The organism is Paenibacillus sp. B2(2019) (assembly GCF_008370385.1).
In the GTDB taxonomy this organism is placed as follows: Bacteria; Bacillota; Bacilli; order Paenibacillales; family Paenibacillaceae; genus Paenibacillus_AQ.
In genome coordinates this window covers 57,672-173,014 of the sequence record NZ_VTZR01000008.1, presented here as the reverse complement: position 1 = coordinate 173,014, position 115,343 = coordinate 57,672, and the positions used below count along the sequence as shown (strand labels likewise).

Below are 115,343 nucleotides of genomic sequence, written 5' to 3'. Positions count from 1 at the left end.
TCATCATATCCATTAATACAAGATCGAAATCTTCTTGCTCTACCAGCATTTCCAGCGCCTCGCGTCCATTCTCCGCAAACTTCACTTCCATATGATACTCTTCGAGTACACTGGAGAGCGCAAAGACATTGCGAATATCATCATCAACGAGCAGTATTTTCTTTCCTTCGAACAATTCTTCTTTATTATGAAGCTTCTGCAGAATCTTACGTTTATCTTCCGGAAGATTTGCTTCTACCCGGTGCAAGAACAGCGTAGTCTCATCCAATAACCGTTCTGGAGAACGTACATCCTTGATAATAATTGATTCCGCATATTTGCGCAGCTGCGTCTCTTCTTTCCCATCCAAATCCTTACCCGTATAAATAATAATAGGTAGATCATTTAATTCCTCATCATCACGAATTTGATCCAGCAGATCGAAACCTGTCATATCCTCAAGCATCAGATCCAGAACCATACAATCATATCTCTGCTTCCGCAGCTCACTCAGTGCCTCCCCGCCAGTTGAAACTGCGGTTATGGCCACATCGTCGTGACCGATCAATTCCATGATTGAACGACGTTGAATTTCATCATCCTCAACAATCAGCAAGTATTTCAACGTACTGGAGGTGTAATTCTCGATTTGCGAGAACGCCCGCTCTAGAGCCTCTCTAGAAGATGGTTTTCTTAAATAAGCCATAGCCCCCATCATAAGTCCTTGCTTCACTTCATCATTCACAGAGATGACATGGACAGGAATGTGGCGGGTCTGTGATGCACTTTTTAACTCTCTAAGGATGGTCCAACCGTCCATAACAGGCAGCTGAATATCTAGAATAATCGCATCAGGTAGATAAGTCTTCGCCATCTGCAGTCCAGTATCGCCTTGAAGGGCTACAAGTCCTTTGAAATTGCGGCCATGAGCCATATCCAGCAATATTTTCGCAAAGCTCTCATCGTCTTCAATAATAAGCAGAACCTTATCATTTGCAGTCAAATGATCACGGTCATCATCGATCATCAATTGTGGAATAGGTTTATGGACTGGTGTTGGTACAAGGGTTGGAGTCATATCTCCGATGTATTCTTCGAAGGTTACATCCTCTCTAGAAGCAGCAGCTTCTATTACTGAAGGTTGCTTATTATAATTCCCTATAACCGGCAAATACATAGTAAAGGTACTACCTTGACCCTCACGGGATTCCAGCACAATAGCTCCACCCATTAAACGCGCTAACTCACGGCTAATAGACAAGCCTAATCCTGTCCCTCCAAATTTACGGCTGGTAGTTCCATCCACCTGTTGGAAGGCTTCGAACACAATATCAGTTTTGTCTGCCGGAATACCAATTCCACTATCCTTCACAGCAATAGCAATATATTCAACTTCACTTGGCAGATCTAGCGGAATAAGATTGCCATCTGCTTGGCTAACCGAGAACTCAATAAATCCTTCCATCGTAAATTTAAAGGCATTAGAAAGCAGATTTCTTAGCACCTGCTTCAACCGATGACCATCGGCAATGACACTATCTGGCAGCGGCTCGTTAAAGGTAATTCTTAAAGAAAGTCCCTTTTTGAGCGCTTGCGGAGCAAAATTCTGCTTCACAAAGCTCTTCAGCTCCGTTAATTTTATTTCTTCTTGGTTCAGTTCCATTTTGCCAGCATCAACCTTGGATAAGTCCAAAATCTCATCAATCATCTTAAGCAAGTCTGCACCTGACATATAAATCGTATGTGCAAATTCAACCTGTTTCTCTGACAAGTTGCCATCCTTATTCTCCGTAAGTAGCTGCGATAGAATCAAGAGACTGTTGAGCGGAGTTCGCAATTCATGAGACATATTCGCCAAGAACTCTGATTTATATTTACTAGTAACGGATAATTGCTTGGCCTGTTTCTCTAATTGAATTTTTGCATGCTCAATTTCGTCTTTCTTCTCTTCAACCTCCTGCACTTGTTCCTCTAAAGCGCGGGTCTTGGCAATAAGTTCCGTATTATAATGCTCCAGTTCTTCCTGCTGACGCTGGAGCAATTCTTCCGAACGTTTAAGCGCATCCGTCTGCTCTTCCAAGTTCTCATTGGAACGGCGCAATTCCTCTTGCTGAGTCTGTAATTCCTCCGACTGACACTGCAGCTCTTCCGTAAGAGCTTGTGAATCACGCAACAATTTTTCCACGATCAAACGACGGCTAATATTATTAAAAATAATACTTAAATTATTAGCGAGTTGTTGCAGCAAATCATTTTTCAAACTGCTAAAAGGTTGGAATGAAGCAAATTCTACTACGCCTAGCAGTTCGTCTTCAAAAATAAGCGGATGGATAGAAATATATCCAGGTTGCGCATCCACGAATCCGGACTTAACGGATGAATAGTCTTCAGGAGCCTTCTCCAGTCTGATCGGGTGCATATCGAGCGCACTTTGTCCTACAAGCCCTTCTCCAATCACAAACCCGTCCTTAGGTTTCTTATCATTATCTACTGCATAATATCCACTGCTTCGTAAAAAATCAGGACGATTGGCATCTTTTAAATATACAGCTCCGAACTGTGCTCCCAGCACAGGGGTAAACTCATTGATGAAGGTCTGTGAGACCTGATCCAAGGAGCTAACACCTCGCAATAGTTCCGTCACCCGAGCAACATTCGCATTCAGCCAGGATTGGTCATTCTGCGCTTGCGCATAGGCCTGTTCCATTTCCTGCTTCTGTTCAAGATCTAAAGCCATCTTCTTAAAGACAAGAGCAACCTCACCAATTTCATCTTTAGTAGTAACCTTTATACGCCGTATGGCCCTCACTCTACCGTTGCCAAAGCTGGTAATCATCATCGAAACGACATTAAGCCCCCGAGTGATGCTTGGGATGATCCATAGAACCACTCCAAGTCCGAGAAGTAAGCCCATAATCATCATTAGAACTACCATCTGAGTCGAACTTTTATAAGCTTCGTTGGCCTTCGTACTCTCTTCATTCATAATAAAAGCATTATAATCAGAGAGACTGTTCAGAGCGTTTAACACGGCATTCTGAATCGCTTGTCCCTCTGTGTTGGAATACGTGCTAGCATTCTGAAAATAACCAGCCGATAGCAATTTCAATACCTTTTCCTGATAATTTAAATAAGTGGTGTACGCACCATCTATTTGACTAACCATTTGCATTTCTTCAGCGCTAGTCATCGACGCTTTTATTTTCTCGTAGTGCTCATTCGCTTTAGTGATCTTTTTATCAATCTCATTCTTTTGAGATTCTACCGATGATGCATCTGCACTTAACATGGTCGTGGTTAATATTCGCGCCATATCATTGACTTCTCCACGCATCCCTGAAGAAGACCGCCCCTTCATATATCTATCCTGATACCCTTCCAGTTGGGTATTCATATAATTTAAGCGGTCGTATCCTATCATCGTAAGTGCAAGCATAATCGCTAACAAAGCACTGAAGCCAATTAAGAGTTTAGCCTTTATCTTCATTCTCTATCTGTTCCCTTCTTCAGTGAGATCCACACAATACACTTATCATCATCACGCTCTTTAGGAACCTCAACATTGAAAAAAGCAGCTCGAATAGCTTCTTCGTTCCACTCATGTTCAACATTTAAATGTTGAATCATAAATTTCAGCTGCTCTTCTTGTTCGCCCTCAACCAGTTCCAATAGACCATCTGTATAAAGAACTAGATGCCCTTCATCTTCATAGGTTAAGCTCTGTGGCTGAATATCAATCCGTTCAAACAAACCTACTGGGTGACAGTTACTTTCCAGCATGACCGGAGTCTTAGCCACACCTTCAAAAAATAGCGCAGGTGGATGCCCGGCATTGACGTAGTCAATACGTTTCATACGGGTATCTATCACAAGATAAATGGTCGTAAAGTAGTATTGGATCAGTTTTTTCTCAATATAGAGCTGATTAAACCTTCGATTGAGCTCCTGAATTACCTTTTCCGGCTCTACATACGTAGTTACCGTGTCCTTTAACACAGAAGCAAGAAACATACAAAAAAGAGATGACGATATTCCGTGTCCCATAATGTCCAGCAGGATCACGCCATATCGGCCATCACCAAGGGGGTACCACGCATATAAATCACCGGCAAGCTCAGAGGATGGCTGATAGATGGCATTGACCTCAAAATTTTCTTCCTGAAGAGGCAAGCTCAACACAGCATTCTGAACAAGTGCGGCCAGTCTCAATTCTTCTTGAATTCGCTGATCTCGTTCCTTATGCCAATCTTTCTCTCGCTTCAACCGCAGCGCGAGCCGAATTCGGGCCATCAGCTCCACTTTGTTAATGGGTTTCGTAACATAATCTACTGCACCTGCATCCAGTGCTTCTGCCAGCTTCTTGGAATCGCCAACAGCTGTAACCATTATTATTGGAATATCCTTTAGGTGTTCGTATTGCTGTACAACACGACATGCCTCGATTCCATCCATTTCCGGCATCATCATATCCAGTAAAATCAGATCGATATCTGACATCCTAGGACGTCCATCTTCACTCACAGAACCGATACCCAACCGTGTAAGCATCTCTTTTGCAGAGGATGCGGTTACGAAATTTCGGTAATCTTCTTTTTTTAGGATTTCACGGATAATGATAACATTAGTCGGATTGTCATCTACGATTAAGATTCTCATCATCTTCACCTCACACGAATAGTATTACGAACCTAAAATTCTGCGACTCATTACCTATATCATACGCTATTTAAATGTGTTATTTCTATTTTTAATATATGTAAATATAGTAATAGGTTCATTTACGCCTTCAGCAAAGTAACCTCCCGAACCACTACATCTAGTGGTTCGGGAGGTTACTCTATGGTAAAGACAGCCTCTGTTTATTAACCAAAATGATCAAAAGTGAAACATATTAAGAAGAAATACTATCAAATAAATCAATACCTTCAAATTCACCTGCCAAATTTCGATATATTTTGAGCGCATTGTTTCCTCTCATATATACATCACCATCTTCGGCAATAAAATACGGTTTACCCAAGGTCGATTGCACATTATCCTTCACGGGATCAATTCCCACCCCATTTACCTTTAGACCAAACTGCTGTGCTTGAGAAGGTGAGACATGCACATACAGTACAAACCCCTCACCAACACCCACTGTTACATCTGCGTATTGGTACTCCTCTGTCCCTTGCAATGGATCATTTGTTACCGCCAGCGGATTGCCCTTGGCCAGAAGCAATTCTTCCTTCGTAGCATATAAAGCAACACCTTGCAGTGAATCAAACCGATTTATAGCAGGGCTCGTTTCTGAGGAATGTTCGAATGTAAGAACTGTCTTAGGCTGATCACTAAAAGTCGAGATAGGCGTCAACTGTGGAGACGCATCAAAGTATGGGGAAAGTAGACTAAACAAGAGTATGATAATGTTCATGTTGTTATCCCACCTTTCTTATCTGCAGCCGCCATTTACAGAGGACTTGCTGCCTTAACTTTAATGACGGAATTTTTTCCAAAGAGTTGCAGCTACATCTACACTTTTTAACACAGTAGCTATTTTCCCCGGTGCTTTCTCGTTATTAACAGCATCATAAGAGTTTACCGTACGTTCCTCAGCTGGAGTCAGCGGAGCTTCTTTTATGGATACCCCCTTACGCTTCTCCCTCAGCTCATGTGATTTACGATATCTCTCAATCACAGTTACTGAAACTTGCTTAACGGTTAAGGTTAACTCATTCATAACTTCTCCCAAATTTTTCACAGAATCTATGACAGGATCAATCTTCTGAATTTTATTCTGTACATCAGCGGTAATTTCATTTGCATGTCTGACTGTAGTCTTCACTTCATAAGTCAGTTCATCCATCGTCTTCTGCACTTCCACCAAGGTCTGGCTTACTTTGTCGAGAGATTGCTTCGCTGACTGCAAAGTCTTAATTAGAAAGAAAACAAGTATTGCGAATGCGATAGCAACGAGAGCTACACTAAGTTCAATGATCATATTCATAACCCCTTCCAAATCTCATAAATAGTGGCTAATCAGCCTTGTATACTGCATAGTTACCCCTACTACCATATGCCGAAACAATCTGTCGAGCGTTGTCAAAACTCCCTGCTCCCCTTTGTTTCAGAATCAAAGTCCCCGTTTATACAATGACTACAAATCAAAAAAAGGATAGGTGATATGTAATGTTAAAATGGTCCGCAATTCTGCTAGTTGTAGCTGTAATCGCTGGTATCTTTGGTTTCTTCAATCTTGTAGCAGCCGCTGCTGGTCTTGCAAAGATACTATTCTTCGTATTCTTGGTTCTGTTTGTTGTTTCCCTCTTCACGGGACGCAGAGGTAGATCGATGTAGCCTCCTCCCATATCTATCCATATATCTTATTCATCATGCAGAAAGTATAGGTCATTCCCACACAGATGTCACTTGAGAAAATAAGAAAAAGTTTTGACGTTAGATCATAATGAGGAGGAACTTAACATGAAAAAATTCGCCAGCATTACAGTTGCCTTGGGGCTTATGGCTTCAATAGCAGCTACAGCATCAGCCGCAGAGGTAACAGGGACAACTACAGATTCTACGACCGAAACTGGAAGCACTTACACAATATCTTTTGAAACGATCATTACCCCATCGGATATTACTCCAGCCACACCACAAATTGTTCTAACCGAAAAAACAGCTTTCCACTTTTCAGTTGGCAGTATGATTCCCGCAGGCTGGCTTAGCGCTCAAACGCTTGATACCACAGGTGAAGTGATCACGGATACCTGGGGCAATGAATGGAGAGAAATCTACACTTGGCTAGGAAAAGCGTGGGTAAAGGTTCCTGTTGCTGCCAATGTAATTATGTAATTAGTACAGAAAAGATGATAACAAGCATAAACGCCTTCGGCGTCCCTATAAGGACGGCAAGTGTTTAAGCGAGAAATATAAGGATAATTTATAGAACGGAACATATAAATTCCTATATTTACAAAAAGCTACCCCCTCAGTAGATCATTCTACTGAGGGGGTAGCTTTTGCGCTTACGCCGCCTTTGTTCACCCGTCACAAACATGCGATGCTGCCGCTTCTGTATACCTATATAATTATCGGATGACCGATCCCCCGAAGAGGAAACGATTCGTCCAAGAAGCGCTTAATTTATCTACTTTCACCCCGCCTGAAGCTACGGAATACGTATGGAGAACTTGTCCATCTCCTAGATACATAGCAACATGCGATATTCTTGCCTTAGATTTGTCGATCCCTTCATACGCTGAAGCGGAGTTCCCTTTATAATCCATAAAGAACATTAGATCGCCGCGTTTCAAACCGGAAGTAGACGTAACTACCGTACTATTCGATTTCACCCAATCTCCCTGTTGACGGGAATCAGCAGGCAGTTTCAAATTCACAGCATCCATGAAAATTTGCCGGATAAAATCAGAACAATCGAAGGTGCTTGTATCATATCTGCTGGAACCAAACTCATAAGGTGTCCCAAGATAGCCCATACCTGCTGAGATTACGCTCTCGATTTGGGCAGAAGCCCCAGGTGTAGAAATAGGTGGTACTGGTGCTGGCGGCGTTGGTGTCGGCGTTACCGTCCCAGTCCCCCCATTATTAGCGAACGAAGTATATTGATCACTTGAACTTATATATCCAATGCTACCATCAGAGGTTTGAATTTGATACCAGGAGCTGTTCGGCTGTGCCAGAAGCTGTACTTGTTCCCCCTTCTTCAGAAGTCTCAGTACTTTTCCGCTTGTAGAAGGCGCAGTTCGAAGATTCACTCCGTATTTTATGGTTCCCGTTTGTGCTGATGGTGCTGTTGGTGTACCTACTGAAGATGAATTTACGCTGATATACTTATCATCTGTACTAGTATAGCCTACGGATCCATCCGCTGCTTTCACCTGATACCAATAGCTATTCGGTTGTGCCACAATCTGCACTTGATCTCCTTTTTGCAAATACTTCACTACTTCTCCACTTGTAGAAGGTGTACTGCGAAGGCGAACACTTGCCTCGATGACCGCTGTTTGACCGGCTGCTGCTGCCATAACTGAATTTGATGGACTTGAGGCTGCTGCTGCATTTCCAGGAGCAGATACTCCTAAACCTGCAACAATTGCAGCTGAAACCAATAAGGATGCTGTTAATTGCTTATGTGATTTAATCATACGTTCCCCCAATACCATGATGAGATTTCAACAAAGGTGTGTACTACATTCCTTTATGCCCTCATTATAGGCTTGCCCGGGATTTGGAACATGCTCCAAATTGCACATATAATCATGCCACTTTATGGTAAAATACAGGACTATAGTCTTGAATCCTCCTTAAATATGTTTGTTTTTTCCTTAAAATAGAATTTTTCAAATTTAATCTTTAGGTTCCACATGTACCTGTACATTCATAATATTGTGTAGCTTGCTCATTCTCTCTTCAATGGAGTCACTGATCCTATGACCTTCCACCACTGTAATATTCGCGTCTACCTCCACTACAACATCCACGTGTACATGATTCCCATGAACCCGTGCCTTCACATCTTTAATCCCCTCTACTCCCGGTGTTCGAGCAATCGTACTACGTAGATCCATCAATCTATCTTCATCAAAGCCATCCGTAAGCCGGTAGGTCGAGTCACGAAAAATATCCCATGCCGTCTTAGAGATAATCAGTCCGACAACTACTGCCGCCGCAGAATCAATCCATGGCAGTCCGAACTGAGCACCTACAATCCCAACAGCAGCACCTATACTAACCATAGCATCGGAAAAATTATCTTTCGCCGCTGCCATGAGCGCACTACTATTTATCTGCTTAGCCAGCCTTTTGTTGTATATGTATACTCCCATCATTGCTACTGCACACACTAGAGCCACACCAGCAGACCATAGCTGCGGGGTTTCCTTTGCACGATCGAAAAAGGACCGCACCGCCTCCACAATCACTTGAATACCTACTACCGCCATAATAAAAGAAGCCAACAATGCAGCTACTGTCTCTGCCCGAAAATGTCCATAAGCATGGTCAGAGTCAGGTGGCTTCCGCGAAATCTTTAGACCAACCAACACGGCTGCAGATGCTACGATGTCAGTTAAATTATTGACTCCGTCCGCGACCAATGCACTAGAGGCGAATAGATAACCGCTAACAAGCTTGAAAGTCGATAAAATGAGGTAAGCCGCTATGCTAACCCAAGCGCCACGCTCGCCTTTACGTATATCTTCGTAAATATCAACCATTTTGGCTATCTCCTCGTTTTCTGTTTTGTTAGAAAAGAATTCTTTCAATTATTCTTGCCCTTGTAGCAGCATTTAAAAACAATTAGAATAAAGTGAAGGACTTGCTTCAAAGGAGGTTATCATAATGAGCGAAAACAATGAAAAAGGAAAAATCAATTTAGCTGAAGCTATCCGGCAAAAGCTGGAGCAGAAGAAACAACAATCTTCCTCCAAACCTGGATCAACTTTTCAGGCCGGATCCGCTAAACCACTAAAAAGTCAGAATAACAAAAAGCCTAACAACCAACGCCGTCGTACCGGCGGATCCTAGTACTATTTTATAAACATAAAAGGCTGCGCATCCCTCAGGGACAACGCAGCCTTTTATGCGTTCGTCTGCCTTAAAGGATGGGCTAGAACTCATCAAATTCATAACTGATTCTCTTTATTGTACAATTAGACAACTGAAAACATGCGCTTTGGGAAACCTCAAGTGATAAGGCTTCCTGTCTTGTAAGCCCAGCGTATACTCCCCGTAGAATTCTACTTGTTAATCCATGTGTAACCGCAATGACCCGCGGAGTGGAGGACAAGCTATCCAGCCAGTCTGTGACACGCTCCTGAACCACTTCATAGCTCTCTCCATCTGGTGAACGAAAATACCAATCATACATAGTCGTATCTTCAAGACTATTTGGCCAGCCCTGCTCAATTTCCTTGAGCGTTAGCCCTGACCAAGAACCAACGGAAACTTCACTTAACCTAGAATCCGTTTCTATTTCATTGAAATCATAACCTAAGATTTCACACAAAATTTGTGTGCTTTGCAGCGCTCTCCCAAGTGGACTTGAAATCACCTTCCATTCGGAGGGATGCTCCACCGAATAACGAAGCAGCCTACCCATTTGTCTGACTTGATCCATTCCATGCTCAGTCAGAGGTGAGTCCAATTGGCCTTGGTAACGACCTTGCGTATTAAACTCGGTCTCCCCATGCCGCATAATAAAAATAGTTCTGTCCACATGCTTCACCTACCGTTACCTTTTCAAAATCGAAATTATAAAGACAGCTACCCTAATCCTATCAGGATTAGAGTAGCTGATTAACGGGTTCCTTCCGCATAACGGAAAGTAAATATTATACTTCTACAGGATACATGCGTTGGCGCATTTCCTTAATTTCAGGATTTTCTAAATACTCATCGTAAGTCATCGTGCGATCAATTACACCTGTAGGTGTGATCTCGATGATACGGTTAGCAATCGTTTGGATGAACTGATGGTCATGGGAAGTAAAGAGAATAGTCCCGTCGAAATCGATCAGTCCGTTATTCAGTGCCGTAATGGATTCCAGATCCAAGTGATTGGTAGGTTCATCGAATACAAGTACGTTCGCACCGTTCAGCATCATCTTCGCCAACATACAGCGAACCTTCTCGCCCCCGGACAATACACTTGCTTTCTTCAGTGCTTCTTCTCCGGCGAACAGCATCCGTCCAAGGAATCCACGCAGGAACGTCTCATCCTGATCTTTAGAATACTGACGCAGCCATTCTACGAGATTCAAGTCCACGCCATCGAAATAGCTGGAGTTGTCTTTTGGGAAATAAGCTTGAGTTGTAGTGACGCCCCACGCATATTCACCCGCATCCGCTTCCTGCTCACCCATGATCACATCAAATAGAAGTGATTTAGGCTGGGAGTAAGGACCCACGAAAGCAATCTTATCACCTTTGTTAACTACAAAGCTGATTTCATCAAGAACCTTCTCACCTTCAACCGATTTGGTCAATCCGCTGATCGTCAGAAGCTGCTTACCTGCTTCACGTTCAGGTTTGAAGTTGAGGAACGGATATTTACGGTTAGATGGACGAATGTCATCCAACGTAATTTTCTCGAGTTGTTTCTTACGAGAAGTCGCCTGTTTAGACTTGGAAGCATTGGCCGAGAAACGCTGAATAAAGGCTTGCAGTTCCTTGATCTTATCTTCCTTCTTCTTGTTCGAATCACGCTGTAAAGCTTGAGCAAGCTGACTGGACTCGTACCAGAAGTCGTAGTTACCAACGTACATCTGGATTTTGCCAAAATCAATATCCGCAATATGCGTACATACTTTGTTCAGGAAGTGACGGTCATGGGATACGACGATAACAGTACCTTCATAATCCATGAGGAAGTTCTCTAACCAGCCAATCGATTCTAGATCCAAGTGGTTGGTAGGCTCATCGAGCAGGAGGTTGTTTGGACGGCCAAACAAGGCTTGTGCCAAGAGTACCCGTACCTTCTCATTGCCGCTCAGTTCGGCCATTTTCTTATCATGCAGTTCACGCATAATGCCAAGACCGATCAGCATAGCCGCCGCATCCGGCTCTGCATCCCAGCCATTAAGTTCTGCAAATTCGCCTTCAAGCTCACCGGCACGTAGACCATCTGCTTCCGTAAAATCAGACTTCGCATAAAGCGCGTCCTTTTCTTTCATGATTTCATAAAGACGAGTGTGACCCATAATTACTGTTTCAAGTACTGGGAATTCATCGTACTCGAAATGATTCTGCTTCAGAACTGCAAGGCGTTCACCTGGTGTTATATGAACATCACCCGTGTTCGCTTCAATCTCCCCAGACAGAATTTTCAGAAAGGTTGATTTACCAGCACCATTGGCACCAATCAAACCATAGCAGTTACCAGGGGTGAATTTTATGTTTACATCTTCGAAGAGAGCGCGTTTTCCGTAGCGGAGTGTTACGCCGCTTGTGCTAATCATTACGCATTACCATCCTTTTCACTTTAGGGTTTCGGCTCATTATAGCATAAAATCAGTGCAAAAATCCCGTGAAATAGGCATTTAAGCTGATCTCACTCCTACGAAACTTTTCCAACTGTTTTACGGCGACAACTTTTAAGGAGGAATTTTTTCAATTATTCCCCAGATGTGCGATTCTCCTTTTGTACGACCAGTGTTTCTCCATAACCGAGTGTACGAATTCTTTCCTCCGAAATCGCGTGTTTAACTCGGGCGTTCTCCATGCGATCCAGTGCTTCCCGGGCGGTATCATCAGCAAGTCTGAAGGTACCGTAATGCATCGGAATCATGGTCTCCGCCCCTACATCTAGGAAAGCTTGAATGGCTTCCTCAGGATTTACATGCTGAGAGGTCATGAACCATTCCGGTTCATAGGCCCCAATCGGCATAAGTGCGATATCGATCTTATAACGACTTCCGATCTCCTTAAAGCCAGGAAAATAACCGCTGTCCCCAGCGAAATAAAGATTCGGAGAAGACTTCTGATTTCCGGAATCAGCGGGCTCCAAGATGTACCCACCCCAATGAGAAGTATTCGTATCCCATGGCGTTCTCCGCGTCCAGTGCTGGGTAGGCACAAAACTAAGCTTGATCTTACCTAGCTTAATCTCCTGCCACCATTCCATTTCCACACAGTTGTGGAACCCTTTGCGAAGCATTTTTCGCTTCAGACCAACAGGAACAACAAGCGTTGTCCCTGCCCGATATAATTTGCGGATAGAGGCGATATGCAAATGGTCATAATGAGAGTGCGAAATCAGAATCAGGTCAATCGGTGGCACTTCGCTAAGTGGAATCCCAGGTTGTCCCAGTCTTTTCTCAAAGCCCAGCCTTCTCGCCCAGATGGGATCTGTAATGATATTCATCCCTTCATATTGAAGGAAAAATGTTGAATGCCCAATCCACGTAATGGTAGACTCCAATCGATTCTCAGACAGATAAGATAATCTGGGCGGCCTATTCGGTACAACATATGAATAGTCCTTCTTCTTGCGACGACGCTCCTCACGCCACTGGCGAAATTCCTTTAATGATTTATCGGTACTTACATTATCGACGTTATGGTAACGAGTTTTAGGCATACAACACCTCTTCTACAGAAGTTTACCGAGCAATCCTAGCTTTAGCGAATATACTACAACTATATTGAACAGCAGCGTATTTTGCAAAATATACAAATAGCATGATAAAGGTTCGCCCTTTTATTCATCACAATTGCAGACTTTAGCGAAATAATAGAAGAGTTCTTTTGGTTTCACGCCAGAAATGAGATAATATGTGTATAAAGTATGGCGGTGCATATACCGTTCAAGGGGGAGCTACGTATGAAGATTACTTTTATTGAACCGACTCCAAGTCCAAATACGATGAAGCTACATTTGGACGAAAGTTTAGAACCCGGAATTCGCAGAACCTATACTCCAGAAAGTGAGCGTTCCGCACCTGCTTGGGCACGTGAAATGTTAACGATACCGGGCGTTATTAGCATTTATCATGCTGCTGACTTTGCAGCACTTGAGCGCAAAGGCAATGCCGATTGGGCAGCCATTCTAAGAGAAGTTCAAAGCCGCTTCGCTAACAGCGAAGGTGTAACTGGAGATTGGAGCCTAGCTGACGAGAATGCCGGTGCTCATTTTGGGGAAGCGCAGGTCTTCGTCCAATTATTCCGCGGAATTCCGATGCAAATCCGCGTCAAAACGGGCGCGAATGAAGAGCGCATATCCTTAGCTAACCGCTTTACTAAAGCGGTTATGGATGTGGCTAGCGCCGTGATGATTAAAGAGCGCAAGCTCACCGATTACGGCGTGCGTTACGGCGAGCCCGCGGACATTGCGCGCGAGGTCGAGCAAGAGATCGAGGCAGCGTATCCGCAGGAACGCCTCGACTCCCTCGTGCAGCAAGCCATTGCGCACGGAGCCGAAGGTGAGTTCGTCGAGCAGAGACGAACTCGCACACAGGATGAGCTGCTGCGAGACCTGAAGCATGAGGATTGGCGCGTGCGCTACGCCGCGCTAGAGGATCTTACGCCGACGGCGGAGCTCCTGCCGGAGCTTAAGGCGGCGCTACACGATCCCAAGCTGCATATTCGCAGGCTTGCGGTCGTATATCTAGGCGACCTTCGCACGCCTGAGGCGATGGAGCTGCTCTATGAGGCGATGGCTGACAGCGCCCCAGCCGTAAGACGTACGGCTGGCGATACGCTATCCGACATCGGCGATCCTGCCGCCACGCCAGTGATGACGGCGGCGCTAACAGATAAGAGCAAGCTTGTCCGCTGGCGCGCAGCTCGTTTTCTTTATGAAGTTGGCACATCCGAAGCTCAAGATGCGCTCACACTTGCAGCGGATGATCCAGAGTTCGAGGTTGGCCTTCAGGCCAAGATGGCTTTGGAGCGTATCGCCTCAGGTGAAGCCGCAGCAGGCACCGTATGGCAGCAGATGTCAGAACGCCGTCGTAATTAACACGGAAGTACCTGATTTTGTCATTGCTTTGAGAAGTAAACTTGCTTTATACTAATTCCTGTTGTTTATAAATGAATGAAGTAAAGATAGCCTCGTCATACTAAGATGAGGTAGAGGTCGCGGATATAAAGAGTACGCGTGTGGAGACGTTAGAGCCGTCTATGAATCACGCCGAAAGGAATATCCGCCGAAGCTTGCGCTGTAGCTCTTACAGCGGTGCAGGCTGGGGCCGTTGCCGAAAGGCACGGAACTGTCACATTGTACAGCCTGCGTAAGTAGCAGACTGCAGTGTGTTGCGCTATCTTCACAGGGAGTATGATGCGGAGCTGTATAGATGGAAGCCGCAGACATAGTTTGCGGCTTCTTTGCGTTTACAGAATTTGTATGTTTCGTACAGTCTTCCATAACCTTCTGGAAATCACGAAGTATACCTCCCGCCTTGCGGGAGTCAGCAGCTCAGCACTCCCCGTTCATGAACAGTAAGATTAGATCATAAGGAGTGTCATATTCATGCAGGGCAATCAGCAAAACCCAGCGCAAGGCAACATAAATCAGCCTGCGCTAAAAAAATCGTTCAAAGCAAGACATTTGACCATGATCGCACTTGGCGGATCTATTGGTACGGGTCTGTTTCTAGCCAGTGGCGGAGCGATCGCTTCAGCAGGACCTGGTGGAGCGCTTCTAGCTTACACGGCAGTGGGTGTAATGGTTTATTTTCTCATGACTAGTCTTGGGGAGCTCGCCACCTATTTACCGGACTCCGGGTCCTTCAGTACCTACGGCACTCGTTTCGTCAGCCCCGCCTTTGGCTTCGCCATCGGCTGGAACTTCTGGTATAACTGGGCGGTTACGATTGCAGCAGAGCTATCAGCGGCTACCGTCATCATTAAATATTGGTTCCCGGACAGCCCTTCCTTTCTCTGGAGTCTGGTGTTCCTACTGCTGATGTTCGGCCTAAACTTCCTATCTGCTCGTGGCTACGGGGAATCAGAATATTGGTTTGCCATTATCAAAATCATTACCGTTATCGCCTTCCTCGTTGTCGGTGTCCTCATGATATTCGGCATTATGGGTGGAGAAGCCGTAGGCTTCAGTAACTTCCAAATCGGGGGCAGCTCCTTCCACGGTGGCTTCTTCGCCTTCGTCGGAGTCTTTATGGCAGCCGGATTCTCCTTCCAGGGTACCGAGCTAATCGGCGTTGCTGCTGGTGAGAGCGAGAACCCACGCCGCAACGTCCCAATTGCGATCCGCCAAGTATTCTGGCGTATATTAATCTTTTATATCCTTGCTATATTTGTAATCGGAATGTTGATTCCTTATACGAATCCAGATCTTCTGCGCGGTGGCATCGATGATATCGGAGTCAGTCCGTTTACGATCGTGTTCAATAAAGCCGGGCTTGCAATTGCTGCATCCGTAATGAATGCCGTCATTCTCAGCTCTGTACTGTCGGCAGGGAACTCTGGAATGTATGCTTCCACCCGTGTCCTGTATGCAATGGCTAAGGATGGCATGGCTCCGCGCGCACTGGGTAAGCTCAATCGCCGTGGTGTCCCTGTTGGCGCTTTGCTAGTAACTACGGCTGTCGGAATGCTCGCCTTTCTCGCTTCATTCTTTGGTGACGGTGCCGTATATAACTGGCTACTGAACGCTTCTGGTATGTGCGGATTTATTAACTGGTTGGGTATCGCGGTCTGCCATTACCGTTTCAGACGTGCTTTTATAGCACAAGGGCATTCGCTAGATGAACTACCTTACCGAGCTAGATGGTTTCCATTCGGACCTATCTTTGCCTTAGGACTTTGTATTGTAGCTATCCTCGGTCAGAATATGGGTGCCTTCTCAGGTGGAAATATCGACTGGTATGGTATCGCCGTTTCCTATATCAGCTTGCCGCTGTTTGTCTTGATCTGGGTCGGCTATCGCTGGTTCCGGAAGAGTAATATTATTCCTTTGGATAAATGCGACCTAAGTACTCACCCAGAATAAAATAGACCCGGTAAAAAAACAAAAAAGGGACGTCCCGTAGCCATTTAGGCTTATGGGATGTCCTTTTTGGTTATCCTTCTATTCCCAGGTCACAAACACTTTGAGATCGCCTGTATTGTCAAAAGCAGAACTGGAGTAAGATACATCCTCTAGACCAAGCTTATATAGCTCCTGCAGGTCATTCTTAAGCTTGGTCCCACTCCCTTGATAACGGAATAATATAGACACCTCACCGGAGGCAATTGCCTTATTCGCTAGCCGAGTCAGATCTCCTACCGAACGTACAATTAGCTCCTCGGCATATAGCTCATAATTGAGATCCTTCTGAAGCTGTTTATAGACAGCCGCATTCTGTCCTCCACGCTCCACAAGCGCAGACAAGGTCTTATGATAACCTACAGAAGCTGCCGGATAAGACTTCGTCCAGCTATGGTCCTGACGCATCTGCGCATCCGTTCTCAAGTAGTATGCTGTGCTAACCACACCTGCTTTATCAGGTGTCGGGTCATCCCAAGTCGTGTCGAGATGATACCACCGTCCATCTAACAGCACAAGATTCCAGGCATGCAACTGGCTACGTCCTCCAGGCTGTTTGGCTGTACCCTCAACGATTTTATTCGTGAATCCAGCCTCCTTTAACAGCTTATAGGTCAACAGCGAATACCCTTGGCAAACGGCGCTGCCACTCTTCAATCCTTCATAAGCCGTATATTTACGATACGAAGTGTCATACTTCAGATGAAGCACAACCCAATCGTGGATAGCCTTCACCTTCTGATGATTGTTCATGCCCGGCGTTATGATCTTCTTCAGCGCAGCCTTCACTTCTTTGTTTACAAAAGCCGTCTGCTCCAGCGTCTCCAAATATTTCACTTCCACCGTAACTTTTACAGAGCTTGCGCTTCCTCGATAAGTATATCCGTAGCTGTCTATAATGTAATACAAATAAGGGTCACTAGCCATCGCTTGATCCAGAGCGGCTTGTATTTTCGTTTTCAAATTTGAAGCTTTGCTCTCATAAGTAAAAGTAATGGTCTCCCTGCGGTTGTTCATTGCACCCGTTAGCTTCTGCGCCACTTCATTTACAGAACGAAGGGTGGATGAACTCGAAGCCGCATAAGCATGACCCCAGCCCCAATAAATCATCGGTGGAATAGCAGCGAATATAATCACTCCTCCCAGAATGATCTTTACTAATGTGAAGCGTTTTTTCCACATATATATTTCGTTCCTCCGGCTCCATAGACTTATCATAAACCCTACCATTTAATAGATAATGAGCGCTTAGGCAAAAAAAGACTGCTCCCTGTAGAAATAATTCTACTCTGAGAACAGTCTATATGCTAGACCGATGTGTTTTATTCGCTTAGTGGTGTAATGATATAGGTCTCTCCGATTACAGTTTCAAATTCCATCTCTATCCCTATTCGTGAACCATCTGGTCTTTGAATGAGTAAAGGTTCGCGACTAACAATTCTACATAGCTGTCCATGAGTCGAGGTCAGTTCCGCCTTCGTTAAGCGTCCCTCACGCCATTCTATATTTGTGATAAAGCCGCCTCGGGCTACCAAGCCTTTCACACTGCCTTCAGACCATTCTTCTGGAAGAGCGGGTAATAATTCAAGCCCTTCCTGATGACTCTGCAAGAGCATTTCAGCAACTCCGGCCGTAGTTCCGAAGTTACCGTCAATCTGAAATGGAGGATGATTACCGAATAAATTCGGCAGACTTGAATCTTGCAAAATACGACGTAAACAGCTATACGCACTCTCTCCATCCTTCAAACGTGCATATAGATTAAGTAGCCAGGCTGCACTCCAGCCCGTGTGTCCACCCCCGCCTTCCAAGCGCTTCTTAAGCGATAACACTGCCGCCTCTGCTAGCTCTGGTGTGGAGGAAGGACTAATTACATTCCCGGGATATAAATCATACAAATGAGAGACATGGCGGTGCCCAGGCTCTTGTTCAGCAAAATCCTCATTCCATTCACGAATACGTCCGTCCGGTGCAATCCCAGGATGAGCGAGTCGTTCCTGTTTCTGGCGTAGCTCCTGCCTCAGCTGGGCATCGGTATTCAAAATCTCAGCAGCCTGAATGCAATGCTTGAATAGCTCAGCGATCAGCGATAAATCCATAGCTGAGCCAGCTGAAACACTGCATGGCGTGCCATCAGCAGTCAAGAATACATTCTCCGGTGAGGTAGACAGACTCGTTGTCCATCTTCCATCAGGCAGCTCTACCAGCCAATCCAGACAAAATAACGCAGCTCCCTTTAACAAAGGATAAGCTGTGTTTCGCAAATATTCCTCATCTGGACGGAAAGCGTAACGCTCCCACAATTGGCGAGAGAGCCAAACTCCTCCCATTGGCCAAAATGCCCACATCGCCTTGCCGTCTGACGGAGACGTCATACGCCACAAATCTGTATTATGATGCACCGTCCAGCCACGTGCGCCATAATGAATATTTGCTGTACGGCTGCCAGCCATACTAAGCTCCGTAATAAAATCGATTAGAGGTTCATGGCATTCACCCAACCCGCATAACTCGGCTGGCCAATAATTCATTTCAGTGTTTATATTAGTCGTATAATTGCTGTTCCATGGCGGCTGAAGATAGGGATTCCAGATCCCTTGCAAATTCAGAGCTTGCGTCCCCGGTCGTGAGCCAGCAATCATCAGGTAGCGGCCATACTGGAACAGCAGCGCTTCTAGCGCAGAATCTGCCTGCCCCTCCTGATACCGTACTAGTCGCTCATCCGTGGGAATCTCTATCCGGGAGGACGAAGGTGCAAGCGTCAACTCCACGCGGCGGAACAAGGACTGATGATCCTCTAGATGGCGCTGCTTCAGCTCTGCATATCCATTAGAGGACAAAGCCAATTGCTCTAGGCACAACTCCGAAGGTAGCTTACCGCCGCTTCCTGGCATCCGGTCATACCCGACAAAATCGGTTGCGGCAGCTAGGCGGATCGTAATGGAGCGCGCACCTGAAACCGACAACATGCCGTTCTCAGCATTACATTTGCCGCCATCTGTACGGATCTCCATTGCAGCGGCAAAACTTATGCCAAGCCCCTCTTCGTATAATACGGCACACGGATGATCTCCTACATAATTATCAGCCACATGCGATGGAGCACGACCGGTCATCATCAGCGCGCCATCCGAAGTGATCTCTAGTCGGAAAGGATGCGGCGAAGTCAGAGCCACTGAGAAATCCGGCAAAATACCCAGCCCCTCTTTCCCCTCTGCACGGATATGAATGACTATAAGTTCATCTGGTCTGCTGGCCAAAACTTCGCGCACAATCCTTACATCCCCAGCAGTATAGGATACCGTAGCAAGCGCTTGATCCAAATCAAGCTCCCTCTGATAATCCTCTACTGGACCACCAAGATTGAACTTCATTCGCAAGTCTCCGAGCGGTTGATAGGATTCAGTCCGTCTGCCTAACATCTTGGCATCCACTAGCGCTTCCGCTTCCTTGTATTTCCCCTCTGCCACTAATTGTTTGGCCGGAGCCAAATGACGCAGCGCCTCATAATTAGCTGTATCCCGCGGAAAGCCCGACCACAAGGTGTCTTCATTTAGTTGAATTAGTTCTTCTTCCGTTCCGCCAAAGATCATGCCGCCCAAACGGCCGTTACCCACGGGCAGTGCCTCTTCCCATACAGCTGCCGGCTGCTTATACCAGAGCTTATGCCGCCCAGTGTTCTTACTTTCTTCCACATATATTCCTCCTATCCTGTAATTACAGATGAAAACAAATCGGCGGGAAGCCCGGACTTTCGTTCGGACTTCCCGCCATCTTCATGCTTTTATTTTATTAACCTTAATTCAATAATTACTCATTCCAAAGTTTCACGCGTTGTTTAACCAGCTCTTCACGTAAATCTTCAGCTTTTGTTACACCAGCTTTATCGAGTTCAGCCATGTAAGCATCCCAAACTTTGTCGAAATCAGCTGGTTTGGACAAGATGGCTTCAGGAATCCGTTTCCAACTGATATCCTTCAGCTTGTTGTCGAGAACGACAATTTCGCTATCCCCAGGAATCGTGATGTTCCATGCCGCGCCCCAAGGTTTAACTTTGAATTCATCTTCATTTGGGAAGAGGTCTTTCCAAGTTGTTGCTTTATAAGCAGCAAGTGTTTCTTTTTCAACTGCATTGTAGCCTACTGTTACTTGCTCAGGGAAACGAGTTGTATAGTAGTTTCCAGTTGGATCCAATACGCCGTCACCATAGTGAGCGCTAAGCAGAGCGTAGTTTGATCCGACATTGCCAAGTCCTGTTTCTTTTTGGAAATTGGTAGTGTCATTATATTTACGGTTGTTCACATCTTCAGGAATGACGCGTTTGCCGTCAACTACGTTGTAATGCTTGCCTTCGATACCCCAGTTAACCAATACTTGACCTTCATCGGAAGCTAAGTAGTCCAAGAATTTAATTGCACGTACCGGATCTTTAGCATCTACGCTGATCCCAATGCCGTTACCACCCATAAAGCCTGTAGGCCAGAAGGAAGTTTCTTTGTACTCTTCAGACAGGGTTACTGGATAGTGTCCGTATCCTTGATCAAGCTTACCTTCAGCTTTCAATGCTCTTTCTCCATCGCCATAACCCCAGTCTTGGTCGATCAAACCAATAACACGACCGGTAGCGATTTTAGCTTTGTACTGATCATACTTTTGAACGAAGCTTTCCGGGTCAAGCAATCCGATATCGTTCATATGGTTGAGCCAGCGGAAATATTCTTTCTCAGCAGGACGACGGAAGTGATAAGTTACTTCTTGTGTGTCGATATCGATTGCATATTCACCATCATCAGGAGAGCCTGTAGTAGTGAATGCTGGGTTAGTTACTGTAATGTACATGTACCAATCATCTGCATTTAGGGTCAGACCGATGTTTTTGTTACCATTTTCATCGGTTGGATGTTTTTCCAGGTAAGCCTTGATTACGTTCTCATAATCTTGGACAGTTTTAATTGCAGGATATCCCGCTTCTTTAACAGCACGGTGCTGTAGTTCAAATCCGCCGCCAGCATCAAAGTATTTGTTATCCACACCTGCATACGTAGGGATAGCATAGATCGCGTGGTCATCGTCACTATAGCGTGAGCGTTTCATGCCTTCTTCGCCTAATACTTTTTTGATGTTCGGAGCATATTTTTCAATCAGATCTGTCAGATCAAGCATTGCGCCTGCATCCACCAGCTTGCTTACGTCGGTCTTGGCACTGATTAGATCCGGATAATCACCGCTCGCTGCGATCAACGCTACTTTCTGAGCAGGGTCACCAACCGCGTATTCAGCATTCAAGGTAACTCCCGTTTTTTCCGTAATCACTTTACCTACTTCATCTTGCATGCCTGTCCAGTTCGGGTTAGGGTCAGCACTGAAGAAAGTCATCGTGAGCGGAGAAGTATCCTCAACCGCATTGGCCGAATTAGCCGCATTCCCCTTATTTGTTGCATTTCCAGCTGCATCTCCAGCTGCATTATTGCCGTTGTTTCCACCACAACCTGCGAGCATGCCGAGCATCATAATAGAAGTAAGTGTAAGTGCAGTTGCTTTAGCTTTTATTTTTCTATTATTCCCCATTACATAAACCCTCCTTAAAATTGTTTATCTATCGTATCACAGATAAATCCTGTTAATACTTATCCCAAAACTTCCCACAAGAAAAGAAAACGGATACAAAACACTCTTAAGGCTTAGGGGAGACTATGCTCCCCTGTTAGCTGTAATTAGCTCTTCACAGCGCCAAGTGTCATACCTTGAACAAAATATTTCTGAATGAACGGATACACCAACAAAATTGGCACGGTTACGACAATCGTAATCGCCATCTTGATAGACTCTGGCGAGACCTGATTCGAAGCTAGAGAAGCAATGTTGGAGCGATAATCGCCACCATTACCACTGGTTGTACTCTGCAGAACCTTCATCAGTTCATATTGCAATGTCGTCAGATGAGGGCTTGAACCATTATACAAATACGTATCAAACCATGCATTCCATTGACCTACCGCTAGGAACAGTGCGATTGTTGCTAGGGCCGGCTTCATCAGCGGCAGGATGACACGCCAGTAAATGGTAAAATCATTCGCTCCATCCAGCTTCGCCGATTCCTGCAGTGCATACGGCAGGCCGTCAATAAAGGAGCGGATAACGAAGACATTAAAAGCACTAACCAATCCAGGCAATACGTAGACTGCAAAGCTGTTCATCATGTGCAGATCCTTGATCAGCATGTATATTGGAATCATTCCTCCAGAGATATACATGGTCATCGCCAAGAATGTGGAGACGAACTTGCGGCCTGCAAAGTCAGGACGACTGATCGTAAATGCTAGCATCGAGGCACTGATCAGACCGAACAAAGTACCGACGACTGTCCGCAAAGCGGATATTTTAAACCCGGTGATCAGCCCTGCGAAACTGAAGATTTTTAAGTAATTGTCCCAGGTAAATTCCCGAGGATAAATGGTGATGCCGCCGCGCACACTATCCACTGAATCATTCAGCGAGATAGCAAGCACATTCAGAAACGGATAGATCGTGATTACAACCACGAACAGTATTACAAAGTACACTATGAAGTCAAAGATCCGGTCTGACCACGACTTTCCGGTGATAGCTGTGTTTCCCACTGTAACGCTCTCCTTTCATGAAAAGGGCAATATTGCTGCCACGATTGTTAGAAGAGCCCTCTGTGTTACAGAAGGCTCTCTTTAGTTGTACGTTTGAAGATTCCATTAATCGTAAACAGCAGGATTACACTGATCACTGAGTTGAATATATTGATCGCGGTACCGTAGGAATATCTCGCCATGCCAAGTCCATATTTCAGAGAATACAGATCCAGCACTTGAGAATAGTCGGTAACGAGGTTGTTTCCAAGCAAGAATTGCTTCTCAAAGCCGATATTCAGCAAATTACCAATCGACATAATGAGTAGCACTGTAATGGTCGGCCGGATACCTGGAAGGGTAATATGCCATACCTGGCGGAGCCTGCTGGCACCGTCTACTCGGGCCGCTTCGTACAGTTCAGGTCCAATACCCGAGATGGCCGCAAGGTAGATAATCGCATTCCATCCGGTTTCTTTCCACACATCTGATAAAGTAACGATTCCCCAGAAGAGATGGCCCTGAGCCATGAACTGGATAGGCGAGTCTATAAATCCAATTGTTAACAAGAGATCGTTTACAAGACCATTTTCGCTAGATAACATTTTAGTTACAATTCCCGCTGCAACCACCCATGATACAAAGTGAGGCAAATACGAGACGGTCTGAGCAAAACGTTTAAAAAATCCAAGACGCAATTCATTGAGCAATATTGCAAACGTTATCGGAAAGATAAAGCCTGCGACCAAGCCCATTCCGCTCATCGCCAGCGTGTTACGTAGTGCCAGTAGGAATTGCGAATCGCTAAACAGTGTCTTAAAATGTTCGAAGCCTACCCATTCTTGTTCAAAAAAGCCACGTGCGGGCTTGTACTTTTGAAAAGCCATCGTCCAGCCCCATAATGGGAGATAACTGAAGACGAATGCCCAGATTACAAAAGGTATCGACATCATCCACAAATACTTTTGATTCTTAAAGCTTCTCCAAAACCGTCCTCCTGAAGCAGGCTTTTTGTTGCGCATTCGGGTGTCCGGCGGGATTTGAGCAGTTACTGTGTCCGCTTTCATAAAGCCCCTCCTCTCTATGCCTTAATTCTAAAACTTTGTAAGCGATTGCAGTACCCTATAAATTCGACTTAAAATCAGGTGAAAATTAGAGATTTTTGTCCGGGGTGAATTCTCATTTCGCTCCTCGACACAGGGGGGCTAATGCTGCTGGCGTCTGCATTATTCTTTTGATACGGTTCATAAAACTATCTGCTGCATGTTAGTCGCTACCGCGGAACATTTAGACTTTCGATCGCTTGCTTCTTCGAATCTTTCAACTAGGCTTCTGGTAACCAGCCACTACGAGGAATTTTTGGACTTCCGATCGCTGTTATCCTCAGATTTCCTGGTTTGAACCGCTTCTCGCGGTAGAAATCCGAGGATAAAGGCGAACGCTCCGCTTCTACAGTTCCAAATATTCCTCTTCGTTCTTCTACCAGTCGCCAATCTAAAATTAGAAGCTTTCAACGCTTCTACAGTTTCAAAAATTCCTCTTAACTCCTTTCCCAGCAGATTTTATTGAACCGAAAATCAAAAGAAACTGCATTAACCCTTCACCCGCATAAGCTTAAGCAGGTGTCTATTTAACTGCATTAATACTTCACCACGTACAATTGGTGGGAGTAGGGAAAACAAAAAAAAGACCCGTGGACTGAAGTTCAGAAAACCACCTGAACTCAGCCACGGGGTATAACAGACAAGACAAGAATACCACACCATCCTTAGATGCTTTTTCGATAAGAAGTTGGTGAGATTCCTACATATTTACGGAACTTAGCGTTGAAATAATCGGGGTTCATATACCCTACCTTCTCGGCCACCTCGTATACTTTCATCCCTTGCGTCAGAAATTCCTTAGCCTTCTCAATCCGCACTTTATCCACGTACGTATTGAAGTATTCTCCTGTGGTGTTCTTGAACATTTTACCGAGGTAAGCGCTGTTGTAGCAGAATAACTCGGATAAGGTCTCCAGCTTTAGGTTCTCATTGTAGCGACGGTTGATTATTTCTGTAATTTTCTTAATTTCATTTCCACGACCACTGGTCATCTGACCCGCAATTTCTTCGAGAAATGAGACAGCCTGATCCTGCAAATCAGACAAATAATAACTTTGATAAAGCTCCCCTATCGGAGGGGAATGCTCAGCTGCATAGGTGCGAATTTCCGGATACGTAGGCTCCAGACGGGCCAGGACAGTACTAAGGAGTCTCACAAAGGTCTCTTTAATTCGCAATTCATCACTGCCCGCAGATATAAGTTCAGCACAGATGGTTTGCACTATCGGTCGGATCGCGCTCAGACTTCCGGTTTCTACTGCAAGCAGCAGACGACTCTCCGTCTCCTGATCCTCTTCAGTCTTCTCCTTCATCTCCATCAGAAATCCTGAAGGATCTGTACTGATGATGATCCCCTTCTTGAAGAAGAAGGAACGTCTTAACAGTTCACGTGCTGAATTAAACGATTCTCCCACTATTTCAGGTCGAGGTACTACTCCCCCCGCTACTGCAATGAAGTCGTAACCCTTTTGTTCTATCACTGCAGATAATCCCTTATATAATTCTTCCCGCTTGCTCGCACTCTGGTCCGGATCCTTCATGAGAATGCCCAAATACTGTGACAATGTAAAGAATGATGCACTAGGATGATTACTAAAATGCTGTTCCATTACAGTTTTGATTGCCCGGAGATCCTCATCATTTGCACCAGCTGTTTTTCTTAATTCAATGAGAATGACTTCATAATTCCCCTGATCGAGTCCTAGCGCATCCACATGTCTGCTAAGGTCCTCCTCCAGTTCTTCCTCTGAAGTTGGCTGCAGAAGCGCTCGGAGTAAAGTTTCCCTATTGCGAGCGGGCTCCTCCTCATTCCAGTCACTGAACCGTTGCTCCTGCTCGATCGTTTCATGTAGCTGTTCCAGACATACGATCATCTCATCCTCATCCACTGGCTTCAGCAAATAGCCGTCGATCCGATATCCAATCGCCCGCTTAGCATATTCAAAATCAGCATGTCCACTTAAGATGAGCACATGACTTTCCGAGCCTTCTTTACGAAGCTCACTAATCATTTCCAGACCATCCATTCCAGGCATACGAATATCAGCAACGATCAGCTCCGGGTAGAAGGTATGATACTTTTCAAGTGCTTGCAAGCCATTAGCTGCTGTAGCTACCACCGTATAACCGAGCTTCTCCCATGGGATCAGACTTCGAAGTCCTTCCCGTAGCTTCGGCTCATCATCGACAATCATCACTTTTATCATAGATTGTTGTCCTCCATTGGTATGCAGAAGAAAATAACCGTTCCTACATTAGGTCTACTTTCAATCGTTAGCCCATATTCTGCGCCGTAGGATAGTTTTAGCCGGTCATGTACATTACGAAGTCCAATTCGCTCACCTTCACGCTCTTCCTTACGCTCAAGCGTGTTCAGTAATTCCTCCAGCTGAATTGGAGATATTCCTACTCCGTTATCTGTAATCGTAAATTTAGCATGGTCCCCAACTTGTACAACTTCCACCGTCACAAATGCACCTTCCATCTTATTATCCAGTCCGTGGATTACTGCGTTCTCAACAAGTGGCTGAATAAGAAGCGGGGGCATATAAAGAGATTCAACGGCAGGGTCTACAGTAAATTGATATTTCAACCTCTCCTCATAACGGAATTGCTGAATATCCAAGTAACAACGTACCACTTCTAATTCCTGACTAAGCAAAATTTTACTTCGGCCTACCTCGAGGTTACTGCGCATCATTTTACCTAGAAGACGTACCACACGGGCAATTTCCACTTGCCCCTTCATGTGAGCTTCCATCCGAATCGCTTCTAGTGCATTGAATAAGAAATGCGGGTTAATCTGGCTGGCCAGCATTTTGAATCGTATATCATTTTGTTTCTGTTCCAGCAGACTATTCTGAGCGTTGGATTCCTGTACCTCATACATCAAATCATTAATACTGCGTACCATGGAATTGAATTGACGAGCTAACAGGGCGATTTCATCCTTGCCATCAATTTTTAATGTCGTATCAAAATCCCCAGTACTGACTCGGTTAATATGTCTGCTTAAATGCAGCAATCGTCGCGAAAACAACGAGGAGAAGCTATATATAATTAAAAAGGCCAATAGAACACTTATCGCAACCACAGTAATCGAAAGCTTAATCACTTGATTAGGTTCTTTAACTATACTTTCAATCGAAAAAACAGATATAATTCGTAGTGCATTTCGGCTGGCTTGTGGTTTAAGCTCCTCGATCACAATTTTGGAAGCTTCGCCATCTACTACTGCTTCATAGCTTCCACTTCCCTGACCCAAGAGCTTCGTGTCAAAAGAAACATCCACCAGCTTTTTACCTGTCCGATCTTTCCGGTTCGCTGCAATGATATTGTCTTGATCATCGACGATCATGGTATCAAAAGATTCCTGGCTTAGAATGGATGCAAGCTGCTGACTGTTCACATTAATAACGAGTACACCGATCTTACTGGAGCCCTCCAGCTCGATTTTGCGGACAAGACTTAAATAATTCCGCTTATCACGCTCATCTTCGATATATTCCCAACCGACAAGACTATCGTACCGCTGTGCTCTCTGATACCACTGGCTCTCCTTAATCTCAGGTGAAGGATTGATCAGCTCCCAGTTGTTAAGCAGCGTAGCGTTGTCAGTGTATAGGCGAATGTTGGATATATCTTTATACAACCTTAGATACTCACGCATATCTGAATAATCGCGGTAAGCTTCCACCACATCATAAGTGCTAACATACTGACGTATGGCAAGTCTCTTCAACCGTGCATCATTGCTCAAGCGATATGCGATATCTTGAGATACACCGATGACTTCTTCTGTTCTTTTCTTTACCCGATCTACGTTAATTGAAGCTTGTTCCAGTGCGCTCTGAAACGCCATGGTTCTCATCTCAAACGTAAGATAACCGCCTACCAGTAATACCGGAAGTAACGTGGTGAGTAAAAAAGCAAGCAACAGCTTATTGCGGATTTTGATGTCATTCAACAGCTTAACAATCCATTGGAACATGGCCTTCCGCCCCCCGAAACCTTCACTATCTCATGCAGAGTTTAACGCTGCCCTGGAGATACCCCATACTTTACAGAAGAAAAATAGGAACGGCAACAACTACGAATACAGCCTATCCTCAGATCAATAAACGAGATGGTCATAAAAAGGTCCTTCGCCATATGCGAAAGACCTTTTTTATCAGACATATCAAGCATAAACCTTTCGGCGTCCTTAATTATTGGCGGTACGCTGCCAGCTTGTTATTCAGTTCACGGGTCTGACCGTAGACTTCCTGATAGAGGTTAAATAAACCGTCATAGATCGCCGCTTGCTTCGGATCTGGTTTATACACATCCGCAGGACGGATGAAAGCTTCTGCACATGCACTAAGAGAAGTGAACCAGCCGCTACCGTAAGCTGCCAACATCGCTGCTCCCATAGCCGGACCCTGCTCACTTTCAAGCTTCACGATGGATGCATTGAAAATATCTGCTTGCATCTGGAGCCATGCCTCATTTTTAGCCCCGCCACCGATCGCAATGATTTCTGTAATCTCTTTGCCTGAATCACGTACAATCTCAATAGATTCACGTAGCGAAAAGGTGATGCCTTCTAATACAGAACGTGTAAAATGAGTCAACGTATGCCCTGAATCCATACCAATAAAGCTTCCGCGAATATTCGCATCTGGATGAGGTGTACGTTCCCCTACGATATAAGGTGTAAAGAGCAGTCCGCCGCTACCCGCTGGAATGGAAGCTACTCCACTTAGCAATTCATCAAAGCTTTTGTCTGCCGCAAAGGTTTCTTTGAACCATGTAAGGCTATGACCAGCCGCTAGAGTAACGCCCATGATATAGTAGGCATCTTTTTCACCATGGTTGAAGAAATGGACTTTGCCTTCGAGATTCAAGTCTTTGTTGCTCTCATAGGAAAGAACTACACCAGATGTACCAATACTGCACATCGTCCGACCTTCACCAAGGACACCTGCTCCAAGTGCTCCACATGCATTATCCGCACCACCAGCAAATACCTTTGTTGATGATAAAAGACCTGATGCTTCCGCAATATCCGGCAATAACGTTCCTGTCTGTTCAAAGGACTCTACCAGTCTAGGACAAAGGGAAAGCGGCAGTTCAAAAGCTTCAGCAATTTCAGCACTCCACGTTTTAGAACCTACATCTAATAGAAGCGTTCCTGCAGCATCGGAATAATCCATCGCATAATCACCGGTCAACCGGAGACGCACATAGTCTTTTGGCAACAGGAACTGATACGCTTGTGATAATACCTCAGGTTCATTCTCTTGTACCCATAGAATTTTAGGAAGTGTGAAGCCTTCCAGTGCACGGTTTCTAGCAACCTCAATAAGCTTTGCTCCGAGCGTCTTCTCTATTCTTCTGCACTGTGCAGTAGTACGAGTATCATTCCAAAGAATAGCCGGACGAAGCACTTGCCCTTCCTTATCCACTAGTACCAATCCGTGCATTTGCCCGGAGAAGCTAAGACCATCAACTTGTGATGGGTCTATGCCCGATACTTCAATCAGACGACGAAGACTGACCAGCGTGCCTTTTACCCAGTCCTCAGGATTTTGTTCGCTCCAATTCGGCTGCGGTCTGCTTAGCGGGTAGGACTCGGAATGCTCAAAAGCCACCTTGCCCTGTGGGTCCACTAGAACAGTCTTCACTGCGCTAGTGCCCAAATCTACACCTATAACGTATTTCATTTTTGACCTCCTAAAAGTTTTATGGAGCTTAGCTACTTGATTCTCTTCGCAATAAAACTTACTTCGTAAGCATACTGCTTAGTTTTATGAGCATAGGCTTCATTGAATTACTTCGAGTAAAACTTACTTCGTAAGCATCCACTTAGTTTTATGAGCGCTTACTACGTTGAACTACTTCGAATAAAACTCGCTTCGTAAGCATCCACTTAGATTTATGAGCGTTTTCTAGAATATCTTTGTACAAAAAGGGGGCTGCCGAAGAATGCTCTCTTCAGCAACCCCCGTTGCATTTGTTCAAACTGGATTCAAAGCCTAAGCTTCAAGCTCCCTGTAAAGACTACTCAGCCAAGATGTATTGGTTAAGGGTAGCTCTCAGGTATTCTTGACGTCCGGATTGGTTAGGACGCGGGTTCTCATTGTTCAATGCATATTCAGCCAAGGAAGCCAGAGTTGCTTTGCCGGATACGATGTCCGCACCAACGCCTTCATTGAAGCTGCTGTAACGTTTTTCAACGAAATCTTCGAATACGCGATCTTCGATCAATTTAGCAGCTACTTTCAAGCCTTTTGCATAAGTATCCATACCAGCGATATGTGCTAGGAACAGATCCTCAGGCTCAAAGGAAGGACGACGTACTTTAGAGTCAAAGTTGATTCCGCCTTTGCCAAGACCATCATTCTTGAGTACTTCATACAGTGTAAGTGTTGCATCGTAGATGTTAACTGGGAATTCATCTGTATCCCATCCGAGCAATGTATCACCTTGGTTAGCATCAAGCGATCCGAGCATGCCGTTGATACGAGCTACACGAAGCTCATGTTCAAAAGTATGACCTGCAAGCGTAGCATGGTTAGCTTCAAGGTTCAGCTTGAAGTGCTTGTCGAGGTTGTATTTTTGTAAGAAAGAGATCGTTGTTGCTGCATCGAAATCATATTGATGTTTCGTAGGCTCTTTTGGTTTAGGCTCGATCAGGAATTGACCGTCAAAGCCGATTTCCTTAGCGTAATCTACAGCCATGCTGAACAGACGAGCAATGTTGTCTTGTTCAAGACCCATATCTGTATTCAGCAATTCTTCGTAACCCTCACGACCGCCCCAGAATACATAGTTGCTAGCACCCAGACGTTTACCAACTTCCAGACCCTTCTTCACTTGTGCTGCTGCATGTGCGAAAACATCAGCGTTAGGTGTAGAACCTGCACCGTGCATGTAACGTGGGTTAGTGAACATATTAGCTGTATTCCACAACAATTTCTTGCCGGAAGTCTTCATGCCTTGTTCAAGGATATCAACGATAGTGTCGATGTTGCTGTAGAATTCACGCAAAGATGCGCCTTCAGGTGCGATATCTACATCATGGAAGCAGAAGTAAGGCAGATCCATCTTGTCCATAAATTCAAATGCTGCTTCAGCGCGAGCCTTAGCTTTGTCCAGACCGTTCAATTTGTTCCAGCTGCGAATTGCTGTTTCAGCGCCAAACGGATCAGAACCGCCAGCAGTTAATGTATGCCAATAAGCCATTGCAAATTTCAGATGTTCTTCCATAGTTTTGCCGGCTACGACTTCTTTAGGATTGTAAAATTTAAATGCGAAAGGGTTGGTGGAACGGCTTCCCTCGTAAGAGATTTTGTTCACTGTCTCAAAATAAGCCATTGTGTAATCCTCCTCAATTTGTGCTTCGCCCGCAAGCGTTTACAGGATCATCTTAACACATCTTTTAGACTTTGTATATTGGTTAAACAAAGTTTTGATAAGTTTTTTATGTCCATTTTTTGGGACCCTGTCTAGCCTCCTCTCTCCTCTTCCCAAATATAGGAGATCCCTATTGGAAAATTTCCTCTAGACGCTATGTATTGCAATTTGCAGCGCATCACTCTAGACTAAGTGGCATACAACAAATGGGAACTATGCCAAGCTAAAACGCCTTTAGCGTCCTTTTAAGGACGGTAAGCGTTTATGCGAGAATTATAAGGAGAAAGTATACCGTGAAGCTTATACTTTCTTATAATTTAAGAAGGATGTGTGATTTGTGAAGGTTACTGGAGACCAAGCGCTGGTCAAAAAAATAAATAAATCGATTGTACTACATACCATTCGAAGACACTCTCCACTCTCGCGCGCGAAGGTCTCAGAGATGACCGGACTGAATAAAGCTACTGTGTCCAATTTGGTAGCTGAGCTGTGCACGCAAGAACTGGTAACTGAAGTCGGACCTGGGGAATCAAGCGGTGGCCGCAAACCGTTAATGCTGCATTTTAACACGATGGCTGGTAGTGTAATCGGCATAGAATTACGGGTAAAGCAGCTAACAGCGGTCTTATGTGATCTGAGCGGGGGCATTCTTTACGAAAGCGATTTCTCCTTAGAAAACCATGATTTTCCTTACGTTCTGGAACAAATGAAAAAACTTATCTCAGGCTTGATTATCAACGCTCCAGAATCCCCTTACGGCATCGTCGGCATCGGAGTAGGTGTCCCCGGGATGGTGGATGAAAATGGTGTTGTACTCTTCGCTCCCAACCTTGGCTGGGAAATGGTCGAGCTGCGAGCGATACTCGAAGCTGAATTTTCCGTTCCTGTCACCATTGATAACGAAGCGAACGCGGGTGCACAGGGTGAACTCAACTTTGGAGCGGCACGAGAGGTAAGGCATCTCCTTTACATCAGTGCGGGATCAGGGATTGGATCTGGAATTATTATTGGTGGAGAGTTATACAAGGGTGCAAGAGGATATGCCGGCGAAACCGGACATATGACGATTGAAGCACAAGGCAAGCCTTGCAGTTGCGGGAGTCGTGGCTGTTGGGAGTTATATGCCTCTGAGAAAACTTATGATAATCCCGATCTCTCCCTCCCTGCCCATACTACGCCAGAGTTGGTTCGATATGCAGCCCGCGGGCAAGAAGACGCCCTGCATCACTTCTCAACGATGGGTGAATATCTCGGTATCGGGGTGACCAATCTAATCAATAGCTTCAATCCAGAGCTTATTGTGATCGGTGGGGCATTGTCTGAGGCTGAAGAATGGCTAGGCGAACCGCTGCGCCGGGTTGTAGCTGAGCGTACTCTTCCTTACCATAAGCAGCAACTCCAAATTACATTCTCTAAGCTCGGCAGCCGTGGAACGATGATCGGCGCAGGTTTCTCTGCTGTTATGCATTTCCTGGGCGATATTCGGGTGACCCTATAATCCATAACGGTAAGCGAAGCGTTTATGTGAGAAATATAAGAATAATTTATAGCGTGGAACATATACATTCTTATATTTTGAAATAATTGACGTAAAATTGACGCATTTGAGTGAATCAAAAGTGCAGTAAAAAGAACAGAAATCCTATATAATAAAGGTCAAGCTAGTGTGACATTTATCACTACAACCCCTTTTTTGAAATGGAGAGCGAGTCCATGACCTATGTTGATACGTCTGATATCTCGGCACAGATGTTCATCACTGTGTTGCTTTTTCTGCTCATTATTGCCCCTTTGATCAGCCTCGGCGTGCTCCGTTTTTTTCAAGCTAAAAAGAAATCAGGATTCATTCTTATTGGCAGCGGCGCTGCTGTATACGTGCTATTTCAGCTCATTACATCTTTCACTCAAACCTAAACTCTACTTCTAGATCTACTTTCATAAAAATAGTCTGCGCACAGATGCGTCAGACTATTTTTTGTATGCTAAAGCTCGCAGGTATTTTATACTTTCTTATATTTCAAAAAAGACCGCCTCCTAATCGGAAGCGGTCCATTACAATTTCCTTACGGAAATCTTATTTAACAAGAAGAAACGACTTTATCGTCCTATTAAGACGACATCGGTTCCTCGTAGAAATATAAGGATATTATAGTTGTGCAGCATATAAATTCTTATATTTTTAAACAGTCGCGAGTGCTTTGTCGAACTGAGTTTTGTTCATGCCAACAATTTTATGCTCACCGATTACAGTTACAGGAATAGCCCTCACTCCCATGTCCCATACTTGCTGCGCAAAATCATCGTTCTGCTCGACATTGCGTTCTTCGTAGGATACGCCTTTTTCGCTTAAAAAGCTCTTTACCTGACGGCAATGCGGGCAATTTGTTGAGGTATATACAATTACATTCTCCATGGTATGACCTCCTATAAAAGATATACAGTGATGATATCAATTGTAGCAATGAGGGTTTTTCAAACCAAATTATAGAATAACTGCACTGTGCTCCAAGCTTTCGATATATTTCTCCGCATCCATAGCTGCCATACATCCACTACCTGCTGCAGTAATCGCTTGTCTGTAACGAGTATCCTGTACATCACCACATGCGAACACACCTGGGATATTAGTTTCGGAAGTGCCTGGGTTCGTCATGATATAGCCATCCGCATTGGTTGTGATCTGTCCACCTAAGAAAGAGGTATTAGGGTGGTGGCCAATCGCAACAAACACGCCGCTTGCTTCGATGATTTCTTCTTCACCAGTCTCGTTGTTAAGCACTTTTAGTCCATTGACGCCTCTCTCGCTCGAAGTCACTTCCAGAGGAGTACGGTTCAAGTTCCAGTCTACTTTAACATTAGCGCGTACACGATCCTGCATGATCTTCGAAGCACGCAATTCTCCACGACGGTGCACCAAAGTCACTTTGGAAGCAAAACGAGTCAAGAAACCCGCTTCCTCAAGTGCGGAATCTCCGCCACCAACAACCACGATCTCTTTATTACGGAAGAAAAATCCGTCACAGGTAGCGCAGGTGCTCACACCGCGTCCTACGTTATCTTGCTCCCCTGGGATACCGAGGTATTTTGCTGTAGCGCCTGTGGAAATGATCAATGTATCTGTAGTAAGAACACCCATTCCTTCAACATTCAGCTTAAAAGGGCGCTCTCCAAGTTCTACACTGTTCACCCAGCCCGTACGGAATTCTGCACCAAAACGTTCAGCTTGTTTACGCATATTATCCATCAAGTCAGGGCCCATGATTCCTTCAGGAAATCCAGGGAAATTCTCCACTTCTGTAGTTGTGGTTAATTGTCCACCGGGTTGAGGTCCTTCGATGACTAGTGGGTTCAAATTGGCACGAGCCAAATAGATAGCGGCGGTTAATCCTGCCGGTCCAGTACCAACAATTATTGATTTATACATATCTATGTCCTCCTTGAGCTAAACGGCAATGACGTCGCTTCTTATTTAAAATAATTATAATGTAGTGTTAATTATGATAACTGAAAGCAAATATGTCAATATGCCAGACTCCCAAGTTCCGAAACTATTTTGTGAACAATTTAATTTCAAAAAATATTATCGCAATAATCTTAGTCCATTTAGAATCACTAATATCGTACTGCCTTCATGCCCTATCACGCCAAAAGGAAGAGCGATCCCTTGCACAAAGTTGCTGACCATAAGCACTGCAATCACAGTCACAGCAAAAATCATATTTTGCTTCACAATACGCTGCGAACGACGCGCCAATGATATCGTTGAAGCGATCTCTTCTATATTATCATTCATAAGCACTACATCGGCTATTTCAAGTGCTGCGCCGCTTCCTTTCATGCCCATCCCCATGCCTACGGTTGCTGTCGCCAAAGCAGGTGCATCATTCACACCATCACCTACCATAACAACGTGACCATACTTTTCACGTAGTGCTTTGATATGCTTTACTTTATCCTCCGGTAATAGATCGGCAAATACCATATCCACTCCAGTAGTACCTGCAATAACCTGAGCTGTAGCGTCACGGTCACCGGTAAGCATTGCCACTTTAATCCCCAGCTCCTGCAGCTTACGCACTGCGGTTTCTGCTTGTGGGCGAACCGTATCCTGTAAAGCAATCATTCCGGCAATTTGCTCACCGTCCAGAATGATGGAGACGGTCTTCCCTTCTTCAGCCAACTGCTGCCGCTTAAGTTTCCAATGCTCTAGTTCAGGATTCATAGCAGATGGAGTCAGCTCATCGAGCAAATTAGACTTTCCGATTCTCCAGAGATGTCCGTCGATTTGACCTTCAATTCCCCAACCTGTGATGGTTTTACTGTCTTCTACTCCCTGTAGCGCTAAACCTTCCTCTTCTGCTTTACGCACAATCGCTTCCGCCAGTGGATGACGGGACATATGCTCAATGGATGCGCTAACCGTTAGCAACTCTTGCCGACTGTAGCCTTCACCTGCAATAAAATCAGTTACCTGAGGAGTTCCCTCTGTAAGCGTCCCTGTCTTATCGAATGCCACAACCGTTGTGCGTGCCATATTTTCCAGATGGACCCCGCCTTTAAACAGAACCCCTTTTCGCGCACTTTTGGAGATGGCTGACAGCATCGCTGGCATAATGGAAGAGACCAGAGCGCAAGGTGATGCTACTACTAGAAAGACCATCGCTTTATAGAAGGTTGCGCTCCAGCTCCAGTCCAGCAAAAACGGTGGAAGGATAATCAGTGCCACTGTGGAGGCTACGACAACCCGTGCATAGATGGCTTCTAGTCTTTTAATAAAACGCTGGGAGTTAGGAACTTCCGTCTCTGCCTCTTCTACCATTTTGATGATTTTAGCAAAAAGGGTGTTCTCAGCTGCTTTCGTTACCTCAATATAAAGGGGTCCTTCTCCATTCACAGTGCCTGCAAAAACCTCGCTACCGGCACATTTCTCTACAGGAACCGATTCTCCCGTAATGGAAGCCTGATCTACTGCCGATTCCCCCCGATATACCTTGCCGTCTGCCGGAATTAAATCTCCCGGGCGCACAAGCAGCAGATCTCCGATCACCAGCTGGTTAATATTAACCTCATTCATACTTCCTTTTTCAATGCGCATAGCCGTAGCCGGTTTGAGTGCCATCAGCGAGGAAATATCCTTTTTACTACGTTCCATCGTATAACTCTCTAATGCTCCACTGAGTGCAAATATGAAAATAAGCATAGCACCTTCATTCCAGTATCCAATGGAAGCTGCGCCTAGTGCGGCTGCAATCATTAATAGGTTCACATCGAGATCTCGTTCTTTGACGAGCGTTTCTACGCCTTCCTTTGCCTTGTTCCAGCCACCAATCGTATAAGAAATGACATAGAGCGCTATGGAAAGAATTTCTGACCATCCACCAACTGACCAAGCAAAAAGCATAAGCAGTCCGCTGCCCAGTGCAGCCTGCATTTCAGAATTGCTGAGCATGGCACGCGGATCGAATCGGCGCTTTGGAGCGCCTGGCTTCTTCATGCTGCCAGAGATAGATGACTGCTTGGGTAAATGTTTTGATGTTGCTTGCATAATAATCGCCGTCCTTTAAAGTTTTGTGGAGTTTTACTTCATTGACTCTACTTCGCAACAAAACTTGCTTTGTGAGCATACGCTTTGTTTTGTGGAGCCTAACTTCATTGGTTTTTCTTCGAAACAAAACTTAGTTCGTGAGCATACGCTCTATTTTGTGGAGTTTTGCTTCTGCCAAGTGAGAATGAGAGCCATTATTAAGACCCCTAAAATGACACATGCTGCCCCGGCTTAGCCGGGACAGCATGATTGATAACTATAGGTAGTGAGAATGATAATCATTGTTGCAATAGTACAACTATATTTCCTTAGCGCAACTTATATTTTAATCATACCACCAGGAATTAAAAAGTAAAGCCTATCTATTCAGCTAAACGCCATTTATTTCAGAATATGTGTTAGCTGCCCGTTTAGTGGCGAATTTTATCTAGAAGTTCTGTTGAAGAAGGAGCTCCCAACCATAAATTACAGTGATCATTCAATAACGAAGAGCAATGATTCTCTAATAATAAAGAGCAGTGATTCTCCAATAACGGCAGAATCACTGCTCTTTTGTCTTTTTATCGAGTCTAAATGAAACGAATCGTCTTATTAGAAGAGAAAGCGGCTTATGTGACAGCCGCTTCGTTGTTGTCCTACTGCCTTCCACCGGCGGCAGTATCCAGTGTTTCCTGCTGTCTGGCGATCCAGATCAGACAGGCTGCTCTAAGCAGCGCTTCGGTCCGCTGACCTGCGCTGCAAAAGATCCCGCTGAGGCCGATCTGATACAGATCGGCCAAAGCCGACGCCGCCGGAGTCCCCGCGGCGAGAACTACCGCCGCCGGCTTCACGCTCCGCACGGCGGCAAGGATCTCCCCCGCCGCCAGGGCGAAGCCCTCTGCGGCGGCCCCTTCCGGCGCGAGCTCGCTCGCCGCGCCGTCGAGCACTAGGAAATCGGCGATGCGCGCGATTTCCGCGGCGGCGGAGGGCTCCACATCGGGCGCGATCAGCGCCCCGATGCGGCACGCCGCCGCATAAGCGTGGCCAAGTGTCTGATCGGCCACGACCTCGATGAATTCGCGCTTTGCGGCGAATTCGGCTCCGCTTGCGGTGTAGGCGACCAGCAGGTCAAGGCGGCAATCGCCGCCTTGACGCTGGCTCTCCGCCACCGCAGTAAAAAGCGCTTCGAGCTGCGCGTCCTGAAGCGCGGTGAGCTTTGCGGGCTGAGCCGCAAGCTCCTCTGGATGCAGCAGGGTGATGGCTGCCCATTCACCATCCGGCGATTCCAGCAGCGCTGTGGTCGCTGCCTGCAATCGATAATAAATCCGCTGCAGCATTCGATTAGCCTGCAGCTCATCTTCACTGGATAACCAGTTCTCATAAAGACAGAACAATTCAGGTTCAAGCAGCCATTCCTCACTTCTTATCAGACAAGGTCCAGCTTGAACGGATCTTGTTCCTTCTCTTGCAGTAGGGCGCTCTTCACGTTCTTCTCGTCCTTCACGCAGCACTAAGAAGGCCGACTGTTCTCCAGGACGCTTAAAATAAGAACGGTTCAAAGGTTCTACGACATCCTTCTGCTCTACTCCGGTGATAAATTCTGCGGCAGCGGAGGCAACGGATCCGGCTTGGCTCATTTCCATCCCAACAGCCCGATCACCGACCTTATACATGAACTTGAACGGGCGCTCTTCACTACTCCGAAAACCATCCTGCTGACGTTCACCCTTCATCTTCGCACCCACCCTTTATCTTTGGATTGCTGCCGGTACGCCTAGTAAATAAACATCATGCCACCGACATCTTATTACCACACTTATAAATACGGGAACCTCCCATGAAATATGCAAGCGTTGCCAAATCATATGAATAATTAGCCTTATTAAATCACAAAAAAAAGGCATCGCCGCATAGCAGCAGATGCCTTCCTTGAACTTCATTGTTCTATTGTTGACTGGCGGCAATGGCCTGTTCCAGATCATAAATAATATCATCAATAGATTCCGTACCAATCGATAAGCGGAGCAATTCCGGAGTTACTCCCGCTGTGGTTTGCTCTTCATCCGACAGCTGTGCATGTGTTGTGCTTGCAGGATGGATAATCAATGACTTGGAGTCACCGACATTCGCCAAATGCGAGAACAGCTTCACATTTTCAATCAGCTTGCGTCCCGCAGCACTTCCACCTTTAATACCGAAGGTAAGGATCGCGCCTTGACCTTTAGGTAAATACTTTTGCGCTAATTCATGAGATGGATGAGTAGGCAGTCCAGAATAACTTACCCATTCTACATCTGCGTGTGCCTCCAAATATTGCGCAACCTTTAGTGCATTCTGGCTGTGACGTTCCATCCGCAAATGGAGTGTTTCGAGCCCTTGCAACAGCATCCAAGAGTTAAATGGTGAAATAGAAGCACCTAAATCGCGAAGTAATTGAACGCGGGCTTTGATAATATAAGCAATCGGTCCAACAGCTTCCGTATAAACAACGCCATGATAACTTGGATCAGGCTCTGTAAGTCCTGGGAACTTACCGCTTGCCTTCCAATCGAACTTACCACCGTCTACAATAATTCCACCGATAGATGTACCATGCCCGCCGATGAATTTAGTTGCCGAATGAACAACGATGTCAGCTCCATGCTCAATCGGACGCAGTAAATATGGACTTGGGAACGTATTATCCACAATAAGAGGAATTCCATGTTCGTGTGCGATCGCTGCAACGGCTTCAATATCTAGTACATTCCCCTGTGGGTTACCAATGGTTTCTGCATACAAAGCTTTGGTTTTATCATTAATCGCAGCACGGAAGTTCTCTGGATTATCCGAATCCACAAAATGCACCTTAATGCCAAGCTTAGGCAGCGTTGTAGAAAAAAGATTATAAGTTCCACCGTATAGGCTTGCCGCAGATACAATTTCATCCCCAGCGCCCGCAATATTTAGAATGGAGAAAGAAATAGCCGCTGCCCCGGAAGCTGTAGCAAGTGCACCTGCTCCACCTTCTAGTGCTGCCAAACGCTGTTCAAATACATCTGTAGTCGGATTCATCAGCCGAGTGTAAATATTACCGAATTCTTTGAGCGCAAACAGATCCGCTGCATGATCAGCATCACGGAATCCATAAGACGTGGTCTGATAAAGCGGTACAGCACGTGCGAAAGTAGTTGGATCAATTTCCTGGCCTGCATGAACAGTCAAAGTTTCAAATGACAGCTTACGGTCTTCTGACATAGGTATTTCCTCCCTTTATAAATAAGAATAGAAATCTTTAACAAATAATAATTGTACCCATTCTCTCATAAACGACATCATTTGAAAAGAAAAAAATCTTATTATTCCGGTGCGAATTATTATATTTTAATTTATTCAAAGGAAAGCATGTCCGATGAACATCAGATAACGCTTTCAATAAAAATTTTTAAGCCGAAGAAACATGTATAACCATATGTACCTGACACAGAACATCTACGCAATAAAAAACAGAATAGCGGCGGATAAAGCTTGTCTACCTCATCTCACCGCTACCATTTTACTTATCTTCTTTTAGTAATTGCTTTGGCTTGTTTCTCCCTTAGCAATCGCTACACCGCCGCTGGTACCAATACGGCTTGCACCAGCTTGTACCATTACATGTGCATCTTCTGCACTACGAACACCACCGGAAGCCTTCACACCCACATTAGGTCCAACCGTTGCACGCATCAGCGCGATATCTTCCTTCGTTGCCCCACCTGTAGAGAATCCTGTGGATGTTTTTACGAAGTCTGCTCCAGCTTCAACAGAAAGCTTGCAGGCGCGAACCTTTTCTTCTTCCGTTAATAAACAGGTTTCGATAATGACCTTAGTCAGTGCTTTGCCGCGAGCTGCGTCTACAACTGCTGCAATATCACGTTTAACCAACTCATTGTTCCCATCTTTCAGCGCTCCGATGTTGATGACCATATCCACTTCACCTGCACCATTAGCGATAGCATTGGTAGTCTCAAATGCTTTGGTCTCTGTTGTCGAGGATCCGAGCGGGAAGCCGATAACTGTGCAGACTTTAACTTCAGGCGTATCCTTCAACACTTCATGGGCAGTAGCTACCCAAGCAGGGTTTACGCAGACAGAAGCAAACTTATATGCTTTTGCTTCCTCTGCCAATTTAACGATATCTTCTTTCCGTGCATCTGCTTTAAGCAGTGTATGATCAATGATCCGCGATAGTGTAATTTCGCTCATTTTTGTCATTCCTCCATGATTTGGATAGTGAATTTTTTTCATCTCTGTAATCATACCAATAGAACTCTGCTTTGCAAAGTCGACTGGGCGATCAGACCCACCCTAACCTCGATTAACTCATATAAATACACTTAGAGAAGGTCATTATTTACTAAATTATCTTTTCAAGTTAATTTTATACCTTCTTGTATTTTTTAAAATATAAAGGATAATCCCCCTAAACTTTCCCATTAAAAAATACGATAATATCTATATAAATGGGTTTTTTAGCCTATTTATTTAAATTTTTCTTTCATCATATTTAGGAGGAGATCGATTTAAAATGGGAAACTTTAATTTCACCTCAAACGCTGCAGCCCAAAAACTGAATGTACAAGTAGAAGGTTCTATGTCACCGGAGGACGCCGGGCGCTTCATTCAGGAGTACAACCAAATCGTAAGTACATTTGACCCAGCACAATATGAGATCATTTTAGATTGCAAGACATTAAACGTATCCTCGCCCGACACTCTTCCTATGCTTGAGCAATGCTACATACTGTATAAAGAATCAGGATTTAAAAAAGTAACCTTCATTATTGCCAAAAGCCCTGTCCTAAAAATGCAGCTAAGCCGAGTAGCCCGGGCAACGAAATTAGAAAATTACGAAATTATTGAAGCATAGGAGGTTTCATTTGGGACATATAACCATCCGCCAAGCCGCTTATTACCATCCGGAACATGTCGTATCTAATGATTATTATCTGGAGCATTTCCAGAGTATGGGCAAGGACATTAAGCGATTCCTAGAAGTCATGGGTCGTGACCGGAGATACATCGTAAACGATAAGGATGAAAATGCCCTAACGATGGGACTCAAGGCCGCCCAAAAAGCGCTACAAGAAGCCAATTTACAAGGTGAAGATATGGATATGATCATGTTCGCTTCACAGACACCGGAATATACCTATCCTACCAACGCACTCCTGCTGCACCGCATGCTACAAGGTAAACATCGGACCATTACGCAAGATTCCAATGCCAACTGTGCAGGAATGGTGTCTGCTGTAGAGCAGACAAGTCGTTATATGCAAGCTAATCCTAGTATCCGGTACGCACTCGTCGTGGGAAGCGACTATAGCTCAGTGCACTGCAATACGGATGATGAAATTACTTACCCTAACTTCGGGGATGCCGCAGCAGCTGTCATTCTGGAACGAAGTAGCGAGCAATCAGGCTTCATTGACTCTCTTTATTACACTGATTCTGAGGGATCTGAGAATATTATGTTCCCTGCTTGCGGTTTATCGAATATTTATCACGAGGACATTACACCTGAGCAAATTCGGATACGCTGGACACCCTTTGACGGTACAGTTTGTGTAAATGCGGCGGTTGCAGACATGAAAGCACTTCTCTCAAGAAACGGCCTGACTACAGATGATATCTCTGCCTTCTGCCTTTCACAATTCTCTCTCAAAAATATCGAACTCATCCAAGAGGGTCTTGGACTTACTGATGAGAAATTCATCTATGTAGGTGACGAGTTCGGGTATACGGCTACAAGCAGTCCTTTTATCGCCTTTCAACGCGGAGTCGAAGACGGACGAATCAAACGTGGCGATTATGTCTTCTTCTGGTCGGTTGGTGCTGGTTGGCAAATCCCTACAATACTTTATCAATATTAATAGCATAAAAAGCCCTACTTCTATAGAAGTAGGGCTTTCCCATCAGAGGAGCAGATGTTGAAGCAGACAGCTACGAACTCAAACACAGCACAGCAGTTTGTGAAATAAATCAGAAATCTAATAATGAATTATTTAGTCAGGGATTGAACATCCACAAATGGAGTGGCTCCCCCTGTTACAGATGGCAGTACGCCGTTCCATTTTTCCAGCGCTTTCTCCTGAACCTCTATTTGCTTCAGCTGCACCAGCTCAGGCGTAACCTCTTGCTTCTTAAGTCTTAAAGATTCGGCTTCGGCTTGCGCCTGGGCGATCTTTTGCTTCGCTTCAATCTCAATCCGCCGGAGATCATTTTCGGCCTTCAGCGCCTGCTGCTGGGCGACCTGCTTCGCTTCAATCGACTGGTTAAACGCCTCAGAGAATTTAAAGTTAACAATGTTAATATCGTTGACGATCAGATCATATTTTGCCAGCCTAGCGGTTAAGTGCTCACTGATCTCACTCGACACTACATCACGGCGTGTAATCAAATCCTCTGCTGGATATTTGGCTGTCACTTCTTTAACGATTTCTTGAATGGCCGGATTGATAATTACATTATCAAAATTACCTCCGATATTGTTCATCAGATTAAAGGCAGAAGCCTTATTTACGGAATAGTTCACCGCTACATGTGTGGATACGGGCTGAAGATCTTTTGAAGAGGCTGAAGTATCGGTCTCCGCTTTCGTTACCTGCGTATTGACTTGAATCACCGTCTGAATAAACGGAACTTTAAAATGAATACCAGGTGACAACGTATTGTCATTTAATTTACCAAAGGTTTTGTACAAACCTACATGCCCATATTCCACAGATACAAAAGAGTTCGCGCCAATCAACAATACAATGAGCACCGCTGCAACACCGCTAACTATTTTCCCCGGTCGCAGCTGTTTCAATTTCGGATTCATTTGCATATTCATCCAATACCCCTCCTAGATTATGGATAATCATTTAAGCTTAATCGTCTATACGGAGGTTTGAGGGAATTGGTCGCAGGAAATATTTCCGCAGCAGTGGTCATGGCGTTACCGCTCTGGGATCAGTCCTTCTAGGGTCAATCGGAATCTTTTGCTCTGCTTGTCCCCGATATTAAAAGCTTCATATATTCCTTCATCCGTTAGCACTACGGAGTCCGCCTTCAAAGCATCATTAACGTAAGTTACCTCAGCGTGATCAACATTCCAGCGGTAAATGTAGGCACTCATCGGATTTCCATGCGCGGCTACACCCTCAATAGATCCATCCGCATCAACATCCAGCTCTTTGGAATGTCCGGTATCTATTTGCAGCAATCCCGAGGGGTTACCACTCTCGTCGATTAAATAATAGTTAGTGAGCGAATTATTTGCTCCTAGTCCACCGGTGATTTTCAGCACCTTTTCGCTAAAAATCCGCACCACTTCTACCTTGATATCCTCCGGCTGACGATAATTATAAGTTCCTATCGCCCCTAGACTGTATTGTCCTTTGGAAGTAGAAATGTTGGCATACACGTAGTCTTCGTCACTAGCCATCGTATACACCTTCACTTTGACTCCTCCGAAATTATCCAGCTTCTTCTCTGTAATTAAAGTAGCGCCTGTAGGTGGATCACTTAGTTGAGAGACTACGGGGATTGCATCCACCAGCTTCCACTCTAGCTTAATGAGATTTGCAGCGGTGTCCGTTGGCTTCGGTCTTGATGTGTGGTAGTCGTTAGCCGATTGAGAGGGGGATGGGTCCACCTGATGTTGGCAACCTGCCAGCAGATTCATTAGAAGCAAGGCTGTCAGCGTAACGGATTTATGTAGAGGAAACATCCTTGATCACTTCCTATCCTCTTTTTAAAATTAAATCTTTCATTAATCATAGATGAAGTTAGGCATTCAAATGTTACTTTTAGGAGGCGGTAGGGTTAATTTATTGTCTTTTGAGGGTATGCACCGATCAAAAAGCTAAATTGGCATACAAAAAACCCGCATCAAATGCGGGTTTGAGAGGAAAGAATCAAGAACCTAGCAGTTCACGCGCCAGTAGTCGGTAAACCTCTAGCCGTTTCTCCTGCGAATGCGGAATGCTGCAAATCATCGCTTCCTGAAAACCATATTGTGCTTGTTCTTCTTGCAGGCGTACGGCGATGTCTTTAACCGCACCAACCAAATGAATCTTACGGCTTTCCTTGATTGACATCCGGTCAATTTCCGATAACGATATGTTCTGAGCTTCTTCTGGTGTCAGCACCTGAGTAATTCTGCCCTTGCTCATCATCAACCGAAAAATATCCTGCGGTAATGCCTCATACTCAGCTTCTTCCTTCGTTTCTGCTGTGGTCACCATATAGGATACACTAATCTCAGGTTTGTCCATGAAGATAGAAGGCTGATAGTTATTCCGATATTGATCCAAAATCTCATTACTCATGGCACCATTAAAAAATTGCGCAAAGGAGTATCCGACTCCCATCTGTGCTGCTTTTCGCGCACTGTTGCCGCTCGAGCCTAACAACCATACCTCAGGGAGCGCCACCTTCGTTGGAGCGGCAAGATTTTTGGCATACAACTCACTTTCCGGAATCTGATCACTAAGCAGCTGCATAGTAATGCCAAGCTTATCATACATGTTATGCAGCATTAACTCGCGGCCTTCAGACAGAGCGTACATAGCACTTGTATCGCCACCAGGAGCTCGTCCCACACCGAAATCAATTCTCCCCGGGGAAAAAGCACTTAACGTTTTAAATACTTCCGCCAGCTTAAGTGGAGAATAATGCATCATCATAACACCGCCGGTGCCGATTCGAATACGGTTGGTCTTAGCGGCTAAACGGGCTGCCGTTACTTCCGGAGCCGAGCTAGCAAATGTATTTCCGCCATGGTGCTCTGCCATCCACATTCTGCTATATCCCAACTCATCTGCTAAAATAGCTAGTTCTTCTGCTTTATTCAGAGCACCTTCCGCTGTGTTACCACTTGTCACGGGTGCCTGATCCAATACGCTTAATCTCATGCAAATAAATCCCTTCTTTGGTTAGATGACCATTTTATTGCTGATCCATTCCTCTAAGGCTGCAATCTTATCTTTAAAGCGTTCACCACGCATTTCCTCCGACAACGAAGCAATAGTCTCCCGCTTTAATACAGCTTTCCAAGAGGATTCAGCTTCTTCCATCAGATTGGTTAACAGGCAGCAGCTATCTTCTTTCTCTAAATCCAACATGTCTACCAGAATACCATTGGATGAATACAGCGACTGCTGTCCTTCCACCGCAAGGTAAACGTCATATACACGAATATCTTCAGGTCTCTTCTTTAATTTAAAGCCACCTTTAATGCCGGGAACAGACGTGATGATGTCTGCGGTTACCAGCTTTCTTAACAGTTTCTGAAAATAGGTCACCGATGCTCCGAGCTGCTGGCTAATCGCTTCTCCAGACAACACCGCTTTGTCCGGCAGCATGTTAAGCAGAACCAGTGCATACACTGACTGTTCTACCCCTGTTTTCATATGCATGTACAGCACCTCGATCTACATAAATTGCTTAATACAAACTGTAGACTATACCACCCACGTATAAAGCGGATAAACATTATCCACTTTATACTTTATATCAGTTTGCACCAAAAGTAAAACCCTGCTCGTCTTCTCTTACAGTTAATATCTGCTATAAAAAAAAAGATCGCGCATATAGCGCAATCTTTTTTCATATGGATAATCCCACCCGCTGAACCAGCTGTGAGCTCTGATCATTAAGTCCGGTAATGGTGACTTTTTTGCCACGCTCGGCGTATTTGCTCATCGTCTTCGCTATGGCATGAACTGCGGATTGGTCCCACACATGAGAGTGTGAAAAATCGATAATAATATGATCGGGATCGCTATCGTAGGCGAATTCATGAATGAAGTGGCTTGTCGTGCCGAAGAACAGCTGGCCGGTAACCGCATATGTTTTGGAAGAGGCAGCTTCCTGAACTGTTAGGCGGATCGAAGCTATTTTCCAAGCAAACGTTAAAGCACTTAGCAGAACCCCAAACAAAACGCCAATAGAAAGATTGTCTGTAGCCACCACGGTGACCACCGTCACAATCATAACCAGCGCATCGCTAAGCGGAACACGGGTTAGAGATTTAAGCGAGCCCCATTCAAAGGTGCTGATACAGACCATTATCATTACGCCAACGAGCGCGACCATCGGAATCTGCTTCACCACATCGCCAAGTACGATAATTAGGAACAATAAAAAGATCCCTGATACAAACGTGGACAGACGCGTGCGTCCTCCTGACTTCATGTTAACCATTGACTGGCCAATCATCGCACAGCCTGCCATCCCTCCGAAAAAACCAGTGACTACATTCGCCAGCCCCTGTCCCTTCGCCTCTCTGTTCTTATCACTACCTGTGCCCGTAATATCGTCTATTAAGGTGGCGGTCATCAGTGATTCCAATAACCCAACTACGGCCAGCGAGAGTGAATATGGCAAAATAATAAGCAGAGTATCCAGCGTGAACGGAATCTGCGGTAAATGGAATAGTGGCAAAGTTGCTGTAATATTCCCCATATCCCCTACGGTTCTTACGTCCAGATGAAGAGCGATGCTAAGAATAGAAACTATAACAATCGCTACAAGCGCTGAGGGTACGGCTTTGGTAAACCGAGGAACCGTATAGATAATAAGCAATGTCAGAGCTACCAGTCCATACATCACCCAGCCTTGTCCCTTAAAATGGGTAAGCTGCGCCATGAAAATCAGTATCGCCAGCGCGTTGACAAACCCCGTCATGACCGGCTGTGGCAAAAAAGTGATGAATCGGCCCAGCTTTAGCATCCCCATCAATATCTGAAACACACCAGCCAGTACAGTTGCCGCGAACAGATACTCTATTCCATGCTCTAGTACGAGACTTCCGACTAATAGGGCCATAGCCCCTGTAGCCGCCGAGATCATTCCGGGTCTGCCTCCGGCAAGTGCGGTTACAATTGCAATACAGAAAGAGGCATATAAACCAACCATCGGACTTACTCCCGCCAAGATCGAAAAAGCGATCGCTTCAGGAATCAGTGCAACGGCTACGGTCATCCCCGATAAAATATCGGTTCGAGTGTTAGAAAACCACCCATTATTTAAGGTAAGCTGCTTCAAATTCTAATTTCCTCCTGTGACTAATAAGGTATATAGGCCTTTTTCAAAAAGACCCGGGGCCGGTGCAACGCTAATGTTCCTTATTGTACTCGACCCGCCTTCACCTTCACAAAAAGATTAGATAGACTTGTAAGCGCTTATTCACCTCATTTTCTAGCCAATCCTTGAAATATCATTCAAATTCTATATTTCTAGATTACCGGTATAGTCCGGAAGCTTTCACTTCATTAAAGAAGTTGTTGAACTCATCAATATTCAGCTGCTGCGCGGCATCGGACAACGCAGTTGCAGGATCAGGATGAACCTCGACCATAATACCATCGGCTCCGGCTGCGAGTGCGGCTTTTGCACAAGGGATAAGAATATCTTTGCGTCCTGTGGAGTGAGTAACATCGACCAATACTGGCAGATGGCATTCCTGCTTAAGAATAGGCACTGCTGAGATATCGAGCGTGTTGCGGGTCGCTTTTTCATACGTACGAATTCCGCGTTCAATCAACATGATTTGTGTATTACCACGAGACATGATGTATTCCGCTGCATGTATGAATTCATCGAGCGTAGCAGCCAATCCGCGTTTCAGCAGCACAGGCTTATTGACTTCTCCGACCGCTTTAAGCAGCTCGAAATTATGCATGTTCCGTGCACCGATCTGGATGATATCTACATAATCTAAGGACTCTTCAATATGTCTTGGATCTACAATTTCACTGATGGTCAGCAGACCATAATCATTTGCTGCTTCACGTAATATTCTTAGGCCGTCCATACCTAGACCTTGGAAATCATAAGGAGAAGTCCGCGGCTTGAAGGCACCTCCACGCATAACACGTACACCAGCTTTTTGCAGGGCTGCAGCTACGGTGCGGGTCTGTAGTTCACTTTCCACAGAGCAAGGACCAGCTACCATCAGTGAAGAAGGACCGCCAACAGTAACATCTCCCGGCAGAACAATCACAGTGTCTTCTTTGTGACTCTTACGCGCTACTAGTAAAGTTTTTTTATGTTCATCGGATTGTAAGTCCAGAGATGCTGAAAAAATTTGTTTGAAGAGGCTGCGGATGGTTCCGTTAGTGAAAGGTCCTTTGTTGCTCGCTACGAGCTGATCCAGCATTTTCTTTTCACGTTCTGGATCGAATTTAGGCACACCTTGCTTTTCTTTAACTACTCCAATCTCCTGCACAATTTTAGCCCGCTCGGAGATCAGCTCCAGCAATTGCCCATTAATTTCATCCAGACGACCTCTAAGAACATCCAATTCCACGTTACTCATTACCCTTCCACTCCTTCTTCTTATTTATAATTTGAAACGCAAAAAGGCCCCCCGTCGCAAGGGACGAGGAGCCGTGGTACCACCCTTATTTAGAATTAACCCTTAAACTAGCACAAAGGAATAGAAAATCGGATTCCCTCGACTAAAGATTAACTCTATCTTAAACCCGGTAACGCGGGGCGCGGGCCTCCCTACTCATACCTGTCACGACCTGTGACAAACTACTTCAGGGGCCGACTCGGAAGTGAACTTCGGCATTAATCGTCTCATGAGGGTGCTCTCAGTCTCCGGCACGCCTTCCCTGTTAAGATCCGCTATAATGCTTACTCTCTTCGTCATAGTCTTATTTATGTCAGCGCGTCTTTTGCGCTGGTTTCTGCTATCTTAATCAAAAAATGTTTCCGATGCAAGATAATAATGGAACGCTGAGTAGCTTTAACGCAATAAAATCATATGAGATACAATTATTCTTATAACAACTCGCTTGAATAGACTTTGAAGTTTGAAATAACCCATACCCATACTATTCTGCCACTGCTTAAAAGGTTCCAATCCCTCTCTATGTATGAAGTTGACAGCGATATTTTGATTGTTTACAATTAAATCATTAAAAATATTTCCTGTTCTTATTCACTGGCAGCTTTAGCGTTGACAATACATAACTGAAGGGATGTAGCAGCATGAGCATTTATCCATATACAGCACGCAGTATTCGAGGAAAAGAGATCGAACTAGAGGAATACAAAGGTAAAGTACTTTTGATTGTGAATACAGCAAGTAAGTGTGGGTTTACCCACCAATACTCCGACCTGCAAAAGCTCTATGAGCGATACGAAGATCGCGGCTTCCAAATTCTCGGTTTCCCTTCCAATCAGTTTGGGGAACAGGAGCCTGGCAGCAATGAAGAAGTGAATGTATTTTGCCAAATTAATTACGGCGTTACGTTCCCTCTCTTTGAGAAGGTTGAAGTAAAGGGAGAAAATAAACATCCCCTCTTCACTCACCTTACTGAGCAGGCTGGATTTGAAGGTTTCGACATGAACCATTCTTCAGGAAAGCTGCTTCAAAGCATGCTTGAGAGCAAAGATCCGGAAGCACTGAAAGATGACGAAGTCAAATGGAACTTTACTAAATTTCTAATTGATCGCGAAGGCAATGTAATTACAAGATTTGAATCTACTGTGGATCCGCTGGATATTGAGCCAGCGATCGAAGCACTGCTATAGATTTTTTAGATATGTACGGAACTAATGATATTAACTTAAAGCACAGTAGTCACTGCGGTGAATAATTGGACTTCCGGCCGCTGTTGTCCCCAGATTCTTGATTGAAACCGCTCTTCGCGGTGGAAATCCCGAGACAAAGAACTACATAGATTGAATTTCTATACAACAATAAGCCGCCCAGACTCCAACTCTGGGCGGCTTTTTCACGTACGGTACTGCTCGGTAAACACTTCAAAATAAGGGGTGGTATCCCTTTCAGCCATTGAGCCATTAGCGCCCGGTCCCCAGCCGATCTCAGCCCGCCAGCTCCCTAGCAACCCTGTCTGGATTAGCGCCTCCTCATTTACACCGATCAGCTGATCCGCCTGTGGCGCTACATAAAGTGCATCTACAGGGCAATAAGCTTCACACATAAAACAAGTCTGGCAATCTTCCTGACGCGCAATAACCGGAATCTTCCCCTGCATTTCGAATACGTTTGTCGGACATACTTTCGTACACAGTTTACAACCCACGCAGCGTTCCACGCTGATTAGTTCAATCATATCGCCTGCCCCTCCTTTAGTAGATTCAGTTCATGAGCATGGGGCACAGCCTCGGTACCGATGCTTATTTGCTCTATACCGGATACAATCAGCCGGTGGGTTTGCCGCGGATCAAGCTCCGGATATTCCGCGAGCTTTTGCAGGCCGCGCGTCTCCTTCCGGGTCAGCGCGGCGGTGTACATCCATCTGCCGACCGCGAGCATAGCCGCGGCTTCGCGTGCTTGCACGATGCCCTGTACGGTAGCGGGAACCCGCCCGTTCAAGAAGGGCATCAAGGCATTCAGCCGCTTCAAGGCTGAAGAAATGCCCGGTTCGCTGCGAAAATAATTAATCTGCAGCGGTAAGATTTCACGCTGGATCGCCGCGACTAGCGGCTTCACCTCCAGCGTTTCCGAGGTGTCGGTGCCAGCCGCCAAACCGTAGCGTCCCGCTGCGGTCAGGTTGCGGCTGTTCGCCTGCCCTCGGCAGGACCGCGCATGCTGCGCGGCTCCCTGGCCTGCCCAGCTTCCGCTGCATATGGCCCAGGAAGCATTATAAGCCCCGCCGCCGGAGATGGCGCCGGTCACTTTCTCGCGCGATGCGGCATCTCCAGCCGCATAGAGTCCGGGCACGGTCGTCCGGCAGTCCGTGCCCGTAAGGCGCAGACCCCCAGTGCCGCGCATGGTTCCCTCATAGCGCAGGGTGAGCGGGAATTTCTGCTTAAACGCATCTATTCCCGCCCGCTCCAGCGGCATAAAGAAAATCGGATGCGCTTTTCGCAGAAAATCCTGTTTCTCCGCTGTATCTGCCAGATCGAGCGAAGCATAAACCGGCCCCTTGAGCATCATTTCAGGAATGCTGCCAAAGGTCCGATCCCCTTTATGCAGCGGATGACCGTCCGCATCATAAAGCGTTGCCCAAGCTAGCATACGGCCACGTGTTACAGTTCCATCCGCAAAGCTCGGAGCATATTGGCGGCTGAATTCCATGCCTGACAAATCGGCTCCCACCTCAGCGGACATCAACAGCCCTTCGCCTGTCAATACGTTGCAGCCAAGACCTTTACTGAGAAAAGCACAGCCTCCGGTTGCCATCACAACGGCATTTGCCTTCACTTCCCAAGACTCCCCTGTCAGACGATTGATCCCACGTGCCCCGCCAACCCCATGTTCATCATGAAGAAGCTCTAGCGCTGGCGACTGATCGAGGATCATGACCCCCGCTTTGCGGACAACTCTTCGCATAATCCGCATGTACTCTGGTCCATGCAGATGTGTACGCAGTGAGTTACCTTCTTCATCCTTCGGAAAAGGATAACCCCACTGCTCGACTAGAGCCAGATTCTGCTCTACCTGATCCAGCACTCGGTGAATCCAAGCATTCTCCGACAGATATCCACCAGATTTTAGTCTGGATTGAACCGCCTGCTCACGCAGCTCGGCAATTGGAGGGATAACGAGCAGCGTTGTACCGCCCGGAGCAGTGGCGCCGCTTGTGCCCAAGTAGCCCTTATCGGCCAGGACTACTTTTGCTCCTTGCGACGCTGCACTCCATGCCGCCCAAGCTCCTGCTGGACCTCCGCCAAGCACAAGCACATCCACTGTCATTTCCTTCTTAAGCTGCGACATATCTTTTCCTCCCAAGCATTTGCGCTTTCCAAGCAATTGTTATTTCAGCTGCCAATCGCTAATATTAAAGTCTTTTTTCGCTAATTTTTCTTCGACAAGGAAGTTCTTGGTACCCTCCAGTAGCTTGGTTCCTTCGTCAGTGAACGCGGTATCTTTGATATCACTGATTGGATTTACTTGCTTCGCCAGCTCTGGCGTTGTATCTCCGATTTCGGCCAAAAATTGATAATATTCATCCTCGTGTTGTTTCAAATCCGCCAAGGCTTTCTCACGGGCTTCGTTCCACGCCTTCGGAAAGTCAGGGAATTTCGCCAGATAGTCCTCGGACACGACAGTTGCACTAGTGCCGAGCAAGTTCGGATGCTTCGAGGCATCGTCTAAGTGAGTGTACCCTTGGTCAATTAACTTCAGCGCAGGTACACCCAAATTAGTCGTAGCATCTACATCTCCACGGGCCAAAGCTGCGGTAGCATCCGGAATGAGCATATGCACGAGTTTATAGTCAGTTACGCCTTCCTCCTGAAGTAATCCAACCACATAGCGGTGCATGAAAGAGCCTTTTTGAATGGCAATAGTCTTCCCTTGCAGATCCTTCACCGTCTTTGGTCCATCCTTCTTACCGATTAGATAACCGATAGTGTTGGCTGAGGATTGTGAAATCAGACGTGTCTTGGCGCCAGAAGCATAAGCAATAATAGCAGGTGTATCCCCAAGGCTGCCGATATCTAATCGACCACTAATTAAGGATTCTGTCTGATCAGGACCGTTTGGAAAGCCCGTAAGCTTCACTTCAGTAATGCCATATTTCTTCAACTCTTCTTGAATGATCCCTTTATAAAAGCCCCAGCCCTCCGCGCCACCTGGCACATTCAACTTATTAGAGCCTATAAAACCAAAGTTCAGTACCGCTGGAACGTTACTTCCGGCTTTGCCTCCAGATTTCTCTGTACTAGAGCCGCCAGATGCAGATGCTCCATTTCCTCCAGCGTTATTTCCGCAAGCCTGAAGAACCAGCATAACCATCATAATCGTAGTTAAAAGTGCAAATCGTATCCTTTTAGAACGTTTCCCTTGAATCTCTCTGTACGCTGGTTTCATTTCTTTCTCCCCCTAGATTTATGTTATTTATCTTAATCTTAATCAAGGTCAGAACCCTGCCCTCGACGCCAATTTGTACATAAATTCATGACTTGCTACCGGTTGTCTGCCTTTGCCCCAGCCTACCTTTTCACGATAACCACCAAGCAATCCTTGCTCTTGAAGCCCTGCCTCTGTCACCCCAATCACTTTCTCTGAATCTGGCGCAACGTAGAGAGCATCCACAGGACAATACAGTTCACACATAAAGCAAGTCTGGCAATCGCTCTGCCGGGCAATAACAGGAATGCCATCCTCTACCCGTTCGAAGACATTGGTCGGGCAGACCGATACACATTGGTTGCACTCTACACATCTGGCAGCGCTGATCACCTCAATCACGATAGAACACCCTCCTTAGCCACGGCTTCTGTCTTCACCCATACCTGATCCAACCCACCGCTAATCAAGCGATGATGCTGTTCTTGATCCGTTCCCTTAAAATCTTCACGCTTATGCATGCCCCTCGTCTCCGTGCGGGCAAGCGCGGAATTGTACATCCAGCGGGCGGTTGCAGTCATGGCTTCTGCTTCACGCGCTTTAACCCCTTCAGGTGTACGCTGAATCTCACGGCTACGCTGTTCTTTCCACAATTCATCCAGACGACCTAATGAAGAGGTCAGCCCTTTATCCGTACGGAATAAATTAATGTCATACGGCTTCACTTCAGCCTGCACAGCAGACACAACCTCTGACGTATGAGCTGATACTCCTGGCTTCACTTCTTGATGAACCAGTGGGGAAGATGATAAGCCGACTGGATTACGGTACGCTGCATTTGAGCCAAGGCTCTGCGCATAGACAGCAGCCCCTTCTCCTGCAAAACTGCCGGATGACATAGCCCAAGCCGCATTATGGCTGCCACCACCAGTAAATCCCCCGCAAATTAGCTCACGGGTAGCTGCATCTCCTGCCGCATAAAGTCCGGGAACACCTGTGCCACAGCTTTCGTCTGTGATATGAATACCACCCGTCCCACGAACCGTTCCTTCGAGACGAAGCGTAACCGGAAAAGCATCCTTGAAAGGATCGATCCCTTGTCGATCAAAGGGCAGGAAAAAGTTCGTCTGCGCCACCCGCAGAAGAGGTCTTAAATCTTCTGGTGCTCCATCCAGCTTGGCGTATACCTGATTGCCTGCTAGCAGATTCCGAGCGATAACTGAACGCCCTTTCTTGGAACCCGCCCCTTCCACAATGCTTCCATCCTCATAATAAAAGCTGGCATAGTTGTAATATGCTGTCTTGGTTACAGAGGAGAACGTAGGGCAGATAGCATAGGCATTGGAGAATTCCATGCCTGACAGATTGGCGCCAGCCTCAGCAGCGAATAAATAGCCATCACCAGTAAGCACGTTGCAACCAAGCGCCTTACTTAGGAAGGCACAACCCCCAGTAGCAATAACGACTGCCCCTGCTTGAACCGTCCAGGTCTCACCACTCTGGGTATGGACTCCAGCCGCTCCGGCTACGCCATGCTCATCCGCAAGGAGCTCCATGGCTGGGCTATGATCTAAAATTTTAACGCCCGCCTTTTTCACTAGCTTACGCATTAATTTCATATATTCCGGTCCCTGAAGACTCTTACGATACTGGTTACCCTGCTCATCTACAGGGAATGGATATCCTGAAACGCCAAGTTTGTTCATATTGGCATAGGTACGGTCTAGCACTCGGTCCATCCAGCGGGATTCAGCCAACTGACCGCCCAGTGTATAACGACTTGCTTTGGCCTCCTCCCGGAGCCTCTCATCCGGCTTCACATACCAGACTCCTGTTCCTGAGGGTGCCGTTGCACCGCTCGAACCGCAGTAGCCTTTATCTGCTAGGACAACTTTTGCCCCCTTCGCTGAGGCCGTAAGGGCTGCCCATGTTCCTGCCGGTCCTCCACCTATAACAAGCACATCCGCCACCAAATTCAACGACCCTTTTTGTATCGATCCACTCATAGCTCAAGACCTCCTCAAATGATTTACCCTTCGTAACTATCGCGCCAGAACAGGAACTTGCGTTCAATGATTCGGAACAAAGAATCGATTAGCTTGCCGACAATAGCAAAGATAATAATGCCTACAAACACAACCTCTGTATTAGAGTTCTGCTTCGCCTCATTGATCAGGAATCCAATGCCGGATTGTGATCCAATGAGTTCAGCTACAACAAGACCGATCCATGCCACAGCCAATGACAGCCGCAATCCTAACAAAATCCCGGGTAATGCTGCCGGTAATATCAGCCTGCGCAGCTTCTGGTAAGGGCTAAATCCTAACACCCGGGACACCTCAAACAACTTATTGTCCACATTGCGGATGCCCATAAACGTATTAATATAGAGTGGAAAGAATGACCCTGTCAGAATGATCACTACTTTGGACATCTCCCCAAAGCCGAACCACAAAATAATCAGCGGTGCTATAGCTAGATGAGGAACAAGCCTAAGGACCTGTACACTAGGATCGAGCACATATTCCACACTGCGAAACAAGCCAGTCAGTACTCCGAATAAAAGGCCTAGAACGCCTCCGATAAGAAATCCAACTCCCGCCCTACCCATACTGACACCTAGGTGATGAGTTAACTCTCCAGTCACCAATAGGCCTGTAAAAGCTCTGGCGATCGACAATGGAGTCGGCAGAAACTGCGCGGAGATCAGTCCGGTGCTTCCTGCCAGCTGCCAAAGTACTATTGTCACCACCGGAATGATAGCGCCCGTTCCCCAATCTGACAGTAGAAATTTCCATGCTATAGGTACCGCGGATTTCTCCAATGTCTTAGTCGATAAAGGAGCAATATCACTGCTATCTAGCGATTCTCTTGCTCTTGTAGTGTTATTCAAAATAGCTTCTGCTCCATCGCTCATGGCGCATCCCCCTTTCGTTTCTTGCGCGTTTTCTGTTTATCCGCGATAGCTGTCCTGCCATCTCAGCAGCCGACGTTCAATGTAGCGAACAATAGAATCACTCACCAGTCCTGCAATGGCAAAAATAATAATTCCCACGAACACCACAGGTGTATCCGCGAATTGACGCGCGTCCGACATCATATACCCAATGCCTGAAGTGGAAGCAATCAGCTCTGCGACTACCAGACCTAACCAAGAGAGCCCCAAGGAAAGGCGCACTCCGAGAATAATATTCGGCAATGCCGCTGGAAGTACTAGTCTTACAACCTGCTTTAACCGGCTGAATCCAAGCACTCGAGATACTTCGAACAGCTTGTTATCCACGCCGCGAATGCCCATGAACGTATTAATATAAAGCGGAAAAAATGCTCCTTTAGCAATCAACAGCACTTTAGACTCCTCACCGATCCCGAACCATAAAATGAATAGCGGCACTACCGCCAAGCTTGGTATCATGCGAATCATTTGCAGGGATGGATCTAGCAATTTCTCTGATCTGCGGAACAGACCTACGAGAATGCCTAATAGCAGACCAAGTCCACCACCGAGCAGGAATCCGGAAAGGGCTCTGACCAAGCTGATCCTAAAGTTCGGCCATAAATCCCCTGAAGCAGCTAGAGTTACAAATGATTCAGCAATGGTATACGGTGTCGGGAACAGCATCTCTGAGATCATTCCATAGTGTCCAAGGGTCTGCCACAGAATCAGCACGGTGCCCGGCAGCAGAAGGCCCAGTCCCAATGTTGTTACCTTTCCGGGGCGTCCGGAAGTTCTTACGGCTATAGCCCGGTTTGTCATGCTCTGCACCCACCTTTTTTAGCTTTACAATCTCTTTAAATAACAAAAAGAGACCCTCGAATATTGAACACTTTCGGAGGTCTCCATTGGTATGGTCGACATATTTATATTCCTGCCCCGTCAATAAGCTCAAGCTCATCGACTTTTTCAAAATAATTCAGCACCTTCAGGCGCAGCTCTTGAAAGGAAGACGTTGTTTTTTTACGTGGATACGGCAAATCAACCGGGACAATCTTACGTATTTTCCCGGGGCGAGGTTCTAAAATCACTACCCGATTACCTAGAAATACAGCCTCATCAATATCATGCGTTACAAAAATCATGGTTGTTTTGTTGGCCCGCCAAATGTCCAGTAACACCGTCTGCATATGCGCTCTAGTGAACGCATCCAGTGCACCAAACGGTTCATCCAGCAGCAGGATTTTGGGATTTCGCAGTAGTGCACGGGCTATCGCCACCCGCTGGGCCATCCCTCCCGATAACTCCCGGGGATAGGATTTCTCAAACCCATTTAACTTGACGAGATCAATCAACTCATCGACCTTGCGTCTAATTTCTTTGTTGCCTAGCGGCAAATCAGAAGCAATATTCTTCTCTACGGTAAGCCAAGGAAAGAGACGATGCTCTTGAAAAATAAATCCCTTATCGATTCCGGGACCCCCAATCTCCGTCCCTCCTAAGGTAACACTCCCCGTATATCCACTGTCCAAACCGGCCACGATGCGCAGCAGCGTGCTTTTGCCACAGCCACTGGGCCCGATGACCGTAATGAATTCACCCTCTTGCACATGGAGATCAACATTATACAGTGCCTGAACATGACCTCCGGTAGACTCAAAACGTTTATTTAGATTTGAAATCGACAGCAACGCTTCTCCCATCGTGACCCCTCCTTAAATTCTGTATACAAAAAAACAGAGGTATTGCGCTTTTACATTCGCAATACCTCTGTAGGAACAGTCGGTAATTTTTATTCAAAGTAAATCAATTGGAATTATAATATTTAAAATATCATCCATTTGAAAAGCTGTCAACAATAAAACTTTTTTCAGACACACTTGTTTACATCAGATACCTTAAATATAAATATATGCTTGAGATCACAATGGACAGCAGCATTAAAGGGAAACCCACCTTCAAATACTTCATGAATGTAATCGGATAGCCCTCTTTTCCAGCTAGACCAGCAACGATCAGATTAGCACTGGCACCGATCAATGTACCATTGCCACCCAAGCAGGCACCCAAGGCTAGACTCCACCAGAGGGGCTCCAGATTGGTGATCCCCATCTGCCCCATCTCCTGTATCAAAGGAATCATCGTTGCTACAAAAGGAATATTATCAAGAAACGCAGAAGCAATTGCACTGACCCATAAGATCATCATCGAGCTCATGAGCACATCCCCACCCGTTAAATCAATCGCTTTGGCAGCCAGCTCCGCGATGACACCTGTCTCGACGAGTCCTGATACCAAAACAAACAGTCCGATAAAAAAGAAGATCGTAATCCATTCCACGCTGTGAAAAGCTTTTTCCAGCATGTGTTCTCCTCCGGTTAATAAGAGCAGTAAAAAAGCCCCCGCTAAGGCAACCGTCGCTGACTCCAAATGTAACGCCTGATGTAAAAAGAAGCCCATAATCGTAATTCCAAGTACGATCAAACATTTTCGCAACAGCTTATGATCTGTAATCATTGCCTTCTCATCCATGTTCATGATACTTTGCTGCAATTCCGGAGTGGATTTAATCTGCTTACCAAACATCAGTAGTAAAAGCGGGATATACGCTAACATAATGATGATAATCACAGGTGTTAGATTGCTGATAAAGGACATAAAAGTCAGCTCTTTCACAGCACTTCCGATCATAATATTCGGTGGATCTCCGATCAATGTTGCCGTCCCACCGACATTCGATGCAATAATTTGTGACATCAAAAAAGGCAGCGGATTTATGCGCAGTTGCCTTGTAATACTGAAGGTAACAGGCACCATAAGTAGCACTGTTGTAACATTATCCAAGAAAGCAGAAGCCACAGCAGTAACAACAAACAAAGCAATCAGGATTCTTCTCGGCTTCCCTTTCGCCAGCTTTGCTGATTTCACTGCCGCATATTTAAAAAGTCCTGTCTCTGCAGTAATCCCTACAATCATCATCATGCCTACAAGTAATCCGATGGTATTAAAATCAATATGATGCAGTGCCGTCTCCTGATCCACAATACCCATCGCTACCATAACAATAGCGCCTAACATCGCTAAGATTGTACGGTGAATTTTCTCGGAAATAATCAGTCCATAAATCAGTAGAAAAATACCTATCGCCCAAATCGCTTGCTGTTCCATGATATCCCCCGGTCCTTCTCTTTAATTTCGTTAATGTATAACCTACTCATTATATAACCTATTTATCATAAAATAGATTTGTATTTTTCGCACTGGAATTGTGAATTAATCCATAAAAAACGACTCTGCCGAGTATTTATCGGAGAGACGTTTTTTATGGATTCGATTATTTCATTTTCAAAACCTGAGGCTCCTTGAAAGCGGTCAAAATACCTTTGCTCTGCACAATAATCATACCGCTTTCCAGCAAGGTTGGGCCGAACACTCTACCTGATGTTTTGAGCTGCACAATCGGTTTTGCGGAAATCAAATCTATCGCGATTAATTTGCCGTCAGTCTGGGCTACATACATGCCATGTCCGAGCAGATCGAAGCGGGCAATCGGATTGCTGATTCCACTGTACTGAACCGCTGATTTATTCGCCATTTTAACACCATAAATGCTCTGTTCGTTACTAAAAAGAATTCTTTCATCATAAGGACCAGCGGCGTAGGATAACTTAGCTCCGATGGATTCGTAAGAATAATTATCGCGTGTTACGGTAGCAGGATCAGCATTGACTGGATAGCTGTAGACACCTTTTTGTCCTGTTATGAAAATTCTGTCACCGTCACTCCAAGCAATGCCCCCCTTTGGTGCTTCGGGATCATTTGGGTCAATATTAGCAGGGTTATAAACTACCGTCTTCACTACTTTACCTGTCTTAACATCCAAACTGTCGAGTGTAGTAAGAGGAAGAGCATCGAATAAGGTAGCCTTCCGTTGTGTTATAAGCGTTCCATTAATCTCAGTAATCGGAAAATAATGATCTCTGTTATTCCAAAGCTCTTTACCCGTTGTTCGATCAAAGGCATGTAGAATATCATACGTATACGCTCCGGATTCTGAGTTTTGAGCTAATATGAGGTTTCCCTCAACCATGAAAGGTTCATACAGCTTTTCACTGAAATTATCACGCCACTGCAGTTTCCCATCCTTCAGATTGTAGGCTTGAATATCACCATTGGCAGCAAAAAGCTGATCTTTATCAATAACTAATTGGCTGATGCCTTTACTGTTTGCCGATGAACTCCATTTATTTTTTCCAGTAGCCGCGTTGACTGCATAGATTGTGCCTGCTTCTGAAGTCACATAGGCCACACCATCTTGGTAAAGTAACGGTGTCTTTAATTTGGAGCCATATTTCCACATTACTTTTCCCGTCTGAGCGTTAATGGCTAAAAGCTGACCCTTTTGTAGGATAAAAGATTTGCCCGCACCAACTGCAACAACGCCCTTGCCCATAATGTAGTCCGTCGGTATATCTCCTAGCGTTGGCAAATCCATCGTAGTGGACCACTCAACCTTCGCAGCAGATAAATTTACATAATAATCATCTAAATTCGAGCCTATAAAGGAGGTGTGCGAATCAACCGCAGCAGCTTGTACCGGGTTTACCATAAGCAATACCCCTAAACCAATAATCGCAGTACGAAGATACGACTTCAATAATGTTCCTCTCACCACCACACGCCTCCTCATATAAATGCCTCAATTGGATAGATTCTCAAAAAAAAATATAATACTAATGACGAGCAGAATGTAAGAACATGGATTATTATTCCTCATTTTGACATCTGCAAGAGTAGAAATCAAAACATTTACTCATAAACTTACAATTTGTAAGTTATTGTGTTATAATAATCACATTCTTCTATAAACGAACAAGCTTTATCAAATATATGAATAACAAGGGGTTTGTAATCATGAGTAACGAGGTAACCACAGCACCAGCATCCGATTTTGAATTCGGTATCTACACCTTAGGAGACATTGTAGCTGATTGTCATACCGGGACTAAGATCAGCCCGAAACAACGACTCGACGAAGTTGTAGCTGCGGCCAAGCTGGCGGATGAGGCGGGGCTTGATGTATTCGGTGTAGGTGAGCATCATCGTCTTGATTTTGCGATTTCTTCGGTTCCAGTCGTGCTGGCAGCCATCTCCCAGGTTACCCGCAGAATCAAGTTGACGAGCGCCACTACTGTATTAAGCACCATTGATCCCGTGCGCGTATTCGAGGATTTCGCCACACTTGATTTACTGTCAGATGGCCGTGCAGAGATTATTGCTGGACGTGGTGCTTTTGTGGAATCTTTTCCGCTCTTTGGGTACGAACTTGAAGACTATCATCGACTATTCGCCGAGAATATTAATCTGCTTCTCGAGCTTAATAAGCATGAAATTATGAACTGGGAGGGTTCCTTCCGCTCATCCTTGAAGGATTCTGAGATTGCACCACGCCCTCTTCAGCAAAGCCTTCCTGTATGGATTGGTGTAGGTGGTTCTCCTGAAAGCGCGGAAAAAGCTGGGGTACTCGGGACTGGAATGGCCATCGCCATTCTTAGCGGTAGTCCAGAACCTTTCCAAGAGCTTGCTGCAACTTATCGACGCGCTGGAATTCAGGCGGGTCATGCCCCTGAATCTTTAAAGATTGCGATTACTAGCCACGGCTACATTGCCGAAACTTCACAGCAAGCGCTCGATGAATATTACCCATACTACTATAGTTATCGTAATTCCATCAGCCCAAAACCTGGTCAAGAATACAGTGTATCTCGTGACGACTTTGGGCAATATGTATCTGCTGATAACACGATGGCTGTAGGTAGCCCGCAGCAAATTATTGAAAAAATCCTCTATCAGCATGAGCTGTTCGGCCATAGCCGCTTTATGACTCAGCTCGACATCGGCGGCCTTCCTTACGCCAAGGTAGCCAAAGCTATTGAACTATTGGCAACTGAGGTCGCCCCTGTCGTACGACGCGAAATTGCCAAGAAGAATAGCCGATAGAACTGAGGGGCTGTACCAGTTAATAAAAAAGCACTTCTCACGCTCGTGGAGAAGTGCTTTTTGTGCTGTTGCAACATTGTGTCTTGCTGTAAGAAGTGAACAGGAAGCTCTGCTCAAGAATTAGGGAATATCTCCCTGAAAATCGGAGATTTCTACTCAATAGATTAACAATTAGGGAATACCTCCCTATAATTAACCTGATTCGGCGGTAAATATAGATATTCCCCCCGATTTTTAGGGAGGAATTCCCTGATTTCACTCATTTAGAGTAATTATCAGCTATTTTCAGGGAGCTTTTCCCTAATTACTCTCAAAAAAAAGAAGCTGCCCATAAGTAGATCACTACTTTTGAGACAGCCACTTATGCTCATCACGCAAAGGATGGTTTATTGTTGTCTACCTTCCCGCTAATAAGCTTCTTATATTCATCGTCTCCACCATCTAAAGAAGGCGCAGTATAAATTTGAGCTGAAGCTGGTTGCTGAGCGGAATGGCTCGACCCTGTTTTGCTTGTGGTATTCTTATTATCTTCTGCACTCCTGCTTCCACCACTTGCAGAGCGGAGAACAGCACCCGATAAGTTGTTAATACCCTTTATTCGCTTCATGCTGAATCCTCCCCTACTAAATGATTGATGGTACGGAATAAATCCTGATTATTCGCAACTACCGCCTTAAGATCATCCGCAGATAATCCATCACTCCCTGAAAAGTGTACGGAAAGAACATACTTCTTACCTAGAGGATAGCATAGGATATATACCTCCGCAACTTCCGTGCGTTGAAAAAAAGTCCATTTGCTCGATAAAAATGCATCTACCACACTAGGCTGCTTCTCATTCCCTTTCGTTACAGTCAAGGAATAGGAGTGCCCACGTCCGACATTCCCTCCCACCTGAACAAGCTGTTCCTTCTCTTGAGCCTGCCAAGTCGCAGCACCGATCACACGACAATGCTTCGGAGGTAAGAAAGAATTGCGGATCGCCTCACTGAGTGCGTGATACTTCTCTCCATCCTCAGAGATGGTCACATTACTATTATATTGCCAAAAAAAATGAAGGATACTTTCTTTGCGCCTTAATTCCATCTTTAGCTGCTCTAAATCTTTCACCGGGTCACGGAATTTTCCAAACCCCTGGACACTATCAATAATCTTACCACAGCTCACATCCACAGCAGCCGTAGGATTATCATGGTGCATCTCATACTCTAAAGCTGTAATTCCCGACAAATCGGACAACAGATGATATTCTTCAACATTCTGTCCAGGGATTAAATCGTCGCGGGCAGTCACCTGATCCGGCACTAAGCAAAAGACGCGATTACGCCGTAATCTGGCCCAAAACAATCCCATTTCAAACCCCGTATTATCACGAGTCACATAATAAAATTTACCGCGTATTTTGGCGACATCATCTGGCGAGAACACAAATACGGCAAAATCGCTCTCATCCAAATTTCTCTCCAGTGCCTCCATCGTGTATTCATTCGCTCGAAAGGCATTGGCATACCAAGGATGTACTTCAGCATCCCTCTTCAGCTGCTCATGAATCGCTCTTGCATAACGTATGGATTCCCTGGAAGATCCAATGAATAGCTTTGGTTTAGTCACGGCAGTGCTCCTTCATCCTTCCCGATATGTAATAATTATACAAGTCTTTAGACCACCGGAAAAGAGGCCAAGTTCTCATAAATATCTCAAAAAATATTATTCTAAACCTCGTAAAGTGGGTAAAAAATTACGACTACTTTGAAAAAGCGAGGATACTATGAAAAAAATGATAGGTGTCACATTGCTTGCAGCAAGCCTTATGGGTATAACAGCGTCACAGCCTGCTGAAGCTAAAACGGCAGCAGTTAGTTATACCGCTCAGGTATACGCGAACTCTTTAAATGTACGCAGTGAGCCGGCAAAGAATGCAACTGTTGTAGGATCTATTAAGAACGGAGCAAAAGTAACTGTGACCGATGAACAACACGGGTGGTTGAAGGTTAAGACGGGGAACACCTCTGGCTGGGTAGCCGGTTATTACCTTAAAAAGGTGAACAATAGCTCCAAGCAATCTGGCGCTTCTGGATCATCGGTAGCTTCCAAACCCAGCACTACTTCTTCCACCTCAACCAGCGCCTTGAGTAGTACCACAAAGGTTACAGTTACGGCAGATTCACTACGCGTACGAAGCGGTCCAGGCACACAATATAAGGTACTCGGTTCTTTAAAAGCTAAGGATACAGCTACCCTCCTCCTTCATCAGGACGATTGGGCACGAATTCGAACAGCTAGCGGTGACATCGGTTGGGTCGCAGCGCAATATATCCGATCTGGAACCACGCCACGAAGCACAAGCACTACAAGCAACATTTCGCGCACAGGAAATCTACGAGGAAAATTAATCGTCGTAGATCCCGGTCATGGCGGCAGTGATCCGGGAATGCTCGGCACTACATATAACACCATGGAAAAGGATTTGAATCTGCAAACTGCAATTTATGTTCGCGATGCCCTTGTAGCTAAAGGTGCACGGGTAGAAATGACACGTACCAGGGAAGACCAGAAGCCTACACTCGCTCGGCGTGTTCAGATGAGTGAGGCTCTGCGTGCAGATGCATTTGTAAGCATTCATTATAATTCTTCTCCGAAAAAAGTGTCCGGGACACTGACCTTCTTTTACTCCGAATCCGATGATCTGAAGCTGGCACGAGCAATTGAAACCCGGCTGGGACAAGGTATCGGTCTTAAGAGCAACGGGTTGTCCTTTGGCGATTATCACATCCTGAGGGAGAATCGAATTCCAGCTACCTTAGTTGAACTCGGATTCCTTACCAATCCTATAGATGAATCTATTGTCCGCAAATCCTCCTATCAGAAAAAAGCAGCCAAGGCTATCGCGGAAGGATTGGCAGACTATTTCAAAAACTAGACAGACCTATAAATAATCAGCAAAAAAGCAGGCTAGGAAATTCCCTAGCCTGCTTTAGTTTGTATTTCATATTTAGCCTTCGATTAATCCCTTCTTGATCAGGAAATTACGAGCTACATCCTCTTCCTTGAGCGCATCCACATCAACTTCTGCGTTCAATTGCTGCATTTCTTCGTCACTGATCTGTCCGTTCAATTGATTTAAGATGCCTTCCAATTCAGGGTATTTATCTAGCGTTTCCTGACGAATAATCGGTCCTGCATCATAAGGTGGGAAGAATTCTTTATCATCCTGCAGAATCACCAGATCATGTACTTTAATTTGTGCATCCGTCGCGTATGCATTGGTTACATCTGTTTCCCCATCGTCAATCGAACGGTACATGATACCATGATCCATTCCTTTGCTCTGCTTGAAATCCATTCCGTAGAGTTTTTGGATACCGGGGTATCCGTCCTCACGATCCAAGAACTCGAACTCTACGCCAAGAACCATATTTCCAGATACTTTGGCCAAATCGCTGAAAGTCTTTAGATTGTACTTCTCAGCCGTTTCACGACTAACAGCTAAAGTATAGGTATTATTTATGCCGAATGGATCCAGAAAGGCCAGTCCATCTTTTTCAAGCAGTTCTCTGGTTTTTGCCAACGATTCCTCAGAGTTTCCCGTCTTCTCCTGATAGTAATTGGCTACAATGGTTCCGGTGTAATCCGGATATAGCTGGATATTATTATTCTCAAGCGCACTCCAAGCTACATTAGAGCCTCCCAAGTTCATCTGGCGCTTCACTTTAATATCTGTTTTATCTTCTATCAAATCTGCCATCATATGAGCGAGTAAAACATTCTCCGTGAAGTTTTTAGAGCCAATTGTGATTTCTCCACTGTTACCCGCAGCAGCGTTATTATTCCCGCCACCACACCCGGCAAGTAGCGCCCCCATTAATACTGTAGTTAAAACGCCTGTCATCAATTTTGGAATTTTCATATATAATCTCCCCTTTTATATTCTTTCAAGACCAGAGTTTTAGTTATACTTTCAATCCCTTTGGAGTCGTTAATCGTTCAAGCAATCCGAGTAGATAATCCAGCACGAGTGCAAGAATCGCGGCCGGAATAGCACCAAGTAAGGTTAGAGCTTCGATGTTCCGTTGAATACCTAAGAAAATAAATTCACCCAATCCGCCAGCACCGATAAAGGCTGCCAGTGTTGCTGTCCCGACATTAATAACTGCGGCAGTACGGATCCCCGCCATAATTACACTTAAAGCTAAAGGGAGTTGAACCCTGAATAGAATCTGCCAGCTCTTCATTCCCATTCCCCGGGCCGCTTCCACTATAGACGGATCCACATCAGTAATTCCCGTGTAGGTGTTGCGGATGATTGGCAGAAGTGAATACAAAAACAAAGCTACAACTGCCGTCTTCATCCCTATGCCAAATAGAGGAATCATAAATCCGAGCATCGCCAGACTAGGTATTGTCTGAAGAATCCCCGCCGCACCAAGCGTAATACCTTTCAGAGGTTTAACCCGTGTAATCATAATTCCAAGCGCAATGCCAACAATAATTGCAAATAACATGGACAAGAGCACAAGTTGCATATGCACTCCCATAGAATGAATCAAATCTTCCCTACGTAAATCTAATTGATATATGAGTTGTTGCCATAACGATTGATCTCTCATACAGACACTTCCTCCTCTTTCGTGCCTCCCCATTGTGCTGCAAACGCCGTCAGAAGACTGCCTCTTGTAACAATCCCGGCAATGTTCCCCTCAGCGGTTACAATCGGAATAATGCCGTATGGAGCTTCCGTAATCAACGATAATGCGTCTCTTGCTGTTGCTGTATCCTGCAGCACCACCCCAGGTGGTGTCATAATTTCTTCGATAGTAAGGCTTTGTTCCATTTTGGCGGTAACATCATAAGCGGAGACTATGCCAAGCAGCTTACCTTTCTCGTTTCCAACCAGTAGTGTATCCATTTTGCGTTGACGCATAAAGGTAAGAGCTTTACCCAGCGTTCGGCTTGGAAGGGATGTGGATGGATTGTCACGCATGACTTCTGTTACGGGGATATACTCAGGGTTTTGGTAAATACGGTTTTTGCCGATAAATGACTCTACGAAATCATTAGCAGGCCGGCTGAGCAGCTCATACGGTGTATCTAGTTGAACGATTTCACCATCTTTAAGAATAGCGATTTTATCTCCAAGCTTCAGTGCTTCATCCATATCATGTGTTACAAATACAATTGTCTTCTTCACTTCTTGTTGCATGCGTAGCAGCTCATCTTGCAGCTGTTCACGGGTAATGGGGTCCAAAGCGCCAAACGGTTCATCCATCAATATGATCTCGGGATCAGCTGCCAATGCACGAGCTACACCTACACGCTGCTGCTGCCCACCTGATAATTGTTTCGGATAACGTTTGGCATATAGGGCCGGATCAAGTCCGACTAGACGGAGCATTTCGAGCACCCGTTCTTTTCTCTTATTCACATCCCACCCCTTTAGGTCAGGAATCAGACCTACATTGTCTTCTATGGTGTAGTGCGGGAACAAACCAGCTTGTTGAATAACATAACCGATGTTCTTGCGGAGGGTTACGGGGTTCTCCTTGGTAATATCTTTACCGTGGATATAAATATGGCCTGAAGTATGCGGAACAAGACGATTTATCATTTTCATCGTTGTTGTCTTTCCGCAACCGCTCGGACCGATCAATACTAGTATTTCTCCAGCTTCAATTTCAAAGCTAATATTCTTAACTGCTTCATAACCATTCGGGTATTTCTTACCTACTTTTTCAAATTTCAGCATAGGGTCTCTCCTTCTTATCTCTATCGTCAGATCATCTCGCCGGGCGACTCTGTAAGTTAAACTATAACAAACAACTCCCTAACTGACAACCTACATCATTACAATAAGTTGTTTGTAAATAAATGTAATATCTTAATTACAAAAAAGGCTATCCAGTGATAAACCCCGCTGGATAGCCTTTTTTTGATCTATTATTATAAATGATTCTCTGCATTTTTATTAATAAATTGCTCCGTTCTTTGGTACATTTTCTCATCACCAACGGCTACAAGTACATCATTTTCTCTGAGTATGACATGTGGACCTGGGGAGATTGTTATGTTCGCACCCCGGCGAAGCGCTATAATCGTAGCACCTGTATTCTGCCAAAATTGTAATGCTCCAATGGTTTTGCCAACCACATGTGATTCTTCATGGATTGTAATTTCTTCCGGGTGGTACGGCTTTAAATTCTTCATCCGGTCTGATGCCTCGATAATTCCAGTTAGTAGCCTCTCGAACTTGCCGTCTAGCTTCTTCTTTTCAAGCAACAATTGCTCTAGATCCTGTTTCAACGAATAAGCTGATTTCAGATAGTTATTTCTGGTAATATACTCATACGCCTTTTGATCAGAGATGACAATAATCTCTTTCCCCTGCGAAACAAACACTATATTCTCATCCTTCAATAATCCCATAGCCTTACGAATCGTCTCGGGAGAAACATGATATTGCCCTGCCAATAGAGAACGCCCGGATAGCTTACTCTGTACGGGAAATTCCCCGCTTACAATTCTTTGTGCAATATCAAGGGCTATAGACTTATAACCGGATATTTCTTGCATGGACATTGTCGATCTCCTTACTCTGGCGTGAATTATAAACATGCTCAAGTATACCTTTTTTCACTCACCAAATAAAGATGTCCTGCCTTATCCAAATATTTGATATACCAAAAATAAATTTAACGATACAACCAGACCAGAGATAAGCCAGCCGAGAGCAGCTGTCATCTTACGATTCACTAACCCGCCCATAATCTGACGATTGCTTGTAAACATAACCAGTGGTACCAGAGCAAAGGCAATCCCAAAGGACAAGATCACCTGGCTGATAACGAGTGCTTTCGTTGGATTTACACCAAAACCAATGATAGCCAAAGGTGGAATAATCGTAATCGCACGGCGTAAGTACAGGTTAATTCTTTTGTTGATGAAGCCTTGCATTACCACATCGCCAGCCATAGTTCCTACAGAAGAGCTCGATAGTCCTGCGATGAGTAGTCCTAAGCCAAAGGAGATAGCCGTTACGGGTCCAGCTAAGTGACTAAATTGCTGAAACGCAACATCCAAATCCTCAACCACGATACCATTTTTGAAAAATAATGCGGCCGAGACAATAACCATCGCCAGATTCACTGCCCCTGCAATAATCATCGCAATAATAATATCTATGAATTCCAGTTTAAAGATTTGTTTCTTCTCCGCTTCATTTACTCCTACAATACGGTTCTGTGTAAGTGATGAATGTAGATAAATGGCATGTGGCATTACGGTTGCGCCTAGAATTCCTGCGGCCAAAAGGATGCTGTCCACCCCTTCAAACTTAGGTGTAAACATGCCTACAGCAACAGCACCCATATCCGGTTTAGCTACAATTACTTGAAAAGCAAAGGCTAATACAACTATAAGAATCATTGCAGCAATTCCGGCCTCAAGGGAACGGTAACCCCGGCGCTGAAGCTCTAGGATAGCAAATGAACCGACCGCAGTAATGAGTGCTGCCGGCAGCATGGGAATATCAAATAATAGATAAAGCCCCAATGCTGCCCCGATAAACTCCGCCAGATCCGTAGCTATAATCACCAGTTCACTTTGAATCCATAAGAAGATCGATACACTCTTCGGAAAACGATCATGAGCGATCTCCGGCAGGTTCTTTCCTGTAGCAATACCAAGCTTGGCGGATAACGCCTGAATAAGAACGGCCATTAAATTCGAGGCTACAATCACCCACAATAAAAGATAGCCGTATTTTGAACCTGCCGTAATGTTCGTGGCAAAATTACCTGGATCCAGATAAGCAACTGCAGCGATAAACGCTGGACCTAAGAAAGGAAGTAATCTTTTAATTCCTTTGGTCTCCCCATTGAGTACGGCTTGCGCCGAAATGGAGTTTTTATGTTGTCTCATATGCGGTTGTTCTATATGTGGTTTTTCTATTAAAGTTTGTTCCAACATGTCAATTCCTCCTCTTGCCCAAAAAAAGTTGTCTATATACACGAAAGTTTCCTCTGTGCAACTTATATTTAAAGTATATGCTCATTTCTGAAAAATGTAAATATGTTTCATTAGAAATTTTCATATGCTTGTCCACCTACGACCAAGAACAAAAAAACCGGACGACATCAGGAATTACCCGATCTTCGCCCGGTTTAAGCCAATTACTCTAATCATAAATATCATCATTAAAGGTTACGAATTCTTTTTCCATGTGTCCTTCAGCGGCACAATTCGGTTCAGTACCAGCTTATCTGCTGTGGTATATTTCTTATCCACACAGAAGAATCCATGCCGGATGAATTGAAATTTATCTTCTGGAAGTGCACTCGCCATGGAAGGCTCCAACAAGCAATCCTTCAGAATGGTTAGGGAATCTGGATTAAGATACGCGTCCCAGCGCTCATCCTCTTCTTTAGGACCGTCGTTATCTTTTAGCAACCGCTCATATAGATGAACTTCCGCCTTGATCGCGTGCTCTGCCGATACCCAGTGGATGGTCGCTTTAACCTTCCGTTCATTAAATCCACTTCCACTCTTCGTTCTCGGATCATAGGTGCAGCGAAGCTCTATAACTTCTCCAGTTGCTTCGTCCTTGAGCACCTCATTGCACTTAATGAAGTAGGCGCCCTTTAACCTAACCTCATTCCCTATAGTCAGCCTGTGATAACCTTTGGGTGGCTCCTCCATGAAATCCTCTTGTTCAATATAAAGCGTCCGTGAAAAAGGAACTTCCCTTTCCCCAAGCGTCTTATCCTCACTGTTATTCTCAATCTTCAGCCATTCGCTTTGATTCTCAGGGTAGTTAGTAATAACCACCTTTAGAGGCTTTAGAACAGCCATCACGCTAGTTGCCTTCGCCTTCAAATCTTGTCTAAGCGAATGTTCTAACATGGCAATATCTACAATGGTGCTATTTCTAACAAAACCAATTTCCTTCACAAAATTCCGAATACTCTCCGGCGTAAAACCTCTTCTCCGCAATCCGCGAAGCGTTGGAAGTCTTGGATCATCCCAGCCATCCACATAATGTCCTGTAACCAGTTGTCTAATATACCGTTTACTAGTAACGACGCCGGTGATATTTACGCGTCCAAACTCCCTTTGCTTTGGAGCCTCAGGGGTATCCAGTTCATTCAGTACCCACTCATACAGTGGTCGATGATCCTTAAACTCAATGGAACATAGGGAATGCGTAATCCCTTCGATCGCATCTTGTATAGGATGGGCAAAATCATACATCGGATAGATACACCAATCCTTGCCGGTTCTATAATGCTCCGCATGAATGATTCTGTAAATCACTGGATCACGTAAGTTGATATTAGGTGAGCTCATATCTATTTTGGCCCGTAATACTCTGGCTCCCGTCGGATAGGCTCCATTCCTCATCTCCGTGAATAACTTCAAATTCTCTTCCACAGAACGCTCCCGATAAGGGCTGTTCTTTCCCGGCTCCGTAAGCGTTCCTCTATAAGCTGACACCTCTTCAGGTGATAAATCGCAGACGTAGGCTTTTCCTTTTTGGATTAACTTTACCGCGCTATTATATATTTTTTCCGAATAGTCTGATCCGTAGAAAGTATGGTCCGGCGGGTAGCCCATCCATAACATATCTTCGCAAATAGCATTTACATACTCCAGATCCTCTTTTAAAGGATTGGTGTCATCGAACCGCAAATGGAACTTCCCGCCATACTTTTTCGCAGTCGTATAGTTCGTGTGAATAGCATACGCACTGCCAATATGCAGATACCCATTAGGCTCCGGTGGGAATCTCGTGCAAATATCTCTACTGTAAGTCCCAGCTTCCAGCTCTTCTTGAATCAATCTGTCGATGTAACTCTCTGCTAATACTTCCGGTTCCTTGTTCATTGGTATTACCTCCTGTTTATAAGTGATATCCGCCTGATTATTCTGCACAAGCATAAACGCCTTCGGCGTCCTATAAGGACGGTAAGCGTTTAAGCGAGAAATATAAGGATAAAGTATAATGTGAAACTTATACTTTCTTATATTTAAATAAAAAGAACCTCACCTCCAAGACTTATGGTCTTGGGGACGAAATTCTCGCGGTACCACCCCAGGTTCATTAATATGTCGCCATATTAATCTCATCAAGTACGGCAATGCAGCTTACGCAGCGCTTATACTCTAGCTCTATAACAGGAGCTCCCGTCATACCATCCCCGTCGATCGGTTCCGATATGCCGCTCAGAGGCTTGTTTCGATAAAATCTCCCTTACCCTGTTCTCATCATTCAGGGCTCTCTGTGAAGGAATGATTTTATTTACTCTTCTCGTCATCGCGTTTAATTATTTTGTATAGGATACCAAATAGATGGTCCTGTGTAAATGGTGCTGTACTTCTGTCTTCTTACGATTTAATCCTCGCTCAGAGCCGTTATTAGTTCCAACACTACTTCATTATCCGGCTCTACAGCAAAAGCTCTACGCGCGTAATCCAGTGCAGCCCCTTCAGCTCCAAGCTCATAATTACAAATCGCCATACTATAAAGCACCGAGGCTAATGGTTCTTCCGAATTGACATGCATAGACCGCTCTAAGTAGGCTAACGCCTCCTCGAACTTATCCATTTCATACAGCAGTAACCCGGCATCCAGTGATAGGTCATAGCTCTGTTCCATCGGATAGTAACCTGTCCACATTAATCGTATCCCCTGCTGAAGATCCAGCATTTCTTCATCACTTGCAGTGGGTAATAGCTCAGAAATCCGTTCAGCACTGTGGATAAACCATTCCGCATCGTACCCGCCTAATCGCCAAAAGACCAAAATTTGCTGTATCTCCATAGCGTCTAATTGATGGTCGCCCCATTCCTTCATACTGAAGAAATCATCCGGACCAAAACGCTCTACAAAGCGTTTGTAACCCAGCCGAGTGTTCGTATAGCTCATCGGCGCGTCCAGCATAAGAATACATCCGATGTTCAAGTTTTTATAGTGATGTGTGGTAAATAAGGATTGAGCCCCTTTTTGCTCCAACACATGCTGAATCGCATGATAGTTCGCCGTTAAGGAGAAGCTTCCGTGATGAATAAGCTCAGGTGGCTCGGCAAATTCCCAATTCTCGATACGGTGATCTCCCTTATCTGCTGTTAGTAGTACGAAACCTTCTTTAGACAACCTAGCAAGCCGCTCCAGACATGTAAGCCCCACCACCGGAAACAGGATATGGGAATCCTCCAGCTTTTGCTGATAAAGCGCTATAACGTCATGATAGGTATAGGTCTCCGCTTCGTAATTAGCCGCACGGCGATAATGATACTGAGGAATGATTTTGCCGAGTATATCTGAGGGGTTGTCCGAATCTGCATCCGCTGAATACTGAATCGACACCTCACATTCAAATATTTTACCTTCATCCACATAAATTAATTCCTGCGGGATACTGTCAAAAAAATAATTCGCTACAAGCAGCAGCGGCTGCTGTAAATCACCAGGTTTGATGCTGAGCTTAGCTTTCACTAAATACAGTTCAGTATCCTGTACTGCATCAAAACGTGCGAAATCCAGTATACCCTGCTCTACGAATGGAAGTAGGCTTGGGTGCTGCTGCCAGCTGGTTATATTTTTAGCGGGTAAATCACTCATCACATAACGAAAAGGAGGAAGCGGAGTTCCCGCGTAATCTATGATTTCGCATAGTTTCTTAAGGATATGGTACGCTAATCGACCCGCTCCTGCTCCCAATTCCAGTATGGTGACTGTTTCAGAGAGATGACCTTGTCCAGCCCGATCTTGCAGGAATCCGAAGATCATTTCTGCGTATGCAGTCGCAATCACAGGATTACTCGTAATATACTGCGGAACCTGATCATTATTCCAAGCCTTTAATCCCTGTTCCTCATAATAAGCCCGCTGCAATTCCCAAATGGGTGCTTCACTGAAGCGATAGTGCTGCCCTTCGTTACCTGTCATCTATTTCTTAACCTGCTCTCTGTATATCTTGTTAGAACACCTATGATACTTATTCCGCTCTCAATGTACGTGATCTGAAAATGACGTATTCAGCCTCTGTTGGAATGGAAACGGAAAATGACAACAATGCCGCCTTGGAGGTTAACGCATCAGGTCCTTTTAACGTTTGGTAGTAAGAATTCCCCTTGCGGTCCACACTAACCAGCTCTAGTTCCGCATTCCCTTTAGGGATGACGAAGCCGGAGGTATTTTGCACGCCTAAGGTTAGTCTGTATTCTTTCCCAGATTGAGCCTGTGTTAGCTTAAAAGGATATAACGGATACGGATGTGCTGTCGTCTCCACGGGGTAAGGCGCGAGTGCACGATCTGCCTCAGGCTTCGCCCATTCCTCCCCTTTCCTAGCGCCAATGCCAAGGGTTAATTTATTCACGTTATTGAACTGAGTTTCCCAGCGAAATGTCTTTAACCCCTCTAGAATAGGGGATGCTGGAACAAACAGGATTCCATCCTTGATCTCTGGGGCGATCCCTAATGAATCTTCTGTCTCCCCATTAAATTCTGCCTCTAGCTGCCCTGCTTTAATCTTCCCTACAGAGCGATCCAGTAGTGAAACCGTAACGCTGTTCGTTAATGCGTCATAGAGCAAATCCGCACCAATCGCACTCGAGAAAGCCCGAATCGGCACCATTAATTTACCTGATTTAAAATAAGGAGCGAGTTTACCTGGAAAAAGGACGTAATACCCACCATATGAAAGTGGCATTACCTGAGTCCCTAACTGAACAGCCGCCGACACCGATGTTGGTGTAACCGCGGAACCGGCGGCGAACATAATTACCAACAGACCTATGACATAAGCTCTTATTCTCCCTAATCGTTGTAAGGACTCCTTAATGTGATTCATCTCAAACCCCTCTCCCTCTCTACTCCGTTTAGAACAAAGCCTCTATTAGTAATAATCAATGATCCCCTTGCGCATGTCAACTTGTTCCACTTTTGTTATTCATCATAAAAGACAGGATTCCGCATATATTTTCATTGAGTTATTTAGAATCATGAAAGGAGTGCGATGGATGACTGCAGATGGACAGGTTTCGCCAAGAAAGACAAATATCCCTCAGCCCATTCGAAGCGATGGCGCAGGGGGATTAGATAAAGGACCACGTGATATAATGCGGGATTTGGAGAATCCCGACATGTTTGTCCCTCCCGTGACCGATGCCGGTCTCGTCCCCAATTTAAAATTCTCCTTCTCCGATGCACATATGCAGCTTAATCATGGTGGCTGGTCGAGAGAGGTGACGGTCAGAGACCTCCCCATCGCCACTACACTAGCTGGCGTCAACATGAGCCTAACCCCCGGTGGAGTACGTGAACTCCATTGGCATCAGCAAGCGGAATGGTCTTATATGCTGCTAGGTCGAGCTCGAATTACTGCCGTAGATCAAAATGGTCGAAACTTCATAGCAGATGTGGGGACAGGTGATCTATGGTATTTTCCACCAGGTATTCCCCACTCTATACAAGGTCTTGAAGAAGGCTGTGAGTTTCTGCTTGTATTCGACGATGGAAGTTTCTCTGATCTAAACACCTTGTCCATTTCCGATTGGTTTGCCCATACTCCGAAAGAAGTGCTTTCGGCTAACTTTGGGGTGCCTGCCGCTGCATTTGAATCCATTCCTACCGAACAGGTCTATATTTATCAGGATCAGGTTCCGGGTTCATTGCAAAGTCAAAGGGTAGAATCTCCATACGGAGAGATCCCACAAACCTTTAAACATTCCTTATTGGCTCAACCTCCGCTGAAGACTCCCGGCGGAAGCGTCAGAATAGTCGATTCCAGTAACTTTCCCATCTCCAAAACCGTAGCTGCCGCATTGGTAGAAATTGAACCCGGAGGGATGAGAGAGCTGCACTGGCATCCAAATAACGATGAATGGCAGTATTATCTTACCGGAAAAGGACGCATGACCGTATTCGCTGGAAATGGTGTAGCACGTACCTTCAACTACAGAGCAGGCGATGTAGGATATGTTCCTTTTGCGTTTGGACATTATATTCAGAATACAGGCGACGACTCCTTATGGTTCCTTGAAATGTTCAAAAGCGATCGTTTTGCCGACGTTTCTCTGAATCAATGGATGGCTCTCACTCCCCATGAATTGGTTCAAAGTAACCTGAACGTTGGACCAGAGGTAATGAACGCCTTAAGGAAAGTGAAATGGCCCGTTGTGAAATATCCTAAGCCAAGCAAAAACGCCTCCGGCGTCCCTAAAGGCTAAAGGACGGTAAGCGTTTTTGCGAGAAATATAAGGATACGGTGTAGTGTGAAACTTATACTTTCTTATATTTTTAAAAGAATAGGATGCTTCACCTGGTAACTATTCGCCGGTCTCCGCAAATCGTTTGATTCTTACCTCAATCTGGTCACGCACACGCTGGAACACTGCCCACTTCTCTTCATCGCTCCCTTGCGCTTTTGCCGGATCATCGAAGCCCCAGTGTTCCCGTTTGACCTTCGGAGGCGTCATTGGACATTTATCCGCAGCGTCCCCACATAACGTAACGACTAGATCCGCATTATTCAGCAGATTAGAATCAATCATATCCGAGGTCTGTCCGGTGATATCTATGCCTACTTCGCTCATAGCTTGTACAGCTTTTGGATTTAGACCATGGGCTTCAATTCCAGCGCTGTACACGTTCCATTCTCCCCCTAAATATTGCTTCGCCCAGCCCTCAGCCATCTGACTCCGGCAAGAGTTTCCTGTACATAAAAAATAAATCGTTTTCTTGTTCATCCTGATCTTCCCCTTTTCAAATTAAGTAATCAACAACCACAGATAAAGACCTAAAAGTGTAATAAACAACGTTGGGATAGTTAATATAATACCCGTCTTAAAATACGTTCCCCAGGATATCTTCACACCTTTGGCCGAAAGCACATGGAGCCACAGCAGCGTTGCTAGTGAGCCAATTGGGGTGATTTTAGGGCCTAAGTCTGAACCTATAACATTCGCATATATTAATGCCTCTTTAATAACTCCGGTTGTATGCGTTGCATCAATTGCGAGTGCGTCAATCATTACAGTAGGCAGATTATTCATCAATGATGAGATCAATGCAGCAATGAATCCCATACCCATAGTTGCAGCGAATAGACCCTGATCAGCAATCATTCCTATCGCCTTAGCGAGTAGATCAGTTAGACCCGCATTCCGAAGTCCATATACCACGACATACATTCCAATGGAGAAGAACACAATCGCCCAAGGTGCTCCTGTAAGCACTTCTTTCACCTTGACGGAAGGGCTTCTTCTCGCGAGGAGCATGAACAAAATTGCAATGATTCCCACAACCACTGATACCGGAATCTTCAAGAATCCACTAACGAAATACCCTATTAAAAGAATAGCCAGTACAATCCATGATAGACGGAACATCTTCTTATCTTTAATAGCCTCTTGCGGATCTTTTAGTTCGGAATCATTAAATCGCTTCGGAATACTTTTGCGAAAAAAGAAATAAAGCACCACGATACTCGCTATCAATGAGAATAGCGTAGGTACAATCATTTTCCCCGCATACTCCATAAAGGTAATTCCAAAAAAGTCAGCCGATACGATATTCACAAGATTGCTAACCACAAGCGGTAATGAGGTGGTGTCCGCAATAAAGCCGCTAGCAATAATGAATGGAAATACTTTTTTCTCATCAAAATTCAGCGCTCTAACCATAGCAAGTACAATAGGGGTAAGTATTAGCGCCGCTCCATCATTTGCAAAAAAGGCAGAAACCAACGCACCAAGAACGATGACATAGACAAACATTCGTGTTCCGTTCCCCCGTGCTGCTCGCGCCATATGTAACGCAGCCCATTCAAAAAATCCAATACTGTCTAAAATTAAGGAAATTAAGATGATTGCAACAAACGCCAACGTCGCATTCCACACCATTTGTGTTACATCCAGAACATCATTAAAGCTAACTACCCCAGCTAGTAAAGCAATGATCGCTCCGGCGCAGGCTGACCATCCAATCGATAAATTTCGAGGCTGCCAGATTACAAAAATTAAAGTTACCATAAAAATAAGTATGGCTAGAATGACCACTTTCTCAACACTCCTATAATCTACGAATAAATCCTATATCACCATATAACTATATAGTTATATACAATCTAAAAAACTACAACTATATTTTAGTCGCAGCACGGTGCTTTAACTTCTTTATTCAAACTAGCCAATATCACGGCTGAGCTGGGCATTTGTTGAAGAACAGCCTTAAGATGTGGTTTATCCTCGACATTTAATGAATAATGCACCCACTGCCCTCGTTTGCTTTCTTTCACGATCCCTCGATTCTTCAATTTCCGTAGATGCTGACTGATCGCCGGCTGGGATATATCAAAAATATCAAGGAATTCACACACGCACCATTCCCGTTCTTTCAAAAGTGAAAGCATGGCCAGTCGCGTCTTATCTCCTAAGAGCTTCAAATCATCTGCAATATCCGTCAGTGACTGCATCCATACTTCTCCTCCTTTCAACACTTATATAAGCGAATACTTATATTGTAATGAACTAGACATTTAGAAGCAAGACTTTATTTTAGCGCACTTCCTTATCCCATTCTTGCTCCAATACACTAAACACTAAAGAATCTCGCCATCCATCTTTTATGAGTAAAGCATCTCTTAATCTGCCTTCATAGGTCATGCCAATCTTGGTGAGCACCTTGGATGATCCACTATTCCGAGGGTCACAGGTCGCGTATATTCGATGTAGATGCAGTTCTTCAAAACCAAACTTCAACATTAGTCCGGCTGCTGCTGTAGCGACTCCCTGTCCCCAGACATCAGGATGGACAATATAGCCGATTTCACCGCTTCTGTCCGTATGGCTTCTAATATTTAATTCAACCATGCCGATCAAATTTTCAGTTCCTACTGCAACTATGGCTTGCGCGAACCGAGTTCTGGGAACTTTTTGAGAGTCATCTAGTGCCTGGCTCACAAATGAACGAGTTTGATCAGCAGTATTTGGACCCCAGGCTTGAAAACGGCACACACGATCCTGTGAACAATACGCATGAACATCTTTCCAGTCCGTATGATTCAATTCGCGTAAATAGATAGGATTTAGATCTTGCATCATCATCCCCCTCAAAGTTTGCCTTTAGCTTTAGCCCATTAACTATTCATGTGGTTTAGGTTCTAGGAATCGTTACAACAAACTGGGTTCCTTCTCCAACTTTACTCTCCACATCAATATTACAATCATGTATTTTCAGAATCTTCATTACAATGGAAAGTCCAAGTCCATTCCCTTTAAGAGCGCTGCTACGCGCTTTCTCCACCATATAAAATCGATCAAAGATAAGCGGAAGTGCTTCCTCAGGAATGCCTTTACCAGAATCTTTAATATATACCTTCACAAATTGCGCGTTCATCTCAATTTCAACATGAATGGTACCGTCTTGCCCCGTATATTTTATAGCATTATTTATTAAGTTCTGCCAGACCTGATCAAATAAATCTTTATCTACCGTGATCTCGCAAGGCAATAAATCCAATTCAATCATAATATCTTTCCGTGCCCACTGTGGTTCCGCTAATACGATCGTTCTTCTTAATTGTTCGTCTAATTGGAATGTGGTGGGATTAACCGGATGGTGTTCCGAATCGAGTGAGGCTAATCGGAGCAGATTATCACTAAGCCTAGATAGGCGTAAGGTTTCCTCATAGATAATATCCAGATGCTCTTTTTGTTCTTCTAATGGAATGACACCGTCTTGCAGCGCTCTTGTAAATCCTCTAATCGATGTAAGTGGTGACTGCATTTCATGAGAAACATTGCTGACAAAATCATCACGAACTGAGTCCATTTTCTGCAGCTCACTTGCCATACGATTAAAGCTCTCCATCAGTTCACCAAATTCATCTTTATTACGATAAGTCAATCGGACAGATAAATTACCTGACGCCATTTCCTTCGCTGCAACAGTTAGCTTCTTAATAGGCTTCACAATATACCTGGACATGAACAAGATAAGCAAGCTTCCGATGATTAGTACAGCTAATAGTGTAAACAGAAGCGTAATTCTCAAGCCTCTTACAGTCGATGAAAAATCAATCTTAATAATGAAAGCACCTTTTCCATCATCTATCTTAGGAACCCCTACGATAGCAAGTCCACCCCTACCCGATAGAAAGACCGCATCGGTTGTGTTGGAATTGAATAAGATAGCAACTTTCTCCTTGTCTAAAGAAAAAATAGATTCACTTGGCTCATTAACAACCGCTATATCTATACCAAATCGATTAAGCAGATCTGCAAATGCGTTTACTTTTTCCGGATCATCTATCAGATTTGTCACCTTTGCTATATCTTTAGCAATATTAATAAACATATGGTTTGGGGTATTATTTTTTTCTGAAAACTGCATAAAAAGAAAAAAGGAAATAATTAAACTGACTAAAACAATACCAATGAACGTAACGACGATTCGAAGACGCAGACTTTTTCTCACCATCTAGGCTAGCTCCAGACGATATCCAAGTCCTCTTACCGTAGAAATAATGAACTGTGGGATGGGTTCAAGACGTTCTCTCAATCGTTTGATATGCACATCAACCGTCCGCTCATCGCCTTCATAATCCATTCCCCATATATTCTCTATTAGCTGAGTGCGGGTGAATATTTGCCTTGGCGAACCCGCCAAAGCAAACAGCAATTCACATTCCTTCTTTTTCAATTCAACCATTTGATCGGCATTAGCGACTGTTAAATTCCCTAGATCAATCGTTACTCCCCCTAATTGAATAACATTCGAAGGGGTTACATGATATCTCTTTAATAAAGATTTCACACGCAGTACCAATTCAATGGGATCAAACGGCTTTACTAAATAATCATCTGACCCCGCATTAAATCCTCTGACTTTATCCTTAGACTCTCCTTTGGCTGTAACCATTAGGATCGGCATATCAATATAAGATCGAATATCTTCTGTCAGTTCAATACCATCAATATGCGGCATCATCACATCCACAATCGCTAAATCAATTTTTGTATGAGCTAGAATGTCTAATGCTATTTGACCATCTTCCGCTTCCACTACGGAAAACTGATCTTTTTCAAGATATAATCGTATTAATTTGCGGATATGGGAATCATCATCAACCACTAGAATTGTGCTCATACATCAATTTCCTTTCCAACATTGTATTTATTCGTATCGCAGAGATTCCATTGGATCGAGCTTGGCAGCCTTCGATGAAGGCATCAAACCAGCGACAATACTAATCCCTGTACTTACAACTAATCCGAATACGATATAAGATCCAGATAAGTTAATAAGCTTTACGCCAAAAGCATTTTCCAGAAGTATATTTAAACCAAAGCTAATAATAGCTGCAAAGATTATTGCGAAGACACCACTAAATATACCCAATAATGCGGATTCGGAAAAGAATATTCGCTTGATATCTTTCTTTCTTGCTCCAATCGCACGAAGGATCCCAATTTCTTTAGTCCGTTCCACTACACTAATGTAAAGTACAACCAATATCATAATCCCTGATACGATGAGCGAAATCCCTGCAATACCAGATAGAACGATCGTAGCCATATCCACATAAGTCGTGATACGCTCCATGATTTTTGCCGTTTGGGAGCCCGAGAAGCCCGCATCAACAGCCGCTTTATTAATATCATTCACATATTTCATATCCGTTGCAAAAGCATTAACCTGAATCGGGCCAATGGTAATCCCTTTATCAGTATACATTTGCTCCAGTGTCTGTGTTGGAATATATCCTGTTGGTGACATTTGCGCTCTTGGATCAGTGGCTTCATAAACACCAGAGACCGTGATTTCTTTTTCCAACGTTATCGGTTTATGTTGAGCATCCATTTCATTAATATACAGATGAATAGACTTCCCTACCATAGCATTCGGTTGGTCATTTCCACTTAATTGACTCGCTATTTTCGTTGGTAATAATACTTCATTTTCTTTCGGTAAAGCCCCTGCTTTAATCGTCGCTTTATCAAACGTATCGTTTAAGGTGGTTAATTGTGTAAGACTACTCGTTTGTTCCCCAAAAACCGTGGTAGATTTGCCTGTAATGGTTGTTATGGTCTCTACATGATCTACATTTGGAAGGTTACGAATCGTTTCAACATCGGCCTTTGTAAACGTAACGCCGGGTAACATCATCGCTTCTGGGCCCTTCATGTCCTTAGCTTCTGGATTTGGCTTAGTAATATCCACCAGTAAAGGGTCCATACTTGAATTTATTTCATTATTAATATAGCTCGTAATCCCATTTCCTAAGGAAAGCATCAAGAGTACACTTAAAATACCTATCGATCCACCCAATGCTACCAATACATTACGTTTGGCGTTAAGCTTCATATTTTGAAGAGCCATTTTGAAAGAAGCCATTAAGCTGAGGTTTCGGGCCGAACCCTCTCCCCCATCGTAGGTAGCCATGGAACGTTCCTTCAAATGAATATCGTCTTTCACCAATCCCTCTTCAAGCTTAACGATACGGCTACCGTAATCAGCTACTTTCTGCGAGTGGGTCACGGTAATGACCAAGATTCCTCTTTTCGCTATGCTGTCCAACAAAACTAAGATTTGATCACCTGTATCTTTATCCAACGCACCCGTAGGTTCATCTGCCAGTATAATATCTGGATTGTTCGACAATGCGCGTGCAATGGATACCCGTTGCTTCTGTCCACCGGACAGTTGATTCGGACGTTTTTTCAGATGATCCTTTAATCCTACCTCAGTCAAAATCTCTATAGCACGCTTATTACGTTCCTTCTCGCTTGTATTCGTCATCTGCATCGCAACCGTAACATTTTCCAAGACTGATAAGTGTGGAATCAGATTGAAGTTTTGAAATACGAAGCCGATGTTGTTTTTGCGATAGTCATCCATTTCCTTTTCGGTCATCTTGCTTAGGTTCTTCCCGCGAACAAGGACATCGCCCTCATAATCAGAGTCCATTCCACCAATGATATTCATTAGTGTGGACTTACCGCAACCAGACTCACCAAGGATGGAGACAAATTCACCTGTCTCAAAGCTTAAATTCACATCATGGAGTACTGGAACCTTTTCCTTACCATACAAAGTATACGATTTTTTAACATTCTTAACCTCTAATATGTTCATTCCGATCTCTTCCTCTCCTGGGTCACGCTCTTTATCTCTTCCTTTGATGTTGCCTATCCTAACAAATTTATGTGAACTGATAATGAACTGAAAACTTTCATGATTTGCATATAAAAAAACAACCTTCAATAACTGAGGTTGTCTTGTCCCGCGTAATATGATTCTGCATGAACAGCAATCATGCTCCTTCTTTCTTTAAGCTAGCGCTCTTTTTCGTATCAATCTAATTTGGCCTCTGTGATTAATTTCATCTTCGAATACATGAAACCACATGAAGTAGTAATTCGCCTGTTTGTTATGCCAGAATTCCTCTTCTGTATATAACCAGTCATCATCGACGGTTGCGAACCATTCATATGTTTTTTCCCTTACTTCATTTAAACGATCTAAATAATAGCTAAGATCATGTCCTTTAATCATCGCCCTGCCTTCATCCCCTAAGTTCAGTGCCGGCCCCCATGTCGCTAACTCTTCTTCGGATAAGTCTCTTCCCTCAAATGTCGCAACTTGATACGCATACTCTACAGCAGCGTAATGTAATAATAATGCTCCTATAGAGTTGCTCTCCGAATCCAATAAATAGTCAAGCTGCTCTACACTTAAGTCTTTAACTGCCGCTAATGTGGTATGTCTTGCATAATTCATCATGGATAAAAGGCGACTAATTTGCGGCGAATAACCGGGGATATCTGTGATCAAATATATTTTGTCCATGTCTATCATAATGAGTGCTCTCCTTCATGTTTTGGAAATGTAAATAGGCTTATCTGAATGGCTCTGAAGCTTTGATTACAGGTAATGACACACAAAAATCAAAATTGCTCCGATCTAACAAGTCCGAGCCGCTTTCCCTCCACAATTGCTTCGGATCTGGAATGTACACTCAGCTTCTCAAAGATTCTCGTCAGGTTATACTCCACAGTTCTTTGTGACATTAAGAGCTTGCTGGCTATGTCCTTATTGCTTTTTCCACTGGCTACTTCCTGGAGTATTTCCTGTTCCCTTTGATTAATGGACACTTCTTCAATTAACTGATTATCACGATTGCCCGATATTTTAATATCATTTCTTCGAAGCTGTTTGAGTAAAGAAACCGGTATGACAGCCTCATTCCTCAGAGCGCAGCGTATCGTATTTAATAATTGTTCTCTGGATGCAGTCTTAGAGATAAATCCTGTAACCCCTGACTCCATCAACAGGTTATAATGTGCACTGATTTCATATCCGGTATAAATCACCACTTTTGATTCAGGATCAAGCTGAACAGCTCTTTTGGTGAATTCAAGTCCGCTGATCGTAGGCATGTTAAGATCGCATAAGATCACGTCAAATTCTTGCTTCTCCAGCATATCGAAAGCTTCTATTGCTGACAAAACAAAGGTAACCTCCATATCAGCATCCTGCTCAATCATATTTTTAGTCCCTTCTCCTACTGAAGGATGATCATCAACCAACAAGATACGTATCATCGTCATCGCCTCCTCTGTTCTTTCCTTCCGCAAAAGCTGTTGTCGGTAAATAAATAATGACCTCCAGCCCTTTACCCTTCTCCGAGTTAAACAGGCACTCTCCTTCTAAGCTTGCTACACGCTCTTTAATTCCGGACAGACCCATATGCTGAAAAGATTCTTTAATATCTAAGATATTCATGCCTACTCCATCATCCTTGTAACGGAAATAGAGTTGCTCTTGCTGGTCAAGCTCAATCTCAATCTGATTCGCTTTGGCGTGCTTTCCGGCATTTCTCAGAAGTTCCTGTACAATTCGATAAAGGGCAATCACTAGATCTTCGCTTAGCGCCCCTATTGGGCTTGATTTAAAGGTAATAATATAATTGGACTGTAACTGAGCATATTCAAACAAAATTTCTAGTGCCTTGACGATTCCAGTCTCTCTTAGTAGTGGCGGGCGTAGCTCATTGCAGGTCTCACGAATTTGATGGATAACATCTAATAAACCTTCTTTAATTTGAAGCAACTCAGGTAGGATTTCATTGGGAATAACATGATCCGAGATTAGCGTTTCAAGTCTACGAAGCCAAATGAGTTGATCCTGAAGCGCAGAATCATGTAAATCCGCCGCCAGCTTTCTTCGTTCATTCTCAGATAGGTTAAAGATCAGACGAAGAACCCATGGTGCCGCATGTTGATCTTTTTTCATTTCAGCTTCAAGGTCTTCAATCAGACCTTCTATCAAATATAAATTCTCATAGACAATGCTTGCATAGTTTGCAATGGTATTTAACCAATTTAGTTCATCTGTATTAAACTTGGTGTGATTCTTCTTATGATCAATCCATAAAAGGTGGAATTTCTTTTTGTGACGGCCGATTACGAGTGCTATCCCCTGCTGAAGCTGGACTACTTCGCCTACTTTAAGAACTGGAGATATCGAAACAAATTGTATATTGATCTCTTGTTCCGAATTGTCCACGATTTGTGCGAGATTACTCAAATCCTCATCTATCTCAAAAAAAGCCGACCGATTAACCGGTAGAATCTCATTGATTTCCTTGTAAAGTGCAGCCTCCAAATCAGATCGCTTCATCACTTTGGAAATTTGCTTGGAGAATCTCTCCAGACTGCCTTGATAATGATAAAGTTCACGAAAAAGCCTAGGTCGGAAATAATAATCTATTTTCTCCTTGAAAAATAAGAAGGCCGTAATCGATAAATAAACCACCAAGAACATCTGAACCCATTTGATCCAATCATACTCTTGCCTACTCTGTATGATCGCAAGTACAGCTACAATCATTAGTGCTGGAAGAAAGGCAATTAACAGATAATATTTAAAGCGATTAAAAGCAAAATCAATATCAAATAGTTGTTTAGCAGTTAGCAGATAAAAATAGGTAACCGGCATCAAAAATAAGAAGATCGTGGTGACCTCGAAAGGAATCAAGCTAACCCCAAAAACAATGGGTACAGCAGAGAAGAGAACAAACGGTGTAAACGCAAGAACGTGTCCGGTAAGCATAATTTTGAACATAGATTTAAATGCTGATTTCCGATTATTGATATATAGAGATAACAGCTTAAATATGCTGTATAGGATGCCAACCACAAAGAACCCGATAACAAACAGACGCATAAAGGAATATAAAGATCTATCCCACGAATATATGACTAAACTAAAGGTTGTAAGTATACTTAGAAGAATGACTAATCCATAGTATACCTTGAGTAGAAAAGTAGATATAAATTGGATATTAAACCGCTTCAGATAAACTTGGAGAAAGTGGATAAACACCACCGGAATTAAAGGCAGCATACAACTTAAAGTGATCCTACCGATGAGATCTGATCTGCTTGAGGCATAACCCGCAAAGTAAGTTACGCTCACCATCAAAAAAAATAAAATTAACAATTCAGCCGAACGTTCTCCTGCCCTTTTGCGATACAAAAAGAGACTTAATATCATTAGAAAAAGTAACGTTACTCCAGGGACTACAAGCTGTGTAAACTTGTGATAAAGTGAATACTCATTCTTTATATTGACATGCATATGAATGGAGTTTCCTTCGTTTGAGGTGCGGATAATATCCACTGATTGGACCTGCGCCAGGACATTATACCGCACCACTTTATCCGCTAGTTCGACGTCTACACCATTGACCTGAACTATGATATCTCCTAATCGTAAATTCTGTTTATAGCCTTCCTCAGCCGCGCTGATTTCAGAGATAACATATTGTCCCTCTGTATTCTTCTCTATTCCCACTCCGAGCAGTACATTAGAGTATATTACTTGTACAGAGTGAATCAAAAGAAAAGAAAACAAACAAATCAATCCCGCTATGATGTAATTACGAATTTTAGCTGACATTTGAGGTCCCCCGAATTGATCTTAATGTTTTAGAACCAGGCATCCGTTATGAATTCATCACTCTTACTATTCTTACGAAGAAATGTATCCTTTAAAGCTAGCTGCTCAGCAGCTGGCATACCAGCAAGTTGCAGTTTTCCCGACAGAAGCTCATTAACCTTCATTGGCTCTTCTAACAAAACTCGGATCCATTCTTTCAACATTGTTAATTCCTCCCTTTTTTCTTCTTGCTCTCAATATATCAATAGAAATAGGGATGTAAAACGACAATGTGATTGATATTTACCGCAGTTTTTAATTGCGGTTACACTTGCGTGGACTTGCGGTCTCGGTGAGGAAGCTTGTGTAATTATTTTAACTGAAGAAGTAAAAGCTCTTTCCAATGGGCTTCCAGTTCCATCTGATCCACGAGTTCTAGAAATTTGTAATAATGTGTACGCATCCGAGCGGACGAATACAACAACGTACCAGAATCATTACAAATCTGCTCGATCTCCTGCCTACGGCTTAATATCCCTTCTGTTGTGCCTTTACCGTTAAAATAATCAATCAACCAATCCTGTTCCTCATTAGCAGCCATTTTCAGTAAATATAAGGTAGGCACTGTTCTCTTGCGATGCAAAAAGTCATTTTTCTCTTCCCAGTTTAGCAAATCACGGAGATCATTCTTCATTTGAGCAGCAATGCCCACTTCATTGATATAAACCGCTACCTTTTCGTTCCAATCCCCGCAAGCGAGAATAACGCCTATCATACAGGCAGAAATAAGCAGTGCCGAAGACTTTTGTTCAATTATGCTTATGTATTCTTCTTCGTTCTTGGATTCATTCATAAGGTCTAGGGTCTGACCATTGATGGCCGTAAGCATCTGCCGATTCATAATTTCGGATGCCTTCATTAGCCTGTCCTGCGGAAAGTCACAATCGAGTAAACCTTGATGTGCCAGCGTAAGGAAGCCTATCGCTATGTTTAAGGAGATCTCAGGTGGCGTCTGGCACCATATGGTGGAGGGTTGATCCTGATCCTGCAAATCATCAATAATGTCCAGTCCGAGTATCATTAACTCAATGGATGCGGCTGCACGATAAATATCTGTCTGTTCACCAGCAAACATCCGGTAGTGAATGACACATAACTTGCTGAACAATAAGGTTTCTTTCAACTTCACTTCCAGAAAAGCTACAGCTGTCTCATGTAGGTATCCTACTAAAAAGTATTTTTTGAGTAATTCCCGTAGTTCAGCCTCAACATTCTCCCTCAGTTGTTCCATTCGATCCCTCACCCTTGAGAAAATAACCACTTTACCATTTTAAAACAATTATTTTGAAAATAATATACCCTAACCCATATTATTCCTTATAGTTCAAAATACAAGAAACTACATGAAGATAATAGTGCACAGTATAAGAATGCTTATATTAAAAAAAGCGCCACCTTTCCTATAATGAAGACTAGGAAAAATATGACGCTTACTGTGGCTTAGGGTTCTCTGACGTTCAACTCATCCTTCTTAGATGGATGAGCCTCCAAGTAGTCCTGTGGGAGACTATTATTCTGACGATTCATAAATAGTGATTTCCCCAGCATTTGTAATACTAGCGAGTAAACCATCTTCATGCGGGTGCCTACTAATAATTCCCGGGTAGATAGATCCTCCAGATCTCCTTGGTACTCACCCAGCTCCTCCTCATCCGATAAACTAGGCATACACTCACTTCCTTTTCAATGAGCAGTGTTATACCGTTATCATATGATAGAAGTAGCTGCTTCACACCGAAAACCTTATTGCAATCTCCCGCCATTCTTTTACGTTTATCCAAAGCTCGTTAAATCATCAGATCGGATGTAGCTGCTTGCCGCTTCTTTCTTCGGTTGTGATTAAGTATCCAGATGGCCGTAGCGCCGTATATGATAACGGGGACTATCCCACTCTCCCCCGCAATATATTCCAGCATTGGTGACGAAGTAGATGAAATATTACGAAACACGCTGTCTACAGCATTATTAGTTCCATGTAAAAGTACAGCCGGCCAGATACTGCCTGAGGTCAGGCGTAATTCATTTATAACGATTCCTGCAAAAACAACAGATAGGGTGAACAAGCCTACTACAATATAACGGTTCCCTGAAGAATGATAAGCACGAGGGCCAAGAATTGCCGGGTAATGCCATAATGCCCAAATGAAGCCCATTGTTATACTTGAGCTCACTCTGCCCATCCACTGAAAACGCGGGAGGAGCCAGCCTCGCCAGCCTATTTCTTCTCCCAAGGCGGACAGCGAACCAAGCACAATATACACAGCCAAGTAAACACCCGTCTCGATCCATGAATCGGGAGAAATCAAGCCTGATTTCCATCCACTCCAATAAACTGCATAGCCCGCTCCCAGTGAAAATAAGGGAATGAGCAAAGCCAATATGTACTCTTGTCCTCCTCTAAATTTAAAGCCCAGCCTTCTCCAGCCTGCTGAACTGTATCCATCCCTTACAACGAGAAACATCATGATACACACCGCAAAAAACGGAGTATACCCGTATATGCCTTGTAATGAATCCGGGAGCAGCAGCATGCCAAGCGCCATGGCCCATACAATGGCAATAAATATCAGGGATTGTTTCTTATCCGAGATCAATCTCCTCACCTACCCTTGTCTATTATATTTTGAATAAGCAACACATGCATTATATACAAAATATGATAGAATTATACATTAAGATAGATTCATAGAGAAAAAATAGATTAAGGCCGTGCTCTAAAGTGAACATCATTCACATTAGAGCACGGCCCTTTTCCAGCATATTCGATTAGCTTATTTATACGATTCTCGGCTTACGAATACTGCTTAACAAGAAGAGCAATAGGAAGAACAATAGCAATACCCCCGTCTCCAGATAAAGGGAAGAGAAACCTTTGCCGTTCAGAATTTTCTCCGCTGCGATAAGGATCCAGGTCGTCGGAACAAACTCACTGATTCCTTTCAGTACAGAAGGCATCATTTCTCTTGGCCAGAAGCATCCACCCAGCATACAAATAGGAACATTAATCAAACCGATTAACGCATTGGCCTGCCTGGTTGTTGACGAGAAGCTGCTGACTAGTACACCCATGGAGATGCATACTAGCGAGAATAACATAAAGAAAAGGATTAGTGTTACGAGATGCGTTCCCATATCAAGCTTGAAGCCCTTAATCATGACATAAAACACAATAAGAATCTGGAAGACCGATAAGCCCAAGAAACTCAGAATATTCTGAAGCATGTAGCTCTTCTGTTTCATGGGTGAATACAAGAGACGCTTGTATACACCCGAGGTCTTATCTTCGATAATCATCGTTGTAGAAGTTGTAATCAAGAATACCATGCTCATGACCAGAAATCCCAAGGCTCGCAACGATTGACTGAGGTCCCGCCCCTTGTCTTCGATGACCTTTAGTTCGGAAGTGAAGCTTCCGTTCTGATAGAGCTTTAATCCCTCATAAAAGCTCTCGCTGCTCCCTCCAGAGGATTTCCCTATATTTGCAGCAGCATTAGTAAAACTTTGAATATCCATTTTGATGGGGAGCGTCGCATCGGATTCCTCCACACTAAAGGTCTTAATCTTGGCGTCCTGCCCTTGAATCAATTTTTCCGTGAGCCCTTGATCGATTTGAATCGCGTAATCAATCTTGTTATTAATTAATTGATCCTGTATATCCTCTTTCTTCAGTACAATCAACCGACTGTCCTTCGATAATTTGTCTTGAATCATTTGAGTGTAAGGCGTCTTATCCTCGTCGGCAATACCAACCTTATATTTACTCTGCTGTACGGAACCTCCGATAATAATCATTGTGAACACAATAGGTATAACCAACATGGTGATAAGCTTACCCTTCTTCTTGAACAACCGCTTGAGATTATTTTGGAATATAATCATGCTAACTTCCTCCTAGCTCCCCATCCGGAAATGATAAAGATTACCGCAATAATGGTCCATAAGGCAATAAAGCATGAGGCCGAACCTATTGTACCTCCATAAATATTATTGAAAATAATCGTCTGCCCTAAATAATTAGGCGATAAATACATGAGCTGCTCAAGGTCTAGCTTGACATATCCTCCACCAATAAAAGTCATGATCGGCACCAGCATATTTAGAATAGATGTAGAGCGTGCCTGATCCTTAGACAACATGCTGATCATAACTCCCAAGGCAGTTGAAAGCACGGCCAGTGTCAGCACCACCAGCATAATCATTCCTGGATTTGCTCCCCAGTTCGCATCAAATGCTACTTTAGTAAAGAAGTAGACGATCATAGCCTGCACGAACAATAGGGTGACACAACCGATGATCTTACCCACAAAATGCTGCATAGGTCTCATCGGCGAACTGCGAAGCCTACGTCCAAGCGCGCCTGTGAAGTCCTGTGACATCTCATCACTACCGTATAATGCCCCTGCCATCAGGGTAAGCATGAGCATGGTTACTGCATAATAGTCCATAGATCCCGGTGTCTTACCACCAACAGAAACGGGAACCTCTTCTATCCCTCCAGACTTGGCATCATAATTCATTTTGGAATCCAGCTTAGCAAGTGCCTCTGTAGTATTAGCACCGATGATAAAGCTGTCGACAATGTTCTGTACAATCGTTACCCGGCTGTTCTTCACGTTATTGCTATAGATAGAGATAGCGCTCTTTTTCTTATCCATAATCGCCTTCGAGTAATCCTGATTCAGATAGATGAATGCGGAAGCATCGCCATCTTTTACGCTCGTCATCCCTTCCTCTTCACTCTTCACCTCTTTGACGTTAAGCAATGTGGTGATCGCTTCGAGCTTAAGAAACTCATCGAAATTACGGGAGACATCCCCTGCATCCGCGTTGTAGTATACGACGGAGGTCTTCTCCAGCTTAGTTGGCTCAAAAACCCCTTGCAGCGCGGTTCCTAGAATTAGTGTGATCAGCAGCGGCATAAACAATCTTTTGACAAACGTCCGGTAATCCCTAACGTTCGTGATGATCGTGTAATACGCGATATATAAAATGTTCATAAGGTACCTCCTAATCCCGAAGGGTCCTTCCGGTTAGAGTAAGAAAGACGCTTTCCAGGCTAGGTCGCTCAACACCTATGGTAATAATCTCGGCGTGTGCGCTGGTTAACCGTTCAATCATACGGGTCAAGTTATTGCTGCCTTTTGTCGAAACGACTGTAATCCTGTTCTCATCTACCAAGCACTCAGTTACGCCTTCTACATTCTTCAGACTGTCTGCATACATTTGACTCGTCGCAGCCACTTCGATAAAAGTCTTTTCCTCATTCGCAATTTGTTCCTTTAGTTCTTCACTAGTGCCGCAAGCGATTAAACGACCTTCATCCATAATGGCAATGGAGCTGCAAATCTCCTCAATCTCCTCCATGTAATGGGAGGTATAAATGATAGTGGAGCCTCTCCGGTTTAATTCGCAGATAGATTCGAGAATATGATTTCTGGACTGGGGATCTACGCCAACCGTGGGTTCATCCATAATAATCAGCTTCGGCTGGTGTACGATCGCACAAGCAATATTTAATCGGCGCTGCATGCCTCCTGAATATTTGCCCGGCTTATCCTTTCTGCGGTCCCATAATCCTGTGAAATTTAATGCTTCTTCTACCCTTTCCTTAAGAAGCTTTCCTTTCAATCCATAAAGCTTGCCGAAAAACGTTACATTCTCGTAGGCAGTCAGCCCTTGGATTACGGCAATATCCTGCGGAACAACACCGATTTGCTTTTTGATTTCCGTTCCTGCGGATTTCATCGTTTTGCCAAACAGAAGAATCTCGCCTTCCTCAGGATCACTCAATCCACAAATAGTACTAATCAAAGTTGTCTTCCCTGCACCATTCGGGCCTAGCAGACCGAAGATTTCGCCTTCTTTTACCGTCAGACTTACTTGATTTACAGCCGTTTTATTCTGGTAGCGTTTTACGATGCCATTCAGTTCCAATATCATTAACTCTCACTCCTCTTAGATAATTGATTATTGAGCCCAGTGGCGAGTACGGTTAAAGGGATACACCGGCACGCTCAGCTTGTTCCAGCTTGAATCCTTATACCATAGCTTCCAGTCCAGTACGGCTCCGTTAACGAATAATTGGCAGATCTCCCGCGCAATTTCCGTCTGTTCTACGGGTGCCTTTCTATCCTGCAATGCTGCTTGGAGAAGCAGGTTTGCTGTCTCCGATTGTTTTCTCCTCTGGCTTTCGGTGATCGCAGTGTCAGATGATCCTGCTGCGTATATTCCCTTATCCCGTAAATACCTTATGCCACTGCTGATGATCTCCTGAAGACGGATAAGCAGTTCCTCTAGGCTCGTAACTGGAATAGCCAAACGGTACTCATGCTGACCTCTCCCTGTATTGGCTGTATGGCATAAGTCTCCTATAGCGCTTGAAGGGTGATCCTCAATCCAGGAGATATACGCGTTCACCAATCGGATCAGCGAAGTCTCGTTAGTGGCTGAAAGTGTGAAGATATGCATTTTCAGACGCTGTTCCTTCTCTGGCGAAGTTGTTTTGGAGACCGCAACCTCTTTGCTGCCATTGTCACTGAAAGCTTCCTCCACAATTAGATGACAGTTGGTTCCGCTATAGCCATAAGAATTGATTCCCGCTCTTCTCGGAGTGCCTTCAACCTCCCAAGCTACCTTTCGATCATTCACATAAACGGCAGACTGAACAAATGGGATAAAGGGATTTGGCTCTTGAAAGCCGCCGCTTGGAGGTAGCGTCTTGTGCTTAAGTGCACCGATCACCTTGAGCAAGGAGGCAACACCTGAACCGGCAACCAGATGACCAATGTTTCCTTTCGTAGAGCCTATCGCACAGAACTGTTTCTTATCTGTCCGTGTTCTGAAAGCAGAAGTGATTCCGCTAAGCTCTATCGAATCGCCAAGCTTTGTCGCGAGTCCGTGTGCCTCTAAATAGGTAATCGTTTCAGGATCTATCTTGGCATCTTCCCAAGCATCAGTAATTGCATTTCGGATTCCCTCTGCGCTCATTTCCGCCAGTTTACTTGTGCTTCCATTATTACTGAGAGCACTGCCCTTTATGATGGCATGAATGTGATCCCTATCCTGTACGGCCTTCTGCAGGGGCTTCAATAAGAGAACTACTACTCCTTCTCCCCAGGTTACCCCTCCAGGACTGCGGTCAAAGACTCGCGTAGTATCTTTGCTAGTCTCAAGCATGCTGTTCTGAACGATAGGATACAGAAAGAGATTAATACCACCCGTAATGGCCATAGTGCATTCTTTATTCCGAATGGCTTGGCAGGCCGTATGTACGGCTGCCATGCCGGAAGAACAACCGGTATCCACAACTAGACTAGGACCGTTAAGATTCAAATAATTTGAGATCCGACTGGCCAGAATTCCTGTCCATGAGCCTAAGAGCGTATCTGCATCCCTTGTTCTTTGAACATCCAAGTAAGAAAACAACATTCGATGGGTATGATCATTGCCAACATATACACCAGTCTTACTGCCATGGAGCTTTGTTCCCCCATATCCCCCCTCTTCGAGCGCTTCATAGGCTGTTTCTAGAAAGAGTCTTTGATAGGGATCTATGCTCTCTGCTTTTTTCGAAGGAATCCGGAAGAATTCAGCATCAAATTGATCCAGATTCTCTAAATATCCACCACTGAAATAAGGATCACTGCCACGTAGATGCTCCGGAAGGAAGACATCCATGTCCTGCTTTCTGCTTTTCGGGAAAGGAACAACCGAGGAGATACCATTCTCCATGTTGCTCCAGAATTGCTGTGGATGGTCAGCACCCGGCAGTTTACAAGCCAGACCGATAATCGCAATGTCACGGTTAACTGGAGCCATCTTTTTCAGCATAGTTAAGGCTGTACCTCTATCGAGTTCACCTTTTTGAAGAAGCTCCAGGATTTTGCGATTGATAACCTCCGTCTCACTCATGCTCCCCCTCCTTACTCCAAATCTGCGGCGATAAACTCAAGGACACTAGCCATATCCGCATCTCCGGTCTCAAACTGCCCAAGTAATTGATCCAGATATTCTTCCTCTGTAGCATCCTTATTCTCAGGCGCGGTAGATGGTTGGATTACCCCTCGTTTGGTATCGATATATTCCGCCATCTCTGCTACATTCGAATAGGTAAACATATCAGAAATATCAACGAGATCTGGGTATTCACGATCGATGTACTTTAACAGCTCGGTGGCCATAATTGAGTCACCACCCATCGCGTTGAAGCTCTCATAGATGTCGATCACAGGCATGTTTAGACCGCGAGCATAGATATAGGCAATGGTGCGTTCAGTCTCGGTGTATTCATCTTCACCCTTCCCACTAAAGGTGATTTCTCCAAGAGGTTGTGGTGTTGCGGAACCCCCTGCCGCCCCCGCATGCTGCTGATGTTTGCTGAGCATTTTTCGTAAAGAGCGAGACAGACTCATCGGTAATTGCGGCTCGATCGCTGAGAGTAGCGTAAGATTGATTTCACCAGGGATCACATTGGATAGATCCGTTTCTAGGAGCTGGCTGATCACTTCAAAAGCTCGCTCATTATTCACGGAGCGGAAGAGCACTACATCCTCAGAAATGTTGTAGTCTACTGCCATTCCGACCTCACTCCAAGCTGGCCAGTTTACTGTGGCTGTTTTGCCTGCCACTCTGCGGCGCTGGGAGGAGAATGCATCCAGATAGCTGTTGGCTGCTGTGTAATCGCCTTGGCCTCTTGAACCGAACAAGGTAGCGATGGAAGAGAAGCTGATGAAGAAGTCCAAGTGATCTTCCCTTGTCAAATGATCCAGCAGCCACGTTCCATACAGCTTCGGATGAATAACTTCATCAAAGATTCCTTTCTCTTTGCGAATTAGGAATCCGTCACCAGCTACACCCGCTCCATGGAATACCCCACTAATTCTTCCAAACTTATGGCGCAAGGTACTTAAGGCTTCCGTTACCTCATCTTCGTTACTAAGATCTGCGCTGAAGCACAGCACTTCAGATCCCAGCTTCTCAATTTCTTGAATCTTCAATAATTTGTCGACAAGGGACTGTTGTTCGCCTTGTTCGATAATGGTTGCCCACTCCTTTTTATCTGGCAACTGTGATCGGTTAATCAAGCCTAAACGCACCGAATGTTTGGAAGCTAAATGCCGCGCCAGTGCCAACCCGATACCACCGGTACCACCAGTGATCACATAGACCCCATCAGCCGTAATTTCCACCGGCTCCGACTTGACTTGATCCCAATCCACATGGCCCAATTGCTCGGTATATCGCTCGTTCTCACGATAAGCTACCCGAAAGTTTGGAGCTGTGGTTCCAATCTCAGCAATAACACGTTCAGCCGAAGTGTTCGGGTCTATTTCAATACTGCGGCAGGATAGTTCCGGGAACTCCTGAGCCACTACCTTCGTTAAGCCTAGCAATGCAGCATTATGCGGATGAATAACACGTTCTTCCCCATTCACTTCATGAGCATTATCTGTAAGAATGATAAGTTCAAATTCCTGCTTCACTTTGCTCTGAACATACGCTCGGCTCAAATGGTAAAGACTGTCTACCCCTTGCTTCACGGCTTGCTTCAGTACAAAGAGTTCATTAATTTGTTGATCTCCAGCTAATGACAAGGTATGAATGATTTTATGAATTCCACTGCCAGCCAGATCTTCGAACATCCGGCGATATCCAGACTCCGTACCATCAATGATGATATGGTTGTCATCGATCTGCTCATAAGCCTCTCCCCACTGCGCTTCAACGATGCTCATGCCCTTTTTATGCATTTCTGCCATTAGTGACCGCGTAAATTCTGAATCTTGTTTAAGAATGAGAACCTTTTCTCCGGAAGCGAAAGCAGGAGCTTCTTCGATGATGGGAGCAGCTACCCATGATGTTTTGTAGTAATGATGAAGCTGGTTCGATTCTTTAAATTGTTTCACTTGAATTCGCTTAATCGTGTACTCTTCGATTTCTGCGAATACTTTGCCGTCCATATCTGTCAAAGAAATATTAAATTTGATAGTTTCTTTGTTCTTGGACTCTTTCTCAATTTTGCGGATATGGGTATAGAAGCGTTCAGGCATTGCTCTATAAAACTTGAAGTTCTTATAGGAGAGAGGAAGATACATACCCTCACCGAAGCTTTGTGTAGCGGCATTAACGGCATTGTCGAGCATGCCGGGATGTAATCCATACTGCTCCAAATCTGAAACGAAGGCTTCGGGAATGTTCAGCTCGGCAACAACATCCTTTTCTCCTAAGTAGACTTGCACTACATTCAGCCATCTTGGACCGAATGTAACTCTGCCACTCTTGTTCGTTAATGCATCATTATCGACAATCAACTCATGGCGTCCGCTCTGATTTTGTAATTGCTCCAGAGGATAAAATACATCTTCGACATCAGACATCGGATAAATATCTACCTCCATATGGGCGGTCCACGTTCCAGCAGCTTCTTCCTCCTGCTTCGCTTCACTCGCTACGATCAGGTGGAGATGATCCCGTTCCCTCTGCACGATAAACTGAACTTCTTTGTTCTCTTCTTCTCTTACCGAAACTGGGGAAAGGAAGATGATATCCTTCAGTTCCAGACCGCTGTTCGGATAATATCTTTTTCCAATTTCTCTGGCAATTTCCACATAAGCGGTACCTGGTACGATGCAGGTGCCAAATAGCATGTGGTCCTTCAGCACCCAGTGCTTTTCTGTGTTTAGAGAGACCGAATAAACCTCCTGCTTGTAAGACTTGAGAATACAGCGGTCAATCAAAGGATAATTCCCCTCTTTCATAGGTTCCGTTGCTGCCTTCAACTTACTGACCTTAATCTCTCCCCAGTAAGGAGTGCGTTCAAAAGGGTACACCGGTAGACTCACCTTCTGTATCGCCTGACCTTGATACAAGGTAGACCAGTCTATCATTGCTCCTTCTACGTAGAGCTTTCCTAACTGCCGGTAGAGATCAGCCGTCTCAGACTCCGTATGGATTTTCGTGAGAAATAGGGTAGCTTGCTTCCCTTTCTCCGTAAGAACCCGTCTTTCGCTTTCGGAAATTTCACCTTCATCCTTCAGCTTCTTCTTATCAGAGACCACCTTATGTTTGCCAAAATAGATATCCGGCTGATCTTTGATCGATTCTAAGCCCTCGCGGTGTACCCAGGCTATTTTGCTGCGAAGTTCCTCTACGTTTCGGGCAACAACAGACAATCTGTATTCGAAATGCCCTCGGCCAGTATTAGAGGTGTAGCAGATTTGGGCTAGACTGGCCGATGGTGAACCTGCTAAGTATTTATTGTAGCGATCGACAATACGCACCAACGCTTCTTTGCTTTTACCGGATAACGTCAGCATTTGCTGCTCATCTGCTGCTTCCTTGCTCGATTCAATTCTTTCCGGTGCCTCCTCCAGCACGATATGGCAGTTCGTACCGCTAAATCCGAACCCGCTCACACCACCTCTGCGAGGATGTTCCCCCTTTTCCCAAGTTGTGAGTCGATCTACAACATACAGTGGGGAATCCGTGAATGGAATGTGTGGATTCGGCTCCTCGAAATGGAGGCTGGCTGGTATTTTTTTATTCTTAAGACTTAAGATCACCTTCAGAATACCAGCAACACCAGATGCACCAACCAGATGTCCCATGTTCGTCTTGGCTGAACCGATCCCGCAGAATTGACTTTTGGTCGTCTTCTTACGGAACGCATTGCTCAGACCTTTGATCTCAATCGGATCTCCAAGCAAGGTTCCCGTGCCATGTGCTTCAATGTAGCCAATGGTTTCAGGGTTAATTCCAGCCTGTTCCCAAGCTTTGGTGATTACTTCCTCCTGTGCGATTGGATTAGGAGAAGTAATTCCGTTGGAAGCACCATCATTATTAGCTGCACTTCCTTTGATTACGGCATATATATGATCTCCATCCGCAAGTGCCTTTTGTAGCGGCTTCAGCAGCAGTGCTGCAACACCTTCACCAAATACTGTACCTGTAGATTTCTTATCGAAGGTTCTGACGATGTTATCCGTGGAGGCCACGGAACTAAGTACGTCATCACTTCCGTCTTCAGTATTGCCTTGAGCAGAGGTTCCCACGGAAATTCCGCCGGCAATTGCCATATCGCACTCCTGATTCCGCAAGGCTTGACTGGCGGTGTGAATAGCCACCAGACCAGAAGAGCAGGCGGTGTCGACCACCATGCTTGGTCCGCGCAGATTGAACAAATAGTTAATCCGGCTAGCCAATATGCCTTCCCATGTCCCCGTCAAATGCATAGGGTCCGGTTCCGTCAAGAAGCGGTAGAACGTTCCAGAGGTGCAGTCTCTTCCTACATAGACACCAGTATTGGTGCCGACAATGCGATCTCCGCCATACCCTCCGTCTTCAACAGCACTCCATGCAGTTTGCAAGAACAGTCGTTGTGCAGGGTCCATAAAACGTGCTTCGCGTGGAGGAATATTGAAGAATCCCGCATCGAACATTTCAATATCCTTGATATAGCCAGCTTTAACACTCTGTGATTCTTTTTTCTCTTCCTCTGTCATCAGCTTCTGGCCAAGGAACTCCGCATAATGGGCGTTATCACTTAGAGGAGAAAAATATTTTCTACGTTCTTCCGGGTATTCCACCATGCAGGACTCCCCGTTCTCTAAGTGATTCCAGTAAGCCTCTGGAGAGTCTGTATCTGCGAAATTACAAGCAATCCCAATGACTGCAACATCACTATTTTGCTTGTTATCCGAATTGTGTATTTCTAATAGGAGGTTTTTAGCATCTTTTTGTGACAGATTTTGTCCAGCTACTTGTTCCAAAATATACTTTTTAACTTGCTGCATCTTCCCATCTCCTCACAATATTAGTCCTGTATATAGGCGTCCGCTTGATCCGCAGCAAGCTTACCAGATGCGAGCCGCTCCAATATGAAATCAATGTTATCCTCAAAGCTACTGCTTACATTCACGCCTTCGATAACTGCAGGAACGGTCTTGCTTTCAATAAAGCCTGCCATTTCTAGAATGGTTGAATAAATGAATACATCCGTAATGTCGATAACACCGGGATATACCTTCTCTACTTCCTTCAGCAGATGTGAAGCCAGAAGAGAATCCCCACCAATCTCAAAGAACTTGTCATAGATGTCGATTTCACTCATGCCAAGAACCTTCGCCCAAATGCCTGCGATGCGGAGCTCAGTTGGAGTTAATGCCTCTCGATCCTTCCCTTTGATCGTAATCGCAGCATCCAGGTTATCAACTTGCTCTAAATTATTACTGCTCGTATGACTTCGTTTATATTTAGCATTCAGCGCAGGCGATAAGCTGACCGGAAGAACTGGAATCGATTCAGCAAAAATCGAATCATTCACTTCACCTACAAGCACCTGTCGATGCTCTAAGCTGCCGATAGTTGTTAAGGCCAGAATCCCTTCTGCAGAAGTTAAGGGTTTGAACATGCCCGCCTTCTCGCTGACACCGTAGTCCAGAGCCATTCCGGTTTCATTCCAGCCTGCCCAATTAATGGTGAGGGTCTTTCTACCTTGCTTATTTCTGAAAAATGAGTACGCATCCTGATAAGCATTCGCGGCGGTATAATCACTCTGTCCAGGTGCGCCAAAGACCGAGGTCAAGGATGAGCAGAGAATAAAGAAATCCAATGGATCTTTCTCCGTAAGCTTGTCGAGCAGCCACGTCCCTTGTACCTTGGGCTTAAGCACTCTCACCATTTCTTCCACTTCTTTGCGGATGATGTAACCCTCCCCAGCTACACCTGCACAATGGATCATGCCGCTCAGCGTTCCATACTTCGCGCGGATATGTTCAAGCGTAGGCTCAAGCTGGTTCTCTTCCGTAATATCTACTGACATCCATTCCACTGTAGCTCCGCAGCTCTCCATCTCTCTCACTGCGTCTAGCAGCCGATGATATCCAGCCTGCAATTTCTGTTTCGCCAGTTCCGGTTGATGCCCTTTCGCTGGATAAGCGGTTCGGCTTAAGAGAATAATGGTTATATCTCCGAAGGAAGCAAGATATTTACCTATCTCAAGCCCAATACCTCCTGTTCCACCCGTGATTACATATACTCCACCCGGTCGGATCTTCAATCCATTCTCAAGTTCCCGGTGAAGTTGAAGTTCAGTGAACTGCTCTACATAACGAACGCCATTTCGATAAGACGAAGTGAATTCCTGCTTAGGCATAAGTATCTCTGCACTGGCTGCGGATACAGACTCATCTCCATCGAGCTCTACGCAGCGAACTGGAATTTTGGTATTTTCATGGCTGATTACTTTAGCTAGCCCGAAGAGTGAGGCATGATGAGGATGGATTTTTTGTTCCTCACCGTTCACTTCAAAAGCTTCAGTAGCCATAACAATAAGCTCCATCTCTCTTCCCCTCTTGGTACCCGCTAAAGCTTTAGATAAGTGAAAGAGGCTAATTACGCCCAGTTGTATTTGTTCATTCACTTGCGCCACAGTTGCCGGGCTCTCGTCTTCCGATAAACCCCAAGCGTGAATGATTTTGTCCGCTGATAGATGTTTGGTAGCCTGAAGCAATTGTGCAAATCCTTCCAGCGTGTTAGGCAGTATAAAGGTTCTCCCATCAATCTGCTGAAACACTGTTCCGAGAAGGACTTGCGTAACCTCTACCCCGGAGGATTCTAAATACCTAGACATCTTCTGACAAATAGAGCTGTCATTCGCCAACATGATCATTCGCTTTGGTTGAGTCTGAGTTTCGGTCAGCTGAGCATCTCTCGGTTTGGGTATCCAGCAAATCTCATGATATTTACTCTGCTTTCCTGAGATCTCTTGCAGCTTCGTCTCGAACTCATGCAACTTCTTAATCGTGTAGTTTTCAATCTCGCCGAAGACTTCGCCATCTAGATCCACCAGAGAAATATCAAAGGCTGCTACTTCGTCGCTGGCCTTGGACATGCTTTTTCTCCTAAGATAACTATAGAATCGACCAGGGATTGCTTTTGCGAATCTGGCTTTTTCGTAGTGAAGTGGTAAGTACAGCCCCTCTCCCGCAGTACCATTAGCAGCGTTAACCGCACCATCCAGCAAGGATGGGTATAAATAATATTTCTTCATCTCATCCACATAAGCCTCAGATATTTCTAGCTTCGCAAGTACCTCATCATCGCCAATATAAAGTTTGCGAATATTTCTCCATCTAGGACCAGTGTGCACAAGTGCTCCTGCCAGCGCCTCATCATCGATGATCAATTGGTGGAGACTACGCTGCTGAATCTCGCTGATATCCAGCTTCTTAGGTTTCCCGCTAGCTAATGGATAAATAAATCCCTCGGCATGCTTCACCCACTCCGATTCCGGTCGCGCTTTGCTCACAATCGTGAATTCCAGATGGTCAGCGAACATCCGAATACTGGTCTGAACCTCTTTCTCTTCGTCCTGATCCACGACTAAAGGTAGTGTAAAGAGGACATTTCTCAGCTCGATATTCTGGCTTCCATAATACTGACTACCTACCTCACGGGCCATTTCAATATAAGATGTTCCAGGAAGGATAGAATGCCCTCCAAGCACATGCTCGCGAAGCTCCCAATGTCTTTCGATACTAAATATCGTGGAGTAAATTTGAGTATCTATCGACTTAGCTAAGCATCTGTCCAATAGAGGATGACCAATGGTTTTCTCAGAAGCAGGTCTGCGCTCATGGTGACCTTTACTTTCTATCCAGCATCTTTTTCTAGTGAATGGGTATAAAGGAGCTCTCGTCTTGTGAATTTCTTGCCCCTCATACAGATGCTCCCATTCCACTTCAGCACCTCTCGTGTATACCTTAGCCAATGCGGCAAGAGAAGCCGTATCTGCATGTTGTTTTAAGCGGATGATCCATTCCTCAGCCTCACAAGTCAGGCGGTGTTTATCTTCCTTAGTGATTTCGCCCTGCTCTCTGCTCTCTTTCAGTTGGGAGATCAGTTTGCTCTCTCCGTAATAAATTCTGGGAGAATTAACGTTCTCTGGATCTTGATTCAGCAGAATTTGTAAAAGATCCCGAAGTTCCTCCTTATCCGACAAAAGCAGCGCTAAACGGTAATTGTAATGTCCTCTTCCTGTATTTGCTGTATAGCATAGACTTTCCAGTGCAACTTCCGGTTCGGCCAGCAAGTGCTCACTGTAATGTCCAACTAAAGCTTTGAGAGCTTCCTTACTCTTCGCCGACAGTATCAACAACTGCTCCCCAGATGCGCAAGATTTATGAATTACAGGAGGTGCCTCCTCCAGAATGACATGACTGTTCGTGCCACTTAAGCCGAAAGAGCTGACTCCACATCTCCGTGGCCCCTTTTCATTCTCCCATTCCATTAGGCGGTCATTAATGTAAAGGGGGGAATCGATAAAGGGTATGCTCCGGTTCGGGCGTTTGAAATGCAGGCTAGGAGGGAGCTTTTTATAATGAAGAGAAAGAATAGCCTTAATCATACCCGCCATGCCTGCCGCACCGTCTAAATGTCCAATATTCGTCTTCACGGAGCCTATTGCACAAAATTGCTTCTTATCCGTATGTTTGCGAAAGGCACGCTCCAATCCATTCATTTCTACCGGATCGCCCAGCTTCGTGCCTGTTCCATGTGCTTCGATATAAGTAATGGTGTTAGGATTAACTCTGGCATCCTCCCACGCCTTAAGAATCACAGCTTCCTGTGCGGCAGAATTAGGGGCCGTAATCCCCACCGAGCTGCCATCCTGATTAATAGCGCTGCCTTTAATGACCGCATAGATATCGTCGCCATCGAGCATGGCTTGGTGCAGAGGTTTCAGAAGTATGGCTCCCACACCCTCGCCGCCTCCCGTACCATCCGAGCTGTCGTCAAAAGTTCGGGTTCTGCCATCTGAAGCGCTGATACCGATATCTTCGTTCTCACTCTTCACTCCCGGAATCAGGTTCAGCTTCACCCCACCTGCTACAGCCAAATCGCAGTCTCCGTTACGTATAGCTTGGCATGCAATGTGAACCGCTGTTAAGGACGAAGAACAAGCGGTGTCAATCAACATGCTCGGACCCTTAAGATCGAATAAGTAATTGATTCTGCTCGCGATAATGGACTTAATATTTCCCGGGATGGAAATGTTGAATAGAGAAGGATCCGCCATTTCTATAAAGCGTAAGTATTCTTCCAATGAAATATTGCAGTATCCAACATAAATCCCGGTTTTACTGCCTACCAGTTTCTTACCTCCGTATCCGGCATCTTCAATGGCCCCCCACACTGCCTCTAGAAACAGTCGCTGATTCGGGTCCATCAAACTTGCCTCTGTAGGAGAAATAGAGAATAGCTGATAGTCAAACTTATCAATTTCCTCCAAATATGCTTTTTCAGAAAAGTTTAATTTCTTTGCGTCATCAGCATTCATAAAATGTCTAAGATAGTTCTCAGCATCGGCTCTTCGTTCCTGTGGATAAGGTCCAATCTGGTCCTTTCCGGTGCTTAAAGCATCCCAGTATTCATAGCGATTCTTAGAGCTCCCGAATTGGCAGGAGAGCCCGATCACTGCAATATCCCGTCTGGATCCCTGATCCATTCTATTTGTTCCGGGTCTGGAAGCTTCCGTATCTCTCTTCCGCCTTCCGCTTTCAAACTTAAAATCATTGTTTGCCATGCCCTTCACCTCCATCTAGTCCCGTGATCAGCCTGCGCTCATACCATTACTTTATAATCCTGAAATAAATGGCCGGTACCCGTCTCTGCGAACAGTTGCTCGAATCTTTCCACTGCCTCTTCTGGCGGTGTGCCCTTGGTCTTAAACACGCTTTCCAGCATAAGCACAGCTTCTTTCATCTCACTTAAACTAGGTTCTCTTCCTTCCTGCTCAAGTTTCTCTTGCAGTTGTTGAATTTGTTTGTAGGGTTCAGATACTCCCTTTTTGTAGGCTACTTGATCCCAATTGCGGTTTCTAGTACTGACAGCAATCCCTAGGCTGCGAGCTAGCAGCGATAAAGCTGGCCGAGAACCAGATGTTGGAACGGTTTGAACCTGCTCAACGGTCTCCTTGATTACTTCAAGGGATGGCGACTTATCAAAAGAGAGGGTTTGTATTTCAGGCGCTGTTCTGCTCATAAGATTAGTGAGTACGGCGCCTGGCCCAAACTCAATCGCTGTGGTGACCCCTTGTTCAGCCAAATATTTCATACTGGCAACCCACTGAACCGGAGCGACTATCTGTTTCACTAAATTGGCAACAATTTGTTCTCCACCTTCATAAGGACGACCAGAGATATTCGAGATGACTGGAGTTCCAAACGGCCCTTTCTTAAAGCTGTATTTCAACAGCTCCTCGGAGAAACTTTCTGCTGCTGGTGCCATCAATGAACTGTGAAAGGGTCCCCCCACTTTTAAAGGAACTGCGCGTCCTCCAATACTCTTTAAAGCTTCAATCGCCGATTGGACTGCTTCTTTATGACCTGAAATCACAATTTGTGAAGGAGCGTTAATATTGGATATAGCAACTGAGTATCCATCCCGCGATGCCAACGCACATTGTTTTTCAATCTCTGCTTGATCCACTCCGCTGATCGCAGCCATGGCTCCTGCTCCATCGGCTGCTGCGGCTTGCATTAGCAGCCCTCTTTTACGGGCAATTCGGATGGCATCCGTCAGGGATATCGCACCGGCGCAAGCTAATGCGGAAATTTCTCCAAGACTATGTCCAGCCATCAGATCCGCTGGGGCGCCGATTCGATTCATATACACGCGATAAGCGGCAACACTCATGGCCACTAAAACAGGCTGCGTATTCTCCGTACGGGTTAGTTCCTCTATACTGCCTTCGAAAGTCAGCTTAGCTAGATCGAATCCAGCAGCTTCGTTTGCCTCTTCATATACTTCTTGAGCTTCGGGGTATAACGGCACCCAATTTTTACCCATTCCAGCATATTGAGAGCCTTGACCTGCAAATAAAAATGCGATTTTGCCCATGTACAATCACTCCTCTTCTATATTTGGACCTCAAGCATTTTGACAACGCTGTCCGCGTACTTCTCCATAAATTCAAAAGCCTTAGCTTCTTTCCACAGATCTGTACGATAATCACAGATACATTCATAACCCTCTAAATCCTCAACAATTTGCACATATAAATCAGCCTGGTGAAGACTCATATTCTCCTCATATTCGTTATAAGAGAAGTATGGCACGATCGATTTGCTGTTCTTCAAGCGATCCGTTTCCAGCCAATCAATAGCTTGATAGACCGGATAGCCATCTGAGCCTTTCAGTCCTGAAATAGTTGCAGATACCTGTTCAAGCAGCTCATTAAATTGATAAATGTCATCGAAATCTGTTGTAACCGGTACAATCCATTGCAGATCCTCTGAAAGGACCTGGACCACAATTTCTTCTTGCACACTCATTTCAAATATCTGATAGAAGAATGCGGCTAAGAACAAGCTAGGTAGATCAAAGGTAGAACCTTCCTCCCAATTACGCAGCTGCTCCGCTCTCCATCCCTCTAGACGGAATCGAATGTTTCCATCCCCTTCCTCTTCCTCGAGGCTTCGCAAGCAATCCGCTCTAAGCATTACTTCTGTGTGAACGGGTTCGATCACCGCCGGCTGTGACCTCTCATCTATAAAGCGCGCAAGCTTGGATATGGACGGATAATCAAACAAATCAACGACTTTCACTTTTCCCGGAGCCTCCTCCTCCAATCTGGCATGAACTGATACTAGAAGCAGAGAATTCCCGCCTAGATCAAAGAAGTTATCATCGAGACCAATCTGCTCGACCTCTAGCAGCCCCCCCCAAATCCGAGAAAGCATCTGTTCAGTCTCCGTCTTGGATGAGGAATATAGAACCTCCAGCATAGGTCGTGCTACACTAGGCTCCGGTAAAGCGCGTCTGTCGATTTTTCCATTCGGGGTGATCGGTAGCTGCTTCAAATACATATATGTCGAAGGCATCCATGCCTCGGGTAAGGTCTCTGAGAGGAACAATCGAAGCTGCGAAACCGGAATCTCCTGTCTGGCCTCATAATAAGCAACAAGGTATTTACCAGATTCCTCATTCTCACGGGTTGTGATTACACAGCCCTCTACTTCTGGATATTGAGACAATCGATTTTCGATTTCCTCGAGTTCAATACGAACCCCTCGAATCTTAACCTGGTCATCCATTCTTCCGATGAATTCTATGTTTCCGTCGGAAAGCCATCTGGCGTAATCACCTGAACGGTATATTTTCTCTCCCGGCTCGAAGGGATTGCTAACAAACTTAGCTGCAGTTAATGCTTCATTATGCAGGTAGCCTCGTGCGAGACTATCCCCTGCGATACACATTTCCCCAATCACTCCCTCTGGTTGTAATGCTCCATACTCATCAACAATATAAATCCGCGTGTTATGAATTGGGCGTCCTATATGATTGGCTAAGCGGGAATCGTAAATGGTATAGCTGGTAGCGACAACGGTATTCTCTGTGGGGCCGTAGTTATTCACCAGCTTATAAGGTGTATTTCGCGTCTGCTTCAGCCGATCACCACCTGTAAGCAGGATCCGAAGTGATGGACTATGATCTGGCAGCCTTACGAATCTTTCACAGATGGAAGTGGGCAGAAAGCTAATGGATATCCCTTTTTCTTCAAAAAAGTGATTAAGCCTCACCATATCAAGCTTAGCTTCCGCAGGAACAATGTGGATGGAAGCACCAGCCAGCAAGTAAGGAAATATCTCCCATACTGATGCATCAAATCCGAACCCAGCATATTTTGTTGCACGATCGGTAGCCGTTACCTCGAATTGATCCAGATGCCAGAAGCATAGATTGAGTAAAGCTCGATGCTCAATCATGACACCTTTGGGTGCTCCTGTTGATCCTGATGTATAAATAACATAAGCCAGATCTTCCGGAGTATATGGTACATTTGGATTACCTAAGCTCTCTTCCTCGTCCCCTTCCCCCAAAACCTTCAGATCAATTAATCTTCCTCCGTAATGTTTGGGCAGTTCCAGTTCTGTCTGGTATAGCATCGCCTCTGCTTTACTGTCATTCAGCATGTACTGAATACGGTCCAGCGGATATTCGGGATCAATCGGCAGATAAGCAGCTCCTGACTTTAAAATTCCAAGTATGCCACTGAACATCTCCAGTGAGGGCTGAGCCATAATGCCTACAATGGAGCCCGAACCTATGCCTTGTGCTTGCAACTGGTGAGCAATTCGATTGGCAGCTGCATTAAGTTTCTGGTAAGTAAACTGCTGATTGCCGGATGTGACCGCCGCTTCATCCGGCGTCTCCAGTACTTTCGATTCAAACAGCTTAACCACGGTTTGGGTCTGCGGATAAAGAGTAGCGATAGGGTTGAATTCATAAAGCAATCTGTTCTTCTCCTCAGGAGGAACAATATCGAGCTGCATAAACGGTTGATTGGGATGGCTCAGGGCTTCCATTAACCAATGAAGCAATTGGCCCGAGAGGGTAGAAACCTTCTCCGCTGAGAACAACAGACCGTTGTATACTACCTCCAGAATCATTGCTTCATTTCGCTCTACCAGAGCAAAAGCCATTTCCGCACCAATAATTTCCGCTTCTTCTGCACTTTCAATTGCTTCTCTAAGTACTAGCGTTCTCCAAGGTGACTCTCCCCGTTCTACCTTAAGGGGCTCCAAACTTTTTTTAGGCTTCAAAGGTGATCTCTTGATGGAATCCTCGGTGAAAGATTCCATGATGCCCGATTCTACAAGCTGTTCCATCAAAGAGGAACCAGGATCGATAGAAGTCAGCACAGGATATACTCTTCTCTCCACCTTCGAACCTGTTGCATTTTTCGTTAGCACCCCGGTTGTAATCATTCGATTACCGCAATATTTGAAGAGCATATATTGCACGGCTCTTAACAGTAGAGAAACTTTTCCGATGGAAGAGTTGGCTCCCACCTCCAGTACTCTTTCAGCTAGAGCAGAGGATAAGGGGATTCTACACTGCTGAAATTGATAGACTTCTTCAGAAAATAGATATCTCTGCGTATGTTCCTCAGGAAATCCACTCCAGATTAGCTCCCCCTTAGACTGCTGCTTCTCTGAATCATCGCTAAGATCCCATAACTTCCGATCATGCTCTTGCTCCGGAAAGCTGCTTATGACCCGTTTGTTTACTGCCATCTCTTCTCCTCCTTTTGAATATCATTCATTCCTTAACTGACCTCCTTCTACAATGAATTAGGAGTATATCTGTTCAGCCGGAGAGTGGATATCCACTTCCTGAATATAACAATCAGCAGCCTCTGCCATGGTCCGAAGAACCAGCATATATTGGTTGGCCATATTGACTATGGTCTCTTCGCGGAAAAGCGAAGTTCTATAATTGAAGCTGAAATATAATCGATCGCTTCTTTCCCCAGCGAACAGTGCCAGGTCAAACTTGGTTAACCCTGAACGTATATCCAGCCTTTGAACAGCAAGCCCATTCATCACCGGATCAGCTTCCGTATCCGCCAAGCTCTGGAGCTCGAATAAGGTATCAAACAATGGATTTCGGGATGCATCTCGTGCAAGCTTCAGATCACTGATCATATGCTCGAAAGGGAAATCCAGATGGTTAAATGCAGACAACGTCTCCTCCTTCAACTCTCTAAGGAAGGTTCTGAAGGTCTTCTTCCCTTGCGGACGGCTGCGAATAGCGGCTGTATTAACCAACATGCCCACCATGGAGCTTAAATCGCCATGGCTTCTACCAGATACGCCACAACCGATGATAACATCCTCGCTATCCACATACTTGGAGAACCAAATATGATAACAAGCAGCCAGCACATTGTTCAGGGTAGTTCCTTCCGTTATGGAAAGCTTCTTCAGGGCTTCCCTCAATTCAGGCTCTGCTTCAAAGCAGACGTCCCTGCCTTCATACGTTCTAGTTACAGAACGAGGGTGGTCGGTCGGGAGATCTTTAGAGGGAAGAACACCTGAGAACATCTTCATCCAATAGCTCTTTTGCTCACTGTACATCTCGGACTGTAGAAAGTTCTCCTGCCATACAGAGAAATCCTTATACTGCACTTCCAGCTTCGAAAGACCTGTTCCGTTGTATAGCGCAGTTAAGTCGCGAAGCAGAACAGATATTGAGGTTCCGTCTGAAACAATATGGTGCATGTCAAGGAACAATACATTTCTCTGCTCATGAATGTTAAGCAGAACGGCTCGGAATAAAGGAGCACGAGTCACATCAAAGAATCTACTATACGATTTCAGTGCTTTTTCCAGACTAACCTCAGGGATTTTTCGATACCCCATACGAAATGGAACTTCGGAATGAACCTGCTGTACAATCTTGCCTTGATTCAGATGAAAGGAGGTTCTTAACGGCTCATGCCTTGCAATCAACTGCTCCAAGGCCTGTTCTAACCGGGTACGATCCAGAACGCCGTCAAGCATAAGCGCTACAGGCATGTTATAGACCGTGCTGCTCTCCTGCATCTGGTTCAGTACAAACATCCGTTTTTGCGCTGAGGAAGCAGGGTACAATCCGCTAGCTTCCAGTGATACTACAACTCTTGCCAAGGTCTCCCGCTGCTCTTTTTCAAGTAAGCTTGCAAGCTCCCGGATGGTTGGATAATGGAACAATTCAGCAATAGCCACTTTGATGCCCAATTGCTTATGAATTTCGGACACCAGCGAGATCGCCCGGATCGAATCGCCCCCGAGTTCGAAGAAATTATCCGAGGCATTCACCCCCGTCTTCCCTAGAACCTTATTCCATACCTCTGCCAGACTGCGTTCACACTCATTCTGGAAAGTTGAATCCTCATTTCCTCGCTTGGAGGTGAACTTAGGGGCAGGCAATGCTGCAATATCCGTTTTCCCATTAGACGTCAGTGGGAACTGCTCCAGATGAATAAAAGCGGCTGGAAGCATGTAATCTGGAAGACGACAGGATAGATGCTTCCGCAATTCTCGATCTTCTACCTTTCCCTCGCCGATAATATAAGCACACAAGTATAACTTGCCTTCATCATCCTTTCTGCCGATAACAAGCGCTTGGGTTACCTCTTCATGACGGAGCAGCTCGTTCTCGATTTCATCGGTCTCAATCCGGTAGCCGCGAATTTTGATTTGACGATCTATTCTTCCGATGTAGCAAAGGTTTCCGTCTGGCAGCCACTTCACCAAATCCCCTGTCTTATACATGCGTTTTTCAGGAAAATAAGGATTGGAAATGAACTTCTCTGCGTTCAGCTCCGGTCGATTCAAGTAACCGACAGCCAAGCCTGTACCTGAAATACATAGCTCCCCTTCCATACCTGCTGGCATCAGAAGATGATCCTTGCCAAGTACGTAGATCTCCGTGTTTGCAATCGGCTTACCAATATATACAGGTCTATCCGGCTGCAAATTTCTAAAGAAGGTTGTTGCCACGCTATTCTCCGTAGGTCCGTATTCATTCATCAACTCTGTGTGTGGGAGCAGCCGTTTGCTCTCTTCAATCACGTGTTTCGTAATCTGTTCACCCGCCAATGTCACTTGATTTAGCGAATGCAGACGCTCCGCTTCACAGCATTCGAGAAGAGCCAGATACAGGCTAGGCACTGCTATAAAATGAGTTACATGGTAATCAGAAATACTGTCCGCGATAACAAACGGGTCCTTAGCATCACTATCAGACAGTAGAACCACTCGACTTCCCGAGATAAGTGGAGTGAATAGACTCGTCAAGAAGCCATCGAATGAGAAAGAAAATAACTGAAGCACAGTGTCCGAGATCCCGAGTGCATAAGCCTCACGGCGCCATTGCAGCGTATTGGCTATACTCCGCTGAGTAACGGCCACCCCTTTTGGTCTTCCCGTCGTACCCGAAGTGTAGATGACATAAGCTAGGTCATCTGGTGATTTCTTCAAAGGCAATGCTCCCTCGTCCTGATGCTCCACCGGATTTTCAAAATTAATCACCGTACCTGAGAAACTAATCTTCTTGCTTCCTTGTTCATTAGTTAGCAGCCACTTGGCTCCGCAATCCTCCAGCATGAAAGAGATTCTTTCCTGCGGGTAATCAGGATCAAGAGGTACATAAGCCCCTCCAGCTTTCCATATCGCTAGAATTCCGATAACCATCTCGATCGAACGATCCAGCATCACAGCAACCGTAGCTGAAGGTTGAATACCCAAGCTGACAAACCCTCTTGCCATTTGCTCTGCACGCTCGTTTAGCGCTCCGTAGGTGATCTGTGAGTCGCCATGGACTAATGCGATCTGCTCGGGGTTCGATACTGCCTGCTCTTCAAACAACAGGAGCAAAGTATTATTTTCCTCGTATTCAACCGCAGTGTTGTTGTAGCCGAACAAGAGCGCCTCTTTTTCAGCTCCATTCACCATCTCAAGCATGGAGATACTGGCATGAGGACAGCTACACAACTGGCTCAACACCTCAGTAAAGTAACGACTAAGTCTTTTTACCGTCTCTAGCTTGAATAGTTGGTGACTATAATCCCATTTCAGTGAGATCCCGCCAGCTACCTCTTCCACAGCCACTAGTGTAAGATCCGTCTTGGCACTACCAGCACTGTTCTGAATAGGTGTGCATACCGTATCTCCAAACTGAAGTCGGCCTGTCTCGGTATTCTCATAGATGAACATGGCGTCAAATAGTGGATTACGGCTAGCATCAGGCTTTACATCGAGTGCATGAACTAAATGATCGAAAGGATAGTCCTGATTTTCAAAAGCATTCAGTGTAGTCATTTTGATCTCTTGTAGAAATTGCTTTCCTGTTTTATCGAAAGCTGGATTTCCTCGAATGACCAAGGTTTGAGCGAACATCCCTACCGTATCGTGGATATCACCCTCTGTTCTTCCCGCTGCCACGGTCCCTACAAGTAGATCTTGTTCTCCAGTAATCTTGGCTAACATGATTTGAAAAGCGGCCATTAAGACCATATAGGATGTCGTACCTGTCTCTCGACTGAGTGCTCCGATCCTTCCGAACAATTCCTCATTCAATGTGGCCGTCAAGCTGGCACCTTCAAAGGAACGAACAGCTGGTCTCGGAAAATCCACTGGCAAGTTCAACACCGGAATATCACCCTGAAGTTGCTCTATCCAGTAGTTCTCTTGAGCCTTCATACTTTCAGAGCGGATGAACTGCTGCTGCCAGACTGCATAATCCTTATACTGGCGCCACACTGGTGGTAGTAATTCCCCACGATAAAGCTGCATCCACTCTTTAAAAAGAATCGCTATTGAGCTGCCATCGCTTATGCTGTGATGCATATCGAGCATGAGCAGATACCTTCCGGTAGACAGTGTTCCGATTCCGCAACGTACCAAAGGTCCTTTGGTAAGCTCAAAGGGACGAATAAAGCTTCCAATCATCTCCTCTGATTGCTCTTCTGTCCCTTGGTAATGTTCAAGTGGAATCTTCTGCTCTGGCAGAATCCGCTGAGCTACCGTCCCCTCTACCTCTTCAAATACAGTACGTAAAGCTTCATGACGATTCGTTAACTCCTGAAGACTTTCTCCCAGTCTTGCAAGGTCTAGCTCCCCATCCAGGTATACCGCAAAGGGGATATTGTAGCCGATACTATCCGGTTCTCTCATGGATGAAGCGTAGATCCGCTGCTGTGCAGAGGATGCCGGGTACAACACCTGAAACTCTGCCACTGGAACAACCCGTTCTAAGTTAGGCTGCGCCAGATTCATATTCTCTGATAATTGCCTAACCGTCGGACCCGAAAATAATTTTGAAAGTGGCAGATGAAGCTGAAATCGCTGTTGTATTTTGGCTAAAAGAACCATCGCCTTCAGCGAATGTCCGCCAAGCCTGAAGAAATCATCATGCACACCGATACTCTGAACACCCAGTACTTCCTTCCAGAGTTGCAGTAGCAGCTCTTCTTGTGTATTCGCTGGTCCTTCAAAGAGATGATCGCCCGCTTCTAATAACCCGTACATTGGCTCAGGCAGAGCCCGAGTATTCACCTTGCCATTTGAGGTTAAAGGCAGTGCATCCATAAAGATGAAATGGGCTGGAATCATATATTCCGGCAATCTTTGACTTAAGTAATGGCGGATATCCGTCGGCTTAAGCAATTCGTCAGTAACCAGATATGCGCATAATTGCTTGTTTCCTATACCGTTGTCCTTGGCGAGCACTACCCCCTCTTGCACTCCAGTCAACTGTAGCAGCACTGCCTCTATTTCCCCGGGCTCTACACGAAATCCACGAATCTTTACCTGTTGATCTATTCTGCCGTGGAACTCTATCGATCCGTCCGGAAGCCAGCGGCCCAAATCCCCCGTCTTATACATCGTGCAGCCTTCCAGATATGCATGCTCTACAAATTTATCTGCGGTCATCTCCGGTTGATTCAGATAGCCGAGTGATAAGCCATCACCGGAAATCATAATTTCCCCGAGCGCACCTATAGGCTGCAATTGATGGTAACGATCCACAATGAACACTTGGGTATTGGAGACCGGTCTGCCGATCGGAAGGGTCCCCGAATTTGAAAGAGCCTTTACTTCCTGGTAAGTAGCGAACACCGTGCTTTCCGTTGGACCATATACATGAATCAGCTTATCATCACCAAAGGTATCGAGTGCTTTACGAACATGATTCACAGA

At 44.9% G+C, this 115,343-nt stretch carries 86 protein-coding genes, 1 riboswitch and 1 other annotated feature (2 of these 88 cut by a window edge); of the genes, 13 read left to right on the top strand and 73 right to left on the bottom strand.

The window, feature by feature from the left end:
- From PAENI_RS07800 to PAENI_RS07785, 4 genes are all read right to left on the bottom strand, one after another.
- Positions 1-3,466 carry the 5' portion of a response regulator gene (locus PAENI_RS07800; protein ID WP_149644886.1) on the bottom strand. 203 nt of this gene lie to the left of the window's left edge, so the window shows 3,466 of its 3,669 coding nt (coding positions 1-3,466); its start codon is at positions 3,464-3,466; its stop codon lies beyond the left edge, outside the window.
- The gene (locus PAENI_RS07795; RefSeq protein WP_076285480.1) at positions 3,463-4,635 is read right to left on the bottom strand and encodes a SpoIIE family protein phosphatase; all 1,173 of its coding nucleotides are present in this window, start codon (positions 4,633-4,635) and stop codon (positions 3,463-3,465) included. The genes PAENI_RS07800 and PAENI_RS07795 overlap by 4 nt, the downstream gene beginning before the upstream one ends.
- Positions 4,636-4,870: 235 nt before the next feature.
- Positions 4,871-5,395, bottom strand: a complete 525-nt coding sequence (locus PAENI_RS07790; RefSeq protein WP_149644885.1) for a hypothetical protein — start codon at positions 5,393-5,395, stop codon at positions 4,871-4,873.
- A gap of 60 nt (positions 5,396-5,455) precedes the next feature.
- Entirely contained in the window at positions 5,456-5,962 is a 507-nt protein-coding gene (locus tag PAENI_RS07785; protein ID WP_076285482.1) for a DUF948 domain-containing protein, read from the bottom strand.
- Positions 5,963-6,150: 188 nt separating this feature from the next.
- On the opposite strand from PAENI_RS07785, the gene PAENI_RS07780 reads away from it, so the two are divergent.
- Both PAENI_RS07780 and PAENI_RS07775 read left to right on the top strand, forming a co-directional pair.
- Entirely contained in the window at positions 6,151-6,318 is a 168-nt protein-coding gene (locus PAENI_RS07780) for a DUF1328 family protein (protein ID WP_042131050.1), read from the top strand.
- A 126-nt stretch (positions 6,319-6,444) separates the two neighbouring features.
- On the top strand, positions 6,445-6,819 hold the full coding sequence (locus PAENI_RS07775; RefSeq protein ID WP_149644884.1) for a hypothetical protein: 375 nt from the start codon (positions 6,445-6,447) through the stop codon (positions 6,817-6,819).
- A 236-nt stretch (positions 6,820-7,055) separates the two neighbouring features.
- Here PAENI_RS07775 and PAENI_RS07770 read toward each other — a convergent pair whose 3' ends face one another.
- The gene (locus PAENI_RS07770) at positions 7,056-8,132 is read right to left on the bottom strand and encodes a C40 family peptidase (protein WP_076285484.1); all 1,077 of its coding nucleotides are present in this window, start codon (positions 8,130-8,132) and stop codon (positions 7,056-7,058) included.
- Positions 8,133-8,333: 201 nt separating this feature from the next.
- Positions 8,334-9,203, bottom strand: a complete 870-nt coding sequence (locus tag PAENI_RS07765; protein WP_042191865.1) for a cation diffusion facilitator family transporter — start codon at positions 9,201-9,203, stop codon at positions 8,334-8,336.
- A 124-nt stretch (positions 9,204-9,327) separates the two neighbouring features.
- Between PAENI_RS07765 and PAENI_RS07760 the strand changes: the two genes are divergently transcribed.
- Positions 9,328-9,513, top strand: a complete 186-nt coding sequence (locus PAENI_RS07760) for a hypothetical protein (RefSeq protein ID WP_042191867.1) — start codon at positions 9,328-9,330, stop codon at positions 9,511-9,513.
- Positions 9,514-9,595: 82 nt separating this feature from the next.
- Here the strand turns inward: PAENI_RS07760 and PAENI_RS07755 are convergent, their stop codons facing one another.
- The 3 genes from PAENI_RS07755 to PAENI_RS07745 form a co-directional block, all read right to left on the bottom strand.
- Positions 9,596-10,204: a histidine phosphatase family protein gene (locus tag PAENI_RS07755; protein ID WP_076285588.1), complete on the bottom strand. Its 609-nt coding sequence runs from the start codon at positions 10,202-10,204 to the stop codon at positions 9,596-9,598.
- A 115-nt stretch (positions 10,205-10,319) separates the two neighbouring features.
- Entirely contained in the window at positions 10,320-11,945 is a 1,626-nt protein-coding gene (locus tag PAENI_RS07750) for an ABC-F family ATP-binding cassette domain-containing protein (protein ID WP_042131056.1), read from the bottom strand.
- A gap of 155 nt (positions 11,946-12,100) precedes the next feature.
- Positions 12,101-13,066, bottom strand: coding sequence for an MBL fold metallo-hydrolase (locus tag PAENI_RS07745; RefSeq protein WP_149644883.1), 966 nt, complete (start codon positions 13,064-13,066; stop codon positions 12,101-12,103).
- Between the two features lie 243 nt (positions 13,067-13,309).
- Here PAENI_RS07745 and PAENI_RS07740 point away from each other — a divergent pair, with 243 nt between their 5' ends.
- Together PAENI_RS07740 and PAENI_RS07735 are read left to right on the top strand one after the other, a co-directional pair.
- Positions 13,310-14,446, top strand: a complete 1,137-nt coding sequence (locus tag PAENI_RS07740) for a virulence factor (protein WP_042191874.1) — start codon at positions 13,310-13,312, stop codon at positions 14,444-14,446.
- A gap of 103 nt (positions 14,447-14,549) precedes the next feature.
- Positions 14,550-14,755: riboswitch (Lysine riboswitch) on the top strand.
- 201 nt (positions 14,756-14,956) lie between these two features.
- The gene (locus PAENI_RS07735) at positions 14,957-16,435 is read left to right on the top strand and encodes an amino acid permease (protein ID WP_042131059.1); all 1,479 of its coding nucleotides are present in this window, start codon (positions 14,957-14,959) and stop codon (positions 16,433-16,435) included.
- A 78-nt stretch (positions 16,436-16,513) separates the two neighbouring features.
- Here PAENI_RS07735 and PAENI_RS07730 read toward each other — a convergent pair whose 3' ends face one another.
- The 9 genes from PAENI_RS07730 to xylA all read right to left on the bottom strand — a co-directional run bounded on the left by PAENI_RS07730 (position 16,514) and on the right by xylA (position 31,532).
- On the bottom strand, positions 16,514-17,653 hold the full coding sequence (locus tag PAENI_RS07730; protein WP_149644882.1) for a transglutaminase domain-containing protein: 1,140 nt from the start codon (positions 17,651-17,653) through the stop codon (positions 16,514-16,516).
- A 140-nt stretch (positions 17,654-17,793) separates the two neighbouring features.
- Positions 17,794-20,166: a glycoside hydrolase family 95 protein gene (locus PAENI_RS07725; protein WP_149644881.1), complete on the bottom strand. Its 2,373-nt coding sequence runs from the start codon at positions 20,164-20,166 to the stop codon at positions 17,794-17,796.
- 115 nt (positions 20,167-20,281) lie between these two features.
- Positions 20,282-22,039, bottom strand: a complete 1,758-nt coding sequence (locus PAENI_RS07720; RefSeq protein ID WP_076285489.1) for an ABC transporter substrate-binding protein — start codon at positions 22,037-22,039, stop codon at positions 20,282-20,284.
- Between the two features lie 146 nt (positions 22,040-22,185).
- A complete protein-coding gene (locus PAENI_RS07715; RefSeq protein ID WP_042191881.1) occupies positions 22,186-23,091 on the bottom strand; it encodes a carbohydrate ABC transporter permease in 906 nt (301 codons plus the stop codon).
- A 65-nt stretch (positions 23,092-23,156) separates the two neighbouring features.
- Positions 23,157-24,092, bottom strand: coding sequence for an ABC transporter permease (locus PAENI_RS07710; RefSeq protein ID WP_256716397.1), 936 nt, complete (start codon positions 24,090-24,092; stop codon positions 23,157-23,159).
- Positions 24,093-24,838: 746 nt separating this feature from the next.
- The gene (locus tag PAENI_RS07705; protein ID WP_149644880.1) at positions 24,839-26,380 is read right to left on the bottom strand and encodes a response regulator transcription factor; all 1,542 of its coding nucleotides are present in this window, start codon (positions 26,378-26,380) and stop codon (positions 24,839-24,841) included.
- Entirely contained in the window at positions 26,377-28,164 is a 1,788-nt protein-coding gene (locus PAENI_RS07700) for a sensor histidine kinase (protein ID WP_076285491.1), read from the bottom strand. The genes PAENI_RS07705 and PAENI_RS07700 overlap by 4 nt, the downstream gene beginning before the upstream one ends.
- Before the next feature lie 217 nt (positions 28,165-28,381).
- The gene (gene xylB, locus PAENI_RS07695; protein WP_076285492.1) at positions 28,382-29,878 is read right to left on the bottom strand and encodes a xylulokinase; all 1,497 of its coding nucleotides are present in this window, start codon (positions 29,876-29,878) and stop codon (positions 28,382-28,384) included.
- Positions 29,879-30,215: 337 nt separating this feature from the next.
- Positions 30,216-31,532, bottom strand: a complete 1,317-nt coding sequence (xylA, locus tag PAENI_RS07690) for a xylose isomerase (RefSeq protein WP_042131068.1) — start codon at positions 31,530-31,532, stop codon at positions 30,216-30,218.
- 376 nt (positions 31,533-31,908) lie between these two features.
- Here xylA and PAENI_RS07685 point away from each other — a divergent pair, with 376 nt between their 5' ends.
- Complete coding sequence (locus PAENI_RS07685) at positions 31,909-33,069, top strand: ROK family transcriptional regulator (RefSeq protein WP_149644879.1); 1,161 nt, start codon at positions 31,909-31,911, stop codon at positions 33,067-33,069.
- 215 nt (positions 33,070-33,284) lie between these two features.
- Complete coding sequence (locus PAENI_RS07680) at positions 33,285-33,485, top strand: hypothetical protein (RefSeq protein WP_042191897.1); 201 nt, start codon at positions 33,285-33,287, stop codon at positions 33,483-33,485.
- A 265-nt stretch (positions 33,486-33,750) separates the two neighbouring features.
- On the opposite strand, the gene PAENI_RS07675 is transcribed toward PAENI_RS07680, so the two are convergent.
- The 6 genes from PAENI_RS07675 to deoC all read right to left on the bottom strand — a co-directional run bounded on the left by PAENI_RS07675 (position 33,751) and on the right by deoC (position 41,322).
- Positions 33,751-33,984 carry a glutaredoxin family protein gene (locus PAENI_RS07675; RefSeq protein ID WP_042191899.1) on the bottom strand — a complete coding sequence of 78 codons (234 nt, stop codon included), beginning with the start codon at positions 33,982-33,984 and terminating at the stop codon, positions 33,751-33,753.
- A gap of 69 nt (positions 33,985-34,053) precedes the next feature.
- Positions 34,054-34,995: a thioredoxin-disulfide reductase gene (gene trxB / locus PAENI_RS07670; RefSeq protein WP_042191901.1), complete on the bottom strand. Its 942-nt coding sequence runs from the start codon at positions 34,993-34,995 to the stop codon at positions 34,054-34,056.
- A gap of 156 nt (positions 34,996-35,151) precedes the next feature.
- Positions 35,152-37,116, bottom strand: a complete 1,965-nt coding sequence (locus tag PAENI_RS07665; RefSeq protein WP_149644878.1) for a heavy metal translocating P-type ATPase — start codon at positions 37,114-37,116, stop codon at positions 35,152-35,154.
- Between the two features lie 635 nt (positions 37,117-37,751).
- The gene (locus tag PAENI_RS07660) at positions 37,752-38,828 is read right to left on the bottom strand and encodes a hypothetical protein (RefSeq protein ID WP_149644877.1); all 1,077 of its coding nucleotides are present in this window, start codon (positions 38,826-38,828) and stop codon (positions 37,752-37,754) included.
- A 211-nt stretch (positions 38,829-39,039) separates the two neighbouring features.
- Positions 39,040-40,332, bottom strand: a complete 1,293-nt coding sequence (locus PAENI_RS07655; protein WP_042131076.1) for a homocysteine synthase — start codon at positions 40,330-40,332, stop codon at positions 39,040-39,042.
- A 312-nt stretch (positions 40,333-40,644) separates the two neighbouring features.
- A complete protein-coding gene (gene deoC, locus PAENI_RS07650; RefSeq protein WP_143759565.1) occupies positions 40,645-41,322 on the bottom strand; it encodes a deoxyribose-phosphate aldolase in 678 nt (225 codons plus the stop codon).
- Positions 41,323-41,644: 322 nt separating this feature from the next.
- Here deoC and PAENI_RS07645 point away from each other — a divergent pair, with 322 nt between their 5' ends.
- Positions 41,645-41,986: a hypothetical protein gene (locus PAENI_RS07645; RefSeq protein WP_042191906.1), complete on the top strand. Its 342-nt coding sequence runs from the start codon at positions 41,645-41,647 to the stop codon at positions 41,984-41,986.
- Between the two features lie 10 nt (positions 41,987-41,996).
- Entirely contained in the window at positions 41,997-42,989 is a 993-nt protein-coding gene (locus PAENI_RS07640; RefSeq protein WP_262495550.1) for a ketoacyl-ACP synthase III, read from the top strand.
- A gap of 128 nt (positions 42,990-43,117) precedes the next feature.
- Here PAENI_RS07640 and PAENI_RS07635 read toward each other — a convergent pair whose 3' ends face one another.
- The 6 genes from PAENI_RS07635 to PAENI_RS07610 all read right to left on the bottom strand — a co-directional run bounded on the left by PAENI_RS07635 (position 43,118) and on the right by PAENI_RS07610 (position 49,423).
- Complete coding sequence (locus PAENI_RS07635) at positions 43,118-43,951, bottom strand: prohibitin family protein (protein WP_042191910.1); 834 nt, start codon at positions 43,949-43,951, stop codon at positions 43,118-43,120.
- A 105-nt stretch (positions 43,952-44,056) separates the two neighbouring features.
- Positions 44,057-44,830: a hypothetical protein gene (locus PAENI_RS07630; protein WP_149644876.1), complete on the bottom strand. Its 774-nt coding sequence runs from the start codon at positions 44,828-44,830 to the stop codon at positions 44,057-44,059.
- Positions 44,831-45,017: 187 nt separating this feature from the next.
- Complete coding sequence (locus PAENI_RS07625) at positions 45,018-46,016, bottom strand: LLM class flavin-dependent oxidoreductase (protein WP_149644875.1); 999 nt, start codon at positions 46,014-46,016, stop codon at positions 45,018-45,020.
- A 21-nt stretch (positions 46,017-46,037) separates the two neighbouring features.
- Positions 46,038-46,520, bottom strand: a complete 483-nt coding sequence (locus PAENI_RS07620) for an Rrf2 family transcriptional regulator (RefSeq protein WP_149644874.1) — start codon at positions 46,518-46,520, stop codon at positions 46,038-46,040.
- Positions 46,521-46,710: 190 nt separating this feature from the next.
- Entirely contained in the window at positions 46,711-48,150 is a 1,440-nt protein-coding gene (locus PAENI_RS07615) for a SulP family inorganic anion transporter (protein ID WP_410477460.1), read from the bottom strand.
- Positions 48,151-48,346: 196 nt separating this feature from the next.
- Positions 48,347-49,423 carry a bifunctional 3-deoxy-7-phosphoheptulonate synthase/chorismate mutase gene (locus tag PAENI_RS07610; protein ID WP_076285501.1) on the bottom strand — a complete coding sequence of 359 codons (1,077 nt, stop codon included), beginning with the start codon at positions 49,421-49,423 and terminating at the stop codon, positions 48,347-48,349.
- Between the two features lie 680 nt (positions 49,424-50,103).
- On the opposite strand from PAENI_RS07610, the gene PAENI_RS07605 reads away from it, so the two are divergent.
- Positions 50,104-50,649, top strand: a complete 546-nt coding sequence (locus tag PAENI_RS07605; protein ID WP_149644873.1) for a glutathione peroxidase — start codon at positions 50,104-50,106, stop codon at positions 50,647-50,649.
- A gap of 203 nt (positions 50,650-50,852) precedes the next feature.
- Here PAENI_RS07605 and PAENI_RS07600 read toward each other — a convergent pair whose 3' ends face one another.
- The 10 genes from PAENI_RS07600 to PAENI_RS07555 all read right to left on the bottom strand — a co-directional run bounded on the left by PAENI_RS07600 (position 50,853) and on the right by PAENI_RS07555 (position 61,485).
- The gene (locus tag PAENI_RS07600) at positions 50,853-51,194 is read right to left on the bottom strand and encodes a 4Fe-4S binding protein (protein WP_076285502.1); all 342 of its coding nucleotides are present in this window, start codon (positions 51,192-51,194) and stop codon (positions 50,853-50,855) included.
- Positions 51,191-52,801 carry an FAD-dependent oxidoreductase gene (locus PAENI_RS07595; RefSeq protein WP_149644872.1) on the bottom strand — a complete coding sequence of 537 codons (1,611 nt, stop codon included), beginning with the start codon at positions 52,799-52,801 and terminating at the stop codon, positions 51,191-51,193. The genes PAENI_RS07600 and PAENI_RS07595 overlap by 4 nt, the downstream gene beginning before the upstream one ends.
- Before the next feature lie 39 nt (positions 52,802-52,840).
- Positions 52,841-53,899: an ABC transporter substrate-binding protein gene (locus tag PAENI_RS07590; protein ID WP_149644871.1), complete on the bottom strand. Its 1,059-nt coding sequence runs from the start codon at positions 53,897-53,899 to the stop codon at positions 52,841-52,843.
- Positions 53,900-53,947: 48 nt separating this feature from the next.
- Positions 53,948-54,280 carry a 4Fe-4S dicluster domain-containing protein gene (locus PAENI_RS07585; RefSeq protein WP_149644870.1) on the bottom strand — a complete coding sequence of 111 codons (333 nt, stop codon included), beginning with the start codon at positions 54,278-54,280 and terminating at the stop codon, positions 53,948-53,950.
- The gene (locus PAENI_RS07580) at positions 54,277-55,884 is read right to left on the bottom strand and encodes an FAD-dependent oxidoreductase (RefSeq protein WP_149644869.1); all 1,608 of its coding nucleotides are present in this window, start codon (positions 55,882-55,884) and stop codon (positions 54,277-54,279) included. Before PAENI_RS07580 ends, PAENI_RS07585 begins: the two co-directional genes overlap by 4 nt.
- Before the next feature lie 23 nt (positions 55,885-55,907).
- Positions 55,908-56,795, bottom strand: a complete 888-nt coding sequence (locus tag PAENI_RS07575) for an ABC transporter permease (RefSeq protein ID WP_149644868.1) — start codon at positions 56,793-56,795, stop codon at positions 55,908-55,910.
- A gap of 36 nt (positions 56,796-56,831) precedes the next feature.
- Entirely contained in the window at positions 56,832-57,635 is an 804-nt protein-coding gene (locus tag PAENI_RS07570; protein WP_149644867.1) for an ABC transporter permease, read from the bottom strand.
- Positions 57,636-57,739: 104 nt separating this feature from the next.
- Positions 57,740-58,516: an ABC transporter ATP-binding protein gene (locus tag PAENI_RS07565; RefSeq protein WP_076300681.1), complete on the bottom strand. Its 777-nt coding sequence runs from the start codon at positions 58,514-58,516 to the stop codon at positions 57,740-57,742.
- A gap of 181 nt (positions 58,517-58,697) precedes the next feature.
- On the bottom strand, positions 58,698-59,981 hold the full coding sequence (locus tag PAENI_RS07560; RefSeq protein WP_076300682.1) for an ArsB/NhaD family transporter: 1,284 nt from the start codon (positions 59,979-59,981) through the stop codon (positions 58,698-58,700).
- 166 nt (positions 59,982-60,147) lie between these two features.
- A complete protein-coding gene (locus PAENI_RS07555; protein ID WP_188114504.1) occupies positions 60,148-61,485 on the bottom strand; it encodes a PQQ-binding-like beta-propeller repeat protein in 1,338 nt (445 codons plus the stop codon).
- A 242-nt stretch (positions 61,486-61,727) separates the two neighbouring features.
- On the opposite strand from PAENI_RS07555, the gene PAENI_RS07550 reads away from it, so the two are divergent.
- Positions 61,728-62,813: an LLM class flavin-dependent oxidoreductase gene (locus PAENI_RS07550; RefSeq protein ID WP_149644865.1), complete on the top strand. Its 1,086-nt coding sequence runs from the start codon at positions 61,728-61,730 to the stop codon at positions 62,811-62,813.
- Positions 62,814-63,183: 370 nt separating this feature from the next.
- On the opposite strand, the gene PAENI_RS07545 is transcribed toward PAENI_RS07550, so the two are convergent.
- Positions 63,184-63,420, bottom strand: coding sequence for a hypothetical protein (locus tag PAENI_RS07545; protein WP_076285512.1), 237 nt, complete (start codon positions 63,418-63,420; stop codon positions 63,184-63,186).
- Positions 63,417-64,424 (bottom strand): TIR domain-containing protein, encoded by a 1,008-nt coding sequence (locus PAENI_RS07540; RefSeq protein WP_149644864.1) that lies wholly within the window; start codon positions 64,422-64,424, stop codon positions 63,417-63,419. The genes PAENI_RS07545 and PAENI_RS07540 overlap by 4 nt, the downstream gene beginning before the upstream one ends.
- Before the next feature lie 157 nt (positions 64,425-64,581).
- Between PAENI_RS07540 and PAENI_RS07535 the strand changes: the two genes are divergently transcribed.
- Positions 64,582-65,733, top strand: a complete 1,152-nt coding sequence (locus PAENI_RS07535; RefSeq protein ID WP_149644863.1) for an N-acetylmuramoyl-L-alanine amidase family protein — start codon at positions 64,582-64,584, stop codon at positions 65,731-65,733.
- Between the two features lie 72 nt (positions 65,734-65,805).
- Here PAENI_RS07535 and PAENI_RS07530 read toward each other — a convergent pair whose 3' ends face one another.
- The 8 genes from PAENI_RS07530 to PAENI_RS07495 form a co-directional block, all read right to left on the bottom strand.
- On the bottom strand, positions 65,806-66,720 hold the full coding sequence (locus tag PAENI_RS07530) for a glycine betaine ABC transporter substrate-binding protein (RefSeq protein WP_149644862.1): 915 nt from the start codon (positions 66,718-66,720) through the stop codon (positions 65,806-65,808).
- Between the two features lie 43 nt (positions 66,721-66,763).
- On the bottom strand, positions 66,764-67,420 hold the full coding sequence (locus PAENI_RS07525; RefSeq protein WP_149644861.1) for an ABC transporter permease: 657 nt from the start codon (positions 67,418-67,420) through the stop codon (positions 66,764-66,766).
- Complete coding sequence (locus PAENI_RS07520) at positions 67,417-68,556, bottom strand: ABC transporter ATP-binding protein (RefSeq protein ID WP_149644860.1); 1,140 nt, start codon at positions 68,554-68,556, stop codon at positions 67,417-67,419. Before PAENI_RS07520 ends, PAENI_RS07525 begins: the two co-directional genes overlap by 4 nt.
- A 194-nt stretch (positions 68,557-68,750) precedes the next feature.
- Complete coding sequence (locus PAENI_RS07515) at positions 68,751-69,386, bottom strand: GntR family transcriptional regulator (protein ID WP_262495549.1); 636 nt, start codon at positions 69,384-69,386, stop codon at positions 68,751-68,753.
- An 81-nt stretch (positions 69,387-69,467) separates the two neighbouring features.
- Positions 69,468-70,727 carry an Nramp family divalent metal transporter gene (locus PAENI_RS07510; protein ID WP_042194556.1) on the bottom strand — a complete coding sequence of 420 codons (1,260 nt, stop codon included), beginning with the start codon at positions 70,725-70,727 and terminating at the stop codon, positions 69,468-69,470.
- A gap of 282 nt (positions 70,728-71,009) precedes the next feature.
- The gene (locus PAENI_RS07505; protein WP_149644859.1) at positions 71,010-72,689 is read right to left on the bottom strand and encodes a glutamine--tRNA ligase/YqeY domain fusion protein; all 1,680 of its coding nucleotides are present in this window, start codon (positions 72,687-72,689) and stop codon (positions 71,010-71,012) included.
- A gap of 179 nt (positions 72,690-72,868) precedes the next feature.
- Positions 72,869-73,129: a binding site (T-box leader), on the bottom strand.
- 68 nt (positions 73,130-73,197) lie between these two features.
- Positions 73,198-74,754 (bottom strand): SAM-dependent methyltransferase, encoded by a 1,557-nt coding sequence (locus tag PAENI_RS07500; RefSeq protein WP_149644858.1) that lies wholly within the window; start codon positions 74,752-74,754, stop codon positions 73,198-73,200.
- Positions 74,755-74,803: 49 nt separating this feature from the next.
- Entirely contained in the window at positions 74,804-75,658 is an 855-nt protein-coding gene (locus PAENI_RS07495; RefSeq protein WP_149644857.1) for a copper amine oxidase N-terminal domain-containing protein, read from the bottom strand.
- Between the two features lie 169 nt (positions 75,659-75,827).
- On the opposite strand from PAENI_RS07495, the gene PAENI_RS07490 reads away from it, so the two are divergent.
- Positions 75,828-77,036 (top strand): oxalate decarboxylase family bicupin, encoded by a 1,209-nt coding sequence (locus PAENI_RS07490; protein ID WP_149644856.1) that lies wholly within the window; start codon positions 75,828-75,830, stop codon positions 77,034-77,036.
- Positions 77,037-77,135: 99 nt separating this feature from the next.
- On the opposite strand, the gene arsC is transcribed toward PAENI_RS07490, so the two are convergent.
- From arsC to PAENI_RS07380, 23 genes are all read right to left on the bottom strand, one after another.
- Entirely contained in the window at positions 77,136-77,555 is a 420-nt protein-coding gene (gene arsC, locus PAENI_RS07485; protein ID WP_149644855.1) for an arsenate reductase (thioredoxin), read from the bottom strand.
- Positions 77,556-77,576: 21 nt separating this feature from the next.
- Positions 77,577-78,866 carry an arsenic transporter gene (locus PAENI_RS07480; protein WP_149644854.1) on the bottom strand — a complete coding sequence of 430 codons (1,290 nt, stop codon included), beginning with the start codon at positions 78,864-78,866 and terminating at the stop codon, positions 77,577-77,579.
- 89 nt (positions 78,867-78,955) lie between these two features.
- Positions 78,956-79,282, bottom strand: coding sequence for an ArsR/SmtB family transcription factor (locus tag PAENI_RS07475; RefSeq protein WP_149644853.1), 327 nt, complete (start codon positions 79,280-79,282; stop codon positions 78,956-78,958).
- Between the two features lie 82 nt (positions 79,283-79,364).
- Complete coding sequence (locus PAENI_RS07470; protein WP_316502760.1) at positions 79,365-79,907, bottom strand: GNAT family N-acetyltransferase; 543 nt, start codon at positions 79,905-79,907, stop codon at positions 79,365-79,367.
- Between the two features lie 55 nt (positions 79,908-79,962).
- Positions 79,963-81,288: a sensor histidine kinase gene (locus PAENI_RS07465; RefSeq protein WP_149644852.1), complete on the bottom strand. Its 1,326-nt coding sequence runs from the start codon at positions 81,286-81,288 to the stop codon at positions 79,963-79,965.
- A complete protein-coding gene (locus PAENI_RS07460) occupies positions 81,289-81,957 on the bottom strand; it encodes a response regulator transcription factor (protein WP_042191977.1) in 669 nt (222 codons plus the stop codon).
- A 27-nt stretch (positions 81,958-81,984) separates the two neighbouring features.
- Positions 81,985-83,946 carry an ABC transporter ATP-binding protein/permease gene (locus PAENI_RS07455; RefSeq protein WP_149644851.1) on the bottom strand — a complete coding sequence of 654 codons (1,962 nt, stop codon included), beginning with the start codon at positions 83,944-83,946 and terminating at the stop codon, positions 81,985-81,987.
- Between the two features lie 195 nt (positions 83,947-84,141).
- Positions 84,142-84,669 (bottom strand): DinB family protein, encoded by a 528-nt coding sequence (locus PAENI_RS07450; protein WP_149644850.1) that lies wholly within the window; start codon positions 84,667-84,669, stop codon positions 84,142-84,144.
- An 89-nt stretch (positions 84,670-84,758) separates the two neighbouring features.
- On the bottom strand, positions 84,759-85,415 hold the full coding sequence (locus tag PAENI_RS07445) for a response regulator transcription factor (protein WP_042191982.1): 657 nt from the start codon (positions 85,413-85,415) through the stop codon (positions 84,759-84,761).
- Positions 85,393-87,774 carry an ATP-binding protein gene (locus tag PAENI_RS07440; RefSeq protein ID WP_149644849.1) on the bottom strand — a complete coding sequence of 794 codons (2,382 nt, stop codon included), beginning with the start codon at positions 87,772-87,774 and terminating at the stop codon, positions 85,393-85,395. Before PAENI_RS07440 ends, PAENI_RS07445 begins: the two co-directional genes overlap by 23 nt.
- A gap of 29 nt (positions 87,775-87,803) precedes the next feature.
- Positions 87,804-87,977 (bottom strand): competence pheromone ComX, encoded by a 174-nt coding sequence (locus PAENI_RS31775; protein WP_188114503.1) that lies wholly within the window; start codon positions 87,975-87,977, stop codon positions 87,804-87,806.
- A gap of 146 nt (positions 87,978-88,123) precedes the next feature.
- Positions 88,124-89,044 carry a polyprenyl synthetase family protein gene (locus tag PAENI_RS07435; RefSeq protein WP_042191985.1) on the bottom strand — a complete coding sequence of 307 codons (921 nt, stop codon included), beginning with the start codon at positions 89,042-89,044 and terminating at the stop codon, positions 88,124-88,126.
- A gap of 209 nt (positions 89,045-89,253) precedes the next feature.
- Complete coding sequence (locus PAENI_RS07430) at positions 89,254-89,481, bottom strand: hypothetical protein (protein ID WP_042191987.1); 228 nt, start codon at positions 89,479-89,481, stop codon at positions 89,254-89,256.
- Between the two features lie 119 nt (positions 89,482-89,600).
- Positions 89,601-90,416 (bottom strand): CPBP family intramembrane glutamic endopeptidase, encoded by an 816-nt coding sequence (locus PAENI_RS07425; RefSeq protein WP_223178922.1) that lies wholly within the window; start codon positions 90,414-90,416, stop codon positions 89,601-89,603.
- A gap of 172 nt (positions 90,417-90,588) precedes the next feature.
- A complete protein-coding gene (locus PAENI_RS07420) occupies positions 90,589-91,692 on the bottom strand; it encodes an ABC transporter permease (protein ID WP_042191988.1) in 1,104 nt (367 codons plus the stop codon).
- Entirely contained in the window at positions 91,689-92,810 is a 1,122-nt protein-coding gene (locus tag PAENI_RS07415; RefSeq protein ID WP_042191990.1) for an ABC transporter permease, read from the bottom strand. The genes PAENI_RS07420 and PAENI_RS07415 overlap by 4 nt, the downstream gene beginning before the upstream one ends.
- 10 nt (positions 92,811-92,820) lie before the next feature.
- Positions 92,821-93,753 carry an ABC transporter ATP-binding protein gene (locus PAENI_RS07410; RefSeq protein WP_149644847.1) on the bottom strand — a complete coding sequence of 311 codons (933 nt, stop codon included), beginning with the start codon at positions 93,751-93,753 and terminating at the stop codon, positions 92,821-92,823.
- A 27-nt stretch (positions 93,754-93,780) separates the two neighbouring features.
- A complete protein-coding gene (locus PAENI_RS07405) occupies positions 93,781-95,724 on the bottom strand; it encodes a beta-ketoacyl synthase N-terminal-like domain-containing protein (RefSeq protein WP_149644846.1) in 1,944 nt (647 codons plus the stop codon).
- An 11-nt stretch (positions 95,725-95,735) separates the two neighbouring features.
- A complete protein-coding gene (locus tag PAENI_RS07400) occupies positions 95,736-100,604 on the bottom strand; it encodes a type I polyketide synthase (protein ID WP_149644845.1) in 4,869 nt (1,622 codons plus the stop codon).
- Positions 100,605-100,624: 20 nt separating this feature from the next.
- Complete coding sequence (locus PAENI_RS07395) at positions 100,625-105,397, bottom strand: type I polyketide synthase (RefSeq protein ID WP_188114502.1); 4,773 nt, start codon at positions 105,395-105,397, stop codon at positions 100,625-100,627.
- Positions 105,398-105,435: 38 nt separating this feature from the next.
- A complete protein-coding gene (gene fabD, locus PAENI_RS07390) occupies positions 105,436-106,713 on the bottom strand; it encodes an ACP S-malonyltransferase (RefSeq protein ID WP_149644843.1) in 1,278 nt (425 codons plus the stop codon).
- Between the two features lie 17 nt (positions 106,714-106,730).
- Complete coding sequence (locus tag PAENI_RS07385; protein ID WP_149644842.1) at positions 106,731-109,892, bottom strand: non-ribosomal peptide synthetase; 3,162 nt, start codon at positions 109,890-109,892, stop codon at positions 106,731-106,733.
- Between the two features lie 57 nt (positions 109,893-109,949).
- Positions 109,950-115,343, bottom strand: the 3' portion of a protein-coding gene (locus PAENI_RS07380) for a non-ribosomal peptide synthetase (protein WP_149644841.1). The gene runs 5,346 nt beyond the window's last position; the window shows 5,394 of its 10,740 coding nt (coding positions 5,347-10,740); its start codon lies off the right edge, out of view; it ends in the stop codon at positions 109,950-109,952.

Bases quoted from the DNA above. Each gene is read 5' to 3' on its own strand.
- PAENI_RS07510 (WP_042194556.1), bottom strand. From the start codon at position 70,727: ATGAGACAACATAAAAACTCCATTTCGGCGCAAGCCGTACTCAATGGG.
- fabD (WP_149644843.1), bottom strand. From the start codon at position 106,713: ATGGGCAAAATCGCATTTTTATTTGCAGGTCAAGGCTCTCAATATGCT.
- PAENI_RS07740 (WP_042191874.1), top strand. From the start codon at position 13,310: ATGAAGATTACTTTTATTGAACCGACTCCAAGTCCAAATACGATGAAG.
- PAENI_RS07790 (WP_149644885.1), bottom strand. From the start codon at position 5,395: ATGAACATTATCATACTCTTGTTTAGTCTACTTTCCCCATACTTTGAT.
- PAENI_RS07635 (WP_042191910.1), bottom strand. From the start codon at position 43,951: ATGAATATGCAAATGAATCCGAAATTGAAACAGCTGCGACCGGGGAAA.
- PAENI_RS07700 (WP_076285491.1), bottom strand. From the start codon at position 28,164: ATGTTCCAATGGATTGTTAAGCTGTTGAATGACATCAAAATCCGCAAT.
- PAENI_RS07735 (WP_042131059.1), top strand. From the start codon at position 14,957: ATGCAGGGCAATCAGCAAAACCCAGCGCAAGGCAACATAAATCAGCCT.
- PAENI_RS07680 (WP_042191897.1), top strand. From the start codon at position 33,285: ATGACCTATGTTGATACGTCTGATATCTCGGCACAGATGTTCATCACT.
- PAENI_RS07795 (WP_076285480.1), bottom strand. From the start codon at position 4,635: ATGAGAATCTTAATCGTAGATGACAATCCGACTAATGTTATCATTATC.
- PAENI_RS07475 (WP_149644853.1), bottom strand. From the start codon at position 79,282: ATGCAGTCACTGACGGATATTGCAGATGATTTGAAGCTCTTAGGAGAT.
- PAENI_RS07455 (WP_149644851.1), bottom strand. From the start codon at position 83,946: ATGAACATATTAGAGGTTAAGAATGTTAAAAAATCGTATACTTTGTAT.
- PAENI_RS07535 (WP_149644863.1), top strand. From the start codon at position 64,582: ATGAAAAAAATGATAGGTGTCACATTGCTTGCAGCAAGCCTTATGGGT.
- PAENI_RS07395 (WP_188114502.1), bottom strand. From the start codon at position 105,397: ATGGCAAACAATGATTTTAAGTTTGAAAGCGGAAGGCGGAAGAGAGAT.
- PAENI_RS07745 (WP_149644883.1), bottom strand. From the start codon at position 13,066: ATGCCTAAAACTCGTTACCATAACGTCGATAATGTAAGTACCGATAAA.
- PAENI_RS07770 (WP_076285484.1), bottom strand. From the start codon at position 8,132: ATGATTAAATCACATAAGCAATTAACAGCATCCTTATTGGTTTCAGCT.
- PAENI_RS07625 (WP_149644875.1), bottom strand. From the start codon at position 46,016: ATGAGATTAAGCGTATTGGATCAGGCACCCGTGACAAGTGGTAACACA.
- trxB (WP_042191901.1), bottom strand. From the start codon at position 34,995: ATGTATAAATCAATAATTGTTGGTACTGGACCGGCAGGATTAACCGCC.
- PAENI_RS07730 (WP_149644882.1), bottom strand. From the start codon at position 17,653: ATGTGGAAAAAACGCTTCACATTAGTAAAGATCATTCTGGGAGGAGTG.
- PAENI_RS07655 (WP_042131076.1), bottom strand. From the start codon at position 40,332: ATGTCAGAAGACCGTAAGCTGTCATTTGAAACTTTGACTGTTCATGCA.
- PAENI_RS07575 (WP_149644868.1), bottom strand. From the start codon at position 56,795: ATGAGCGATGGAGCAGAAGCTATTTTGAATAACACTACAAGAGCAAGA.
- PAENI_RS07405 (WP_149644846.1), bottom strand. From the start codon at position 95,724: ATGAGTGAGACGGAGGTTATCAATCGCAAAATCCTGGAGCTTCTTCAA.
- PAENI_RS07605 (WP_149644873.1), top strand. From the start codon at position 50,104: ATGAGCATTTATCCATATACAGCACGCAGTATTCGAGGAAAAGAGATC.
- PAENI_RS07600 (WP_076285502.1), bottom strand. From the start codon at position 51,194: ATGATTGAACTAATCAGCGTGGAACGCTGCGTGGGTTGTAAACTGTGT.
- PAENI_RS07505 (WP_149644859.1), bottom strand. From the start codon at position 72,689: ATGAACAAGGAACCGGAAGTATTAGCAGAGAGTTACATCGACAGATTG.
- PAENI_RS07450 (WP_149644850.1), bottom strand. From the start codon at position 84,669: ATGATAGACATGGACAAAATATATTTGATCACAGATATCCCCGGTTAT.
- deoC (WP_143759565.1), bottom strand. From the start codon at position 41,322: ATGAGCGAAATTACACTATCGCGGATCATTGATCATACACTGCTTAAA.
- PAENI_RS07595 (WP_149644872.1), bottom strand. From the start codon at position 52,801: ATGTCGCAGCTTAAGAAGGAAATGACAGTGGATGTGCTTGTGCTTGGC.
- PAENI_RS07525 (WP_149644861.1), bottom strand. From the start codon at position 67,420: ATGAGAGATCAATCGTTATGGCAACAACTCATATATCAATTAGATTTA.
- PAENI_RS07610 (WP_076285501.1), bottom strand. From the start codon at position 49,423: ATGAGTAACGTGGAATTGGATGTTCTTAGAGGTCGTCTGGATGAAATT.
- PAENI_RS07705 (WP_149644880.1), bottom strand. From the start codon at position 26,380: ATGATAAAAGTGATGATTGTCGATGATGAGCCGAAGCTACGGGAAGGA.
- PAENI_RS07435 (WP_042191985.1), bottom strand. From the start codon at position 89,044: ATGGAACAACTGAGGGAGAATGTTGAGGCTGAACTACGGGAATTACTC.
- PAENI_RS07470 (WP_316502760.1), bottom strand. From the start codon at position 79,907: ATGCAAGATCTAAATCCTATCTATTTACGCGAATTGAATCATACGGAC.
- PAENI_RS07775 (WP_149644884.1), top strand. From the start codon at position 6,445: ATGAAAAAATTCGCCAGCATTACAGTTGCCTTGGGGCTTATGGCTTCA.
- PAENI_RS07580 (WP_149644869.1), bottom strand. From the start codon at position 55,884: ATGAGTGGATCGATACAAAAAGGGTCGTTGAATTTGGTGGCGGATGTG.
- xylB (WP_076285492.1), bottom strand. From the start codon at position 29,878: ATGAAATACGTTATAGGTGTAGATTTGGGCACTAGCGCAGTGAAGACT.
- PAENI_RS07465 (WP_149644852.1), bottom strand. From the start codon at position 81,288: ATGGTGAGAAAAAGTCTGCGTCTTCGAATCGTCGTTACGTTCATTGGT.
- PAENI_RS07385 (WP_149644842.1), bottom strand. From the start codon at position 109,892: ATGGCAGTAAACAAACGGGTCATAAGCAGCTTTCCGGAGCAAGAGCAT.
- PAENI_RS07515 (WP_262495549.1), bottom strand. From the start codon at position 69,386: ATGTCCATGCAAGAAATATCCGGTTATAAGTCTATAGCCCTTGATATT.
- PAENI_RS07765 (WP_042191865.1), bottom strand. From the start codon at position 9,203: ATGGTTGATATTTACGAAGATATACGTAAAGGCGAGCGTGGCGCTTGG.
- PAENI_RS07630 (WP_149644876.1), bottom strand. From the start codon at position 44,830: ATGTTTCCTCTACATAAATCCGTTACGCTGACAGCCTTGCTTCTAATG.
- PAENI_RS07545 (WP_076285512.1), bottom strand. From the start codon at position 63,420: ATGAAGCGAATAAAGGGTATTAACAACTTATCGGGTGCTGTTCTCCGC.
- PAENI_RS07520 (WP_149644860.1), bottom strand. From the start codon at position 68,556: ATGCTGAAATTTGAAAAAGTAGGTAAGAAATACCCGAATGGTTATGAA.
- PAENI_RS07590 (WP_149644871.1), bottom strand. From the start codon at position 53,899: ATGAAACCAGCGTACAGAGAGATTCAAGGGAAACGTTCTAAAAGGATA.
- PAENI_RS07660 (WP_149644877.1), bottom strand. From the start codon at position 38,828: ATGAAGGGTGAACGTCAGCAGGATGGTTTTCGGAGTAGTGAAGAGCGC.
- PAENI_RS07710 (WP_256716397.1), bottom strand. From the start codon at position 24,092: ATGCGCAACAAAAAGCCTGCTTCAGGAGGACGGTTTTGGAGAAGCTTT.
- PAENI_RS07490 (WP_149644856.1), top strand. From the start codon at position 75,828: ATGACTGCAGATGGACAGGTTTCGCCAAGAAAGACAAATATCCCTCAG.
- PAENI_RS07415 (WP_042191990.1), bottom strand. From the start codon at position 92,810: ATGAACATTTTATATATCGCGTATTACACGATCATCACGAACGTTAGG.
- PAENI_RS07750 (WP_042131056.1), bottom strand. From the start codon at position 11,945: ATGATTAGCACAAGCGGCGTAACACTCCGCTACGGAAAACGCGCTCTC.
- PAENI_RS07550 (WP_149644865.1), top strand. From the start codon at position 61,728: ATGAGTAACGAGGTAACCACAGCACCAGCATCCGATTTTGAATTCGGT.
- PAENI_RS07620 (WP_149644874.1), bottom strand. From the start codon at position 46,520: ATGCATATGAAAACAGGGGTAGAACAGTCAGTGTATGCACTGGTTCTG.
- PAENI_RS07445 (WP_042191982.1), bottom strand. From the start codon at position 85,415: ATGATACGTATCTTGTTGGTTGATGATCATCCTTCAGTAGGAGAAGGG.
- PAENI_RS07500 (WP_149644858.1), bottom strand. From the start codon at position 74,754: ATGACAGGTAACGAAGGGCAGCACTATCGCTTCAGTGAAGCACCCATT.
- PAENI_RS07780 (WP_042131050.1), top strand. From the start codon at position 6,151: ATGTTAAAATGGTCCGCAATTCTGCTAGTTGTAGCTGTAATCGCTGGT.
- PAENI_RS07400 (WP_149644845.1), bottom strand. From the start codon at position 100,604: ATGCAGCAAGTTAAAAAGTATATTTTGGAACAAGTAGCTGGACAAAAT.
- PAENI_RS31775 (WP_188114503.1), bottom strand. From the start codon at position 87,977: ATGTTGAAAGAATGGATCCGAGTTTTGTTAGAAGAGCCAATGAAGGTT.
- PAENI_RS07675 (WP_042191899.1), bottom strand. From the start codon at position 33,984: ATGGAGAATGTAATTGTATATACCTCAACAAATTGCCCGCATTGCCGT.
- PAENI_RS07720 (WP_076285489.1), bottom strand. From the start codon at position 22,039: ATGGGGAATAATAGAAAAATAAAAGCTAAAGCAACTGCACTTACACTT.
- arsC (WP_149644855.1), bottom strand. From the start codon at position 77,555: ATGAACAAGAAAACGATTTATTTTTTATGTACAGGAAACTCTTGCCGG.
- PAENI_RS07645 (WP_042191906.1), top strand. From the start codon at position 41,645: ATGGGAAACTTTAATTTCACCTCAAACGCTGCAGCCCAAAAACTGAAT.
- PAENI_RS07565 (WP_076300681.1), bottom strand. From the start codon at position 58,516: ATGGGAGAAGCGTTGCTGTCGATTTCAAATCTAAATAAACGTTTTGAG.
- PAENI_RS07760 (WP_042191867.1), top strand. From the start codon at position 9,328: ATGAGCGAAAACAATGAAAAAGGAAAAATCAATTTAGCTGAAGCTATC.
- xylA (WP_042131068.1), bottom strand. From the start codon at position 31,532: ATGGCTTATTTTGAGACAGTGAACAAAATCTCTTACGAGGGAAGCCGT.
- PAENI_RS07570 (WP_149644867.1), bottom strand. From the start codon at position 57,635: ATGACAAACCGGGCTATAGCCGTAAGAACTTCCGGACGCCCCGGAAAG.
- PAENI_RS07665 (WP_149644878.1), bottom strand. From the start codon at position 37,116: ATGCAAGCAACATCAAAACATTTACCCAAGCAGTCATCTATCTCTGGC.
- PAENI_RS07410 (WP_149644847.1), bottom strand. From the start codon at position 93,753: ATGATATTGGAACTGAATGGCATCGTAAAACGCTACCAGAATAAAACG.
- PAENI_RS07560 (WP_076300682.1), bottom strand. From the start codon at position 59,981: ATGGAACAGCAAGCGATTTGGGCGATAGGTATTTTTCTACTGATTTAT.
- PAENI_RS07530 (WP_149644862.1), bottom strand. From the start codon at position 66,720: ATGAAAATTCCAAAATTGATGACAGGCGTTTTAACTACAGTATTAATG.
- PAENI_RS07460 (WP_042191977.1), bottom strand. From the start codon at position 81,957: ATGAGCACAATTCTAGTGGTTGATGATGATTCCCATATCCGCAAATTA.
- PAENI_RS07430 (WP_042191987.1), bottom strand. From the start codon at position 89,481: ATGCCTAGTTTATCGGATGAGGAGGAGCTGGGTGAGTACCAAGGAGAT.
- PAENI_RS07495 (WP_149644857.1), bottom strand. From the start codon at position 75,658: ATGAATCACATTAAGGAGTCCTTACAACGATTAGGGAGAATAAGAGCT.
- PAENI_RS07785 (WP_076285482.1), bottom strand. From the start codon at position 5,962: ATGATCATTGAACTTAGTGTAGCTCTCGTTGCTATCGCATTCGCAATA.
- PAENI_RS07440 (WP_149644849.1), bottom strand. From the start codon at position 87,774: ATGTCAGCTAAAATTCGTAATTACATCATAGCGGGATTGATTTGTTTG.
- PAENI_RS07420 (WP_042191988.1), bottom strand. From the start codon at position 91,692: ATGATTATATTCCAAAATAATCTCAAGCGGTTGTTCAAGAAGAAGGGT.